Annotated in this window: 80 protein-coding genes and 1 tRNA gene (1 of these 81 running past the window's edge); 54 read left to right on the top strand and 27 right to left on the bottom strand. The window is 54.0% G+C overall.

Features of this window, described 5'->3' with window-relative positions; translation table 11 throughout:
- Positions 1–209: 209 nt before the first annotated feature.
- Positions 210–2777, top strand: coding sequence for a S8 family serine peptidase (locus tag KJZ99_04380; GenBank protein ID MCL4305126.1), 2568 nt, complete (start codon positions 210–212; stop codon positions 2775–2777).
- A gap of 80 nt (positions 2778–2857) precedes the next feature.
- On the opposite strand, the gene KJZ99_04375 is transcribed toward KJZ99_04380, so the two are convergent.
- Positions 2858–5599 carry a DUF2961 domain-containing protein gene (locus KJZ99_04375; protein ID MCL4305125.1) on the bottom strand — a complete coding sequence of 914 codons (2742 nt, stop codon included), beginning with the start codon at positions 5597–5599 and terminating at the stop codon, positions 2858–2860.
- Between the two features lie 183 nt (positions 5600–5782).
- On the opposite strand from KJZ99_04375, the gene KJZ99_04370 reads away from it, so the two are divergent.
- From KJZ99_04370 to KJZ99_04360, 3 genes are read left to right on the top strand one after another with little or no spacing between them, the layout of a single operon-like run.
- A complete protein-coding gene (locus KJZ99_04370; GenBank protein ID MCL4305124.1) occupies positions 5783–6340 on the top strand; it encodes a YeeE/YedE family protein in 558 nt (185 codons plus the stop codon).
- Positions 6341–6346: 6 nt separating this feature from the next.
- The gene (locus KJZ99_04365) at positions 6347–6796 is read left to right on the top strand and encodes a YeeE/YedE family protein (GenBank protein MCL4305123.1); all 450 of its coding nucleotides are present in this window, start codon (positions 6347–6349) and stop codon (positions 6794–6796) included.
- Between the two features lie 7 nt (positions 6797–6803).
- A complete protein-coding gene (locus KJZ99_04360) occupies positions 6804–8237 on the top strand; it encodes an MBL fold metallo-hydrolase (GenBank protein ID MCL4305122.1) in 1434 nt (477 codons plus the stop codon).
- A 59-nt stretch (positions 8238–8296) separates the two neighbouring features.
- Here the strand turns inward: KJZ99_04360 and KJZ99_04355 are convergent, their stop codons facing one another.
- The 10 genes from KJZ99_04355 to KJZ99_04310 all read right to left on the bottom strand — a co-directional run bounded on the left by KJZ99_04355 (position 8297) and on the right by KJZ99_04310 (position 22213).
- A complete protein-coding gene (locus tag KJZ99_04355; protein ID MCL4305121.1) occupies positions 8297–8980 on the bottom strand; it encodes a sulfite exporter TauE/SafE family protein in 684 nt (227 codons plus the stop codon).
- Position 8981: 1 nt separating this feature from the next.
- The gene (locus KJZ99_04350; protein ID MCL4305120.1) at positions 8982–9485 is read right to left on the bottom strand and encodes a FixH family protein; all 504 of its coding nucleotides are present in this window, start codon (positions 9483–9485) and stop codon (positions 8982–8984) included.
- Entirely contained in the window at positions 9478–10938 is a 1461-nt protein-coding gene (gene ccoG / locus KJZ99_04345; GenBank protein ID MCL4305119.1) for a cytochrome c oxidase accessory protein CcoG, read from the bottom strand. The genes KJZ99_04350 and ccoG overlap by 8 nt, the downstream gene beginning before the upstream one ends.
- A gap of 37 nt (positions 10939–10975) precedes the next feature.
- The gene (locus KJZ99_04340) at positions 10976–11638 is read right to left on the bottom strand and encodes a c-type cytochrome (GenBank protein ID MCL4305118.1); all 663 of its coding nucleotides are present in this window, start codon (positions 11636–11638) and stop codon (positions 10976–10978) included.
- A gap of 6 nt (positions 11639–11644) precedes the next feature.
- A complete protein-coding gene (locus KJZ99_04335; protein ID MCL4305117.1) occupies positions 11645–11839 on the bottom strand; it encodes a CcoQ/FixQ family Cbb3-type cytochrome c oxidase assembly chaperone in 195 nt (64 codons plus the stop codon).
- Positions 11836–13971, bottom strand: a complete 2136-nt coding sequence (gene ccoN, locus KJZ99_04330; GenBank protein ID MCL4305116.1) for a cytochrome-c oxidase, cbb3-type subunit I — start codon at positions 13969–13971, stop codon at positions 11836–11838. Before ccoN ends, KJZ99_04335 begins: the two co-directional genes overlap by 4 nt.
- Positions 13972–13975: 4 nt before the next feature.
- Positions 13976–14143, bottom strand: a complete 168-nt coding sequence (gene ccoS / locus KJZ99_04325; GenBank protein ID MCL4305115.1) for a cbb3-type cytochrome oxidase assembly protein CcoS — start codon at positions 14141–14143, stop codon at positions 13976–13978.
- Positions 14140–16578 (bottom strand): cation-translocating P-type ATPase, encoded by a 2439-nt coding sequence (locus KJZ99_04320; protein MCL4305114.1) that lies wholly within the window; start codon positions 16576–16578, stop codon positions 14140–14142. Before KJZ99_04320 ends, ccoS begins: the two co-directional genes overlap by 4 nt.
- A gap of 342 nt (positions 16579–16920) precedes the next feature.
- Complete coding sequence (locus KJZ99_04315; protein MCL4305113.1) at positions 16921–20496, bottom strand: right-handed parallel beta-helix repeat-containing protein; 3576 nt, start codon at positions 20494–20496, stop codon at positions 16921–16923.
- 478 nt (positions 20497–20974) lie between these two features.
- The gene (locus KJZ99_04310) at positions 20975–22213 is read right to left on the bottom strand and encodes a lipopolysaccharide biosynthesis protein (GenBank protein ID MCL4305112.1); all 1239 of its coding nucleotides are present in this window, start codon (positions 22211–22213) and stop codon (positions 20975–20977) included.
- A 140-nt stretch (positions 22214–22353) separates the two neighbouring features.
- On the opposite strand from KJZ99_04310, the gene KJZ99_04305 reads away from it, so the two are divergent.
- Positions 22354–24747 (top strand): TonB-dependent receptor, encoded by a 2394-nt coding sequence (locus tag KJZ99_04305; protein MCL4305111.1) that lies wholly within the window; start codon positions 22354–22356, stop codon positions 24745–24747.
- Positions 24748–24821: 74 nt separating this feature from the next.
- Here the strand turns inward: KJZ99_04305 and KJZ99_04300 are convergent, their stop codons facing one another.
- The 4 genes from KJZ99_04300 to KJZ99_04285 form a co-directional block, all read right to left on the bottom strand.
- On the bottom strand, positions 24822–26330 hold the full coding sequence (locus KJZ99_04300) for a catalase (protein ID MCL4305110.1): 1509 nt from the start codon (positions 26328–26330) through the stop codon (positions 24822–24824).
- Positions 26331–26480: 150 nt separating this feature from the next.
- The gene (locus tag KJZ99_04295; protein ID MCL4305109.1) at positions 26481–29213 is read right to left on the bottom strand and encodes a pyruvate, phosphate dikinase; all 2733 of its coding nucleotides are present in this window, start codon (positions 29211–29213) and stop codon (positions 26481–26483) included.
- Positions 29214–29543: 330 nt separating this feature from the next.
- A complete protein-coding gene (locus KJZ99_04290; protein ID MCL4305108.1) occupies positions 29544–30830 on the bottom strand; it encodes a Glu/Leu/Phe/Val dehydrogenase in 1287 nt (428 codons plus the stop codon).
- A 468-nt stretch (positions 30831–31298) separates the two neighbouring features.
- On the bottom strand, positions 31299–33155 hold the full coding sequence (locus KJZ99_04285; GenBank protein ID MCL4305107.1) for an OPT/YSL family transporter: 1857 nt from the start codon (positions 33153–33155) through the stop codon (positions 31299–31301).
- 208 nt (positions 33156–33363) lie between these two features.
- On the opposite strand from KJZ99_04285, the gene KJZ99_04280 reads away from it, so the two are divergent.
- Positions 33364–34731 (top strand): hypothetical protein, encoded by a 1368-nt coding sequence (locus KJZ99_04280; GenBank protein ID MCL4305106.1) that lies wholly within the window; start codon positions 33364–33366, stop codon positions 34729–34731.
- 111 nt (positions 34732–34842) lie between these two features.
- Here the strand turns inward: KJZ99_04280 and KJZ99_04275 are convergent, their stop codons facing one another.
- The 6 genes from KJZ99_04275 to KJZ99_04250 form a co-directional block, all read right to left on the bottom strand.
- Complete coding sequence (locus KJZ99_04275) at positions 34843–35976, bottom strand: site-specific integrase (GenBank protein ID MCL4305105.1); 1134 nt, start codon at positions 35974–35976, stop codon at positions 34843–34845.
- A gap of 24 nt (positions 35977–36000) precedes the next feature.
- Positions 36001–42096 carry a T9SS type A sorting domain-containing protein gene (locus KJZ99_04270; GenBank protein MCL4305104.1) on the bottom strand — a complete coding sequence of 2032 codons (6096 nt, stop codon included), beginning with the start codon at positions 42094–42096 and terminating at the stop codon, positions 36001–36003.
- 9 nt (positions 42097–42105) lie between these two features.
- Entirely contained in the window at positions 42106–43749 is a 1644-nt protein-coding gene (locus tag KJZ99_04265; protein MCL4305103.1) for a T9SS type A sorting domain-containing protein, read from the bottom strand.
- Positions 43750–43849: 100 nt separating this feature from the next.
- Positions 43850–44320, bottom strand: coding sequence for a hypothetical protein (locus KJZ99_04260; protein ID MCL4305102.1), 471 nt, complete (start codon positions 44318–44320; stop codon positions 43850–43852).
- A 2-nt stretch (positions 44321–44322) separates the two neighbouring features.
- The gene (locus KJZ99_04255) at positions 44323–44523 is read right to left on the bottom strand and encodes a hypothetical protein (protein MCL4305101.1); all 201 of its coding nucleotides are present in this window, start codon (positions 44521–44523) and stop codon (positions 44323–44325) included.
- Positions 44520–44945, bottom strand: coding sequence for a hypothetical protein (locus KJZ99_04250; GenBank protein MCL4305100.1), 426 nt, complete (start codon positions 44943–44945; stop codon positions 44520–44522). Before KJZ99_04250 ends, KJZ99_04255 begins: the two co-directional genes overlap by 4 nt.
- Positions 44946–45190: 245 nt before the next feature.
- On the opposite strand from KJZ99_04250, the gene KJZ99_04245 reads away from it, so the two are divergent.
- From KJZ99_04245 to KJZ99_04050, 40 genes are all read left to right on the top strand, one after another.
- Positions 45191–45487 (top strand): hypothetical protein, encoded by a 297-nt coding sequence (locus tag KJZ99_04245; GenBank protein ID MCL4305099.1) that lies wholly within the window; start codon positions 45191–45193, stop codon positions 45485–45487.
- Between the two features lie 187 nt (positions 45488–45674).
- Positions 45675–46211 (top strand): hypothetical protein, encoded by a 537-nt coding sequence (locus tag KJZ99_04240; GenBank protein MCL4305098.1) that lies wholly within the window; start codon positions 45675–45677, stop codon positions 46209–46211.
- 52 nt (positions 46212–46263) lie between these two features.
- Positions 46264–47415 carry a hypothetical protein gene (locus KJZ99_04235; GenBank protein MCL4305097.1) on the top strand — a complete coding sequence of 384 codons (1152 nt, stop codon included), beginning with the start codon at positions 46264–46266 and terminating at the stop codon, positions 47413–47415.
- Positions 47416–47508: 93 nt separating this feature from the next.
- Complete coding sequence (locus KJZ99_04230) at positions 47509–47742, top strand: hypothetical protein (protein MCL4305096.1); 234 nt, start codon at positions 47509–47511, stop codon at positions 47740–47742.
- On the top strand, positions 47739–48689 hold the full coding sequence (locus KJZ99_04225; GenBank protein MCL4305095.1) for a YqaJ viral recombinase family protein: 951 nt from the start codon (positions 47739–47741) through the stop codon (positions 48687–48689). Before KJZ99_04230 ends, KJZ99_04225 begins: the two co-directional genes overlap by 4 nt.
- 13 nt (positions 48690–48702) lie before the next feature.
- Positions 48703–49767 (top strand): hypothetical protein, encoded by a 1065-nt coding sequence (locus KJZ99_04220; protein MCL4305094.1) that lies wholly within the window; start codon positions 48703–48705, stop codon positions 49765–49767.
- A gap of 753 nt (positions 49768–50520) precedes the next feature.
- Complete coding sequence (locus KJZ99_04215) at positions 50521–50673, top strand: hypothetical protein (GenBank protein MCL4305093.1); 153 nt, start codon at positions 50521–50523, stop codon at positions 50671–50673.
- 2 nt (positions 50674–50675) lie between these two features.
- Complete coding sequence (locus KJZ99_04210; GenBank protein ID MCL4305092.1) at positions 50676–51068, top strand: hypothetical protein; 393 nt, start codon at positions 50676–50678, stop codon at positions 51066–51068.
- Positions 51065–51289, top strand: a complete 225-nt coding sequence (locus KJZ99_04205) for a hypothetical protein (protein MCL4305091.1) — start codon at positions 51065–51067, stop codon at positions 51287–51289. Before KJZ99_04210 ends, KJZ99_04205 begins: the two co-directional genes overlap by 4 nt.
- The gene (locus KJZ99_04200; GenBank protein MCL4305090.1) at positions 51286–51702 is read left to right on the top strand and encodes a hypothetical protein; all 417 of its coding nucleotides are present in this window, start codon (positions 51286–51288) and stop codon (positions 51700–51702) included. The genes KJZ99_04205 and KJZ99_04200 overlap by 4 nt, the downstream gene beginning before the upstream one ends.
- Positions 51703–51720: 18 nt before the next feature.
- Positions 51721–52179 (top strand): hypothetical protein, encoded by a 459-nt coding sequence (locus KJZ99_04195; protein MCL4305089.1) that lies wholly within the window; start codon positions 51721–51723, stop codon positions 52177–52179.
- Positions 52172–52633, top strand: coding sequence for a hypothetical protein (locus KJZ99_04190; GenBank protein MCL4305088.1), 462 nt, complete (start codon positions 52172–52174; stop codon positions 52631–52633). The genes KJZ99_04195 and KJZ99_04190 overlap by 8 nt, the downstream gene beginning before the upstream one ends.
- Before the next feature lie 89 nt (positions 52634–52722).
- Positions 52723–52911, top strand: coding sequence for a hypothetical protein (locus KJZ99_04185; GenBank protein MCL4305087.1), 189 nt, complete (start codon positions 52723–52725; stop codon positions 52909–52911).
- A 3-nt stretch (positions 52912–52914) separates the two neighbouring features.
- Positions 52915–53826: a hypothetical protein gene (locus tag KJZ99_04180; protein MCL4305086.1), complete on the top strand. Its 912-nt coding sequence runs from the start codon at positions 52915–52917 to the stop codon at positions 53824–53826.
- The gene (locus tag KJZ99_04175; protein ID MCL4305085.1) at positions 53823–54140 is read left to right on the top strand and encodes a hypothetical protein; all 318 of its coding nucleotides are present in this window, start codon (positions 53823–53825) and stop codon (positions 54138–54140) included. The genes KJZ99_04180 and KJZ99_04175 overlap by 4 nt, the downstream gene beginning before the upstream one ends.
- Positions 54118–54519 carry a hypothetical protein gene (locus KJZ99_04170; GenBank protein ID MCL4305084.1) on the top strand — a complete coding sequence of 134 codons (402 nt, stop codon included), beginning with the start codon at positions 54118–54120 and terminating at the stop codon, positions 54517–54519. The genes KJZ99_04175 and KJZ99_04170 overlap by 23 nt, the downstream gene beginning before the upstream one ends.
- A gap of 159 nt (positions 54520–54678) precedes the next feature.
- Positions 54679–55314, top strand: a complete 636-nt coding sequence (locus tag KJZ99_04165; protein ID MCL4305083.1) for a hypothetical protein — start codon at positions 54679–54681, stop codon at positions 55312–55314.
- The gene (locus KJZ99_04160) at positions 55304–55567 is read left to right on the top strand and encodes a hypothetical protein (GenBank protein MCL4305082.1); all 264 of its coding nucleotides are present in this window, start codon (positions 55304–55306) and stop codon (positions 55565–55567) included. Before KJZ99_04165 ends, KJZ99_04160 begins: the two co-directional genes overlap by 11 nt.
- Complete coding sequence (locus tag KJZ99_04155) at positions 55560–57107, top strand: hypothetical protein (GenBank protein MCL4305081.1); 1548 nt, start codon at positions 55560–55562, stop codon at positions 57105–57107. The genes KJZ99_04160 and KJZ99_04155 overlap by 8 nt, the downstream gene beginning before the upstream one ends.
- Position 57108: 1 nt before the next feature.
- A complete protein-coding gene (locus tag KJZ99_04150; GenBank protein ID MCL4305080.1) occupies positions 57109–58548 on the top strand; it encodes a hypothetical protein in 1440 nt (479 codons plus the stop codon).
- A complete protein-coding gene (locus tag KJZ99_04145) occupies positions 58545–59957 on the top strand; it encodes a ParB N-terminal domain-containing protein (protein MCL4305079.1) in 1413 nt (470 codons plus the stop codon). The genes KJZ99_04150 and KJZ99_04145 overlap by 4 nt, the downstream gene beginning before the upstream one ends.
- The gene (locus tag KJZ99_04140) at positions 59954–60364 is read left to right on the top strand and encodes a hypothetical protein (protein MCL4305078.1); all 411 of its coding nucleotides are present in this window, start codon (positions 59954–59956) and stop codon (positions 60362–60364) included. The genes KJZ99_04145 and KJZ99_04140 overlap by 4 nt, the downstream gene beginning before the upstream one ends.
- A 2-nt stretch (positions 60365–60366) precedes the next feature.
- Positions 60367–61230 (top strand): phage head morphogenesis protein, encoded by an 864-nt coding sequence (locus KJZ99_04135; GenBank protein ID MCL4305077.1) that lies wholly within the window; start codon positions 60367–60369, stop codon positions 61228–61230.
- A gap of 122 nt (positions 61231–61352) precedes the next feature.
- Positions 61353–63746, top strand: a complete 2394-nt coding sequence (locus KJZ99_04130; protein ID MCL4305076.1) for a hypothetical protein — start codon at positions 61353–61355, stop codon at positions 63744–63746.
- A gap of 97 nt (positions 63747–63843) precedes the next feature.
- Positions 63844–64275 carry a hypothetical protein gene (locus KJZ99_04125; GenBank protein ID MCL4305075.1) on the top strand — a complete coding sequence of 144 codons (432 nt, stop codon included), beginning with the start codon at positions 63844–63846 and terminating at the stop codon, positions 64273–64275.
- 2 nt (positions 64276–64277) lie between these two features.
- The gene (locus KJZ99_04120; protein MCL4305074.1) at positions 64278–64949 is read left to right on the top strand and encodes a hypothetical protein; all 672 of its coding nucleotides are present in this window, start codon (positions 64278–64280) and stop codon (positions 64947–64949) included.
- 16 nt (positions 64950–64965) lie between these two features.
- On the top strand, positions 64966–65400 hold the full coding sequence (locus KJZ99_04115; GenBank protein ID MCL4305073.1) for a hypothetical protein: 435 nt from the start codon (positions 64966–64968) through the stop codon (positions 65398–65400).
- Positions 65400–65747: a hypothetical protein gene (locus tag KJZ99_04110; GenBank protein ID MCL4305072.1), complete on the top strand. Its 348-nt coding sequence runs from the start codon at positions 65400–65402 to the stop codon at positions 65745–65747. The genes KJZ99_04115 and KJZ99_04110 overlap by 1 nt, the downstream gene beginning before the upstream one ends.
- 1 nt (position 65748) lies before the next feature.
- Complete coding sequence (locus tag KJZ99_04105) at positions 65749–66276, top strand: hypothetical protein (GenBank protein ID MCL4305071.1); 528 nt, start codon at positions 65749–65751, stop codon at positions 66274–66276.
- A complete protein-coding gene (locus tag KJZ99_04100; GenBank protein MCL4305070.1) occupies positions 66276–66743 on the top strand; it encodes a hypothetical protein in 468 nt (155 codons plus the stop codon). Before KJZ99_04105 ends, KJZ99_04100 begins: the two co-directional genes overlap by 1 nt.
- Before the next feature lie 24 nt (positions 66744–66767).
- Positions 66768–68279 (top strand): hypothetical protein, encoded by a 1512-nt coding sequence (locus KJZ99_04095; GenBank protein MCL4305069.1) that lies wholly within the window; start codon positions 66768–66770, stop codon positions 68277–68279.
- 2 nt (positions 68280–68281) lie between these two features.
- Positions 68282–68458: a hypothetical protein gene (locus KJZ99_04090; GenBank protein MCL4305068.1), complete on the top strand. Its 177-nt coding sequence runs from the start codon at positions 68282–68284 to the stop codon at positions 68456–68458.
- Positions 68459–68480: 22 nt separating this feature from the next.
- Complete coding sequence (locus tag KJZ99_04085; protein ID MCL4305067.1) at positions 68481–69125, top strand: hypothetical protein; 645 nt, start codon at positions 68481–68483, stop codon at positions 69123–69125.
- 20 nt (positions 69126–69145) lie between these two features.
- Complete coding sequence (locus KJZ99_04080) at positions 69146–69346, top strand: hypothetical protein (GenBank protein MCL4305066.1); 201 nt, start codon at positions 69146–69148, stop codon at positions 69344–69346.
- On the top strand, positions 69339–71537 hold the full coding sequence (locus KJZ99_04075) for a hypothetical protein (protein MCL4305065.1): 2199 nt from the start codon (positions 69339–69341) through the stop codon (positions 71535–71537). Before KJZ99_04080 ends, KJZ99_04075 begins: the two co-directional genes overlap by 8 nt.
- Complete coding sequence (locus KJZ99_04070; protein ID MCL4305064.1) at positions 71534–71947, top strand: hypothetical protein; 414 nt, start codon at positions 71534–71536, stop codon at positions 71945–71947. Before KJZ99_04075 ends, KJZ99_04070 begins: the two co-directional genes overlap by 4 nt.
- Entirely contained in the window at positions 71944–74952 is a 3009-nt protein-coding gene (locus tag KJZ99_04065) for a hypothetical protein (protein ID MCL4305063.1), read from the top strand. Before KJZ99_04070 ends, KJZ99_04065 begins: the two co-directional genes overlap by 4 nt.
- Complete coding sequence (locus tag KJZ99_04060) at positions 74949–75155, top strand: hypothetical protein (GenBank protein MCL4305062.1); 207 nt, start codon at positions 74949–74951, stop codon at positions 75153–75155. The genes KJZ99_04065 and KJZ99_04060 overlap by 4 nt, the downstream gene beginning before the upstream one ends.
- Positions 75152–76747, top strand: a complete 1596-nt coding sequence (locus tag KJZ99_04055) for a hypothetical protein (GenBank protein ID MCL4305061.1) — start codon at positions 75152–75154, stop codon at positions 76745–76747. The genes KJZ99_04060 and KJZ99_04055 overlap by 4 nt, the downstream gene beginning before the upstream one ends.
- 1 nt (position 76748) lies before the next feature.
- A complete protein-coding gene (locus tag KJZ99_04050) occupies positions 76749–77048 on the top strand; it encodes a hypothetical protein (GenBank protein ID MCL4305060.1) in 300 nt (99 codons plus the stop codon).
- Between the two features lie 203 nt (positions 77049–77251).
- On the opposite strand, the gene KJZ99_04045 is transcribed toward KJZ99_04050, so the two are convergent.
- Positions 77252–77324 (bottom strand) — tRNA-Glu (locus tag KJZ99_04045).
- A gap of 186 nt (positions 77325–77510) precedes the next feature.
- Here KJZ99_04045 and KJZ99_04040 point away from each other — a divergent pair.
- Entirely contained in the window at positions 77511–78155 is a 645-nt protein-coding gene (locus KJZ99_04040; protein MCL4305059.1) for a DUF47 family protein, read from the top strand.
- A 10-nt stretch (positions 78156–78165) separates the two neighbouring features.
- Positions 78166–79152, top strand: a complete 987-nt coding sequence (locus KJZ99_04035; GenBank protein MCL4305058.1) for an inorganic phosphate transporter family protein — start codon at positions 78166–78168, stop codon at positions 79150–79152.
- A 95-nt stretch (positions 79153–79247) separates the two neighbouring features.
- On the opposite strand, the gene KJZ99_04030 is transcribed toward KJZ99_04035, so the two are convergent.
- Positions 79248–80876: a hypothetical protein gene (locus tag KJZ99_04030; protein ID MCL4305057.1), complete on the bottom strand. Its 1629-nt coding sequence runs from the start codon at positions 80874–80876 to the stop codon at positions 79248–79250.
- A gap of 166 nt (positions 80877–81042) precedes the next feature.
- Complete coding sequence (locus tag KJZ99_04025) at positions 81043–82119, bottom strand: 4Fe-4S binding protein (protein MCL4305056.1); 1077 nt, start codon at positions 82117–82119, stop codon at positions 81043–81045.
- Positions 82120–82677: 558 nt separating this feature from the next.
- On the opposite strand from KJZ99_04025, the gene KJZ99_04020 reads away from it, so the two are divergent.
- A complete protein-coding gene (locus KJZ99_04020; GenBank protein ID MCL4305055.1) occupies positions 82678–83106 on the top strand; it encodes a hypothetical protein in 429 nt (142 codons plus the stop codon).
- Between the two features lie 50 nt (positions 83107–83156).
- Here the strand turns inward: KJZ99_04020 and KJZ99_04015 are convergent, their stop codons facing one another.
- On the bottom strand, positions 83157–84719 hold the full coding sequence (locus KJZ99_04015) for an aminotransferase class V-fold PLP-dependent enzyme (GenBank protein ID MCL4305054.1): 1563 nt from the start codon (positions 84717–84719) through the stop codon (positions 83157–83159).
- 117 nt (positions 84720–84836) lie between these two features.
- Here KJZ99_04015 and KJZ99_04010 point away from each other — a divergent pair, with 117 nt between their 5' ends.
- A complete protein-coding gene (locus KJZ99_04010) occupies positions 84837–85673 on the top strand; it encodes a universal stress protein (GenBank protein MCL4305053.1) in 837 nt (278 codons plus the stop codon).
- 69 nt (positions 85674–85742) lie between these two features.
- Here KJZ99_04010 and KJZ99_04005 read toward each other — a convergent pair whose 3' ends face one another.
- Entirely contained in the window at positions 85743–90614 is a 4872-nt protein-coding gene (locus tag KJZ99_04005) for a right-handed parallel beta-helix repeat-containing protein (GenBank protein MCL4305052.1), read from the bottom strand.
- A 516-nt stretch (positions 90615–91130) separates the two neighbouring features.
- On the opposite strand from KJZ99_04005, the gene KJZ99_04000 reads away from it, so the two are divergent.
- Positions 91131–92642, top strand: a complete 1512-nt coding sequence (locus KJZ99_04000) for a carboxypeptidase M32 (GenBank protein ID MCL4305051.1) — start codon at positions 91131–91133, stop codon at positions 92640–92642.
- 56 nt (positions 92643–92698) lie between these two features.
- On the opposite strand, the gene KJZ99_03995 is transcribed toward KJZ99_04000, so the two are convergent.
- Positions 92699–93967 carry a dicarboxylate/amino acid:cation symporter gene (locus tag KJZ99_03995; protein ID MCL4305050.1) on the bottom strand — a complete coding sequence of 423 codons (1269 nt, stop codon included), beginning with the start codon at positions 93965–93967 and terminating at the stop codon, positions 92699–92701.
- Between the two features lie 119 nt (positions 93968–94086).
- On the opposite strand from KJZ99_03995, the gene KJZ99_03990 reads away from it, so the two are divergent.
- The 3 genes from KJZ99_03990 to KJZ99_03980 form a co-directional block, all read left to right on the top strand.
- Positions 94087–96336, top strand: a complete 2250-nt coding sequence (locus KJZ99_03990) for a TonB-dependent receptor (GenBank protein ID MCL4305049.1) — start codon at positions 94087–94089, stop codon at positions 96334–96336.
- A 3-nt stretch (positions 96337–96339) separates the two neighbouring features.
- Positions 96340–97176: a DUF4249 family protein gene (locus KJZ99_03985; GenBank protein MCL4305048.1), complete on the top strand. Its 837-nt coding sequence runs from the start codon at positions 96340–96342 to the stop codon at positions 97174–97176.
- A 111-nt stretch (positions 97177–97287) separates the two neighbouring features.
- Positions 97288–97635 carry the 5' portion of a T9SS type A sorting domain-containing protein gene (locus KJZ99_03980; GenBank protein ID MCL4305047.1) on the top strand. Its footprint extends 1569 nt past the window's final position, so 348 of the gene's 1917 nt are visible here — the first part of the coding sequence; it begins with the start codon at positions 97288–97290; its stop codon lies beyond the right edge, outside the window.

Raw genomic sequence — 97635 nt, 5'->3', positions numbered from 1 at the left:
TTCTGACCGGTTCGTTACCCTTGCAGCGGGCCTCCCTTCCGGGAGGCCCGCTGTCTTGAGGAAAGTATAGCGAGAGAACCGTCCAACAAACAATCGTTGAATTTATGTTCACGTAGAAGGCACTTGTTTTCGCCCAAAAATGAGTGTAAATTTATCTATTCTTCTCACTTAAGAGTGAGTCCGCTTTTGTGTAATTACAGGGATGCATCATGAACCTCTGGTCTCGACTTCTGTGTACACTCGTGGGCGTAGCCGTATTTTCGACACTCTACGCCGCCGAATTCTCGCAGGCTATTGATGATGAATTGGCGCAAGCCAAGGAACAAGATTTTATCAGCGCACTTGTCTTCTTGCCTAATGCGATTGATATTCGAACTCTCGATTTCACTTTGCATGAACGGCGTGCAAGCCTCGCTGACCGCAATCGTGAAGTCATAGAATCGCTTCTCTACAACGCCGCTCAGAACCAACCTGCGTTCCAGGCCGAGTTAGACGTTGAGCTCGGCAAAGGGACGGTCAAAGGCTACACTTCGTACTGGATTGATAACCTCTTTGTTGTTTACGCGAACAAGAGTTACATTGAGTCCCTACGTGAACGCGGTGATGTGGAATATGTCACGACCAACTTCACTCCGGAACTCATCGAACCGATTCGCACTCCGGAGAATGATAGCGTTCGGCCTCCGCGAAATCCACTTGATACCGAATCCACGACCTCCGGGCAGAACGCGATTGGTGCAACCCGCGTGAACAGGGAACTCGGTATTACCGGACAGGGAGTACTCGTTGCCAATTGCGACACGGGTGTCGATGGCAACCATCCGGCATTGGCATCCCGCTGGCGGGGAAACTTTGCTCCTGTCGCACAGTGCTGGCGTGATGCATTGGGTTCAGCGCCTAACTTTCCGTCCGATGGCAATGGCCATGGCACGCATGTGATGGGGACGATTACGGGACGTGCTATTTCTGGAAACGATACCAACACAGTCGGCAGCGCACCGAATGCACGCTGGATTGCAACTAACTCGATAAATCAAGGTACCGGGTCGGCATTTGACAATGACATCATCGCCGACTACCAGTGGTTCGCAAATCCGGATGGAGATATCAATACGACTGAAGATCTCCCCGACGTGATCCAGAATTCCTGGGGAGTCAATTCAGGATTCTCTGGCTATACTCAATGCGATACACGTTGGAATACGTTTATTCTAAACTGTGAAGCCGCAGGTCCGGTCGTGACATGGTCTGCGGGGAATGAAGCGTCGTCAGGTCTTCGAACGCCTGCCATTCACTCAATGAGCGCATACCAGATCTTCTCTGTTGGAGCAGTTGACGCGCAAGACGGATTGCCACCGTACCCGATTGCCAGTTTCTCAAGCTTGGGACCGACACCTTGTACCCCTGCGATTCCGGACAATATCAAACCGGAGATTTCCGCACCCGGTGTGAATGTGTACTCTTCCGTTCCCGGCGGTGGCTATAGCAGCAGCTATTCGGGCACTTCGATGGCCGGCCCGCACGTCGCCGGTGTCGTTGCGCTCATGCGCGAAGCCTGCCCGAATTGCGATCACATCACGATCAAGAGTGCCATCATGCAGACGGCGCTCGATCAAGGCCCGGCAGGGCAGGATAACACGTACGGGCACGGAGTCATTCAGGCCTACGAGGCTGTCATTGCGGTCTCCAATCTCGGCAGAATTGCAGGCGTGGTTACAGACGGCGTCAATCCGATTCAGGGCGCACGTGTGAAGATCACCTCTGGGCCAAATCAAACGTTAACCGACGTGAACGGCCAGTACTATCTTCCGCTGTCGAGTGGAACGTATGATCTCGAATTCTGGAAGCTTGGGTTTGCTCCGGTTACGGTAAACGACGTGGCGGTTGTGGTTGGAGATACCGTATACGTAAATGTTCAATTGAATGCACTGCAGGCAATCTCTTTCATCAATGAGAATTTCGAAGCAGGTGCACCAGGTTGGACGCATGACGCGGCGGCAGGCTGGGTGGACAACTGGCACGTTTCAACCGAGCGGGCAAGTTCTGGAACGCAATCGTATAAGTGCGGAGATGCAGGCGCAGGCACGTATTCAAATCTATGTGATGCACGTCTGACGTCCCCTGTAATGACGAATTTGCCGAGTTTTGCAACGCTGACATTTGTATCGCAGATTGAAGCGGAAGTCTCCGGTGCATTTGCAGATTCTGCATATGACGGCGGCTTTGTGGAGATTTCCGTGAATGCCGGCCCGTGGACTCAGGTGAGCGTCTCGCCGAACTACGACCGAACTTTCCGCCATAGCGCGGGAGGGGGAAATCCTTACAGCGGTCCGGTGCCCGGCGTGCCTTGTCTCAGCGGAACAGTCGCTTCGTGGACTGCATACACGATCGATTTATCTGCGTATGAAGGTGATAACGTACAAGTTCGTTTCCGATTCGGTTCAGACGCCGGCGTGGCTCGAGAAGGGTGGTATATTGATGACGTTGTGGGAACGGGGTACAGTAACGCATCACTTACTGCTCCAACAGACCTAACGGTCCTCTATGATTCTGAAACGAATGAGCTTGAATTCAATTGGCTTGGCACGGCGCCGATATTCCAACTTTGGAGCTCGCTAAATTACAACGGCCCGTTCGGCACGCTTGAGGGCTCTACGGCAAGTAATTCCCTCAGAATACCATTCCCTGTTGCGGATCAGACTTACTACGTGGTCGTTGCCACAAATGGAGCAGCCATTTCGGTTCCTTCAAGACCCGTAGGAATGAGCGCCAGATAACTCCTGCGCAATGTAGTTAGTAAAGAGCCTCCGCTAATGCGGAGGCTCTTTTGTTAGAAGTAAACCGATAGATGAACAACTTAGTCTGCCTTGACTCGCAGTTTCCGTTTTGGAATCGTGGTCAGCGGAGCACCTGCGTCGCGTCGCGCTGTGACTGTGAATTCGTACTGATCTCCGTGCGAAATAGGAAACTGCCAAGAGGTCTCGGTTCCCGACACTTCTGCCTGCCAATACCATAGTGAATCTCCTGGAAGCGAGCGAAAGACGTCATAGGCTTCGACCACGAGAGGAGCTCCATCCACATCTTCGATGACCGGTCGCCATGACAGCTCGATCGTTGTATCCAGTCGCTGAATAGTCAGTTCCTCAACTGTCTGCGGTTTTGGTTGTGGCGCATCAGCGACAAACAGAATCTGATCGAGGTTCGCGCGCCAGCCGCCCGAACTTGGATTGATTCCAACCGTTCGCATGGTAACAGTGTTGTATCCTTCATTCAGGGCGTGAACTCCTCCCCAAAGTGTGTCACTGCGAATCCAACTGCTGTAGAGAGTCGGTGCGAACATGTCAGTTGCTGGCAGACTTGGCTGGCCATTTATCTCCATCGAAACGTACGGTGCGTTGGATGTCTTTCCAAAGAAGTAAGCTGCGCGAAACGTACCGGCTGCCGGCGCGTAGAACCTGAATGTTACGTAGCTGCTTGAATTTGCTCCAATCAACTGGTGAACCGCAAATCGTCCCCACGGATCCTGATTGTCCGCCCTAATCCAGTCTCGACACCACTCTTCCTTCAGTCGAGTGCCGGCAGCACTTACTTTGTAGATCGTCTCCGCCTCGACTCTAAACCAGTAACGATAGTGAAGCAGGCTATCACAAACTGCCGGTAGGCTGGTGATCGGGGTCGCTGTAACTTGATACTCTCCTTCGTACAATCCATGTTGAACTCGCACTTGCCCTGCAAGCTTACCAACGTTATTTGCAGACGGGGTTGATCCTAACCATGGGGATGGCCATCCGGCGATGGCGATGCTCGCTGTTTCTCCCGGCTGAAGCCCGTGCAACTCGATATCCAAGGTGTCCCCTGCGTAAACGGTGTTGTCGATATCAGTACGCACGGGCCGGAACCAGAGAGTTGGTCCACCTAGGTGGTGCCATTCAGGAGTTATGGTTTGGAAACCGTCATCTGCCCAAAACTGCACCTCATAGTTCCCGGCTTGCAGCGTATCCGGCACAACAAACGTCGCGTCAAATACCGAGTCCGAGTTCACGTGGAGGACAGAGCCTTCTGCAAGTTCGAGGAACGCGCCGCCCATAAATACTCCGAATACCGCAACATTAGGATCACGCTGCGCTCCGACGACTCGCAAGCGCTCGCCGCCGTGAGTAGCGCCGTCGCCGCTCGCATCGAGTATCTCCCATTCAGGACGCTCCACATACGCAAACGACATCGTTCGGTAATGGCCCTGGAAGTTATTGAATCGGCCTACTTCTGTCTCGTATCGTAGGCTTGTATTAAACGGGATGACGTCGTTATTGTGCCATCGGTAGGCAGCAGCTGTGTCCCCCAGGTAGGCGATGCAGCCATGCAGCTCTTCTTGGTCATAAACTGGAGTCCAATATCGCCCGCCTTTGAAATAATCCTCGGTTCCGGTGCCGTGCCAGGAAGGGATAGACTCTCCATCAATGAAGAACACCTCATCTCCTTCAAATACATGGGGATCTGTTTGCTGCATGTCCATCACAGTTCCCACGAAATTTCCCGCACCGGAGAATTCAGCAAGTTTGAAGTTCTCCCAAAGCCGTGTCGGATTCCCCTCGCGATACAGCCCGTTCAGTCGGAATGGCCCGACATCTTCGGCGATGGTCTCGATGGCCGCAGCGAAAGGTTGTAACTGAGACGTTCGATTCTCCAATTCTATGCGGATTCCGCGATCCGCCACAATGGGCAGGTTGAAGTAAAGGGTATCACCCACTGATCCGGTAACTACTGATTGATACGGCCGCCAACCCAAGGGAGTGCCCATGGCGACGGATAGTGGACCTTCAATATCCGGTAGCGGGTATCCATCCGTGTAAACCCTAATCCATACGTTCTCAAAAACCTGCTGAGTACGGTTTTGCATTCGCAGCAACAACCGTCGCGTACGACCGGTAAAAGGTTCTGTAGCGAATGAAATCTTTGTTCCGGGTGCCAAGACCGATGTACAATCGACGCGTGTCTGAAACGGAGTGAATACCGGTATACTGGGAGATTCAAGGCGCTGTCGAAGCGAGTCAAGCTTCACCATGTAGGCGGGACTCGGTGGCATCGTGAAAGAGCTGATCGGTGTGCCTTGAGGATACTTCAATACGCTCACATGAAAGTAGATAGAACCTGCGTTGTTATACGTGATCCTTGCTCTACTTTGAAACGGAATCGGAACGTAACTATAATATCCTCCTGACGAGCTGTCGGCGATTGGCGGAGAAAATGGCTCCATGTCGCCAAATGGATAGGTAATGGGTGTGTCAATCAAGGCTGTTGACATGTTGTCAATATACAGTCGCCAGCGCCAAGCATCCGTAGCGCCGTCCTTCGTCCACCACATGTCTGTGATGACTCCCGGCCCTTCGATATCACAGAGAATCCGCCAGCCATTCGGATCATTGCCATAATACCAGCCCAAGTCGCTATTCCCATCATTTCTTGCCCAACTGGAGAAATGCACAAGCTCAGCCTCAAGCGGGTAGGATAGTCGTTCAGGATGCAGCATATGGTCCCAGTAGACCTGACCCAGTGCTGCCGATAATGGAATCAAAATGAGTAATTGCAGTAGTCTCTTCATAAACCTCGCCAATCCTTAATGAGCCGATCCTTTCCAAAATAGCACCGTTGAACCTGAGTCCGCAATTCCCTGACGCAACCTTTTCTACTCTGATACGTTGTAACTCTCGGCGGAAATGCTTAGTATTACGGGATTACCGAACCAGACAGTTCAAATTTTTCAATAGCTTACAGAGAAGTCTACATGGAACTCCTCTTTTCACCGTGGCCGTGGTACGTAAGTGGGCCACTTATTGGCCTGACAACGCCTCTCTTGCTTCTGCTTGGTGGAAGGGCCTTCGGTGTCTCAAGTAGTCTTCGTCATGTGTGTGCTGCCGTGTATCCTCGTGATATCGAGTATCTGAGATATGACTGGAGGAAGGACGGCTTATGGCTGCTGATCTTTGCGGGAGGCTTGGTTGTTGGCGGGTGGATCGGTGGCCAGCTCTTCAGAGCAGAGAGTTCCGTTGCGATATCCGGTCAGACTGTCAATGACTTGGCCCACCTTGGGATTTCTGATATTCAAGGGCTCGCCCCGGCTTCGCTCTTTAGTTGGTCGAGCCTCTTGTCATGGCCGTCTCTCTTGCTCATGACCGTTGGGGGTTTCCTGATAGGTTTTGGAACTCGTTGGGCAAATGGGTGTACTTCCGGTCACGGAATCACCGGAATGGCAAACTTACAGTGGCCTTCGCTCGTAGCGGTCTGCGGCTTCTTTGCTGGAGGCTTGTTGGCGACGCACCTACTCTTCCCACTGATCTTCTAGAAAAATATGAGCAAGAATAACTCGTCTACTCTATCGCTGAGAGATAAGCTAATCTTCCTGGTGCTTGGAATCTATTTCGGGATAGTTATCTCAAAGTCCGAGGCAATCTCGTGGTTTCGCATTCAGGAAATGTTCCGCTTTCACTCCTTTCATATGTACGGATTGCTCTTTTCCGGTGTCATTACCGCGGCCATCAGCCTGAAAATCATCCGTAGTCTTGGTCTTAAGACAATCAACGGCGAACCCGCGGTGCTTGCACCGAAAGACACTACGACTTGGCGAAACTACCTGCTGGGTGGAACCTGTTTCGGCATCGGATGGGCGTTTACAGGGGCTTGCCCTGGGCCACTGTATACACTTATTGGGACAGGCTTAACCGTAATGATCGTCCCGCTTTGCTTTGCCTTTCTCGGTGCCTGGACGTATGGCTATCTGAAGCCGAGATTGCCGCATTAAAACATTCATGTACTTCCGACAAATAGAAGACCCATTTCTCGCACAGTATGCCTACCTGATCGGCTGTCAGGCGACCGGCGAAGCTCTCTTGGTTGATCCCGAGCGAGACATCGACCGCTATGTAGAGATCGCCGAAAGCAACAATCTGCGGATTGTCGCAATCGCTGAAACTCATATCCATGCTGATTTTGTATCGGGTGCCCGCGAATTCGCGCATCGCTTTCCCGTAACGGTGTACCTCTCAAGCGAAGGAGGCCAGGATTGGGCGTATCAATGGAAGGCGAAGCCTCCTTCCCAAACGAAATTGTTGAGGCACGGGGATACTTTCTCTGTCGGCAAGATTGATATTCAGGCCGTTCATACTCCCGGTCACACGCCGGAACACTTGTGTTTCATGGTCACCGACCGAGGCGGGGGTGCCGATAGCCCGATAGGCATGATCAGCGGAGATTTTGTATTTGTCGGTGATGTGGGCAGACCTGACTTATTGGAGTCTGCTGCAGGCCAGGCAGGTGCGAAGGAACCCTCTGCCCGCGCTCTTTACCACTCTTTAACGAGATTCCTTAATCTTCCCGAATTTCTTCAAGTCTGGCCAGGCCACGGAGCAGGCTCGGCATGCGGAAAGTCGCTTGGTGCGATTCCTGATACAACTGTTGGATACGAATTGCGTTTCAATCCTGCTATTCGCGCGGTACGAAGCGGGGAAGAGCGCTTTGTTCGAGAGATCTTGCACGGACAGCCGGAACCACCTCTCTATTTCGCACAAATGAAGCAATGGAACAAGCTCGGACCTCCTCTGCTTCCAGCCCAAATCCATGTGCCAAAGCTGAAACCCGAGCATGTTGCGTCGCTTGTCAGTGATGACAAGACGGTGGTCATTGACACGCGCACTCCGCGGACTGAATACTTATCTATGCACTTTCCTGGTTGTCTTTGGATTCCGCTTAGCAGAAGCTTCCCGACGTACGCGGGTTCGCTGATTCCTTCAGATCGGAAGATTGTCGTAATTTGCGACTCTTCGCAAGCAGAGACTGCCGCACGATTGCTCTGGCGCATTGGTCTGGATAACTTGTCTGGTTACGTTTCCAGGAGCGACTTTGCAGACTGGATCCTGACACAGCAATGTGCGGCTACTATGGAGGTCATCAGCTTCGAGGAACTGCAAGACAGGAATAGCAGTTTCTTCGTTCTCGATGTGCGCGGGGAAGCCGAGTTTGATGAAGGTCACTTTCCTAATGCGGTTTGCATTCCGCATACGCGAATCATGAGTCGCGTGAACGAATTGCCGAAATCAGTACAAATTGCTGTCTACTGTTCCACTGGTTCCCGCTCAGCTTCGGTTGCGTCCTTGCTATTGAGATTAGGCTTTCGTGTGACGGCAGTCAACCAGGACATTGAAGCCGCCGCGCCGTATCTCATTCAGGATGCAGTTGTTGAGTGAGTCAGATATGCATTCAGTAGTAAAGAGGGTCAAGCGATGCTTGACCCTCTCTCGTTCAACTAATGTCCTGTGCAACAGGGCGGAGGACCGTGGTCCACAGCCAATCCAGCGACTCCTCGCCACAACAGTACGAAGGCAGTGATTGCCAATAATGCACTTGCGGCGACATTCCCGTATTTGCTCCAGCGAGCAGGTAGCTTCTGCAGAACAACTCCAATGCCTAACAATGCAGGCATCGTTCCAAAGCCAAATGCTTGCATGATGAACATGCCGGACCACGGCGATTCTACTGCCGCCGATCGCGCGACCATCGCGTACAGCACGCCGCAGGGCAAAAACGCCGCCGCAAAACCTAATCCAGGAGACATCAACTTCCCCCAACGTAGCGCCCTTTTCGAAACTGCTATCGAGAATTTCGAAAGAAATCCTCCGGACGTGGGGAGGAGGTATGCAAGTGCTAAAGCCAGCAGCATCAACACGCCTCCACCGATGGAAACCCAAGCAGTTACGTGTTGAAGTCCGGCCGCGTCAAGCAACATGGATCCCAAGAGAGCTGCAAGATATCCAAGTAGTGAATACGAAATCAGCTTTCCGAATGAAAAGCCGAGTGGCGCCCACGCTCCGCCCGTTAACTTAGAACGGCACCCCAGAGTCGCCAGTGGGCCGCACATCCCGATACAATGAGCCGAACTCAGTAAGCCCACAAGAAACGCCGGAACAACTTCAGCAGACAAAGAGTTCATACTAATCCACAAACAAAGGAATTCTGTCGCGGTACCACTTCTCACCCTGCGACAGTTCTGCAACACATTCCCACGCTCCGCGCGGCAGAGGTACTTCAGTTCTCAATGCATACTGGCCATTACCCATCGCAAGCAACCTGTTCATCGGGCGGTCCAGACTCTTGTCTGAAGGGCGGTACAATCCGCAAGTGCCCGCGATTGAGTCGCACGGCAGGCCTGCGGCATCAACCACCGTCAACACCACTAATTGCCGATCTTCGAGAGGAACATTTGCAGTGACTTTCCAGCCGGTCCGTGCGGTAGCCTGCTTCTCATTCAAGACCTGTTTCAGGTTCGCACCTTTCTCATAGTAATTCTCTACCATGAGCTCAGGCGGATTCTGTGTGGCGATTGTCAAAACGGCCATGTTTGCGGCGACCGTAGAGACGAGAATCGCAATAATGATCATAGGCCACAGGTTCTGGTCGAGAAACTTCTGCCTATCCTTCTGTTGGACTTCAGTCATCGTGATCCCCCTTTTTGTTATCGTCATCGTCATCATGATCTCGGTAGACCGGGCCAAGGAATTTCGCCGAAGCTCGATTGATAACCTCTGATCCGTCCATAAGTTTGAACTGAATAGGTGTTGACGAGCTTCTTATAGATTTGCGCGGAAGCATGACAAACGCTTCCGCCTTGACACGTTCGCCCGGCGAAATTTCAAACGGCGAACCCGGAACGAGAAGCTCCGCATGTTCAGCTCCTTCAAGCGTCACAGACACTGAACGCGTCCTCACATCTGTATTTGTCATATGAAGTTGAAGCATGTTTCTCACGAGCCCGTCCTCCTGAACCAAATACGGTGCCCCGGGTGCGCGCACAACGGCGAAGTCGACGATCTCGCGGGAAGATAGGCGAGCCAGAAAGAGTGTGAGCACGATCGCCGATACACCGAGGTAAAGCAACGTGCGCGGACGAAGGAGTTTTCGAGACTTGTGCTCCATTCCGGCAAGAGAATCATAGCGTATCAGTCCTGTTGGCCTGCCGACTTTGGTCATTACAGTGTCGCATGCGTCAATACAGGCCGTGCATTGTATACACTCGAGTTGCAGGCCGTCGCGTATGTCTATGCCCGCAGGGCAAACCTGAACACAGCGATTACAAGCAATGCAGTCACCCTTCGGAGTCGGATCATTGGGTCGAATGTGGCCGCGCGGTTCGCCGCGGTGAGTGTCGTATCCGATAATCAAGCTGTGCTCATCCAGAAACACAGATTGAATTCGAGCATAAGGACAAACGAAGTGGCAAAACTGCTCGCGAAACCAAGCGAAGTTGAAATACGTCAGAGCGGTTAAGGAAACAGCGACGACCATCGCTGCGGGATGCGCCGCCCCGAAGGTCCAGAACATCTCGTAGGATGCCTCCGGCCCTATGAAGTAGGCAGTGAAGCTTAAACTCATCCCCGTAGACACAAGCCAGAATATCGCATGCTTGCTGATCTTTTTTGTCCAATATGCGTCGTCGCGCGGACCATCGTGCAGTGCGCGACGTGCCCTGGGATTGCCTTCTATCCAGCGTTCAATGCGGTAAAAAAAGCTCTCCAGATAGACCGTCTGTGGACATGCCCACCCGCACCATAGTCTCCCAAACATTGCGGAAAACCAAAACAATGCGAGCACGCTCAGGACAAGCAGCAACGCAAGCAGATACAAATCAGTCGCCAAAAATGTCTTGCCGAAGAACGAGAATCGACGGCTGACGAGATCGAATAACATGAAAGGATTGCCGTTAATCGTGAACCACGGGGCCGCCAGATAAAAGACGACCAGAATCGCCATCACGATGTTCCGTCTTCCCGACCAACGTCCCTTCGCTTGATCGTGAAAAACCCAGTTTCTCTTCCCGTGCTTGCCAATCGTCGCGCTCGTCGTTGGGATCGTGTCACGACTTACGACGGGCCGTTCCTTCAGATTACTCAAGATTCGCCTTTCCGCTCTCCAAACCAATCCCTCTGACTTATATCTTTGTCGTCGTGTCTGAAGTTGCTGACTGCGACTCCGATGGAGCCTCCTTTGGAGCACGAATGGATGCCATATCAAATGGCTCACCCTCCGGCTTTTTGCCGGGAGTAGGCGGCTTGGTTTCCCACAGTGTCATAACGTACGCCGTAATCATCTTGATCTTACGCTCTCCTAAAATTGGTCCCCACTGAGGCATTCCCTTCGCAGCCACGCCGTTTACAATGACAGCGGCAATCTGATTCTCGTTCGGACCGTGAATCCAGTAATTGTCCGTTAAGTTTGGTCCGATTCCGCCCTCACCGTAGCTCCCGTGACACGTAACGCAGAATGTTCCAAAATACTTTTTCCCTGCCCCTATGGGGTCTGAATCATACGCACCGGAGGCGATTAACTCCGCTTCACGTTGCTCAGCCCGCATCGCTGCTCTTGCGAGATCCCGTCGCAAGTAGTCTTTCGGAAGCAAATCGAACATGTGAACGATAGGCGTATAAACAACTGCGAAGACTATCGAAACCAGAAACAGATTCACCCACCATTTCGGCAGCGGATTGTCTGCCTCCTGAATACCGTCAAAGTCGTGCTCAAGCAACTCCTGTTCAGGTATAAAGTCTCCTGGCAGCAGTTCCTCGCGATGTTGCTCGTTATGTCTTTCGCTCATGAGAGCCTATCCTCTTGCAGAGTTGTTGTGAGTTACTTCGTGGTCGTCGTCGTCCAGCGGCAAACGGCTGTCGTGCTCGAATCGATTCTTCTTGCCGGAAAACGTCCAAAGCAATATCGCCGTGAATGCCGCCAGCATAATCAGAAGTGCGATTATCGGCCACGTCGTTTGTCCGGCATGCTCCATCACGTCACGTATCATGGTGTGCCCGCCAAAAGTTGCAGCGGCTGCTTGCCCATTCGTTGCAAGTACGCAATGATAGCGACCATCTCTTTATCTTCCATATCGGGGATGCCCTCTGCCGCAAGGCGAGCGGCAATCTGTGCCGCCTGCGAGCGCATCGCTTCCGGCGCATTCTCAACGTCGAGGTCAGAGTACGGGACATTCAGCAATTGCATGGCCCTCAGTTTTGCTTGAATATCTGTCGTATTCAGCTTGTTCTCAGCAAGCCAGGTATACTGTGGCATGATTGAACCCGGCGATGTCGATCGTGGATCCATCATATGCAAATAGTGCCAATGATCGGGATACTTTGCACCTACCCGCGCGAGGTCCGGGCCGATCCTCCTCGATCCCCACTGAAATGGATGATCGTATTCGAACTCGCCTGGCTTTGAATACTCCCCGTATCTTAGGACTTCGTCTCGCAGCGGGCGGATCATTTGTGAATGGCAGTTGTAACATCCTTCACGGACATACAGATCCCGTCCTTCAAGCTCTAATGGCGTGTATGGTACTGCTGCACTGGCGTGTATCGGCACATAACTCTTGGGCATGATCAACGGCACAATCTCCACAATTCCGCCGACCGTGATCATGACTAAGACCAGCATTGTAAAGGCAAACGGCGATCCTTCCAGAACATGGTGCCAATTTGCCTTCCCTGCGTAGCTTGCCGGTTTCAGACTTGCAAGTGATGGCGCGGTTGCCTCTTCATCCTCCGAGACTTGAGCGGATCTTACCGTCCTCCAAACATTGTAGCACATTAGGATGATGCCTGTAAGATAGAATAATCCACCCAAAAGACGTGTATGATAGAATGGCAGAATCCGTTGAGTCGTCTCCACGAAGTTTGGATACTGAAGTAGTCCGTCCGCGTCAAAAGCACGCCACATCAGTGCCTGCATAATACCCGCAGTCCAAATTGGAACAATGTAGAGTAGAATACCAATCGTTGCGATCCAGAAATGCGTGGTCGCGAGTCCCTTGGAGTAGAGTTCGGTTTTCCACAGCCTCGGAACGAGGTAGTAAAACATGCCGAAGACCATGAAGCCGACCCAACCAAGTGCTCCGCCGTGTACGTGTGCGACCGTGTAGTCTGTATAGTGTGTGAGAGAATTAATCGCCTTGATGGACATCATCGGTCCTTCAAAGGTCGACATTCCATAGAACGTCACGGAAAGAACGAAGAACTTGAGAATCGGATCCTGCCGGACTTTATTCCATGCGCCGCGCAGCGTCAACAATCCGTTTAGCATGCCTCCCCAAGAGGGAGCGATAAGCATAATGCTGAATACTGCGCCGAGTGTCTGAGCCCAATCGGGAAGAGCGGTGTAATGCAGATGGTGCGGGCCCGCCCAGATGTAGATGAAAACCAGGCCCCAGAAGTGAATGATCGAGAGTCTGTAGCTATAGACCGGTCGATTCGCAGCCTTGGGCATAAAGTAATACATCATCCCGAGAAACGGAGTGGTTAACAGAAATCCCACTGCGTTGTGGCCGTACCACCACTGGACCATTGCGTCTTGCACTCCGGCAAAGATGGGATAGCTCTTGACCATGGTCGCAGGTATCGCAAGATTATTCACGATGTGCAGCATCGCGATTGTCACGATTGTGGCAATGTAAAACCAGATGCCGACATACAAGTGTCGCTCGCGCCGCCGGATGATCGTGCCAAAGAAATTAATACCGAAAATCACCCAGACCACGGCGACGGCGATGTCAATCGGCCACTCAAGCTCGGCATACTCTTTGGAACTTGAGATTCCCAGCGGCAGCGTGATAGCCGCCGCAACGATAATCAGTTGCCAGCCCCAGAAGTGGATTCTTGAAAGCGTGTCGTTAAACATGCGCGCCTTCAGTAGCCGCTGAGTCGAGTAGTACACGCCGGCGAAGATTGCATTCCCCGCGAAAGCAAAAATCACCGCGTTCGTGTGCAGCGGACGAAGCCGACCGAACGTGAGCCAAGAGGTGTCGAAATTAAGTTGCCAGAAGGCCAATTGTGCGGCTACGATAACACCCACAAGCATCCCCACAACACCCCACAGCAGGGTGGCTATGGTGAACTTGCGTACGATATCGTAGTCGTACCGAAAGGTGTCCATCGACATACGGCTATTTCCCGTCTTTATCTTGAGTTGAATTCGTTTCGTCAATCAAAATGCGGTGTGCAGGTGTTTCCAAGTCGTCGAACTGCCCGCCGCGCACTGCCCATAGATAGAAACCGACAAAAACCAGAATGAAAACGACTGCAAAGCCTAATAACCACGTAATGATGTTCACAGCTTGCTCCCCCTGACGGCCAAAGTCAGCACGGTGATAGAGGAAATTGGCATCAGAATAGCTGCCAACAATGGAGAAACCAAGCCGGCCATCGCCAACCCCGCACCGATAAGATTGTAAGAAAGCGCGATCACCACATTGCGTTTGATTGTGAAGAGTGTGTTCCGCGATACCAAAACTAATTCAGCAAATGCCCTCGGACCTCTGCGTGAAATGAAGACGTCGGCCGCGCTTCTAGCGACGTTTGCGGCTTCGGCAGCCGAAACACCAAGAGTCGCTCTTGACAGAGCAGCCGCGTCATTCACGCCGTCACCGAACATCGCGGTGGCCACACCTGAAAGCTCAAGTTCCGACACGCGCGTAAGTTTGTTTTCGGGAGTCGCTTCGCCATGGGCATGCTCCAGCGACAATGCGCGAGCAACCCGCTCAACTTCACCCTGTCGGTCTCCGCTGAGAAGTTCGACATGTATCCCGAGTGACCGCAAAGCTTTGACTGCTTCATCTGATTCGGGACTGATTGGATCTGCGACCTGAAATGCCGCAACCACCAACCCGTCGCGAGCTACGAAAACATTGGATTCAACCGCAGCAGTCCAGCTTGGCATAGGAATCTCGTTCTCCCGAATCCAACGACGTGATCCGATCGCTACACGCAACTTGTCAACCAACCCGCTTATGCCTTGAGTCTCTACATGCACTTCTTCAACAGGCAGAGTGGTCGCACGAAGATGTTGCAAGGCTACGCCGATCGGATGAACAGAGTACTGTTCCAGCGCGGCGGTCATCGTCAGCACGTGCTCCTGTTCGCGCGGCGACAAATCAGGAGCATAAATTGTTTGTAGCAACTCCATCCTGCCGGATGTTAGTGTCCCGGTCTTATCAAGAATCGCATGCTGCACTCTTGCGGCCCGCTCTAAGGCATCTGAAGACTTGATGAAAATCCCGTGCTTAGCTGCTCGACCCATTGCAACCGATAGGGCGACCGGAGTCGCAAGCCCCAATGCGCAGGGGCAGGTAACCACGAGAAGAGCGGCGACGTTCCAAAGGGCACGAGACGGATCCGCTTGCCACCATATTAGAGCAGTGATCGCGGCGAGCGATAACACCGAAGCAACAAAATATCCCGCTATCCGGTCATGCAGTCTGACAATTGGAGCACGTTCGGTTGCGGCACGACGCATCATGTCACTTAGTTGAGCAAGTCTGGTAAATGCGCCGACGGCTGTTGCTTGAATCTTTAGCGGCATAGTTACGACTTGTGAACCGGCAAAGATCCTGTCGCCTGCAGAATGCATCACCGGCGCGGATTCACCTGTCAGATGCGCTTCGGTTACCCAGCCGCTTTGCAGCGCAATGCCGTCAACAGTTACCACGTCGCCCGGCAAGAATACCAGTGAATCGCCGGCGTCTGCTGCTGCCAATGCTATTTCTTCAATTCTGCCGTCCACCTCCCTGCGCACCGTCCGAGGTGCCTGCTCCATCAATGTCTCCGAAGCGTCTGCCGCACGTGCCGTCGCGCGACTAAGCAGCAGCCTGCCCACCAATAGCAAAAAGATTAGCAACGCCATGCTGTCATAGTAGACGTCGCCTCGATTCTGCAGAGTTGCCAAAACACTTACTGAAAAGGCAGCCAATATTCCCAGACTTATTGGCAAGTCCATATGCAGCATTCCTCCCCGCAATCCGCCGATAGCACCCTTGTAGAACGGCATTGCAGAGTAGATCACGACAGGAAGCGAGAGGCCGAAGCTGACCCAACGAAACAAACTCGCTTGGTCCGGATCTATCCCTGTGAAATCCCCCGCATAGAGAGCGATGGCAAGCAGCATGATGTTGCCAGCGACTGCGCCGGCAACACCCATTCGAAGCAGAAGACTGCGTCCCTCCTTCTTGCGTGCCGCAGCGATGCTATCTTCGTGGAGTGGGTGTGGTGTGTATCCTATTCGATCGAGCGAGCGTCCCAACTGACTGAGTGTAACGACCCGCGGATCAAACACAATCTCTACGATCGAACGACCCAAGTCAAGGTTTGCATAAGCAGCCCTCTCACGCTCCATGAGAACTTTCTCGACGAGCCACGAACATGCCGCGCAGTGAACGCCTTCCAAATAGAAGCGAATGGATAACCGTCCTTCAGCGCGTGGCTCGGCGAACTTTGCCAAGAATGCTGCTTCGTCAAAATACTTGAACTCCTTGCCTGAAACAGTTGCCGGTCCGGTAATCGAGTTGCCGAGGTCTGCCCGAAGTGCATAGTAGTCGTCAAGATTTGACTCATGCAGGATAGCATAAACCGACTCGCAGCCCGCGCAGCAAAATGAGTGCACGTTGGCAAGTCTCCGCCGTGCCGCAGGGACAGGTAAGCCGCAGTGCGCGCAAGCCGCTGGACTTTCCTGCAAAGCTGATTTCTGCTGCTTGACTAACTCAGGAGTTGGCATGAGATGGGGACGTTTCGGAGGCACAGTCTATTGAAGTATCCTGACAGGGGTTTCGCAGACGAAATTCGTGCCCTTTCAATTTTTAATCTGACAAATAATGTCTTATTTTAAATAATTGATTTCATTACAAGCTACTGTCTGACAACTATGCCGTTGAATGCTGAGAACACGCGCGGGTCTCTTCTCGCATTTATTTTGGTATCATAGGATAACTATTCGGGAAATGCAACCCCGGCATTCTGTTCTGATGTGCGCTCCCGAATGCAGGCAGGAGGCTTGTGAGTTTTGCCTGAGACGAAAAAAGCCGGGGATACCCGGCTTCAGAAATTCATTCATTGGTTGTTATTCAGCTATCAACGATCGTACCCTTAATGGCATCAAAACATCGGCAGGTCCCTGAGGCAGAAACACAAAGCTTGTATCCTGTACAACGTCAATCAGGGACCAGTTCCCGTCAGTGCCACACTCTTCAATCAGATACATCAGGCCATCGGTGCTGCACAACCTCGGGGACTCCGGTCTAAACCAAATGAGCCGAAGTTCCCCTGACTCCAACACACTTGTTGCAAGTCGACTGGGAATCCATTCGACATAGGTATGCGGTGTGTAGAATGCCCCGATATCCGCGACTGATAAGTCCGGATCACATTCCAAACTTGGATCTGCCGCGTCGAGGCAGGGCGATGACTCCAATATGGCGTAATTCCCTCCAGCCGGATTGACAAATTGTGGATTGGCAACGATATTGCTGTATACATCACTCGGCGTTCCCAGAGAGTTTTGATCAATCCGTCTACCAATGTTTGGTGGCCCGTGAATCTCGTTATCGGACACGTATCTGAAGTCACCCGAGCGATTGTTGAAAATGTTACAATACTCAACCAGAGCCGAAGCGCTGTTCGAAAAATATATACCGTCCTGATTGTCCGTTATCTGAGTTGAGTTTATTCTGCACTGCGTGTCCTGCAATCTGAACCCTGCTCCCTGATTCGCATCATTGAAAGCTATCGTGCACCTTTCAAAGTCCGGGGCTCCCCGGCTCACCCAAACACCACCTCCTTGACCGGACGAGTTGGATGCGAACAACGTGCGTGAGAATCCAACAGTACATTGAATCAGGCAAGTGCCGCCTCCTGTCGTTGCTCCGACATTATTCCGAAGTGTCGAATGGGTGATCGAGCCACCAGTGTCAGTTGCATAGATTCCGCCGCCTTGAATGGCACTATTCCCTTGCATCGTCAGACGAAAAGCGTTGATGGTCGATCCTGACGCGTAAAGTCCGCCTCCGTTCCCGCTTGCACTGCTTCCGTTTATGATCAGACCATTCAAATTGGCAATCGCATTGCGTAGGAAAATTGCCCCTCCATCAACGGCCTGATTTCCGAAGTACTCAGAGTTGCCAACTGATATTGTTCCACTTTCTGCGGATATCCCTCCGCCGGTAGTTGCACTACACCGCTCAATTCTGCAGCTGTCCAAAGTGGCTTGTTGTGCACCAAGTACATGAATGCCTCCACCGCCTGTTCCGGCGGTACACGACTCAATTCTGCATAACACAAGCGTAGGAGAACCTTGAACAACTCGAATGCCGCCACCACTATTACTCGTGCGACAGTTTCGAATCGTGCAAGCTGTTAGTAGAGGCGAGGCATCGGAAAAACAGCCAACGCCGCCGCCGCTGCTGTCCGCAGATCCAGCGATGCAATTTTCTATCACTGTGTACTTCAGCCAGGATTGTGAAGACTCGCTTCCGGAAAATCGAATGCCCCTCCAGGATTGGAGATTCTGCAACGTGTCAGTGCTGAAGAATATGGAATCGTTCTCACTGCCATTGCACGTCAGAGTCCCGTACACGATCACGGCGAATGGTCCCATGAATTTCAGCCGCACGCCGGACTGGAGTAGTAATTCTTCTCCAGCTGGAACTATGATATCACCGTAAACTCGATAAGTGTCCGCATGCAACTCCCCGTGTTGCTCTCCCCACACGATGTTGCCTGATACTGCGCTGGAATTCTCGTAACAACCCATGTCGGGAAGCCCGGCCGCACTTCCGCTTCGGGACATTCCAAGAATGTCGACACCAGCAAGATTGGGAGTGCCCGCATTCAACGCCGGACTGCTAATCGGAGTTGTTCTTAAACTGTAGGGTTCGTCGGAAGTCTGCGCAAATTGAGGCGGCAGGAACACGTTGCTGTAGCCGTCGCACGAATCACCGTTTGCCGTCACGGACGTCAGCGTGCCCATTGCAGGGGGCAATTCTCCCTCGAAGTTAGGTGAGCCTACACGATAAATCAGTGAGTTTCGGATCGTCCAGCCGGATGAAACACCGGAAATCCCGGCTCCAGCATGAGGCGTTTCTCCAATTCCTGTCGCGGTAACGCTGGTCAGCACGCAATTCGAAAACTCAGCGTTAGTGGCACTCGAGAATATTGTGTGACCGGCGGACGCGCGATTCGTTGCGATCGTGCAATGCACAAGGCGGGGATTGGATTGATCCGCATAAATTCCTCCACCTGATACACCCGCGCGATTGCCCGTAATGAGAGCATTGGTAATCGGAACCAATGACGCGCTGAGATGGATCCCGCCTCCCAAATGCGTGGCCTGATTATCTTGAATTCGAGTTTCTGATACGGTTGGTGAAGACTGTCGAAGAGCCAGTCCCCCGCCATGCCTTGCCTGATTTCTACTGATGATTGTGCGTTGAAGCGTGAAGCCCGTTCCTTCTGCATAAACTCCCCCACCCAGGGAATCACTACGGTTATCGACGATTTCGCAGTCTGTAAAGGTCGGAACTGCGGAAAGGATGTGCACCCCACCACCACTAAACGGACAGTAGTTTCCTTCAATCAAGCAGTTTGTTATCGTTGGCACTGCCAGCAGACGCAAATACAGTCCACCGCCGCCGCGCCCTCTGGCAATGTTGTTCCGGATAGTGCAATCAACCAGGGTTGCCCTGCTATACCTGCTGATAACGAGTGCTCCCCCTTCATCAGAAGAAATGTTGTGTTCAAACAAGCATCTCTCGAACAATGGATTAGCGCCGGAACGGTATGAGTGGATGGCGCCCGCATCATCCGCAGACTCATTCCCGATGAACTGACAGTCGCTGAATCGCGGTGACGCCTCCCAACAGTAGACCGCACCCGCGTCTCGCAACAGCGTGCGGTTGTAAAGAAACTGACAGGAGTCAAAACTCACTGTGGAGGTGCTGTCGTTGAGATATACTGCACCACCCTGTGCACCCAGTGAAGTATTTCCCTCAAAACGACAACGACGGAAACTCGGGGGACCATTGGCCACCAGCGCTCCGCCGCTGACATTCGAACTGTTCTGCGTGAATTGACAGTCTATGTAAGTTGCATTTGCATAGCGATTGTGAACAGCTCCGCCTGTTTTAACACAACTGTTGCCGTCGAATTCGCATCGTTCGAAACGCGAACCGTGGGCATTATTCAAGAAGACCGCGCCGCCGTCTGCGCGCGCGCGATTCCCACGGAACACGCAATCGTAACAGCGCACAGACGCGTTCGGTGCTGCAAACAACGCGCCCCCGTTTGTACCCGCATAATTCCTGGAAAACTCGCAGTTCCGGAAGGTGACAATTGATCCCGCACCCGAAACATAAACGGCACCGCCTGCGCTATCGCTGCTGGTGCCGTTCGTAGATAATCCGCGATCGAATCGACAATACTGAAAGATCGTGCTATCTGCGCCGATCAACCGGAGTCCCTTCCAGCCCAGATCGGGGTTGGTTCCGGTATAGGTAAAAATCACTGAGTCAGTAGGCAATCCTGCAGCGTTCAAATGGCCATTCACGATGAACTTGTGATGACCACGGAACTCCACGCGAACCCCGGCCGCGATCTTCAGTCGACTGCCTTCGGGCACCGTGACATTCCCGCTTTGTATCACGTACGGGCTTCCTGAAAGCAACCAATTCCCGGACACGTTGCCAGCCGGAACAATCGTCTCGCAAGAGGCAGGGGGAGTGAAGGCACATAGAAGCACACTCCAAACGCACATCCATCGGAGGACGCTCAAATTCACAGAAACTCCGCTTTTTCATCGTTTTCCGTTACGCAGCCGTTGCATCCTCGTACGCGCGTATAATCTGGCCACGAATATCAAATGTTAAGTACAGTTACAACTACAGTCAAGAGATTTCTTATAATTACTTTACTTTGTTATGACTGGAAGCTTTCTTAATTCGTGAGAAGATCTGGAGCATCGCCAGAGAACGGAAATGACCCCCGGCAAAACGTAAGCTTTTGATTATATTCATTTTATTGAAAATTATTCATCACATAAGCGCAATGAAATCAATCAATTCAAAGGCACAAAGAGCGCAAAAGCTGGGTCGCCCGGCTTTCAATCTCGCTGCCAGACCAGTTTAGGCTGCAATCAAGACCTTCCGCAATCGGTATTGAAGGGCTATGCCGAGAACCAGATAGCTGCCTGCCAAGACCCATGGTGCCGCCGACAAGTCGTAAAAGTTTGCAAGTATAAGATTTGCGCCGGCATTGAGAACCATGACCACGACTATCCAGGGGATTGCGAAGCGTGGCTGCCCAAGTCCAACTAAAACATTCACTCCCGTGCTAAACAACGGTTCGAGCAATGCCGAAAGCAGGAGTGCAAGCACATAGGGAATCGCATCGAGATACTTCAGACCAAGCAAAGCCGGAATGATCGTGTCAGCATACCACCAAAGGACCAAAACCGCAGGTATCCCGATGGCCCAAACCCCTGACAAGGCTATCCGCATCTTGCTTGCAAGTTTTGGTAAGTTTCCTTCCGTCGCCAGTCTTGCCGCCATCGGGTAGAGCAGGAAGTTCATGGCTTGAGAAACCAGTGCAAACAATCTCAGGAAAGTCTTGGCAGCAATGTAGGGGGCCAGAATCGCGGGGCTGAGCACGGCACCCAGCACCAGCAAGTCGCCCTGCTGGAAGTAGATATCACCAACCGCCATCACCCCTGTCCACTTGCCGTAGCGGGAGGCTTCTCGGTAGTCTTTCATGTTGAAAGTTGGTTTCAACACGACCGGATAACGAAACACTCCCGCAAGCGATGACAAAACGATGGCACCGGTATTGACAGCCAGCGCGGTGCTCGCATGAATCAGCATGCTTTGTTTCGCCAGCACCACAAAGCCGATCAGACTGCCCATGAAGTAGCAGGCTTCGATGACAAACACACGGCGCAGGCGACTCTCGGCTTGTCCCAGCGCTATCGCGAGATCCCGCGGCACCAGAATAAGCAATGCCGCACAGGTTAACATAGTCTCAGTCGTTGATAGTCCCAGTGCAGGCATGATTACCAAGCCTGCCAGGATACCAAGGAATGTTGTTCCTAATGAAAGGCCGACTATGGCGCCCAAAACGCGCTCGCCCGCACCGGAAGCCCATTTCTGAACTAAGGTCAGTGCCCACAAGCCGCGCGTACACATGGCAGCAACATTCAAGAATGCCCATGCGACACCGTATGAACCATACTCCTCAACAGGAAGGGCACGCAAAAGCACGAAAATGACTCCCAGCCCGTACAAGGCCGGAAGTCCCTTTATGGCGAGTGCCCAGCCTGCGCGACCAAGCGCACCAAAGCCGCCTGCATGGTCCAGTAGCTTCTTCAATTAAACCTTCGCAGCTTGAAACTGTCCAATCTACGCACATTCTACCTAAAATGGAAGCCCCTTGCTCATTCGGGCACACTTCGGAAACCGAAAGCCCCTGTCCGGAGTCTAACAAACGGACTCACATTATTGGACTTTTGATGACCCTCATTCGATACGCTTTCCTCGTCTTTCTTGTTTCCTCCGCCTTTGGGCAGCGTCCCAATTTCTCCGTGCAGGGGTTTGTTGTGGATTCGCTTTCGGGCGAACCGCTCGAATATGCCACCGTCATGCTTCATAGCGCCGCCGACAGTTCACTACTGACCGGCATGGCAACTACCGCTGGCGGCGGGTTTGTCTTGGACAGTCTTAGGCCGGGGCGCGTTTACGCGCGTGTCAGCTTCTTGGGCTACGAGGTCAAAACATTACCCTCGTTCAATCTCAATCGCGAGACTCCCCGAGTCGATCTCGGCCGGATTTTACTGGCGCCTTCGGGTCTGATTGCAGACGAAGTCACCGTCACGGGGGAGCGGATGACGGTCGAATACCATGTTGAGAAGAAAGTCATCAACGTCGCCAAACAACAGATTGTGCCAACGGGAACTGCCACTGATGTGCTTGCCAACTCACCCGGCGTGTCTGTGGACATCGAAGGCAATGTTAAACTGCGTGGCAGCGGAAACTTCACGGTCATGATAGACGGAAGACCTTCCATCCTTGACGCTAATGACGCCTTGCAGCAAATTCCTGCCTCGACCATTGATCGCATTGAAATAATCACCAATCCTTCGGCGAGATTCAGTGCGGAAGGCACGGCCGGAATCATCAACATCATTCCTTTGAAACGTGGCACGCAACATACTGCGGGACAGATCAATCTTCGCAGCGGAGTAAATGAGCAACGAAGTCTTGATTTCTCACTACAGCAACCTGTCGGCAAGGCGTCGCTGACGGTTGGCGGCGACCTCGGCATGGACAATAGTCCGGGCGAATCGCGGTCTGAGACCCGGACTACTTTTGGCGATGCTACGACGACTTTGAAGTCTGACGGATCGTCGATCCGGCACTGGGATCGCGGCGGTCTGCGCGCAGAGCTCGATGTGCCGCTCAACTCGCGCAACAACGTGTCGTTAGGTGGCCGATTCGGAACCTATGAGTTCGGACGTGATGCGGATCTTAAGCATCGACAAACGGACGACCTGAGCGAGACCTTGTTACTAACGACCTCTGACAATCGCTCGAATCGAGAGCATCGCTATGTCTCCGGATTCGCCAACTGGAAACACAAGTTCCCACAAGACAAGCACGTCCTGACGATGGATCTGTCGATCAGCCGTCGAAGCGGAGAGGAGGTGTCGACCAACGAGTCCTTTGCTCAGGACGGATCAATCGTCCATGGACTGAAGACTTTTGAAGATGGCCCCGGCGGACGAAGCGAGCTCAAGCTCGACTACGTGCGACCGCTTGGAAACAGTCGTAGATTTGAAGCCGGAGCCTCCGCGCAAAGTTCCGGTTACCGCGATAACTATGCTCAAAGCAGATTCGACACGATCTCCGCGCAATACGTAGATCAGCCGCAACAAAGAAACTCCACGAGGTTTCGTCGGAATCTTCCTGCGTTCTACACCATGTATGCGGATGAAGGTGGTCCGATTGAATATCAATTTGGACTTCGCGGCGAATATCTTGATCGCACCATCGAGCGCGTGCAGACAAGTGAGGAGTTTTCAATTTCGCGATTCGACCTTTACCCAACCGCTCACTCGGCATACAATTTCGGCGGAGGTAAGCAAGCCATTCTCAGCTACACGAGACGCGTCCAGCATTCCCGTCCGTGGGATTTGGAACCATTCTTGAGCTGGGAAGATGCCTACAGCGTGCGCAGCGGAAACCCCGGTTTGAAGCCTGAGTTTATTGACTCCTACGAACTTGGATATCAGACAAGCGTGCTTAAGCAGTTTGTTTCGGTTGAAGGCTTCTATCGGGTCAAGCACAACAACGTTGAGCGGCTGCAAAGTGTTTATTCGGAGAATGTGAGGCTCGAAAGGCCTGAAAACGTTGGCCGGCAATTCTCATTGGGAACGGAGCTTCGCACGGATATTCAGGTTCAAAGAGGCTGGAATTTGACTCTGTCCGGCAGTTTCTACGATCAACGCGTCAAAGGTGAAGCGAACGGGATTTCTTTTGATGAGCATGACTTCTCTTACGACGGAAAACTGAGTAGCATCACGACAATTCTGCGGTCCACTCGACTTCAGTTGGACGGGCAGTATCGCGGACCTTCTGTGACGTCGCAAGGAACAACTGAAGCGTCGGCCACTCTTAACGGAGCGATTCGTCAGGACTTTCTCGATCGCCGTTTGAACGTTGCATTGCAGGTCCGAGATATATTTGCCACAGGCAAGCGTGAGTCCACCAGCGAATCCCCCGGTCTTTACAGCTACAACTACTCGTCAATGGATGCACCCGTCTTTACCCTGAGCGTCGGTTATTCCTTTAACAATTTCAAGAAGAAACAAAACGGCCGAGGCGATGAAACCGGCGAAGACTTTTAGGGTGATTCCACTTGCTGAAATGAAAGCGGGTTAGCTGAATGGCTAACCCGCTTTACGTTCGATCAGAAAATCAATTATGAAGTCGCCTTGACACGCTCGCTCTGAGTCATGGCCGCGAGCTTCGCGATCTCGTTCGCTTGCAGACCCAATCCCTGGGCGACTCGCTCTCCATACTCTTTGTCGACCTTGTAGAAAAGAGCCGTCTGACGTTTCTGAATCCTCACCTGAGCGTTCTTCAAGTGTGCTACGATGTTGGAGATCAGGTGTGTGCGATCCGTGTCTGTCATAACCTTTCTAAACAGAGCCGCGGGTTGCACAAAATCATCTTCCGTCAGCTCGTAGCCAAACCGGTCAATCACTCCGGTCAGAGGAACTGGAGGCTCGGCATACGACGGTTCAGGTGTCGGGCCGCCGAAGCTATTCGGCCAGTAGTTCGGCGCACCTTCGCCGTTGTCGTCAGTGCGCATCGCGCCGTCGCGTTGGTAATTGTGCTCCCCAGTGACACGCGGCGCATTGACCGGAATCAGGTGGTAGTTTGTGCCGAGGCGATGGCGGTGTGTGTCGTGATAGCTGAAGAGCCTCCCCTGCAGCATTTTATCAGGCGATGGCGCAATCCCCGGCACCACGGTGCCCGGCGAAAAAGCGGCTTGCTCCGTTTCAGCAAAGTAATTCTTTGGATTTCGATTCAGAACCATCCGGCCCAACGGCTGCAGCGGGGCGTCCGCGTGCGGCCAGACTTTTGTGATGTCAAACGAATTGAAGCGATACTTCTCAACCTGTTCGGGAGTCATGATCTGCACGTAGACCTTCCAAGCGGGAAACTCGCCCTTTTCGATTGCTGCGTGCAGGTCGCGTGTCGCGAAGTCCGGATCCTCTCCTGCGAGCCTGCCTGCTTCTTCACGGGTGAGCGTCTTAGATCCTAATTCGCTCTTGAAGTGAATCTTCACCCACACATACTCATTCTTTTCGTTATACCACATGAACGTGTGTCCGCTGAAACCGTGCATGTGACGGTATCCGTAAGGCGTGCCACGGTCCGAAAACAGAATCGTCACTTGATGAATGGATTCCGGAGTCAGCGAGAGAAAGTCCCAGAACATGTCCGGATCCTTGAGGTTTGTTGCCGGATTTCGCTTCTGTGTGTGAATGAAATCCGGAAACTTCAACGGATCTCGCAGGAAGAAGACCGGAGTGTTGTTCCCGACGAAATCGTAGTTTCCTTCTTCTGTAAAGAACTTGACTGCAAATCCTCGCGGATCCCGTTCGGTGTCTGCTGAACCCTTCTCGCCGCCGACAGTAGAGAATCGCGCGAATACGTCTGTGCGGTTTCCAACCTTGGACAAGAACTTGGCGCGTGTGTATCTTGACATGTCGTGCGTCACTTCAAAGAATCCCCACGCACCCGCGCCTTTTGCGTGCACTACCCGTTCGGGAATCCGTTCGCGGTCAAAGTGTGCGAGCTTATCAAATAGATGAATGTCCTGCACGAGAGCCGGTCCGCGCTCTCCTGCGGTCTTTGTATTCAAGTCGTCGGGTACTGGTGCACCCTGACTTGTCGTCAGCGGTTTCTTCTTCTCTGCCATGGTATTATCCTGCTTTCCTGTGTTGGTCTAAGCTGCAATTGTATTCCTGGTCGATTGCCCTGACGCTCGGATGCGGCAATCATCCGGTCTCGGCAAAGGCAATCGGCTCTGTCTCTCAATTTTGTGTACGTGAGCTGCGCATGGTCACTCTTATCGCTTGCCGAGTGGCAGTTCTTGCGCAGAATCGGTGATTGCTTCAAGCTCTACGGCAAGTTCAGATTGCCGTTCCAAGTCCTCATCCGAAATCAAGTGCACGTCAAGCATCCCGCCGCCGCGGTAGCCGGTCTTTTGGAAGTTCACTTCTTCTAAACACAGACTCCAGCCGTTAAGCCATTGTTCAAGCGATTTCTTCTGCTCATCGCTGCCCGCAAATCGAATAATTAACTCAATCTTACTGGTCGGTCCTGCCGTGCTTTCCTTCGAACTTCCCGCAAGATACATCGCCTTCACGCCGAACGCGGAAGGACTAATGTTCTGCGCTATCCTCTCGGCCATGTCCCGCCTCCAACCCCAGTGGTTAAACTTCTCGTAGCTTACTTGAGGCGCACCTGCAGGATGCCTGCGAGCCTGCGATCCGGAGGGATGTGAGAACAGTCCAACAGCTTCATTGAGTTCAGCGTTCATCAGCACCTTCAACACCTTCCCTCCCGTCGCGGCACGCACGTCAATCACTCGCACAACGTGCTCAAGCTGTCTGTATTTCGGCAGCAAGTCTGGAAGTTCGTTTTTCGAGCTCAATAGCAGTTCCTCGTTGAACGTGATTCCTTCCTCGTCGGGATAAAGTGGCAGGTATCGAATCCCTGCCTCAACCAAGTCCTGAAAAAAGTGCGTGCCGAAAGATAGATCCGGTGTATACTTCCCCGTTCGGCGGGCTATTTCCGTCAGAACCGCTGTATTGTTGATGTCCGAATAGGTCACGCTCACACCAAGCTTGATGTCCCCTCGGCTGCCCCAGCGGCCCGGACCCATCAGGATGAACTGGCGCTTCGGCAACATTTTGTTCAGTTCGCCGATAGCTCTGCCCACGTCACGTAACGCAGTCAGGCTTTCCAGCGACGCATACCCTGTCGGATCCACATAGACGATATGAGTCAAATCGGGCACGACGCCATTCGATACGTACTTGTTTGCTGTAAACAAGACTGCGCTGTTAGGCAAGTCGTGAGGGATGACTTCGGGCACGCTTTCCAATGTTGCGCTCTGCGGACGACATTGCAGCAGGTACAAGTGCTCACCGTCTGAAGCGAACTCAATATCCACCGGAGTCTGCATCGTGTTCTCAAGTGTCTTGAGAATCGTGTGCAATTGATCAAGAAACGGAGTATTCTCAAACAACGACCGGAATGTCGCGACCGAAGCGTCAGTCATAAAGTCAATCCCGATCAGTGATGGCTTGCGGATTCGGTCATCATCAATGATCGAGACCATATTCTCGACGCCAGGAAGCTCGTTGCCGCACTCTTCAAGAAACTGCCTGAGGTCCATCGTTTCAAAACTGTTCTTCTCGAGATTGATGACGTCAATCTTGGATGGTGAATAGCGAACGATTTCGTCCACAGATACATTTACCCGTAGACTGGGTTGACCGGGAGCCGCCAAAACAGGATAGTCATCACTCAATCGATCCACTGCTCGAGTCCCCAATCCGGGCACGATCCGAATCAGTCCGTCTTCCCGTCGTATGCGTGGCGACCAGCGAAACTCATTGTTGCTGAAGGCGACACCTGCCCAGGAGGGAAGGTAGTACTTGCCGACCCGCGTCCCTACAACCTCCTGAATCATCACACTCATTTCCTCGTGGAAGTCTACCAGCCCGCGCTCAATCCGATACTCGATTGGATCGGGACCGAATGTCGACGAATAGACTTCTGCGATAGCATCCATGAGGGCATTCAGCCGCTCAGGTTTGCTTCCCTGATTGGCCAAAAACAGACTCTTGTATTTCCCTGAGAATGCCGCTCCAAAACGGTCCTCGAGCAAGCTCGAACTGCGAACCACGAGCGGCTTGTCGCCGAAATCGTCAAGTGCCATCGACAGTCCTTGAATCATCTCGAGCGGGAATTGCGAGTTCTTGAAGAGCTGAATGATATGCGGATATTCCTGCCGAACCTGCGAGACATCTTTGTACTTCTGCTCGACAACTTCTTCGAGATTATTGTAATGCACAAAACCGGTTTGTGCATCCGATGCGATGTACCATGTCTTTGGCACGCGAATGGCCGCAAGATTCGAGTGCGTGTCGCAGTATTTTGTAAGAATACTCTCTGCAAGAAACAGTCCGGCACTCTTGCCGCCTAATCTTCCGCGGCTGCCGGCTGGATGCACCAGCCGGCTCAAGAGATTGTGAAAATCGTAAAGATTGACATACTCCTTCGCGATTCGAATGTAGTTCAGGTCGTCTGAAAAGATTCGCCGGATTAGCGCAACGCGAATGCTCTTTTTGGTAAAGTCCGGCAGGTCTATGGTCTTCGGCGACAACTGAACGTAGCGCCTCACGGCGCTGATCACTTCTGCGAGGTCTGCTGCGGGATCCGAAACCGCCTTGAGCAGGAATCCCGCGCGATCCTGCTGCATCGAGTCTTGCATGTGACGCAGTATCTCGGCGTTCGGCAGGTTGTTAGCCGCAAGCAGGAAGATCGAGTTGCTGATTGTCGCGATGTCGATGGTCTTCTCGCGTACTCTGGGCTGATTCTCGTTGTCGTAACCGTCAACGTCTGAAGAGGCTTGGTCTGTACCGAGAAGATGCAATAGCTCCAATGCCTCCGCGTTTCCAGCGCGGCAAAGGAGGATAAGCAGCTTGCGCGCAATACGATAGTACAAAACCTGATTCGTGCGCTCAAGTAATTCTATGGCTAAACGCCACTCGCCGTCAAGTTGTTTCATTGCTCCGCATGCTATTGTTCATCAGATCGATTTCGACTGCCCGACTGTCAGAACTTTGTCGGGAATCGCACTACTGCTCCAGGCCACACGATCCCCCTCGAGGACTGGGTACCCGATTCTACCGCCAAACAACAAAAGATACAACTCTTGAGCTCGCAAATCAATTGTGATTACCCTTCCCATCTGTGCTGTCTCCGCAGGTATCCTGCCCTTCCCAGCACTTTTTGCAGGGCAGAGAGGCACTGTCCTCCCTCTTAGAACAAAATGGAACCGATCACGCGGACCGGTTCCACTTGTTTCCAACCTATGCGCGGACTTGTGAGGTTAGATCTACACCCAGCCGCGATCTCGGCACGCTGCAGCAACGCGATCCACGGCTATCGTGTAGGCGGCATCGCGCATATAGAGCTTCTTCTTGCTTGCCAGCTCGCTTACGGCATGATAAGCTGAAGTCATCTTCAGATCAAGCTTGCTCAGGACCTCGTCCTTTTCCCAATAGTAGTTCATGTTGCACTGAACCTGCTCGAAATAGCTGCACGTCACACCACCGGCATTGGCCAACAAGTCGGGAAGCATGAAAATTCCGCGTTTCGAAATCTCTGCATCAGCTTCCGGCGTGGTGGGTCCGTTTGCTCCTTCGGCAATAAACTTCACACGCTTGGAAATTTTGCCGACATTGGCGGCCGTCACCTGATTCTCCATGGCATTCGGCATCAGGATGTCCACTTCCTGCTCTATCCACGCTTCACCCGGAAGAACTTCGTAGCCCAGGTCCTTTGCCTTGTCTTTGTCGACTCCTCCGAAGCGATCCGTAACCTTCAGCAGAGCGTTGATGTCAATACCGTCCTTCTTGCGCAACGTCCTCGCGGTTTGATCCTTTTGGTCCCAATAGGCAATCGCGATGACCGTTCCGCCTAACTGATTGTAAAGCCGGATGGCGTACTGCGCAACATTTCCGAAGCCTTGAACACTGGCAATCGTGTCGCCCGGCTTAATTCCTTTTTCCTTAAGGGCTTCCCGCAACGTGTATACGACACCGTAACCCGTCGCTTCCGTGCGTCCCAGCGAACCACCCATCCCCACGGGCTTGCCTGTAATCAATCCCGGATACTTTGCCCCGTGAATTGTCTCATATTCGTCGAGCATCCAAAGCATGTGCTGCGAATTTGTCATGACGTCCGGTGCCGGAACGTCGCGTACCGGTCCGATGTCGCGGGCAAGCTGACGCACCCAGCCGCGGCAAATCTGCTCCTGCTCGCGATGACTCAGATTGTGCGGATCACAGATCACACCGCCTTTGCTGCCGCCCAGTGGAATGTCCACAACGCTGCACTTCCAGGTCATCCACATGGCCAATGCGCGTACCGTATCAAGCGTTTCCATCGGATGAAAGCGGATGCCGCCCTTGCCGGGACCGCGCGCATCGTTGTGTTGCACCCGAAAACCGCGAAAAACGTGGACAGAGCCGTTGTCCATACGCACCGGAATCGCCAGCGAGTACTCGCGTAGTGGAAAACGCAGCAGGTCACACGCCGCTTGGTCGAGTCCAATCTGCTTCGCCGTGTTATCAAATTGTGCTTGCGCCATGGCGAAAGCGTTAAATGACTTGTCAGCCATTCTTTGATTCCTCCTGAATCAGTAGATGTGCGAAATCGGACTGCACTTGTCACATTTCCGCACTGTAAGTATAGGATGATACGTGCAAGCTGATCAGCGCTCATGCAGATATCTGCGCCGCTTCCTTCAGCTATACAAAATTTACGAAGAATCTACATTGTAGTCCAATACTGCAAAGTGAGCGGTTGCTTACTACCCTCTTGCTAAACATTAGGATAGCAATTTGCTCCGCCGAATCGCGCCGATTGAGAGGAATTTCACAAACTTCCCCTGCCTCTGGGGCCGAGAGGCCTTACGGGTCAAGAGCCAACAAACCATAGACTTAATTGTCCTCTATCGCATTGCAGGCAAAAAGCAAGGCCCTCAAGATTACTCCCAAGGGCCTGTTGTCTTATCGCTTAAATAGGTTCGGTGTGTCGCTAAGGGACTTCGCCGCCACTAAGGATTACTGCGTGGTCGAATTAGTCGTTATCCGATCCAACTCACTCCGAGAATCAGCATAATCGCAACCACCACCATCATCAAGCCTTCGCCTGCAATCAATCCCGATGCGAGCGAGGCCCCGTAACGGTCAACGGCGTCCGGATTGCGTTTCGTGTAATACGACGTGATGACCGCGCCGAGCCACATCGCAAGTGACGAATAGGGGGTGACCATGAAGGCGATACCCAGCGCGATAGGCGACGGCAGCCATTTGCCCACACCTTTGATCTTTGCCACAAAGGGCATCAGGAAGCCGATTATCGCGCCCACCAGCGCTGCAGTCATCGCATATTCGGGCAATGACTTTATGCCGTTGGCCAGTAACTGTGCCATTGCGTGCCAAGCCATGACGGCCGGACCTGTAAAGTCGTCGCCCGGGATCTGATAGGCGGCCGTCAACAGCCGATAGACCGCCGCCGCGGCAAACACGCCGACAACTACGCCGATGATCTGCGCGATAACTTGCCTGCGAATGGACACCTTCAGGATGTATCCTGCCTTCAAATCGTGCATTAAATCGCCCGACTGACTCGCTCCTGCTGCGGTGATGCCTGCGGCCATCAGGTTGGTCGGAATCTTGCCCGGATCGAGTGCACCATACACCACCTGCGTGATCTTGCCCATCGCGCCAACCGGATTTATGTCCGTTTCGCCGGTTGCGCGTACCGATATACTGGCAATCAAGAATGAGAGGATAACTGCAAGGATGCCCATCCATGCCGGAATCCCGAAATACAGCTTCGCAAACACCGTCGTAAGCGTTGTCGCGAGGACCATGCCCACGGCCCACCACTTGATCGGGAACGGGTCGGGCGCGTCGTCTTCGTCGCCCGCTTCCGCTTCAACCTTGCGGCCCTGCATCAGCCTCTTCAGCGTGCCAAATGTGTTGCCTATTGTCTTGTATTGCAGAGCAAGACTCGCAAATCCTGCAGCCACCATGCACGCCACACCGGGCCAAAGCAGCCAGCGAAATGCCGCAAGGTAGACACCACTCTGGTCCTTGACCACCACAATCCCCTGATCTACCAGAATCGGTGCGCCGATTCCCCATGCCAGTATGGCCCCTGCGAAGAGCGACCAGCCGACTTTGGAACCAACCAGAATCCCAGCTCCGATCATCATTGGCGAGAGACTGATTCCCATGCGCAGAGATGCCAGCGATATGCCGAGAATTCCTATTCCGGCAAGGCCGACATCGTCCAAAGAAAAGTCGCTAAAATGGCCGATTCCCAGCGGCTTAATGCTGAACAGCAGCTTAATCAGGCCTGCTACCGCAGCGGCGTAGAATAGCAGTTTTGCCTTCTTGACCGCTTCGGCTCCAGAAGAATACATTGCCTTGATCGTCTCGGCAGCGGCTGTCCCGCTGGGGAAGCGTAACTTCTCTCGCACGATCATCTGCTTGCGTAGCGGTACCGCGAAAAACACCCCGAGAAACGCAATTGAAATTGCCCACAAAACCAGCTGAAAATACGACAAGTCGTTGCCCGGACCTGAAGTTTCGCGCAGGTAGAGTTCGAGGGCGGGAATGCAGGCCACAAAACCGCCTGCGGAGGCCATGGTCCCGGCTGCGCTGCCGGATGTGGCTGTAATCAGATTCTCTTTGGCGTTATAGGGCCTACTGAGCACGTTGCCCAATGCCTTGAACAAAGCAAATGAAATGACTGCTGCAGTTATCGATGCGCCAAATGTCCAGCCGATTTTCAGCCCGATGCAGACATTAGAGGCGCCAATCAATGATCCGACGATAATGCCCGATGCAAGGGCACGAAACGTCAACTCGCTGAAGGCTTCGTCGTGGATCAGCGGCTTGTTAGGTTGCGGGGAGGGGGTGTCAGCGGCCATGCAGGTTCCTCAAAGGGGGTGAACTTTCAGGTGTCCCTCCGGAAGTGTCGAGGGACGGAGTGTGAACAGTCGCCGCAAGATAGTAATTCGCGCGTCCCCATTCAACTCAGGTGCGGCGCAAATCGCGGGTCGCTTGCTATAAAGTCCGAACGGCGTTATATTTGCTTCGTCACAAATATATCCACTATTCCTGGCAGACCTTTAAGTTATGGCGATTCTTCGCTGGCCTTTCCTCTTCATTCGGACGTTAGAGCGCGAAATCCTGCGGCGAGACTATCTCCGAGAAGTCGCCGCGCAGCGAAAGCTCCGCCTGTCCAATCCTGCGGTTGTCCATCGCCATAGCTTTTCTCAAGCAGTGGCCTTTGCCAATCACATGGCAACGGTTTCGCCTGCCTACAGAAAGAAACTCGATGAACTCGGCCTTTCGATACCTCTTCCAGAAGACTATAGCACATGGCAGAATCTTCCCATCCTCACCAAGAAGGATTTTCAAAGCGGACTCGACGGCTGGCTTAATTCGACCCTCGACCGCCGCAAGCTTCACTGGAGTTGCACATCCGGATCCAGCGGAGAACCCTTTCAGTTTGCGGTTACCGAAGATTCCCTGCGGGCGGAGTTTGCCAGCAAGGAACTGACTCTGATAAGTATCGGATGGAAGCCTGACTGGAAAGAAGCTATTTTCAAGGCGGAAACTGCCAACCTGGGCAAGGTTCAGAGCTTTGCGAGATGGTTGTCAGGTATCAGGCCTATCTCATTCTCGGCGCTTAAGCTTTCCGCAGGCGATACTCCGAGCATTCTCGCACAGATGCGCGCGGCTCGAGTCAACAACATTCGAGGCTTTCCGACTGCGCTGCTGGTCATCGCCGATGAAATGAAACGTAACGGCTGGCGTTTTCCTGTTAAAGTTGTGAGGGCCTATGGCGAGGGACTGAGTCCTTCCCGAGCAAAAGTCATCGAAGACGTTTTTGACTGTAAGGTCTATCGCGACTACGGCGGTAGTGAAGCCATGCACATCGGGCATGAGTGCTTGGAGTACACAGGCTATCATCTTGACCTGTCGCGGTTCTTTGTTGAAGTACTGGTAAACGGAAGACCCGCGTTGCCGGGAGAGTCCGGGGAAATTGTGGTGACAGCTTTTCGAAATCATGCGATGCCTTTCATCCGTTACAAGATTGGAGACTTCGGCACATCTGCTGACCCGCTGCAACCTTGTCCATGTGGAAACCGCATGCCCCGCTTGACCAGCGTGGATGGCCGTCTGCTTGAGATACTCTATGCACCAAACGGCAAATCACTTAACTCAGGCTTTCTGGTAATTGTCCTTGAGTACTATCATGAGTATATCTCAGCTTTCAAAGCATACCAGATCGAGCCGGACTTGCTGGAAATCCACTACGTTTCAAAATACGACGACATCAGTCGGCAGATGCTTGAAGTTGAGCAGAAACTCGCAGAGCAGACTAACGGAGGTTTTCGCATATCGTGGAAGCGAGTTTCGGAGATTCCTGCAGAACCATCAGGCAAGCGACCCTTCTTGGTTCCACTCAAAGGTCAATGGCGCAATGCCGTCGACTGACCTTTGGAATTCAGACAAAAGAACGGGTTAGCCGCATTGGCTAACCCGTTGATTTTTAGTAGCGCGTACGGGATTCGAACCCGTGTTACCGGCGTGAGAGTTCCGAGCTAACTACTTGTCAACCGCATCTTTATCAAATATTCGTAGAATTGCCGTAGCAAATGGCGAGTCTTTCAGGGCTTCATTCGCGGCTTCGCGCAGGGCGTTTGCTTCCGGAAGATAGTAGTGCCCGTAGGTTGTGTTCAGATTCTTGTGGCGGACGATTTTCTGTACGGCCATCGGCGGAAGGCGCAGATCGGATAGCTGAGTTGTGAACGTCGCCCGTAGCCTGTGCAGCGGCTTGTAGTCCACGCCAGCGGCCTCGCAGACCTTTTTGAAGACGTGGGTAATCTTCTCGCTAACACCGGGGAAGACGGGGCCTGTGGCGCGTCTGGGCAGCGATTGCAGGATTAGTTCAAGCGGTGCGGTGAGTGGTACGACTTCGCGGCGGCCAATCCGCTTCGTGACCTTGCCTGCTGGTACCAGTATCGTCTGTCGTTCGAAGTCAATGTCTTCCCATTGCAGGTGGCGGCCTTCGTTGCGCCGAAACCCGCTGAACGCCTGAAACGCAAAGTAGGCCTGAATCGGGTAGCCGTTCAGCGTGAAGTCCGCCGCGGCGTCCAATATCCGGCTAATCTCGTCCGGTGTGAAACTCTCCTTCGGTTCCTCTACCACCGCTATTTGCTTGAACCTCGGCGGTTGCCAACCGCGAACAACTTCTTCTTCAATACACCAGTTCAGAAAGCGCGTGACGTTGCGGATGTTCCGGTTTATTGTGTGGCCGGAGATTTCGCGGACGCGCTTCACATTTCCTGTTCTACTCTTGTGAACGGCACCGCGCTCTGTCAGATAATCCACAATCGCGTTGCGGTGACGTCTTGAGAGTTCCGTAAGCGGGATTTCACCAACGACGGTCCTCAGGGTTTCAAGCGTATCTTCGTACTGGTCTATCGTGTCTGGAGACCAGTCGCGTTTTGACTCTTCCATGAACCGCTCGAATAGCGCGATCACATTCTGCTTTGGCGGCGTTGGCTTCGTCGGATCAAGACCCAGCAATATCTTGCGTTCAAACTCGGCGGCTACAACTTTGGCCGCCGTCTTCGTTTCACAGCCGGTGTTAATGCTCTTGCGCTTGCCGTTGGCAAGCTTCAGATTTACGTACCAGACTGTGCGATTCTTTAGTTTGCGCTTATAGAGGGAGGACATGCTTAAAATGCAACGGTATTCATATTACCTAATCAGCACCATCTTCTTCGCATCTGTGAAGGTCGGCGTCTTGAGCTGATAGACGTAGACGCCAGAAGCCGTAACCTGACCACCCAAGTTCTTGCCGTCCCACAGCACGCGGTAAGCACCGGCATTGCGGACTTCGTCCACGAGAGTCGCAACCTCCTGACCGAGGATGTTGAAGACCTTCAGTTCGACGCGGATAGCCTCAGGTAAGTCAAAACGGATCTCCGTCGTCGGATTGAAGGGATTTGGGTAGTTTTGATACAAAGCATACTTGGTCGGGAGTGCAGGTTGATTATCAGATACGCCAAGCACTGGATCGTCAAGCCGTTCGGTAAGCAGCAATGTCTTACGAACCAAGTCATAAGGATCTGTCACTACAACTTGGGGGTGTCTGGCCTGCAATCTTCCTGTATGATGGTAGTCAAAGTAGATTTGCATCGCGGCCAGTACTGCCAACACCGAGTCATACGGTGTCTTGGCATCCGTCATCATGTCCTCAAGCCCGGACAACGCTTCAGCAGGTTTGCCCTCATTGGCCAAAGCCTGATATGAGAGTCGTTGTGCGAGGGTTCTTAGTGAATGCTTTTTAGTTTCTTCTGCAAAACCGCGCAAATACTTACTGGCCAGAACCGCAGATCCGTCGCTTGCGGCACCAGCAATAATGCCCAGTGCAGCCGGTGTGAACTCAGAGCCCTGATGATCAGTTAGAAATTGCATGGCTGCTCGAGCCTTGTCGTTACTCTTGCTTGTTGACCGCATGTCTCGCCAAGCCAACAACTCACGATTATGGTGTGCGAGTTTCTCTAACTTGGCTTGCTTGCGCGTAGCATAAGCGTTAGCAGAATTCCTTGTGCCATGATTCGGCGTATATTCCCTTGCCTTGCTTGCAACGCCACCCTTGGTTGTTTGTGCAGCTTCTTTCTGATTCAATGAGCTGACTTTTGACGGCTCGTCACCACCAGTCGACATAGTTCCGGATTCTGAGTTGTCATCCAACACGAGCCAACTCCCACCACCTATCGACGATGTAGCAGACTCTCCGCACGTTAAGAAATCGGTTAGCGAAGAATCTACTGTCCAATTGGCGGGCGCCGCCGGCCACAAATAGTCGTAGAAGTTGCTGTCATTCGGCATCGCGGGACTCCAGGTATTCCACGTGATATCCCAGGTGTTGTTCGTATCGCCGGATTGCAAGTAGCGGCCGTCATCCCACACATCAAAGTAGTTCTCGCCGTTCTCAAGATCAACATACGAGGGATCCGCTGACTTAATCAATGGGCCCGAGCTATCGGCAAAACTGTTATGACCACCTACAAGATCGTAGATAACGCCCAGGGTATACAGCTCTGCGAGTGTATCGCCATTGCTCACCAGCGTGCAGCACTCTATACGTGCGTCACCGCCTCCTGAGGACGCTCCCCATATACCGTATGTTGCCCCGTTACTAATAATTGAGTTCTTAATTTTAACACCGTAGGCAAGCGCCTGATAAATGCTTACCCCGTTGCTCTCGCTGAAAACGCAATCTTCAACTTTGAAGCTGTCGGATTTGAGAAGCGTAAGGGCGGCACCAAACCCTGAATAAAATTGGCTTCCACCTACGTGTGTTAACGTGCATGCCCGCATGTAACTTGTGCTGTCGGTTGCCCAGGCCAAAACACCGTCTTCAAACCATGAAAAGTTACATGAGTCCAATTGCAGGGTAGCCCGTCTCCTTCCCTGGACACTTCCTGCAACGTCAGAGGTTTGGTTGGCCATGCCGTTGCCATAGAAGTTCGCATGCCTCATTTTGACAAGGCCTCTTTCAGACTTGATATTCCTGGTGCCGGTTGAGTCCACCCAATGCAGTTTCACTCGATTCTCTGCGTCTCCATAAACATACAGCTTACCCTTCTCTTTGGTCGAATCCGTTCCCCAAACCTTAATCGCCCCTTGCTCAACAAACTCAACGACGGGATTCTTGTACCCAGGATGCGGTAAGATCGTCAAAACGCCGTCACCACGCACGTTGATCACACTGTCCACACGCATCGGAGCATACATCACCACGCTGTCCGTGATTTCGTACTGCGTCCAGACGAAACGCTGACCAAAAACTCTGTTTAAAGAGTCGAGATATTCCAAGTACTCATCATCAGTCATACCATCGCAAGTGTCTTGTGCGGCCTTCTGTATGCTTGTCATCAGCAAACCAATTTGACCGTCAATCCTCTGGTAAATGTCCTCGCCAGCGCTTTCTACAACTTGTTGGTATAGCGTCAGCGCACTATCTATGTTATCGTCAGTCTCGGCGAGCAAAAATGCCATTCCGATCGTTGCCGCATGCAATAGCTCATCATTGGAAGCAGTGTCCGCAATCGAAAACAGGTAGCTTAGAGTCGTTGAAACATCGACTCCCCCGAAATGATTTACCGGTAACAAGCGACTAACAGTCGGCGTTTTCTTGCAATTCGTCGAAGACGATTCAAGTGCGTCTTCATACAATACAGAAGCCGCCGACAGATCAGGTACAAACTCTTGCTTAAGGGCTTCTATAATGCAATCTGTCAATGTTGGTTCCCGAAGAGGCAGGTAGCAGTAGTCAGGCTCTGATGGAAATGCAGGTTCACATTCCGGAAGTAATGGTACACCTAAACTATCTTCAATCAATGACCCAATGTGGAGCCAAATTGTGGTGTCAGCAGTCAAGCCATTCCAGTAGTTCGCGCGCCAGTACGCCGGCATCGAGATGTTGGAAAATCGCACCCATAGTGGATCAGAGGTTGAATCCTCGAAAAACACATTGTAGCCGCTGTCAGCCCAAACGACTGCCGGCCCGTCAACTCGCAGTTCGGACAGGTTGTTTTCAAAGAACCAATTTGCCCCAAAACGCGCACCACTTGTGTCGAAATCCGCAATGATTAGAGTGCCACCAACCATTTCCAACCCATCACACGAATTACTGTCTATCGTGCAACACTTCATCATTATGGTAGAGTTATAGCCGAATATGCCGTGCGTTCCGATACGTGCATCACCGTTATGGCTTTTTTCGACTCTAACTTCTTTAAGTGAGGCAGTACAGTTGTTGAGTAGTTTAACACCCGACCCACAATTCAGAATAGACGTTTTAACGACATCTATTGAGGCTCCTCTCTCGCATTGAATTGCCGCACTGTTAAAGCAAAACGTACTGTATCGAATATCACTTGTTGCGTAATCGTCAAGAACAAGACCTATTAGGCAATGTCTAACTGCGGAGCGCATCAAGTTGACTCTCGAGTCTTCCGCTCGACAAACAATTCCAAATCGTGCGTGTTCTATTAGCGTGCTCTGTAGCGTGACCGTGTCTAATGCCGTAGTGTCCGCCGCTCTGATCCCAATCCACCAATTGTCCACGTCATGCAATCCATTTAATGCGCGAAACTTAATGGCATTTGAGTCAGTGCCAAGAACATTAAACTTGTTTCCTATCCCTTCGTCCAAATAGACTCCCTTTCCCGGCCAGCAGGTAACTTGTGCCGTATCACCTGCGCTCAGAGATGTATCCGGCAGGATCGTTAGCTCCCCGCCGTTGCGAATGCGAATGTTTCTGTTAAGCAGATAAGGCGCATAAATCGTATATGTTGTATCGGAAATGATCAAATCTTCGTTGGGAGATACGTGGAAGAGTTCATACTCACCCGGCGGGAGCTGCACCATGAAACTGGCCTTGCCCTCTTCATCTGTCATCACGATCCAGCTTGAATCTCCGCGAGCAAGCTCGCAACGGTATTCCGACGATGCTTGCGGCATGTCAAGGGTGAAATAGATTTGACGGCGCTCGTGTTCTTCGCACCTCCGATTGACCAAGAATAGATACAGCTCGTCGTCCACGCTGTTAGGAGCTTCGAATGTACTGACCTGGACATAGGTATGGTTCGCAGCCTCACTCACCCAGTCCAACGACGGCGTGTCGTTCCAGTACTTTGTATAAACCGTGTCAATGGCAATGCCACCTGGGCCTGCATACGGATAATCAAAATTGTCCTCAAAGCTCCGCGTGCAGAATGAATTGTCCCATCGACACGCTCTTAGAGTGGGTCCAACCGTGTCCAGCGATGCGTACAATTTTGACAGACCGGTGAACCATGGTTCTTTTGTGTGCACGGATGTTGCCTCCCAAGCGAGCGGCCGATCTTCGAAAACAAATGCATTGTGTTCCGCCCAGACAATACCCTTTGCACCATAAGCCAAGTTTAGTCCCGTTTGGCACCACATTTCAGGAACAGTATGGTATCTGTTCGCAATCGTCAGACTATCGTGGTGACCACCAGTATACCAATACATTTTCAAGGAATCGTTTTCCCAACACTTATTGTGCGCTATATAACCGGCCCAATCCGCTCCAGAATTTCTTGCGCTTTCCGCATGTAGAAGCAGCGATCCGGCTGCGTCTGCGCGCCGCCGCCAGAACGAAGGCATTTGACCGTCCGCGATAGCCCAATCTAAGAAAGCGGTGTTGTCAATCAGTAAATCCCAGTAAGCCTGGAGGCTCAATACACATGTATCAATGTTTGCCACAACTGCGTAGCTATTGGATAATCCTGACAGTTCCGATGTCGTTGCATCCGGCGGACGAGCACCGAATCCAAAGCCGTCTCTCGCATTAGGATCATCGTCGTACCAATGGTCATAGCCTCTCGTCTTAACGTAGGTCCCGGTATGCGGTGTTTGACGAGCCCAGCCTCCGGTCATGTACTCTTGATCGTTCGAGGTTAATCGCTGATATGTCGAATCTACGGTCCAGATTGCGGTTGAGTCCGTGACCGCATCATCGTTGATGGTAATCCCGTTCGGTAGGTGGCGATTGAACATTCCAAGCGTGAACCACTGGTTCCAAGAAGGCTCGTCTTGCTGAAACCCTGCGCCGGGCATTTGCTGAGGAATACCCGATAGGGTAGTAACAACCTCATTGAACTTTTGTTTAGGCGCTCCGTTCAATTCAAAAAGTTCGTCGTAGTACTCTTCTCGAATATCCAGAGAGGCTACTGAAAAATCTTCGATTCCGTACCAGTAAAGCCCTATCGCCATATGACTCCCGTTCGGCCACCAGTATTTGAGACTGTCAAGCTTATGAACAGTCTCAAATTCTCCTGGATTGTCAAAATCGCAGAGTCGGATCGGTATCGAGCAGAAGTCTACCCAATTCAGTTCTACGGTCTGGAGTCGCGTCCTGAGGCTATCGGGATTTGTGTCATTATTATCCAGTGGCATGGTCGTGCCACCAGTGTAGGAGTACATGAAGATGAAGAGTTCTGCGAGTGTGTCGCAGCTTGATGTGTCCACCCAAGAAGGCACTTGACAGAGCAAATCAAAAAAGTAGCTCGTGAAGGACTCGTCGGGATCGCCGAAAAACCAATCGTGATTTGTTCCAGTGGATCTGCAATGTGTCTTGGACGTCCCCTGCTGCGCTACTCGCGAGTAGTCTTCCGGATAGTCGTACTTTTCTGCGTCTCCTGGCCAGAGTATCCAGCCGGGGTTGTGCGTTCCCTCTGTAGCCTTGATCACGTTGCTCGTACCATCCGGAAGCGGTGGATCCAATTGAACCCGCGACCCAACAGTTAGTACGCGGCTTGTGCCGCCAACATCAAAAGTATCGCCAGGTGCCCAAAGCGTACGCAACGCAAGTTGCTCGTTGTCCGACTGCCTCACACCTGGTCGTTCCCAGCCGATATCCATTAGCATTCGCTCGGCGCCAAGGTACTTGGACTCTTCAATAGGGATGTCTTCGGCGAGTGTGAAAAAGTAGTCCGATCGTCCAAGATTTGCGATAAAATCGCTTGAGACGAAGTCACCGTAGAACCAGTTCACATTGAGCGAATCCATGTGACTGATGGCATTCTGGAGTCCTGTCCCATTTGAGAAAACAGCGTTATATCTAGCCTCATACCAAGCGGACTCATTGGGATAATTATTCCAATTCTCTGTATAGTGCTGTCTCATTGCGGACCACGGTGATCCAATAATGCCTTTCGGAAAATCAGTATTCGACTTGGCTAATGCGCTTGGAGTCAGAAGTAGCGCTCCTGCCGTGATGATTGCAGCATAGGCCAGACAATAACTCTTCTTCATTTGACACCTCTATCTGAGATACACTAGTTTCTTTACAACGGACAAATTAGTGGTCTGAACCGCAACAAAGTACACCCCCGTTGCGACAGAAGCGCCGGTTGTGGTTTCGCCGTGCCAGACGAGGTCGTGATGCCCGAGTGTAAGTTTCCGGTCTTGAAATGCAAACACCTGCCGCCCCAGCAGATCGAAGATCGCAACCTTCGCCTCAGCCGCCGGGCTGCCGATGACTTCTATCGGGATCGTCACACTCGAGTTGAAAGGATTCGGATAGGGATCTCCTACCACGAACTCCCGCACGACCGGGGGCGGTTCGTCGCCCACGGGCAGGCCAAAGCGCGGATCGCCGGAGATTATCCTAATGTAGCCGCGCTGGAGCGTATCACCATAGAACGACGAGTACATCCAATCATCCAAACCGTCCCCATTAATATCACCGGATCGGGAGTAATCACCAAGAACATTCCCGTCTTCGTTGGGAAAGTTGACTTGATACGCGATGTCTGAGTCGACGTGATCCGCACCGAGATAGACGCACACTCTGTGAACTGGGGCATCCGTAAACGCCATGTCTTCATATCCATCCCCGTTGATATCCCCTAAACAGGCATGAGCGTAGGGAACGAGACCACCTCCTCCGTTGAGTGTCGCGTCCCACGTATTGAAATCCTGCGGCTGTCCGCCGTACCAGACGCGGAGCTGTACGCCATGATGATCAATGGTATGCGCAGCAAGGTCATCCACGCTATCCCCGTTCATGTCTCCGATGATAGACCACGCCGTGCTCAGAACCGCCATCGTATCTTCAATGAAGGTGACGTCCGGAATAGAATCCGCGTCAGGACCGCCGAACCAGCCGTGAACATGGTAGGTCCCATCCCCCCAGCGGAGAGAGTACAGGAAGTCCGTATAACCATCCCCCGTAATGTCACCGACTCCGTTTGGATAAAAGAAATTCCAATTCCAAGCAACGCTGTGCGTCCAGGTCGATGAAGACGGCGGGTCAGGCCACTGCCCCTGATAGAACTCCAACAGGCGTTGCTCTGCTGCTACCCCCCCCCGCAAGTAACAGCCTATGCCATTGTCGTTAAAATGCGGCAGAGTTTCCAGTACTTTGCGGGGTTCCGCGTTGTCCGACCGCCAGTCCCAGAGCGTGTCAAAAACGCCCGGGCCACCCAAAAAAAGATACCTCTGATAAAGAATAGATTCTCTGAAATGCAATTCAATGAGTATATCGGGACATCCGTCACCAGAGAGATCAACGATCTCCAAAGGCGGTCCGTAACCCGAAGCGCCTGCCCAGTATGTCCACTCCGTCGTCGTATCCGTCAGCGTGTGGGCAAAATCCAGTGTTCTGTACGGCGGAAAGTCATTGCCGTAAATCAAACGAAGATGGTTGTAACGGATGGTTCCACTTGAATGAGTACTGTCCGCTACACTGACTAAGATATCATCATACCCATCCCCATCTTGGTCTCCTACGTGACGTAACACGGAAGCGCCAAGTTGCTCACCCGGTTCGCCGAATGCTTCGTACAAAACGATTGGCTCATAAGGCTGGGCGTGGACAACTTCCCCCAACACCAAAACCGCGAACCCCACCCGCTTCAGAGTTGCCTGAATGGCGGGTGAGATTCGCGTGGTCTTCGCATTCATGTTTTCAACCTTTCTCGGTTGGTGTGACCGGCTACATACGACGGTCAGAAAGCGTCATAGTGAAACGAATGCGCGAGAATCGGATTCGGATAGGGGCATATTAGGTGCTTCGCTTCGGCGCAGGCGTAATCTCTACGTCAATGGTGCCTTCGCGCGGAATGAAGCGAATTTCGTCGGGTGTCCACTTTTGTAGCCAGTGCTTCTGTTCGTCTGCGAAACCTTCGAGTACGTAGGTATCGGTAATCCCTTGTATCGCGTCAATCTTTTCCAACATCTTTGCTGACGGAATCACAGCGATTACTACGCCGTCATGATGCTCAACTTGGTCCTGCAGTACCATTAGTCTTATGTGTAATCCGCCGATCAGAAGCGGCCCATCGTGCTTCAGCGCGTCGACCTGTGCTTCTGTGAAGACGTTCCGCAGTTCCATGTTCACGAGCGCCTTTGAATCGCAGGCGATCAGAACATGATCAGCACATAATCCTTCTCTTGCTTGATTCCTGATGTAGCCCAAAGTTGCAAACAAGCTGGCGGTGGTACTCTTGACTTGCTTGACTAAGTACTTCGCCAAGGCTATTCCCTTCCGTGTTCGGTCACTTTCCCGTCTGGTGCTACCGTCGTGTACTTCGGTGACGGCTCCTCGTACTCGCGCAGGATTTCCGCAACCGGAACGCCTGTTTTCTCGCTCGCTTCCTGCGGTGACAATCCTTTCAACTTCACCAAGTCTTTGGCGATCCGACGTATGAAGTCGTTCTTGTTGATCACGAGTTTCATCGGTTGAGTTCGGCGTTATATCGTTGGGCAGCCTGCATTGCGCTTTCGTGTGTTGCGTAGCACTTGGGAGTGAAGAATCTCTTAATAAAATAGAAAACGCCAACTCCCGCGACACCACCTCCCGCTACGACAAACGGAGTGGAGAAGTTGCCGCTTTCTTGGCCTGGCCTAATCGCGAGAAGGGCGCCGCATGCAATAAACACTGGTCCATTGACCAACTTCCGTACGCGGTTATTGCTGTGATGCGATGCATGTTCTGCAATCTCGGGTTGACCGGCCAAGGAAAAGAGCTTTGCTTCGCTGATCTTCTCCTGACCTTGGTACACGTTCCACGAGTGCGCGCCACCATGAGATTGGATCGTGATCTCTTGCGCATGCGATAAACCTGCGGACATGATTAGTGCGAACAGCAGTCGAAGCATAATGCCTCCTTAATTTTTTCGGCACCCCAAATCTAATGAAATCAACGCATATTAGTCAAAACATCGACTTAGCTGGCAAGGCCTCCTCAACTTATCCAGACCCACCAACCCTTGTAATCCTCCCGGTTCTTACCTCAACTTATTGAGATGTGTCACGTGCAACGCACTTGCATCGGGAGCTTTGCGTTTCTATTTTGAACGTGCGTTCAGTCGGTTTTATCTAAGTCCTTAATTACGGAAACGATATGAGTACCAGCATCCACCATCGCACGCTGAATCTTGTCAAGGCGACCATCATCCAATCGGAAGTCGTCAGGGATTTCAAGCTCAACTACGATTCGGCGGCGGGTGGTGCGTTCAGACTCAGCGTCCGGCTCGAGGAAGTAGTCCTGCGGCAGCCCCAAGCCTTGGGCAATCAAGCGGCGGGTGGCAGTTGTGGGAACAGCAACCCCACGCTGAATCTTGCCGAGTGCTTGGGGGGAAATCCCAACCTCCCGGACAATCCGCGCCTTGGCTCCTCTTTGGGTCAGCGCCTTCCGTAGTTCGCTAACCTTATCCATTTCAGACGTTTATAAGAAAGTTGATGTTAGTTCTCTTTTTACTTGACAAATAGAAACAAATAGCGTATTTTTAGGCCATTGAATTAAACAACCCCGCGCCGCTGACAATCCTGCCAGACCACAGCGGCGGGGGCACCTGAATAACCACCCTTGAAAGGGAGGCTTTCATTTGAAAGATACCCCAAAAACCATATTGAGTCAAGTTGAGTCGGAACATGACTTAACATTGCGGGACGTGATGCGTCTCTTCGGTCGCTCCCGTGATTGGGTCGAAGATCACGCAGAAGAATTTGGTTTGTATTGGGTTCAGGGGGCACGGCTCGCGCCGGTTCCCATGTTCCGCGCAACCCAAATCAGAGCGTGGAGAGACAAGCAGCGATACGAGGGAACCGCTTTAGCAGAAGTCAAATCGGAGCGAGTCCGTGACTTTGCATTGCAGGCTGACCTCGCAATTCCAGAGTTGGCCGTCCTACTCGGACGTTCGCCCGCGTGGGCTTCAAAGAACCGTAACCTCTTCAAATGGTACTACGTCCCTGGACGTGGACGCACGGGGCGTGAGGTGCGGTTCGAGAGGAAGTCAGTTCTGGAGTATCTCGAGCGTCTCCGGTCCCAGTCGAACGGCAACGGCGTTGAAGAGCATGAGACGGTAGAGCAGATTATCAATCGAGTAAAGGCGAAGCGCGCAGCTGCAGGGCAGTCCCTGTAGTTCGCGCTTTTTCTGTTTTTGTTCGGACACACAACCCAAAGGAGAATGCCACATGCAAGCAGCACAAATCGGAACGATGATCCACCACGACCGCCGCAACTATGAAGACGCGGTCGCCAACGCGCTTCCCATCGCGCATCAGAAGCTCGAAGCGATGATTGAGAACGGGCGCGCCAAGCAGGCACAGGTCATAACGCACCTCATGGACGAGGCAGACCGCCGCAAGGACTACCTCGTACCCGCTTCGAAGTTTGACTTCGAAGGATTCAACAAAGCCATGCAGATGAAGGTTGACCGGGCGGACGGCAACGACTTCGACTGGCTGAACTTCAATGACTACAGCCTTGGTCAAATCGCGAGCATCCTCGGCGTTCCCGAACGGTTCCTGAAGGGCGTGATTGACGACGACCCGCAAATCGCGGCTTCGATCATGAATGACCTTCGCTACCGGCTCGGGGATTCACGCCGCTTGATCCGCGAAGTGGACGGCACGGTTCGCGCAGTGCTTTCCGACCGCTACAAGCCGATGGATCAGGGCAGGGTGATCGAGATGTTCCTGAAGGCGATTCAGGAGACGGGCGCACTACCACTCGACGGCTTCTGCACGGACCGCCGTTACGTGCTTCGCGCGGTCATTCCGCAAGTGCTTGAGCCGATGCCCAACGAAGTCGTCGCACTCGGCGTTCACATCAGCTCGTCAGACTATGGCGCCGGAGCTTTGAATCTCTCGGTCTTCCAGATTCGGATGTGGTGCACGAACCTCGCCGTCGGCGAAAGCGTCTTCCGCGAGATTCATCTCGGCGGTCGCATGAACGACGATGACGGCTTGATCCAGTGGAGCGGCAGAACGGTTAGCCTTCAGAGCATGACGGCATTGAGCGAAATGAAGGACGCGATGCGGGCGATCCTCGCACCGGAGAACCGCGACCGCATTGAAGCCTCGTGGCGAGCGGCGGCGATGGAGCGCATCAACACGCAGGGCGAGGCTGACAGACTTCGGAAGCAGAACATCCTCTCGAAGGAAGACGCCGACAACCTCGTCAAGCTGGTGCAAACTGAGCAGCGCATCGAAGTGCTTCCTTCCACGCCGGACCCGAACAGCAAGCTCCGCTTCGCACAGGCGCTCAGTTGGCTCGCGCAACAGGCAGAAGGCGAGAAGCGGCTTGACCTCGAAACGGCAGCCGGTCGCTATCTGAACAACTAATCAGAGTCAGCGGAGCGGCGGTCGAGCACCGAAAGGGTATCCCGCCGCTCCGCACGATTCCTCACTGAACACACTTCACAAGGATAAATAGCCATGACCAATGGACAACTCAACACTCAGAGCCTCCGGCAGTATTGGGAGGCGATTTCAGACCTCTATAACCTGTGCGGACAAGTCAGCGTTCATGAAGGCGACGTGACCTTCTGGGCGAACGCGGTCCGCAACAACGCCAAGAGTCTCGCGGACTCGCTGAAGTATCTCGAACGGGAATTGGACAAGCGCGAACTCGCCGAGCGCTCTGAATCCATCGTCAAGGAGGTGGCATGATGAACCACCTCGACCCGAACTATCGCCGCACCGGTATCGGCGGCTCGGACATCGGCGCGATTCTGGGTGTGAACCCGTTTCGCTCGCCGCTCGACGTGTACATGGACAAGCTCGGATTGAAAGAGCCAGAACCGGACAATGAGAAGATGCGTTGGGGAAGAGTACTGGAGCGTCCGATTGCAGAAGAGTTTTGCCGCAATCGAAGTCTCGCTCTCCTACCCACCGGACACTTGCGCACTGAAATTGATGGTGTGAGAGTTTTTGGCACACCCGATTTCATCGTTCAGCCCAAGAGCGCAATCCTTGAGATCAAGACCGCAGGCCTGCACATGGCAGGATTCTGGGGCGAACCCGGCACGGACAACGCGCCGCTCCCATATATCGCGCAGGTCGCGTTGTACCTGATGCTGGAAGGCGTCACCGACGGATACATCGCGGCGCTAATTGGAGGGCAGGATTATCGTGAGTACGAAATCCCGCGCGACCGCGAACTCGAAGCGGCCATCAAGGACGCGGTGGTGACCTTCTGGAAAGAGCACGTCATTCCGCAGGTTCCGCCAGAAGCGCGCACGGCAGAGGAATACCAGAGGTTTCTGAAGGCGCGCTATCCGCGCTCGACCGGCGAAATGGTCGTGGCCGATTCGGTGGCGGCGTTACGCATGCGGGAACTCGCGAAGGTACGCGCGGAACTGAAGACGCTCGAAGCGCAGGAAACAGACTGCATGACGTACTTGCAGGGAGTGATCGCGGACAACGACGGTATCGAATCCGAGGAGTTTGCGGTGACTTGGAAGAGCGTGAAGGACAGCGAGTCGGTGGATACCAAGGCGTTGCTGGCTGACCCGGAACTGCCTCGGCAATTGATTGAGAAGTACAAGGTCACGAAGCCCGGCAGCCGGCGCTTCCTGTTCAAAGAAAAGAAGCGGCCCGCAGTGGCTGCAGCGTGAGGAGAATCTGAAGATGAGTGAGACAAATGGCTACAGCTTGACGGCAACTGAGCAAGCCTCGAACGCGGTCGCCAAGACCGATCAGCAGCGCGCTGTTGCAGAGGTGCAGGCCGCCATGATTATCGCGCGCATGAACCCCCGCGATCCGGTCGCCGCGCTGGATCGCATCTTGAACGCTTGCCAGCGCAAGAAACTTGCCGAGACCGCGCTCTACACCTATGCGCGCGGCGGCTCGGACATTACCGGGCCCAGTATCCGGCTTGCGGAAGTGTTGGCGCAGAATTGGGGCAACATTCAGTTCGGAATCCGCGAACTGGATCAACGCAACGGAGAGAGTACGGTGCAGGCATACGCTTGGGACGTTGAGACGAACTCTCGAAGCGAAGTCACGTTTCAGGTGCCGCACATTCGGCACACGAAGAAGGGTTCCTACAAGCTCGAAGACCCGCGCGATATATACGAAATGGTTGCCAACGTCGGGGCAAGGCGGCTCCGCGCGCGCATACTTGCAATCATCCCGGGCGACATCGTGGACGAGGCGGTGGCGCAGTGCAGCGTGACGCTTCACGCCAAAGCTGACACGTCAAAGGAGAATATTCAGAAACTGGTGGAGACCTTCGCGGAGTACGGCGTGACCAAGGACCAGATCGAGAAGCGGATTCAACGGAGGCTCGACGCGATTCAAGCGGCGCAGGTGGTCAGTCTGCAGAAGATTTACCTGAGTATGCGCGACGGCATGAGCGCTCCTGAAGACTGGTTCGAATCCGAAGACGCTGACAAGCCAACGACCGGCGTAAACGGACTGAAAGCCGCGCTGGGTGTCACGCCGCAAAATCCTCCTGCTCCGAGCCAGCCGACACCGACGACTTTCGACCGTGAGCGCGCCGTTCAGGAGCTTAACCAGATCTTCAAGGAACTCGGCCTCAACACGTCTATCCAACGCAGTAAGGCCGTTGAGTCATGGTCGGCGGGTGAGTCCACGAACACCAACGACCTGTTCCGGGCACCCGACGAGATTCTTGAGATGGTTCTGATCTCAGCGCGGGAAGAGCTGCGCATCAAGCGCGATAACGAATAACTGCTCAGGTGAAGCGCGAACGTGAATGCGCTATAAAAGAAGACACGTGCGCCAGTCGGGACAGCAAGGAAGCCGACGTTTCCCTCAGCGGCGGGGTGGGTTGGTTTGTGGCATACTCCTTCCTGCCCCGTGCGCAAGGGAGAATTTCTACCGCCCGGCGCTTTGTGCTGGAGCACGAGCAAAGGGCGGAGGAAGTTCTAAGGCCGGGGCCGGTCACGTTCCGTCACATAGACGACAACCGGAGGTCGCACTCACGACCGGCCCCGGCTACAAATATAGCTCTTGAGACGGCACCCTCACGGGCGGAGTAGCCGCAACTGTCAAGGAATCCTTACAAGTTGCGGTGCACTCTACCCTCGCCGAATTCTGCTATATGATTTGCATTGTTAGAGTACCATACGGAAGGTTATAACATGAGTGAGAAGCGGGAAAAGTTCAAGCGCAGATACTTGCGCTTCATGAAGTCGCAAGGAGTATTTCCTGAACCCAAGCGCAAAGCCCTGACAGGCCATTCCAACGCGCTTTGTGCAACTGGCCGCCACGACTTTGTTGGCCCGTTCACACGCGACAGCAAAAAACGGCATGTAAAGATTTGGGATAGATGGGGCTTTCTAACTATAGGACGAAAGACCGTGTGGGAAAAGGCCCCGCGTGGTCGCGTTTGCCGCCAATGTGGACAAACGCACGTTCAGTCAACAACGGGACATTGGCTGAATTTCGGGAAAGCTAACCTCCAGAAGTTGGGGTTATAACATGAATCCATTCCTCCTCATCTGGTTCGCGCTGTTGTTGTACGGCCTTCACGTCGCGCTTTTGCGCAGGCCTCGCTACAATCGTTGGTATCTGCGCAAGGTTCGCAATCAGCGTGCGCTTCGTCACTATCTGGATTCTGTTGAACGACTCTGATCGTGACGTTGCTTGGCGAACATATTCTGCGGTATCTGGAATCTCGTGACAGCGACTCACCGCTTTCGCGCGAAGACATTGTTGAATTGCTGTTCGAGCAGACAGGAAAGCGGTTGCATGTTCGGGACATTCAGGATGAGATCAATCTTCTCAATACTGAACTGAAAGCGCAAGGCCGACTGATTGTGTCGGGCCCTGGGCGCCGCGGTTATTGGATTCCGAAGGCCCGTGAAGCCGACCTGAAGCTCTTAGAGCACGCAGCCAAAAAGATGCAGGCCCACGCTGAAGCCGAAGCTGAACGCGCGAAGGATATGCTGAACCACCTATCAGACCTTGAAGAGAAACTGAAAGCTCCTGTCTATGCTGCCAACGGCCAAGCAACGATGTTCGCATGAGCTTCCTGATTCTGTCCACGATCAAGAAGCACGGAAGGATTGACTTCATCAGCCTGCTCAGGGAGACCGGCATGGGTCAAGGCGAGGTGTGGCCGCAGCTTCAGGAGTATGTAAAGAGTGGGCGTGTCACAGAGTATGTCATGCCTTCGTCCCCGTATGAGTATGAGCTTACACCGCCCGCACCTCCGGCGCCAACTCAAGCAGTGCGAAGGAAGCGGTGAAGATACTGGCCTTGGATATTGGCATGAACGGCGCGTTCGCTCGGAATTTCGGGCCTTTCCCGCGCTACGGACTAATCGACTGCACTCGTGGGCCGAATCAAAGGCCCGGCGCAAGTCTTGAGAAGTTGCTGCGGTTTCTGGTTGCACAGGGAAAGTGCGACCTGATTGTTCATGAAGTCTTGATCGGCATGGGCAAGGGTAAGCGGCTGCTTCATGGATTCGGTGCGGTGGTCGAACTCTATGCGACTGGTCGCGGCATTCCCGTTAAGATGATTCCTGCCGCAACCCTGAAGAAGTGGGCAACCGGCAACGGTAGGGCCGATAAGTCAGAAATGAAAGAGCGCGCAGGTGAGGTCACGAACGACAATCTTGCTGATGCGCTTTTATTACTCGAATACGCATTGCACAACTAACCCACGGAAGGAACGAACATGAATTCTGCACCAATCGGTCTTTGTCAGTATGAGACCAAAAGCAGGAACGGACAGTCGCCGCAGAGATGCTGCAAGCCGGCTGTTGAAGAGATTAACGGACACTTGCTCTGCACCGTGCATAAGAAGTACGGCCCAACGATGGACCGGCGCACGGACAGCGAGAAGATTGAAGCGCACAACCAGGGCGTTGAAGAGCGGAACAACGGCGCCGCGGCACAATCCGCGTTTACGACGTACGAGGTCTATGCTGATTTGTGCGAGCTGACTGACCGGATTGAAAAGCACATCAAGCGAGTGCCGAAGGGCCGACAAGTTGCGGCCTATCTGAACTCTGCACGGTTGCTTCTGCTGGATGAAATGAGCAGCGCTGCGGACGAGGTGGATCCACGTCAGGAGGCTCTTCCGCTTTTGCACCCGGACGAAGACGTAACGACTGAAGTTCAAGGCCATGAGTAGCATTCCGAGAATTGAATTCTACATGCACCTTGAGGCGTTGGGCTGTGACCGCTTGGCTCAGGGCCGCGTGGAGTGCTATGGGTCTGACGGTTCCGGTATCATTCTACCTGCAACGAGCGGACTTATGGGCTATCAGTCGCAGGCAAACCTCTGGGACGCAGGTAAAGGGCCGATTCCACCTTATGAGAGATACACGGTATCGATGCTTCCTGAACCGAAGGAAGCAAAGGGAATAGAAGGAGACTTCTTCCGTATCTATCCTGTTGAACTACGGCATCCAGACGGTCATCGGTCACGGTCTGGCTTCGGGATTCACCGAGACGCAAATGTGCCCGGATCAGCCGGATGTATTGTGATCGCAGATCGCTTACACTTCGCTCAATTCGTGTATTGGGCATTGACACAGCTCTCACATGGTCAAAACAGGTTACCTCTCTACGTGTATTACCAATGACAAACATCACGTTATCGAGCCGTTTTCGCAAGGAACATGCGCGGTCCACGGAACCTTGCAAATGCTGCGGCCACCAACTGACATTCGCCATGCCGTGTTACGTCGTTTACGTGCGCGTCTCCGGACGGACGTTCTCGCCGCTCATCTGTATCTCTTGCCACCGGAAGGACGATTTGACGCTCATCGCCGGATTCATTGAACAGGCACGCAATACGATAGTCAGGGAAGACATTTTTATCACCGACTACGTGCGGATCATGGCTGCACAGGAGATATAACCAATGGCACGGCCCAGGCGGAACGGGGTTGACCGATTCAACATCGCGATAGACATTCACGACAATCCGAAGTTCACATTGTTCAAACGAACGCTCGGACTATCCGAAGGATTGGCGTATCTGCACCTCGTGAGGTTCATTCAGTACGTCGCTGCAAATCACGCGTTCGAACCTGTGATCGACCCAGAAAACGCCGAGATTATTGCCGACTACTGTTACTATCAGGGACCGGGGGTCGCAATGATTCTGGCACTTCAAAAAGCCGGATTCTTGACTCCAGAATGTGAAGTAAAGGACTGGTTTATCCATCAACCTCTGGCCGAGTTTATCCACAATAGGCGGGTTGCCGGAGCCAAGGGTGGACAGAAGACCGCTGAAGCCTACGAACCAATGAAAGACGATTCCGGCAAGTTCAACGGAAGCAAACAGCACAAAACCCCCGTTGTGCTTCCGGTTATGGAAGAATCCAGCGGAACCCAACTTCAGAATGGTAATTGTAATGGTAATTCTGCTTCAGAAAGTAAAACGCTTACAACTGGCGTTGTAAGCGTTGCTCCGAAGCGCGCGCGTGCGCGCGAGGCACCGACATCGCCGGTTCAAAGAACCCTGTCCGAGATTCCCAAACCAAACGGCAGATACCCACCCGACCCGAAGCTCGAAGCCATGCTCGACTTCACCGATCGGGCTGAACAACTCCTCGGCAAGCTGTCCGAAAACGACCGAGCAGGCATTCGCTTCGACCTGTCCCTGCACGGCTCACCCGCTGAACTCGACTGGATTCTCGACCAACTGCAGGCTACGAAAACCGATGGCCGACTGAACGTCGCGGACGGTCAACCAGGACTCGCTAACCCGGTAGGCTGGATCCGCAAGCAAATTCAATCCGAAACCAAAGCACGAAAGGAACACACATGAAAGCAGAAATACCGCAGCTACTCAACCATGAGGCCTCGGAAGCCTTGCAAAAGTACATGGCCGAAGTCCATGAGCCGCCGCTTGACTTCACCAACCCCGACGACATCGCCCAGGCAGCCGAAGACCTGCTGATTCTGGCCTCACAGGAGCCGCCTGAACCTGAACACTCGCTGACAGATGACCAAGCCGTCGAACTCGCCGATACCCTGCTCAAACGTGACTTCTGCGGCATCCTGAAGGCCCTGCTCGAAGACACCAGAAGCCTTGGCGAAAAGAAAACCCTGATCAGCAATGCCCTGGCGCGCTTCTCCTGACCGCCGCTCTCACGCGGATAAAACGTATCACCGCGTGCTTAAGCTGCTCCGTGATAATCCTCTCCGGGAGTTCGCACCCGGAGAGGTTGCACGGATCCTCGAGCCAAGTCTCACAGGCGAACCACTGAGGCACTTTCAAACACTGGTCGGAAAAGCCCTCAGGAAATTCCTGAACCAAGGCATTGCCGAATGGAACGGCATTCTTCGACTGCGACGATACTGGATCGAACCCAAGAACTTCGTTGCCGCTGATGAACGACTTAGACTCTTCGAAGCCGCTGAACGCGGTGAACCCGAACTGCCTGATAACGCTCCTGCGATTCTGATGCAAAAACCTCAAGAACAGTCTGTTAGAAACCAGAAGCAGCGCCGCTGGTAACTCTGAAACTCAGACGTTAAAACTAAGTGATTGAAACGGAAGGATTAAATGAGTCATGGAAAGCGCGAATTGATCGCGTATTACTCGTGCTGAGCTGGAGCAGATCACGTCTTGCGTTGACGCTTCGTTGCTCGGAGAGAACGATTTGGAATTGGCAGAATGGCGATTGCGAGCCGCATTGGAACGACGAATGCCGCAGCCTACTCACTGAACTTGAAACAAGACACAACATCCGTGAACGGTACGCCGAACGACTCAAAACTTCTGGCCATAGCGGGCAATCAGCAGCTTCCGGAACTTAGCGACACGGAGGTGAAGTTCCTGCTCGCCTATTGCGGCGTCAGCCCGAAGCATCGCGGTCCGCGAACCGCAGCGCAGGCGTATCTCTGCTTGAATCCTAACGCGCCGCCCGTCTCGGCACACGTTAGCGGGAAGACGATTCTGTCTCGACTGAAGGCGAAAGGTCTGCTCACGCTGATTCTGGAAATCCAGGGCGCGGGCATCGCGATTGCCACCGAAGCGCTGAAGCAGGGACTGAAGGCCGAGACGATCAAGCGCATCGAATACCCGGGCGGGATCTGGGACTACGCAGCTGCACCGGATCACCGCACTCGCCGCGATTGCGCACGCGTGCTGCTGGAACTGCATAACGTGATCGGGCCAGAAGGCGTTGCCGGCGGCGGTGACGCGTTCCGCATGACGTTCGCGGAAGCTATTGCACAGCAGAGCGATCGTGCAAAGTCGAGAAGCGTTGAATCGGCAGACTTCACGGAAGTCACGAACCATGAGCGATGACGACCTGCGCGTCACCTCGCTCGAACTGCGCACCGAGGACGGGTTCCCGTTCGACGACGACGCGGCGAGCTACTGCGTGATCGCGACCTGTACCGAAGCCGGATTTAAGGCGCTGCAGGATGCTTGGGAATCGCGTGAGCTGTTTGCCGTGACCTTCGCCGGCCGTAACTACGTCGGTACTGTGCGCGGGAATGTAACCGCAGAAGCAGTGTCTGAGAATTTAATCGAAGTGAAGTTCACGCTCTTTGAGTAAACGCGCTGACATTCTCGTCTTTCGCAATCAGCCGCTGAAGGAATGCGAAGCACAGTACCGGGACGATCCCGAAGCGTTCATCTGGGACATCCTGGGCGTTCGCAATCTGTTTCCCAAAGCGCTGGAGTTCATCTGGTCCGTTGCGCGAAATCGCAAGACTGCCGCGCGCGGCTGCTACGGGTCGGCGAAGACGTTCTACCTCGCTTGCATCGCGCTGTGGTTTCTCTACACGAGACACAATTCGCGCGTGATCACCACCGCGCCGACCATGAGACAAGTTCGCGACCTGCTCTGGGCGGAAATCAATTCGCTTCACCAGAACGCGAAAATCCTGCTTGGCGGGAAACCGCTGCAGAATCGTCTTCAGCTCGGTCCGAAGTGGTTCGCGGTCGGTCTGCCTGCCTCACAGCGCAACGAGTCCGCAATCCAGGGCTATCATGGAGAAAACGTGTTCGTGGCGCTGGACGAAGCTTCGGGAATCCGAGCCGCGATCTTCGAACTGGCGGAACGCCTGGCTGTCGGTAGTGATGACCGGATCGCCGCTATTGGCAACGCCATTGATCCGCTCAGTCATTACGCCGGACTCTTCAAGGCGTTCGATTGGAGCAAAATCGTGATCACGGCCTTTGACACGCCGAATGTGGTTCTGAAAAAACAGGTTGTCCCGGGCATGGTCAGCCATGAGTGGGTTTCAGAAAAACGCACCAAGTGGGGCGAGAATTCACAGCTCTACCGCTCACGAGTCATGGCGGAATTCCCGCTGTCCTCCGATAACGCGATGATTCCGCTGTCATGGATTGAGAAGGCGATGCAGCGTTGGGATGAGCTGATCGAAGAAGTGCGCGAACAAGACCGCAGACTCTCGGAAGAGCAGGCTGCTGAAGTCTTGGCAGAACGCTGGCCAGGCTACAAGTCGTTGGGCATCGACGTGGCCGGCACCGGCGAAGACGACACGATTCTCGCGCCGCGTATCGGAACCTTGCATCTGCCACTCGAAACGCATCACGGTCTCACGACTCAGGAAATTGTCGGTATGGCCGCGATTCGGCATCAGCGCGGTTACAGAATCGCTGTAGACGTTACCGGAATTGGAATGGGCGTCGGAGATAATCTGACTGACGCTGGTATCGACGTCACGAAAGTGAAAGGCGCTGAGTCTTCGCATCGGCAGAATCAGACCGGCGACTTCGGCTTCACGAATCGGCGCACCGAACTCTACTGGACAATGCGCGAATGCTTGAATCCAGACAAGCCGGAAGCCGAGCGGCACGTCCTGCCGCGCGATGAACTGCTTGCCGAAGAACTTGCGCTTCCGATATGCTCAGAAACCACCGGAGTACCGCCGCGAATCAAGATGGAAAACAAGGAACAAGTCGTGAAACGGCTTGGCCGTTCACCGGATCGAGCGGACGCCACAGTTTACTCCCTTGCAACAGAAGACTCCGCTGCGGCGTACGCTTTGAACGATCCTCCGGGGCAGGAGCGAACGCCCTTACGCAGTCAGTCAATTAACCGCAGCCGGCATGGCAGAAAGTGGTAACATGAGACTCTTTGGAATTGAAATCAGACGAGCGGACAGACCAGCCGCGATTCACGTGAAGGAAAGCTCGAGTTCCAGCCGCTGGATCAGGCTCGGGCAAAGCGGATATACGCTTCAGCGCGACATCACCGCGATGCAGATTTACGAAACGAACGACCGCGTCTACAAGGCATGGCTGTACAATCCGATCGTGAAACGCATTACCGAGATTTGGGTGAACTACGTCATTGGCTCTGGTCTCACCTTCGAAGCAAAAGACGAACGGGTTCAAGCGACTTTGGACGCTTTCCTTGCGCAGAACAAAGTCGGACTGAAAATGAAGAAGCGAGCCCGGGAAGCTTACCTATTCGGCGAATTGTTCGCGATTCCGAACGTTAACACGATCTCCGGAAACGTCCGGCTCGGCTTCGCGGACCCGCTCAACATCGAGAAAGTACAATTCGATCCGTTCGACGGAGACACACCCACGTCCATCGAAATCCGGACGGTCGACGGACGTTTCAATCTGCCGCTGGTCACCGTGGACGAACGCGGCGATGCGGCGGTGAGAATACCCGAGTTCTACGGCGAGCAACGCGCCGTGATCGGGAATAAGGCGCTCAACACTCTCGGCAAGAGAACGGGCCGCGCGATGCTGCTGCAGTTCAATACCGTGATCGGCTCTCAGCGCGGCACCACCGAGCTGTTGCCAATCATCGATTGGTGCGCGGGTTTGGAAGACATCCTGTGGATCAACAAGCAGCGCGTCGAAGACCAGAGCGCGATTGTCGGCGTGATCACAGTCGAAGGCGCGACGCCAAAGCAATTGAACGAGTATCGCAACCCCGAATCCGCTAATTACATTCCGCCGCCCAGGCGCTTCAACCCTAACGAAGAAACGTCCTGGGCCTACGCGAACGAGAAGGTCAAGTTCGACTTCATTTCGCCGGACATCAAAGCAACTGACATTGAAACGTTCAGCAAGGTGATCAAGAGCTTGATTCAGATTGGAAGCGGGAATCCAGCGGTCGTGTTTGGACAGGCGGAAGAAGCGACGTGGGCGAGCGCCCGCGAAACGATGTCCCCGTTCTTCCAGATGATGGAGTCGGGGCAGAAGCAGTTCGTGCAATTCTGGGAGGACATCGCCGGATTTGCAGTAGATCAGAAGCGCATTTTCACCAGCGAACTGGATGGCGTAACGGACTTTGGCGTCACCGTGAAGGCGCCGCCAATTGCCGTGGACGACAAGAAGCTTATCGTCGAAATTGCAAAGGGCATGTCCGAAGTCGTTGCGATTTGGCGCGTGAACAACTGGATCGACGACACGCAGGCATCGCAGCTCGTCCGCACAATCGCCGCTGAAGCCAAGCTCCCGATCGAAGAAGTGATCGCTCCGGACGGGAACGACGTGAAGGAAGACTGGAAGGCACGTGAGTTAAGACGAATCAGGGAGGGGAAATGACTCGGGGAGCGAGGATAGTGAACGGCTTTCCCGTGAAGCGGATGCCGCTGTCAAGATTGAAGCCTGCCGACTGGAACCCGCGCATGATGAAAGCAGCGGAATTGGACAAGCTGCGCAGGTCTGTCGAGACGTTCGGTCTCGTGGAGCCGATTATCTGGAATGAGCGCTCTGGTCAGATCGTGGGCGGTCACCAGCGTGTGAAGGTATTGCTCGCCGCTGGCACGGCAGAGACCGACGTGATTGTCGTAGACCTTGACGAATTGCAGGAGAGCCAACTAAACCTCTCGCTCAATCGAATCAGCGGCGATTGGGACGAAGACGCGCTCCGCGAACTGATACAAAGCCTTCAGGAACACAACGCCGACCTATCACTTACGGGATTCGATGACGACGAGATTTCAGATCTGCTGGATGACATGGAAGCCGTCACCATCGAGCGCGAACTTTCGGAAGAGCAGACTCTCAACTTGAATCAGGCGTGGCAAGAGTGGGCTCGCGACACGCTGAAGTTCATCGAGTTGCTTTCGCCGCACGGCGTCGTGTCGCACAATTGCACCAGGGCCATTGCGCGTATCTATTTTCTGAGAGCACTTTATCTCGGTGAGCGCTATCCTCGCTGGACTTCGCATGCCTTCCATCCGAGACAGATTCACGTCGCGGGTCATGCGCACAGCATGATTGATGCGCTCAAATCCTTCACGGAAGACTTAAAGTACGGCGATTCGTTCCGATTTTGTCTCAAGGACAAACCGTCCATTGACATGATTCTCGCACAAAGTCTGCCCATCGGGGGCAGCCGAACCGCGCCGGACTTTCCGGCTGAACTCGCGCTTGACCTTATCAATGAATTCTGTCCTGTAGGCGGTGCAGTGCTCGATCCATGTCACGGGTGGGGCGGGCGGCTCGTGGGATTTCTGTTGAGTAGAGCTTCTTCCTACACAGGATTTGATCCGGCTGAGTCCACACACGCGGGCACGAAGGCGCTCTTCGAGAACTATTCGCGGTACACACCGGGCAAAGAGGCAAAGTTCTTCTGTCAATGCTTTGAAGACAGCCAACTTGAAGCTGAGTCCTTTGACTTCGCACTCACTTCGCCGCCCTACTTCAACGTAGAGAAGTACGAAGGCGAAAACTCCAGCTTTCGCAAGTTCAAGAAGTTCGATGCTTGGGATAACGGTTTCTACCATGAACTCATTCACAGAACAGCTAAGGCGCTGAAACCCAACGCCGTGTTCGCTCTGCAAGTGGGCAATCAGACGCATCCGCTTGAAAAGAGAGCCAAAGACCACGCGAAAAGCTGTGGGTTGGAGTATGTTGAGACGCGCGCTTCTGGTATGATTAACAACTGGACCGAGACACCGGAAGACGAAGGTGAGGTCGTGGTCTTGTTCCAGAAGATTGGATTATGAAACTCAAACCCGAGGACAGGGCAAAGCTCCTTTCACGTATGAAGAAAGAGCAGGGTATGCTCAAAGGCACGCCGCGCGAAAGCGACCATGTAGCGACGCTCGTTGGCGCACTGCCGCTGATGCGTCTCGTGATCTCGTGGCCGCTGCTGAAAGTCGGTGTTCCATCAGATGACTTGGAGGCGCCGGATGATTTGACGGAAATGGAACAAATTTGGTATGGCGTCGAAGTTGATTACGAAGAAGTATCGGCCGCCGCGCGAATCCCGATGACGTATGTTGAACAACATGTTCGCGAAGCTCAGACATTCGGTTGGGTGTGGCCGGATGGAACCGTATCTGACACCGCGCTCAAATTAGCCAAGACGACTATTGCCAGACTCGCCAAAGGCGACCGGAAAGGAACGTAGCTATGCCCGTCACTGCGAAAGACGTTAAGGCGTTTGAGTCGAGAATCAGAGCGCTGCAGCAGTCGGCAAACGCGTTGTCGAATGATGTACGCGTCAAAGTGATGAAACGAATTGAGCAGAGCAGATTGCAGGTGAAAGACCTGATTACCAGTTATCCGAAAGACGTGACGAAGCTTCCCGCCGGTGACGTGCCTCGGCTCTCAGCGCTGATTCAGGCCCAGGCGAACGCCGCCTTGAACGACAGCATCGCGCTGATAAACGAGGCGCAGCGCGGAGCGTACGAAGTGGGGATCGCGGCCGGAGCGGAGACGGCCGCGGCGCTAGGAATCTCCGGCGTGTTCTTCGGTCCAAGCACGGACTTGATTGCCGTCGCCATGAACTACACGGCTGACCTTGTGCGCTCAATTCCGAGTGATCTGATGCCCAAAGTCAACGGCGAGTTGTCACGCGCCGCGCTAGGCGGAAAGTCGCCCTTTGAAGCGATGCAAGCCATTGATTCGCTGATCGGCAAGGCCGGTGCGGAAGGTGTTTCCTATCAGGCTGAACGAATCGTAAGAACCGAAGTACAGAGGATTTACAGCATCACGCTCGATGCCCAGATGCAGCAGTTCGTGAGCATGGTGCCTGATGCCGGAAAGGTCGTGAAGAAGAAGTGGGTGAGCGGAGGCGATAGACCCGGTAGAAGGTGGTGGCATCAGGAGATGGACGGCGAGATTGTACCGTTTAATGAACCGTTTTCCAATGGTTTAATGTATCCCCGCGATCCTGCTGGACCGCCGGAAGAGACAATCAACTGCGGCTGTCAATGGGTAACGGTCGTCGATTCCATGGAAGACCTTGTGCGGGACACGATTATGAACCTGTAATCGTGGCAAAGCGGCATAGGTCAAGCCTGAATGTAAAAAACCCTGCAACATTTCCGGAAAGGTTGCAGGGTTTTCTGTTTTGCGCCGTTGTAATCGCTCAGGCAATTTCTGAACTTAATCGCATGAGCAGGCTCAAACTCACTCGTTCACGCGAAAGCCGAATCCTCGCCGCAGACAAGACCGGCAGGGTCCTCGAAGTCATGGCGATCAAGGTCGGCCTGTCGAAGAACCGGTCTCCGGAAGGTGTGCCGTTTTATTACGGCAAGGAAATGCTTCAGACGCTTATGCCGCAGTTCGAGAATCTTCCGGCATACGTGTTCGAGAATCCTGACGGGTCGAAGGGGCACGTTGCCGATTTTTCGGACGACGCGAAGCGCGCGACTGGCTTTGTCAAGAACAAAGTCGGCGTCTACAAGAACCCGCGTTGGGGAAAGGACGCCGAAGGGAATGAAGGCGTCATTTGCGATTTACATCTGGTCGATACTGACCTTGCAAACCGCATCAAGAACGCGTGGGACAGCGGATTCAAGGACTTTGCCGAGTTATCGATTGACGGCGACGGGGCGTATGAACTCGCCCGTGTGGACGGGATTGACGTTGCGAACGGCTATATCGAGTCTGTTCATTCTTGCGACATCGTAGACAGCGCAGCTGCTGGCGGAAAGATACTTCGCATTGCTGCCGCAATTCAAAATAAGGGAAAGACAAACATGAAAGCACACACCAAGCGACTACTGTTCAGAGTGCTTGAGGCGCGCGCTGCGGCGTCCAAGAACGCTGAGAAGGTCGAAGCTCGAATCACGCGCTTTCTCGAAGCCGAAGGCGACGCTGCGACGACGGTCGCCGCCGAAGTGCTGCAAGAGCAAAGCGAAGAGACGACTGACGCGCAGTGGAAGACGTTCGCAAAGGAAGCGTTGACCGCGCTCGAATCAGGAAATGTTGAAGCTGCAACCGCGGCGCTCAAGAAGCTTCTTGAGTACGAAACCGCTCAGGCCGCGCAGAAGAACACGGATCCGAAGCCAAACGTCGAACCGCAGAAGAACAACGACCAGCAGCCGCAGAACAATCCGGACTTGAACGGCGGTTCAGCCGTCAAGCCGGAAGACGTTAATGCGCTGAAGGAGCAGGTTGACGCTATGAAGCGCGAACTTGCCGATGAGAAGGCGGTTGCCGAAATCGACGGCTCGAACCTGCCTGCGCCTGTGAAGGAAAAGCTCAAGGAATCGGTCAAAGGACGCGGCCTTGAACTCATGAAGGTCAAGGAAGCGATCAGCGCCGAGCAGAAGGCGCTCGAAGCCCTGGGCTACGGCTTTGCCGGCGGTACGATTCGCGGGCTGAATGACGTCGGTATCTCCGATGCCATGCTTGCGCTGGACGGCTTCTTTGCCGGTGAAGACCTGAAGGACGACAAGAAGCGCACCGTGCGCAGATTCTCTTCGATCAAGGAAGCGGCCTACAAGGGCTGGCGCATTGACCGCGACCGTGTAGATAACGCTGACTTGTTCCTCGGACTGCTCGCGGGGAATCAATACAACTCGATCGTTCGCCGGAACTTCAAAGAGTCGTTTACGACCGCGAGCTTCGATCAGGTGTTTGGCGACGCCATGCACCGCGCGCTGATGCGTGAGTATCTGCTTCCGGATTACCGCGATTATGAGAAGATCACGGTCAAGGAGCAAGTCAACGACTTCCGCGATCACAACTTCACTCGACTCGGTTACTGGGGCGAATTGCCGATCGTGGATCCGGATGGCGGAACGTTCCTGCCGATGCCCGGACTGACGGACGAGTCGGTTGCATTGAACCTCGAAACGCGCGGCGGCATCTTCTCGATTACTCGCAAGATGATCGTTAACGACGACATGAAAGCAATTCGCTTACTGCCGATTCGGGCGGCGCGTGCTCTGAAACTGCGACCGTATCGTGCGGTCTTTGATATGCTGATTGGCAACAGCGTGATTTACGACTCCGTTGCGCTGCTGCATTCGGCGAGCCATGGCAACTTGACGTCTGGCGCCCTCTCGCCGACGACCATGAAGGACGTACGCAACAAGATGTACAATCAGAAGGCGTACGGAAGCGATGCCACGAATCCCGAGTATCTGATGGAAGTGAACTGGCCGAAGTGGCTGGTCGTCCATCCGGACAAGGAAGACATGGCGCTCGCGTTGTGCAAGGCGCAGTCCACGGTGCAGATTGCTCTCACGGCGGGTGGTTACAATGCCGGTGACCTGTTACCGAATGGCGGTGCGCCGAACGTCCATGCTCAGTACGGCATGGATTACATTCTGTGTCCGCGCATCAGCAACTCCTCACACTGGTGGGCGATTGCCGACCCGCGCAAAGTTGAAGGCATCGCCGTGGCGACGCTGAAGGGCGAGTCTGAACCGGAACTGATGCAGGAAGTCGCAGGGAGCGGCTCGAACTTTACGGCGGACAAGGTTTCTTACCGCGTGCGCTGGGACGTTGGCGTGAAGTGCGTCGACTATCGCCCGATTGCCGGATACACGAGCTAACATCATCCGTCTGGGCGGGTCAGGTGCTTCCCTTCCGTGGTGCCTGCCCGCCCTCGGATGACCTTTCCATCCACGCTTTCAATTAGGAGATATTCCCATGAGCAATACTCGTTACGGCGACATTCCCGGGCCGATTCCGCACTCCTATTCGACGCCTGCGCTGGCCGCCGATGCTGCGACGATTGCCTTCCCGGTGTTTCGCGCACCGGTCGCTTGTATCGTCAAGAAAGTCGAATTCGTGCCGAACGCGGCCTTTACGGGCCATGATTCGAATCGCAAGAACTTGAACGTGATTTACAAAGGCGCGGACGGTTCCACCGGCGCTGCGGAAGTCGCCAACCTCGACCTCACCGCCACGCCTGCTGTGAATCTCGTGGCGTTTGATGCGAAGAACATTCCCTTGAACTCGACTTACGCCGACGGCGTGGTCATGTCCGAAGGCGATGTGCTCGCATTCGAGATTGAAGACGTCGGCACCAGCCCCGCCTTCGGTCCGGGCGTTCTGTATCTTGAGATTTACCCGAGATAATCGTGGCCGCGCGTGCGCTTCAACAGTTGTGTGACGCCGTCCGTCTGCTCTTGATGGACGGCGATCGCCACACTGTTCCGGCACAACATGAAACTGCTGTGCTGCGAGGCGTTACGCGATTGTCGCAATTCCGCCCGCGACTGCGAATCTTTGAAGTTTCGGGCGATTCGGTCGCGTTCAGATTTCCCGCGCCGAATGATTGGCAGGGCGGATTCTCGACGGTGAAGAAAGTGCTCTATCCTGTCGATGTCACTTCCAAAAGTCTCCCGCCGGAGATTTCTGCGAGTGAGATTCAAGTGATGCTCCAGCCGGATGACTCTTATGTGATTCACTTTGTCAGTTTGGTTCCGGCTCTGGGATTCAAGGCACATCTCTATTACACCGTCGAGCACGTTTTGACGAACACGGAAAGCTCGCTGCGCTCCACAGGCGATGAAGACGCGGTTGTCTATTGGGCCGCATCCGAGCTTCTGCGAGTCATGGCGGCGAAGGTGAACGCGTCGAAAGACATCGAGCAGCTTACCGCCGCTTCCAATCGGGAGTCACGCGGGTCTCAGTATCTCAGGCTCGCCGAATTGTATGAAGAGCGAAGCGGTTTGCTCGAAGGGCCTGCACTGGGCTGGGGACCGATTAACCCGGGCACAGCGGAGCAGAACACTTACCTGACTCATTAAACGAAGGAACGGTATCATGTCGCGTTTTCAGAAGTCAATCACACTGTTCGGTAATCCGACGACCGGAGCGCGGGTGACGGTTTCCGGAGGCGCAGGTGGCGTGACAGTTTGGTCAGAGCCGGTTGACATTAGCCGTCATGACGGATCTGGAATGTTCTTGAGCGTGGTGGGTGCCGCAGGCGGCGCGAGTTGCTCGATCGACGTCTACACATTTGGAACCGATGATGATACGAAGAACGATCCTGCACCCGCAAACGATGGAAGGTCGTACGGATATACCAGCATGTTTGCCTCGGCGGTCGGGTTGACCGCAGGGAGTGAGACGCTTTACAGCGTTTCCATTAGCCCTACGACTCGCCGCATGGCGCGCTGGGTACGTGCGAAGCTCGTGGTTGCTGCGGGCATCAATCTACAGGTGTTCGCCCAGCTTGACATTCGTGAGGACTTGTGATGTACCGTTCTCGCACTCAGATTTCGCTGGACACGATTACGGGCCTTTACGCCGCGGCGGGCACAACGGAACGCGTGTCACAGTCCATTTCCGCGCAACTGCATGACACGCTGATCTTGACCTTCGGGCATGATTCGGGTGCTGGCAGTCCGAAAGTCAAAGCCACAATTGAAGGCTCCTCTGATGGCGCGAATTGGGCCGCAATTCATACGGTGAATGACATCGTGTTTGACTCTAACAAGGTTGTTGCTGTCGAACATGTGCCGTTGTATGTCCGGATAAAGTTCTCCCTGACATCCGGCACTTCAATTACCGTCAATTGGGTCAACGCCGAACTGATTACGTGACATGGCTGACGGACCTGTATTTCGGTTTGAGTTCGACCGGAATGAATTGAAGTCGGCGGCAATCGCGAACCCTGAGCGCGCCGCCGCAATTGTTATGGAAGCTCTGACTGTGGCTACGAAAGGCGCGCTCTTTGAGATTCATCCGGTCGTGCTTGGGTTATTGAATGAACGTATCGGGCCGCAAGTTACCGGAAACCTCGCGAACGCATTTTCGCAGGAAGTGACCGAGGTTCAGGATGCCGTTGAAGGGAAGCTCATGAACGCCGCGAGTTATGCGGTTCCGGTCGAGGAAGGCGGAAAGCCACATATGCCTCCGCTTTGGCCGCTTGTCATTTGGGCACGGCGCAAGTTCGGACTCGGTCCGCGCGAAGCGATCGCGATGGGCAAGGCGATGCAATGGAAGATTAAGGCGCACGGCACGAAGGGCAAATGGTTCATGCGTGACGGATTCGAGAAGTCCAGACCGAAGATTGAAAGCATCTACAATAGCATGCACGATGCCGTGTTAGAAAAGCTCACGAAATCCTGATGCCGTCAGATTATCAGAATATCGTTTCCGCAATTGCCCGTCGCATGAGAACCGTGTCCGGAATTGGACACGTCCATGAAGGCCGCATGTTCACCGAGAGTCCGGATGAATTTAGCGCATTGCACTTCTGCCAGTCGCAGAAGCGCATTCACTCTTGGACAGTGACGCGCGAATCGTTTTCCGATGAGCAGGTCGAGACGGGCCACGCGCATGAGCGCCTGCATCGCTTCCGGATTCGCGGGTTTCTCAGTCTGCTGAACGACATCAACACTGACTTACAGTTCAATCGACTGATTGACGGCGTGTCCGCTGCTTTGGACGATGACGGAGACCTTGACCTGAACTGCGAGCTTCAGTTTCCCGTTCAGTGCGAGCGGATCACGGTCGCGTTCTTCGGCGACGCTCTATGTCACTACTGTGAATTGACCGTGGACGTACGGGAGTACTTCACGTCCGTTTCGGATTAACCTTTTTAGACAAGGAGATAGATCATGCTTGCACCGGCACAAGGAACGGCCACGCTTGCGGCGTTCAGGCTCAATAGCCGTAAGAGCGAACCTTACGCTATTTCATGGCCCGATTCTCAGCCCAAGCTGAATTCTTACGACAAGATTGCGCTTCTCAAGCACTCTCTGAAGAACAACCATGAGTTCGAAGACGACGCGGACGTCTTGGACGGAACCTCCGGACCTTCTCAGCATGACAAGATCGCCGTCATGCCCGGCGGTGCATTGGACATCAAGGCCGGGTTTCTGGGCCTTGACCAGTTGATTGCGGCGGCGTTGGGTTTTGAGAAGGTGCGAGGTTCAGCTTTGGAGTCTCCGGATTTCGGAATCAGCGGACTTGGCACAACACTGACCGGCACCACTGCAGCTGGTACCACCGCCACCACGCTGATCGCGTCAGCCGCTGTGTTCACCAGCGACGCGATTATCGGTGACTGGGTGCGGATTCAGGAATTGGCTTCGACTCCCAACGTCTTCGATCAGGTGCGCAAGATTGTCGGGCGCACCAGCACGACGCAGATCACGGTCGCTCCGGCGTGGAACGCGAGCGGCGGCTCTGACCCGAATGCTGGAAAAGCCTTCGCCGTCGCCCGTGAGTTTCTGCATACCTACGAGTGTTCGAAGCACATGCACGGCGAGAACTTCCAGAACATCATGGCGGGTGTATGGGGAACGGCGATCGGGACGAATGCATTTCTCACGCGCCATGGCACGCTGGTTACTTGGAACGGATGGAAGTACGAAGAATGGCAGTTCGTATTCATCAGGAAGCTGACTTTCAAGCTGGACGCAAAGAACGGGCTGCTTGTGTCTGCGGAATGCGTTCCGGCGTTTCATGACTTGACCAATTCGAACAGCCAGACACGCGATACCTGGCGCTATGTGAACGGAACGCAGGCCGTGCCGGCAAGCGGCTCATCTTTCATGGTTTATGAGCGCGTTCAGTTTCCGGACGCGGTGTTCAGATTGGCGGCGTTCAGCACGGGCACCGCATTGTCCGCTTCGCACAATGTCGGTATCTCCGAGATCGAGATCACGATTGAAAATCCGCTTGACGACGCGTCACAGACCACGAGCAGCGGTCTATATCGCGACGAACCTACCCGCAGCGAAAAGCGCAAAGTGTACGGTTCTTTCACGCTGTCCCGCCATAAGGAAAACACGCGCGTAACGCAGTTCCTGAACGAATCGAATCTCATGGCCTCGCTGACGTTCACCGGATCACCGATTACGACAGGAACGGTTCGCAACAACGAACTGAAAATCTGGCTTCGTAGACTGCGCTTGGAAACGCCGGACACGTCGATCCCGGGCGTCGGCGTCGTTCCGGAGAAGCACAGTTTCGTGTGTTTGAATTGCGACAACGTAACGGGCAACCCTGCCGGCATGCCCACTCCGACGGTTGGAGACGGCATTGAAAACGGGCCGATCATCATCCAGACACGGAACCAATTCCCGTTCAACATGTTCATGGCACAAAACCACGAGAATTTGTAATCATGTCAGTCACACAGAAGGAACTTACGGAGTCGAACAGCAAGCTCGCTGAAGAGCGGGCTTTGCTGTCGCAAAGACTCGCGAGCATTGAAGCCGTGATTCACGGCGCAACTTCAGACACCGAAAAAGTATCGCTGATCAAGGCCGCATTTATTGAATGGGCAAAGTCAGGCAAGTAATCAAACCACGGAAGACGCATCAATGACACACGCAGTTTCACTAATTAACGAATCCAAGCTTCTCTCTTACGTTCCTGTCGAAGGCGCAGAGATTTCGTACTGCAGAATCGGGACTCGACGGTATCAAGATCTAATTCGGGAATGCCGAATTGAAGATCGCGGTCCGTTGCCTGTGGACAAGGAGGCGGTTCGGCAAGTCGTCTCAGAAGTCCTGAAAGAGGACGGAACGCTCAGGGCGAACGATGAAGCGGGACTCGCGAACAAGATCTACGGCTTGCTGATCGCCGCGCTGGTGGCGAATAAGACGGACTGGAACGCTGTTAAAGTGAGAACGCTGCTTTGGGCTATCAGAAGCTGGAGCGGTATCGGTTTCAATGAAGTGGACGGGGAAGCTGCGATCGACGAGGAAAGCGTCTCGGCGTTCGCAGGAACGCCTTACGGCGATGAACTCTTCCAACTCGTCCTAATAGACCTCGCGGCGCAGAAGGCGAAGGAAGCGTCTGACCCTTTGGGGCGTTCAGGCGTTACGTCGAACTCAGCCTCGAACTCGGCTGGGGCTACTGCCGCGCCTGTTACGAAGGCTACACGGAAGACGGACGGACACCGCCCTGTTTCTCGCACGAAAAAGGGCACTGCTTCTACACTGACGCGCCGCCGTTCAAGTTAGCTCCGGCAGAACGCCGCGCTTTGTCCGTCTACTTTGACACGGTGTCGCTGTCCGGATTTGACTCGAATGGATTGCCGAGAATTGACAAGCTGGACTTTGTGCTTACGGCTCGGAATTTTCGCTTGAGTGACGACGAGTTTCAGGAACTGCTTGACCGCGTATTGCTGATTCATGACTTGAATCTCACCCATCTGATGAAGAAATCCAAAGACCATGGCTGATCGCGAAAGAGAACTTGCCATACTTCTGAAGGCGAAGGCAGACGTTGACTCTGCCTTTTCTCAGTTGAAAGAGCAGCTTGCGGGAGCGGAGTCCGCCGCTGACGATGCCGCGAGGAACGCTTCCAAGTCTTGGGAAGAGAATCTGGCGAAGATTCGGAACGCGTCTGCGATTGCGTTCGCCGGTGTGGCGGGAAGCATCGGGTTGGTCACGAAGTCGTTCATGGAGCAGGAGGACGCTGAGAATCGCGCTCGGGCGGCTACTCAGATTTCGGGCAGGTCGTGGGACGAATACAAGGGGAAAGTCGCGGGCGCCGCGGCGGAGCTGCAGGCGGTTACTCGGTTCGGCGATGAGCAGACGCTCGGAGTGTTTGCGGACTTAACGCTGTTGGTCGGCGATGCCGATGTCGCATTCGATAATCTGACCGCGACGATGGACTTGGCGGCGGGCATGAAGATGGACACGGCCAGCGCGGCTCGCGCAATGTCTCTTGTATTGCAGGGTGAAGCCGGCATGTTGGGCCGCGTTATTCCCGAGTTCCGCAATCTTAAAGAGGTGCTCGGCGAGAACGCTACCGAATCTGAACGCGCCGAATACATGCTGAGCATCCTCGGCCAGAAGTTCAAGGGTTTGGCCGAAGAGGACGCAAAGACATTGAGCGGATCTCTGCAGGGCTTGAAGAATGATGTGGGTGACGTGTCTGAGGCACTTGGTGCGGCGTTCGCCCCTACGATTACTGCGCTGTCTCAGTCGATTCGACCACTCGCGAAGGACATTGGGGAATGGGCGGGGAAGCATCAGATGCTGGTCCAAATTGTCGGATTGGGTGCGGCAGGACTGACCGGATTTCTTGCTACAGCGAGCGCAATCGGCTTGCTCTTGCCCTCGATCACGCGAGGTCTGCACTCGATGAACGCCGCGTTGGTCTTTACGCGATCGCTGATGCTGACTATACCCGGTTGGGGCTGGGCGATTGGAGGGGCAACAGCGGTTATCGCTCTGACGGCGGCAATCGCCGGTTTTGAATCAGAAGTCAAAGATACGCCGCAGAAAGTCGAGAAGGTTGAGGACGCGTTCGAACAGTTTTCCGTAGCCGCTTCAGATGCTACCGGCGTTGTCAAGGAATTCGGTCATGTTACAGCGGAAGAATTAGAAAAGGCGGCTACGGATAATTTGATTCCGGGCGTGTCGGAATTTGAGGAGAAAGTCGATAAGGTCACCAAATCGATTGCCCGACTTAACTCCACGCCGCTCACGCCTGTGATCGAGTCGCCCCCCGATCCCGTGCCCGTGCAATTGAAGTGGATTCCGCCTGAAGACACCGGCGAAGACCCGTTCGGCGAGTTTGGCGCGAACCTCACGGAACTCGATCAGATTATGACCGAGGCACATGAGGAGGGCGTTGATAACCGGATTAAGCTCGACGAATGGTACTACCTGCAACTCGGTAAGCGGCGCCAAGATGCGAAGCAGCAGTTTCTGGAAGACACGGATTTTCTGCGCAATACGCAGGCTTATGCCGTGAACGCAATGCTCAACACGGAAATGACAGGTGCGCAAAAGCGGGATGCGATTTGGAACCAGTTCAAGGCCAGCGTTGCCAGTAAGATCGCGCAAGTCACTACCAAGTACATCTGGGATGAGATTACGAAGCAGGCCATTACGACGAAGACTGCGGCGATCGGTATGGCGGCGAGCACCTCGTATACCGCGACTGAGCAGGCGAATTCGGCAAAGCGCACGGGTTCATTCATGGCTGAAGCCTACGCTAAACTCGTAGCCTTCTACGCGTGGGCAGGGCCGCTTGCGCCGGCATTCGCTGTGGGAACGATCGGCGTCGCGATTGCGGGGATTGGGGCCATTATCGCTCGGGCAATGGGAGCCATGCAGTTTCAGGAAGGCGGCGTCGTGCCCGGGCACGGGTTCGGAGACCGCGTGCCGGCGCTCTTGGAGTCCGGTGAATTCGTCGTGAATCGTCAGGCTGCGCAACGCAATCTCCCTGTTCTGGAAGCGATGAATAACGGACGGTCATTGCGCGGCGGGAATAACGTGTCGATCGCCATTAATCTTGACGGTCAGGGAATTCCGCTGCAGAAGCGCATTGAGATTCGCGATCTGGTCGAGGAAATGCTCCCTGCCGCCATCGAACGCGCGCTTGATGATCGCAGATTCAGCGTGAGCTACGCATCATGACACTGCAATACTCTTCTACCACCGTCACCCTGACCGGACGAACAGGCGCACGCAAGCCGCTGGACGTTCAGCCCGAACGCCTTCAGAGCGTCGGGGAATATGAAGATGGCACGATTGAAGTTTATGACCGCGACGTCGTTGTGTGGCTTGCAACGTTTGAGATTCGCGGCATGAGTCAGTCGAAACTCGCGGAACTCAGAAACTTCTTCCTTCACACCGTGAAAGGCTCGAAGCATCAATTCACGTTGACGCCCGATTCCGGCGTAGATTTAGGGGCGGGGAATGGCGTCGCGGTGACATGCCAATTGTTTGGCAACTTGCCGCCGCATCGCCTGTATGCCGCGCCCTCTATCTATTCGCAGAAGTTCACTGTTCGCTACCGCTCGCTGGGCACGAGTACTCCGTCATGAAAGCTCTGTCCGCGAACATCGCCGCCGGAATTGCCGCGAATTCGACGCCTCAGTTTCTGATTGAAGTTGAGAGTGCGACAACGCTGTATCGCTGGGCGACGTTTCCGTGTAATCCGGCGAATGTTTCAGGCTGGACAGGTCCTGACTTCGAGGGGAAGATTGCGAAGAACGGATTCGGCAAGATTCGGCGCGCGGTTGACATTCGTGAAGGCGGCAACGTTTCACAGGCGCAGAGATGGACGTTCAAGATTCCAAATCAGAGCTTGATTTCCGACACGCTCGCAACCGAGAACTTCATCGGCAGGCGCGCAGAAATACGGCTCATCTTTACCGATCAAACAGGTCCGTCTTGGATGAATGCTTTGCCGGTTGCTCCGAAATCGGTAATCGAAGACGTGACGTGGGACGAGAGCCATGTGACGTTCTACTGCTCGGATAGTTGGATTAAGCAGCATCGGATTCTCCCGAAGCGCATGCTGACTCCTGATGAATTCCCTGAGCTTCCCGAATCCAACAGAAACAAAGTTGTGCCAATTCTCTACGGCAATTGGCTGTTGAATTCAGGGGCGGGCATCAATAAGACAGGTGTCGCCAGTAATCTCAGCCCTGGTGCTAGTTCGATTGTGTACCATGATTACTTCCTCGGTATCCTGAATCAGCCGCTCAAATATGGCGATGTAGGAACGGGCGCAAACCGTCCTCGCTCTATTCTATGCGGGCATGACGTATTACAGCGTAGCTATCCCACTCCGGACGGGAAGTTGACGCGTTGGGTTGACGAACGAGAAATCTTCTGCTTGACGAATATACGACACGTACAACCTGCGTTTGGAGCGGTGATTGATGGTGTTACCGCAGACGAAGTGTTCAAGGCGAGTAACACGTTGTTCAGAACGACTCACTTGATACCAGTCGTCGATGTGGTGGGAACATCCGGTGCGACGAATCCTGAGTATGCCGTTGATACAAATGACACAAACTTCACTGTGCTAGACGCGAATGGCGAGGTGGTCTCGTACGAAATAGTTGCGACAGTCGGGAAGACTGGTACAACCGCAGAGAACGTTGACTGGAAGTTCCGCATTGATGCCGTCAACCGAGTGAACGACAAGGTTCAATATCAGATTTCCAAGAACGGCACCGTGCACATTTCATGGACGGACGTTCCGGCGTATGGCTCCTTTGTTACGGTTGACATTGCCACGAAAGCGTCTCCTGCCTTGGATTCAGGCGAGGGGTCGTATGCCGGGTACCAGATTGAATTCAGATTCGTTGATGTCAGCGGACATGATGCCGGGTGCGAATTCAGAATCAAGTCCGTGTACGTTCATGTTGACGAGCTTGACGATGAGAATGTTGATGTTCTTATGCAGACCGGCAAGGGCCGGATATTCGGCGAATGGATAGATTCGCCGAAGCACTCAAACTCGTTCAACGAGGGTGACTTGAACGAGAACCCCGCTTACGTCATTGAGTCTTTACTTTGTGACGAGTTAGGGTTGAAGCCGAGACTGCATGGCGCAGCTATCCAAACTCAGGACGATTCGGTCACATCGCCGTTCTTCCAAGTTCTGCATGACTCAAGTCTTGCGCTGGACGGGATTGTGTCCATCGAATGCTGGGTGAAGTTCATCTCCTTCGTTGCCGCCGGTGAGAACTTCATCGTCGCGAAAATCAACGGAAGCGGGAATATCGCGCCCTATGCATTGTCCGTTTCTACGGGCGGGAAGGTTAGGTTCTGGCGCGGTGACGGATCGACATCAAATTACCTCGAGTCCGTTGCTACGCTTTCGACGGGAGTGTGGTATCACATTGTTGCGACTGCGGCGGGCGGGTCCGGAGCAACGCGCTATATCCACATCAATGGCGTTGTCGACAACGGCTCTAGTATCATTCAGGCCGTGGCAGACGGCGGCAGCGTTCTGAGAATCGGCTTACGCGCTGGCTCGTCTACGCGGACGAATATGATTCTGGACGAGCTGCGGATTTGGGACAGGGTAATTAGCGAAGGCGAGGCAAAGCAGCTCTATAACGCGGGCAGTGGTTATCCGAAATCCTTTTACCAGGGTAACACCAAGGCATGGTGGCGATTTGACGAAGAAGGCCGACGTGAAACCGACGGCTCGACACCTTCAGGCGCATTCACGGTCACAGATTCGAGTGGCAATGGCAATGGCGCCTCTTCGAACAACCATACGTCTATGCGCTGGGTCACGGGCGCGAGCGCGAAGGTTCCGTACTCCGAGTCCGAAGTTCAGGAGAATGACGTGACAGTGGCGCACCCGCCTGCAGGATTTGATGTTATGGCGGGCAAGCGCAGCTCATGGAAGTTTGCGCGTCAGTACTTGGATAAGAGTAACAGTCTCGACATGATTCGCGACTTGTGCCGCGACGCGCATCTGGCGTATTTCGTGAATTATCTTGGCGAGTCCACTATCGCACGCATCGACGCAGGCGAATCGGGAGAGAGCCCGCCGGTCCTGTCAAAGTTTCGGTTGAACGGCGACAAGACGTCAGTCTCCGTCAAGCGCGGCGACCTCAAGTACTGGTACAATGAATTCGTGTTGAAGTTCAAGATCAACATGGCGACCGGCGAGCCGGAAGAGTCGCTGTTCGTGAGTAGTCCCGATGCGGAGTCGTTCGACTCGGGTTTCACGAATCTCTCAAGCGAAGGTTCGACCTACTGGGGGCTTTGCCGCGATGCGCATTTTGCCACGCTGCAGGTGAATCGCTGGGAGTATACGGCCACGAACATTCGTGACGCGGCTACTGCCGAATTCCTTCTGAAAGCGATCATAAAGCACCTAACGCGCAGGCCGCTGATCGTTCAGTTCAAAACGGGGTTGGGCTTGATTGGTTATGAACCACTCGAACTCGCGCGACTGTCTCACGATTTGTTACCGGCGGCGGTGAATGCGACCTCTCGGTTTAGATTGATTGAACAGGAACTTGATCCGAACTCTTGCGAAATTACCAGTACCTTTTTTGAAGTAGGGATACCATGATGATGCCTCCGAACGACTACTCTACGAACGGTTGGGGCGAGTGGAAGAACCACGTCCTCATCGAAATCAAGAGACTCGCTGATAATCAGGAAGCCATGCGCGAAGATATTATTGCTCTCAAGACGAAAGCGGCAGTGTGGGGAAGCGTTGCCGCGTTTGTGGTTACTACGCTCGTTAATTTAGCAATAGGAGTGCTGAAGTGAAGACTCTTTTCACCCGCATCTGGAATTGGTTCGACGGGAAGAAGCTCTGGTCGACCATCTGCGCAATCTTGGGTTACCAGTTGAACGAACTGGTTCATATGTATCCGGACTGCCTGCCTATCCCGCAGCAGATTCCCGTGATCGGCGGCTGGTGCGTGCCCTGGGATTGGATTCTTGGGCCGCTGGCGCTTCTCGGTATCAGCATCGGCGGCGGTCATAAGCTCGCTAAGCGTATTCAGCGCAACGGCGCCGTATTCATGCTGCTGGCCCTGCTCATGGCGGCACCGGCATTCGCGCAAGGAAAGGTGTTCGCATTGCCTATGGAGAAGTGGGTGAGCTTCGACGGCGAAGGCAAGACAGGAGCCAGTTACCGACTTGCATCGACTCTGATTGACAGCCTCGCAAGCGAAGGATTGTGCGACGGCATTCACCTCGCCTTGCACACGAATTGGGCGTACTTCGGCGACGACCCGAAGTCACTGGACCTGCGCACGAGAACGCAAGTGCTCAGGGAACAGATTGAGAGTTATGGGCTGACTTACATTGCTGGCGGCCCAGCGCTCGCCAAGCATTGGGGGCCTGCGCCGCGTTCCTATATTCCCTTAAGCACAGAGGCTCGGCAAGTAGCCTCAAGCCTCCAGACCGTCTCAACGGACGGCAAGGGCTACGCTGAGCTTGGAACCCTGAAGGCACGGCTCAACAGCTTGCCGCCGTTCACAATGGGCCGCGTCGCCGTCAAAGCGAATCTGTACGGTGGTTGGCTCTATGTCAATCATTCTGACGGGAAGTCGCACATTACGAAGATGTATTGCCCTCCGAACGCTGTCACCCGCTTCCCGTTCATAGCCTTGCCCGGGATCAGCGTCGGGCGTGTCCTATTTCGGGGGCAGGCGGGCGCCTCCATATCCAGCATCAGCATCATCCTGCACGACGCCGTTGAATCAGAGTTGGACAGTGCGGGCAATTGGGTAGGGAACGATGCAAGTGGATTCTTCAATTGCCGGACACTTGACCTTGCGGACGTGAACGGAATCTGGGAGACGTGCTGGGCCTTCAGCCAATTCCAGCAAGCACCTCTGCTGTTCGTCACCGACGAGCTGAACGGGCCCATCGGATGGACACCGAACTTCGACAAGCTCTATCCGGCAGGATGGCCACAGGCGTGGGCAGGCTATATCGAGCGTGCCGCCTTCACCTCGTTTCAGTTGACCGGAGACACGTCGTGGTTCTTTGCCACGGATCCGCGTGGCAACACCGAGGAATTGCGCTACAACCGCACTTCGAAGCCAGTGCCGACCGGCTTCACGTGTGACTATCTGCAGTATCTCGACCCGCAGACACCAATGAAGCTGCTCGTGTGGGCGGAGACGAACAGAGTCTCCGAATGGGCCTCCGTCATTGAGCAGGCACGGCAATTGGATTCAAGGCCCGTCATTGGAATCTATGCCAATGGCTCGGTTAGCGTGGACAGCGTCTTTGCGGCGGTCGCTGACCCCTGCGAAGTGGACTGGGCCGTCTTTTGGTGGAACAGGGAAGCACCGAACGCTTTTCCCATATTGAGACAGGTAAGAACAAAACTGAAAGGAACGTGAAATGGGAGTAAAGATTCCCCTCTCGCTGATTGAACCGTTCATTCTGCCGCACATCCCGAACCTTGTGCAGATGGCGGAAGGAACGCTTCCTGCCGAGCAAGAAGAGAAGAAGAAGCTCGCGCAGCTTGCGCTGGCCACTGCCGGAACGGAAGCGGCATCCGCCGTCCTTAAGACCAGCACCAAGCTGGACGACGCGGCCATAGCGGCTCTGGTAACAGATGCCAAAGCCGACATGGAATCAGCAGGCTGTCCTCACCTATTTGAGGAAGCCGACCGTTGGATCAACTGGTCCAAAGTCTAACCAAATTGTTGGCATCCATAACAAGCCCCGTCCATATTGGCGGGGCTTGTTATTCTAAAGGAGAGGCCGTATCTTGAGACACTCTGTGCGGAATGCTTTTCTTTCTACCGTAGAACAAATAAAGCAAAATCAGAGTAAATTATTGAACTTGCGGCGATGCACAAAAACGAAAAACATGAACCTAAGCTCATGTTTTACAATTGTAGCGCGTACGGGATTCGAACCCGTGTTACCGGCGTGAGAGGCCAGCGTCCTAGACCCCTAGACGAACGCGCCAAGAACACTAAGTATAGCCTTTCCCCTCGTCATTGTCAAGTCCACTTTTCCCCGCTGGTTACAACCCCGATTTGCGCTGCTAAATAGATTTGTTTAGATTAAGTAAAACCCTTCGGCCCTTGATTCGTTCCGGCCACCCCAGCCCCGTACCGCCGTTCACGCTCCGAACCAAGAAACTACTCCCATATGAGACTTGACCGAATCCTCCAAGCCATGCTCCCGCATGACGAGCAGTTCTTTGCCCTCTTCGAAGAATCCGCTCACAATATCTTCCTTGCTTCCGAGGCTCTTCTGACTCTGCCCGCAGCTGCACCCGAAGAGCGGATTGCGATCGTCGAGCGGATCAAAAGTCTTGAGCACATGGGGGATTCGGTGACGCACCGTATCTTCTCCGAACTCAACGGCACCTTTGTCACACCGATCGACCCCGAAGACATCCACTTGCTGGCGTCCTCGCTCGATGACATCCTTGACAACATTGACGGCGGCGCAGGCCGATTAGTACTCTACAAAATTGGCGTCTGTCCTCCCGATATGGTCAAGCTGATCGAGTGTCTGCATTCCTCAGTCACGGAAGTGGAACGAGGCGTGCACCTTCTGCGGCGCATGGCCAAACCGAATGAACTTCGTTCTGTTATCGAGCGCATCAATGAGTTTGAGAATCTGGCCGACAACATTTTTGAGCGTGCCATTGCAAATCTGTTTGAACAGGTCAGCAACCCGATTGAGATCATCAAACTAAAGGAAGTCTTTGTGACGTTGGAAACTGCAACAGACCGTTGTGAAGATGTTGCCAACGTCCTCGAAACCCTGCTCATCAAGCACGCCTGAAGCCGCGGCCATGACACTTCTTGTCATCTCCATCATTGTCGTGGCGTTGATCTTCGATTTCCTCAACGGTTTTCACGACTCCGCAAACTCCATCGCCACGATCGTTTCAACGCGTGTTCTGACGCCGCGCAAGGCCGTGATGTGGGCCGCTTTCTTCAACATGGCTGCAGCCTTTCTCTTCGATGTCCATATCGCCAAGACCATCGGAAAAGGCCTGATTGAACTGTCCGCCGTCAACGAGTTCGTGATTCTCTCTGGGTTGTGCGGCGCCATCACATGGAATCTCATTACGTGGTATTTCGGCATCCCGTCAAGCTCTTCCCATGCCCTGATGGGCGGATATGCGGGAGCCGCCATCGCGCACGCCGGATTCGATTCCATTCTCTACTCCGGCTGGACCAACACTCTCATCTTCATCGCTGTTGCGCCACTGATGGGAATGGTATTGGGTTTCTCCTTCATGGCTATCGTGATGTGGCTGTTCCACAAACGTCGCGGTTCAAATGTCAATCGAGCCTTCCGCAGACTGCAACTTGTTTCCGCCGCGGCCTACAGTCTCGGACACGGCACGAACGATGCACAGAAAACGATGGGCGTCATTACCGGACTGCTCGTCACCGCAGGTGTGCTGGACACTTTTGAAGTTCCCTTCTGGGTTATCCTGCTGTCACACTCCGCGATTGCATTGGGAACACTCTTCGGCGGATGGCGCATTGTCAAAACCCTCGGCCAGAAGATTACAAAGTTGAAACCTGCCGGAGGCTTCTGCGCCGAAACTGCCGGTGCCATCACGCTTCTGATCACCGCGTTCTCCGGTATCGCCGTTAGCACCACGCACACAATCAGCGGTGCAGTCATGGGCGTTGGTGCCACGCGCCGCGCGTCAGCCGTCCGCTGGGGACTTGCTGGCAATATTGTCATCGCGTGGATTCTCACCATTCCCGCCGCAGCGATAGTCGGCGCCCTCGTCTGCCTCTTTATTCACCTCTTCGTGTGATTCAAGGCAGCGCGTAGTCGCTGCTCATAGCAGAACGGGGCACGCCTGCGCGTGCCCCGTTCTGTTCCCTTCTCTTCAACCTCAGTCGAGCTGCTCTACATTCCCTTGCTGCAGAAACACGATGCTTTTATCTTGATGTCCGAGCGCTCCCACGACTTACTAAACCGCTTTTCGGTCTCCGCCGCCTGCGCGCTTCTGCCAGTCTTGTTTTGACATTCCTTCAGGCCGAGCAGGGCCCACCCATTCTCCGGATGCCGCTCCAAGTCTGCTAAATAAACCTGCTCCGCTTCCTCAAAATGCCCCTGCTCGAGCAGCAATGCTCCGAGCGCGTGCGACGCAGGCATCATCCATCCCCACGGTTCGTCATACTTCAGCTTCTCATCCTTCTCAACCGCCGTGCGCAGCAGAGCGAAGGCTTTCTCGTAGCTCCCCTTCCGGTATTCCAATTCTCCTTCAGCTAACGCCAAACCGATTTCCGCGATGACATTCACCGCGTTGTTGCCCAACAGTCTGCTTTCCGGAATCTTCTCGCAGGCCGTCTTAAGCTTTGCAAACTCTGCGTCTCCTTCGGCTACTCGTCCAGTTGCCGCATACGCCACTGTCCGAGCATAGTGCCAGAAAGCCATGGCCGCGAGCATGTCTTCCGGCGGCGCGGCTTCCTTCAAGATCTCATCCCACAACCCGAATCGCACCATCACGTGATATGGGACAGCTAGAAACGCGTCCAGAAAGTCCGGAAAAGCGCGCACCAAATCCATGTTCATCTGTGCGACTGCGTTGCGCGCCGCCTCCATGGCAAGCTGCCTGCGTCCCTCAAACATCGCTCCATATGTAAGGAAGTGCCAGTTGTGCACCCGATAAACTGTGAAAAAGTCCACGTTCTCCACATATGGCTTGTCTGCTTCAATCGCCCGCTGATTCGCCAATATCGCATCTTCATACCGTCCCAGACGTATGTCTATGTGAGATGGCATATGGACCAGGTGACCCGCGCCCGGTATCCTGTGTCGAAGCGAATCCGCCGCAGGCAAGGCTTTCTCAGGAGCCGGCGACGCTTCCATCGTGTGAATATAGAAGTGACATGCGCCCGGATGCCGCGGGTCCATCGCCAGACAACGCTCCAGCGTCGTGATAATTTCTTCCGTCCCCGGCTGCATCTCGCCCTCCGCAGTCCACAAATCCCACGGGCGCAAATTCATCATTGCGTCTGCAAAAAACACCCCCACATCCACGTCCGCAGGATACTTTTCCCAGACCTCCCGCATCGCGTTCGCATAAGCCGCATTTAGTGGCATCTGATCCGCTGGCTGCGGCCACGCATACCGATGCGTCAGCGCCTCGATCAAATCATTCTCCACATCCGTCAAGTGCGCCGTCCGCGCTGCCGCTTTGGTCACCGATTCGTATGCCAGCTTCGCTTGTGTGCTGTCCATCGCTGGATTGTTAATGTGCGGCCCGGCGGTTAATGCCATTCCCCACAATGCCATCGTGCACGTCGTGTCCAGTTCGTAAGCCTTCGCAAAACTCGGAATCGCTGCATCCTGATGATACGAAAAATACAACGTGAATCCCTGATCGAACCACGTCTGCGCATCCTTCGACTCAGTTGTGACTTTTCTCCCGAAGCCTCTCAAACTCTCTCTCAGCTCTACTGAATTTGCCGGTCTCGCGCAAAAGACTACTGTTGCGAGTACAATGCTCGCTGCTATTCTGACACCGTTCATGTTCTTCTCCCCTGACGTGATGTGATGTAACTACCTGTTCCTTGTTCTTTTGAACTTGATGGAATATCAATCTGTTCGATCGCGCCAATATAGCACGATTCTTTCAATAATCAAAGAGCCGGAGATTTCTCCGGCTCTGCACTGACCTTCCGCAATCTTCCGCTGACTATTTACCGTCCATACCCGGATGTCCGTATTGCGGCATGTCCCGCTGATGATAGTGATAACGATAGTCTTCGTCCTGCAGCTTCGTCTCCCATACACCAGCTATCTTCGCCGTCAACACAAAGGCCAGCCAGATACTCGCAATTGTCAGAGCAAGCTGCTTCGCATTCACCTTCGTGCGCGGAGTGGGAGCCAGCGTGATGCAATCCTTAATTGGACACACCGACTCGCACTTCAAACAACCTGTGCACTCAGGAGAGATTATTCGCAGTTTCGTTGCTACAGGGAGTCTCGAGGGGCAAGCCTTTGTGCAGCGGTCACAATCAATACACGTCTCTATGTTCCGTCGGATCTTCAGCGGACTTGCCCACGAAACCAATCCCAGCATGGCGCCGTACGGACAAAGATACCTGCACCAGAATCCCTCTACAAACACACTCCCGATAATCAGCACGGCAAGCACTGTAATCCCGACAACTCCAATCTCCACGAAGAACAACAGCATCTTCACATCCGCAATCTGATTGTACGGGCTGTTCATGAATGCCGCAATGCCCGCGGCACCCATCATGTAAAAGGCAAACAGAAACAATCCGAGCAGAATATACTTGATGCTCATCAGCGGATAGTCCAGCCAACGCGGCAGTAGAAAAGTCCTGCCGAACAACTTTCGTCCCAGCATCGCCAATCCTTCGCTGATCGTTCCGACCGGGCACAGCCACGAGCAGAAGGATTTCCGCGCAAGAAAGGCAATCGCCAAAAAGCACAATGTCAAAATCGCCGACGCCGGATGTATTAAGTTCAACTCTCCCCGCGCGACCCAGTCAATCACTCCCATCAATCCCGAAATCGGCAGCCAGCCTTCAACACCCGCAGGGCGCGTGGGAAGCGGCCCCTCTGTATCCAGCATCAGGGCACGTACGAACAGATAGAACTGAACCCCCAGCGCAACATTCAGCGCGGCAAACGACAACTGAACCACGTGCCTCGTTGTCCAGAAGCCCTTATACATCTTCCCCTTGGTCGTCCCGGGAATCGGCCTCTTCACAGGCTGCCTGGCTAACTCTACTATATCCATACTCTAATGTCCAAATTAGACCAACTAAGGACTATTTTATCCACAATCTGGCCTAAGTATACAAAAACTTGCACCCCAAGTTGTCACAGAATTGTCAGTTTACCAATCAAATAATTAGTTCTAAATCCAGAACTCCATTTCTTGCCGAAGTAACCTCTTTGCAATTAAGAACAAAGGTCGAGCTGATGGCTCGACCTCCTCCTGTAACCTTTGCTCCCCGCGCCTCTTCCCCGTAACTTCAACAAAAGGCTCCGAGGCTCCCTTAACAAACAAATATCAAACAATACTTTGCATTAAATAACAATAAATAATACAAAATCCCTTGACATGCTCCGCAAAACGTCGTATATTAAGCACAGCTAACCACCAAAATCTCCAACCGAGACTTCCGGCAGAAAGTTCAACCGGACCGCCCAGACCGACAAGCGGTTGGAATCAGCAAGAACCTATCGTCTCGCGCAGAACCTCGAAAGTATCCTCGGGGTATGTGAGTCCAAGTCTGCAGACGACCCGTTGCCTCACATGGCAAAAACACCTCCTTCGCTTCGGAGACCAATAATGTCAATCAATTTACGGCGCGTCGCCCTCGGTGGATTGGTCGCCGGCCTGCTTATCATGGCAAGCGGAGCGACCATGCTTCCAGTCGTTGGTGACCAGATGACCTTGGCACTCGCCCGCTTCAACCTGCCCCCGCTTAGTCATGGCGCTATGGCTTACTTCGTGTTCGTGTCGCTCACCTTTGGCTTCACGCTTGTCTGGCTGTACGCGGCCTTTATCCCCCGTCTGAAAGCGAAAGCAAAAACAGCGGTTCTTGCCGCCGTGATTGTCTGGCTAATCGGCAATCTCCTTCCTAATGTCGCCAACGTCTTCTACGGCTTCATGCCCGTCAAATTGACGGTCATCGGCATCGTCTGGGGGCTGGCCGAACTCCTGATAGGGAGTCTGGTGGGATCCCGATTATACAAAGAACGCAATGCCACCCCGTAATCCTCAATAGTCAGCGAAACGCAATCTGCCACGCTGGCAGGCGGACGCAATCACTGTTGGTTAGCGGTCACCCCGCAGCCCTCGCACACCCACTCTCCCGTGTCATCCACCAGCCTGTATTGCGATTCGTAGCGCTTCCCGTGCCTGCTGATGTGCTCGACCGCTTCCAGCAGCACCTGAAACTCTTCCTCGCTGACCGTCGGCGATAAACTGATCCGCACCCAACCCGGCTTCTCGCCAATGTGACCGTGATCCAGCCGCTTGCGAATTTCGCTTGAGTGACTCTGCTCAATATGCAGCAGCAGATGCCCGTAAGGACCCGCGCACATGCACCCGCCACGCACCTGAATCCCGAATAGATCGTTAAACAACGCCGCAGCTAAGTTGTGATGCAAGTCCTTGAAGATGACACTGAACACCCCGAGCCGCTTGGCATCCGTCAAGCCAAGAATCAAAATCTGATCGTTATGCAGCCACTCCTTCAACGCTCGTGTCATGTAATCGTGCTCGATGCGCTGAATCCGTTCCGTTCCCATCGCTGCTTTCAAATCGAACGCCAACCCCGCCTGAATACTCTGCACAATCGGCGGAGTCCCGCCCGTCTCGCGTTGCGCGATTGACGACAAATAGCGGTGATCCCACGGCGACGTGTAGAGCACCGTCCCGCCGCCGGGTTCTGCCGGAACCCGATTCGTAAACAACCGTTTGTTCGCCACCAATATCCCCGGCGTGCGCGGCCCTCCCAGAAACTTATGCACCGACAAAAACACCGCGTCGTAATATCCCAGCGGATCGCCCTGCGGATGCATATCAATCTCCACATACGGCCCCGCTGCAGCAAAGTCAAAAAACGCGTATGCCCCGTGCTCGTGCAGCACCCGCGCCAACGCATGACAATCGTTCAGAATCCCTGTCACATTGGATGCCGCGCTGAACGTTCCATACTTGACCTTGCGATGCTTATAGCTCTGCATCTTTTCCGCCAAATCATTCGGACAGATACAGCCGTGCTCGTTCAAGTCTACATAGACCGTTTCCGCGATCGTTTCCCGCCAGCAGATGTCGTTCGAATGATGCTCCATCAGCGAGCGAAATACTACCGGCCGGTCGTCCTCTGGAATGTGGCTTCGCAAATGATACTTCTCGTCAAGCTGATCCGGAAGTCTTAATCCCAACACGTGAATCAACCGGTTGATCGTTCCCGTCGACCCCGAACCCACCGGAATCACAACATCATCCTCGCTCGCGTTCATATAGCGGGCAATTCGACAAAACGCGTTTTCAAACAGACGCGTCATGTGCCGCCCTGTAAAAGAGCTTTCCGTGTGCGTATTTGCCATATACGGCAACACCCGCTCCGCAATTTCCTCTTCCACATCGCGATGAAATCTGCCCGATGCGATGAAGTCAAAATACCTCAGCGGTTTACGCCCGTATGGAGTCTCAATTTCAATCCCGTTGCCGAGCACACCTGCGCGCAGCCGCTCCATAAACCGCCGCTCATCCACCTCGTCGCGGGTTGGCACCTGCTCCCGTGGACAATCCGCCAGACAGTCCACCAGCCGCCGCGTGAAGTAAGCCTGACCGTTCTGGTCAGTTTTGGAATAGCTCATCAGGTCCTCCGTTTGTCATCCTGACAAAATACGCAAATCCCGCGCGAGCGGCAAGGGAGTTGACGATGTCGCTCCAGAATGGTATCTTCAGAAAATTCAGGAAAGTCTGGAGTCCCCATGAGCAAGCGAATCGTCGTCGGGCTGGATGGCTCGACCTATTCCAACGCGGCCATTTCCGCCGCGCTCAGCCGGGCCGCTGCCTGCGGAGGAACAGTCATCGGTGTCGCCGTCATTGACTTGCCCGGTATTGAAAGTGCCGAAACTGGCGCAGGACTTGGCTCAATTTATTATTCACGAAAAATCATTGAAGAACACCTCGCCAGTGCTACCGCCCGCACAAAAGAGTTCCTCTCTGATTTCGCGCAAGCCTGCCAGGCCGCCGGTGTCCCCTATGAAATCGCGCATGAAATCGGCGTGCCGTTCCGCGCGCTCCTCGAATATGCCAAAACCGCCGACTTGATTGTCGTCGGGGTGCGCACTTTCTTCCACTTCGAAACACAAAGCGAACCGGGCGATACCGTCCTCCGACTTGTCAAGCATCCGATTACGCCTGTCTTGGCCGTCACCGAAAACTGGACCCCGCGCCAGACTGCTCTTGTGAACTACCAAGGCGACAAATACAGCGGCAGGGCACTGTCCGCGCTGCTGCATCTGCACAATCTCTCCCCGATTGTCTCAAAAGTAGTGCTCGTCACTGTCGACATGGAAAGTGAATTGTCCAAACAGCGGCTCGAACTTGCAGCACGCTATGTCCAGGCATATGGACTACCGGTCGACATTGCGCGGCGCGAAGGCGAGATGGCCAGCGTCCTCAAGAATGAAACGCAGCACTATCCCGATCCACTGATCGTCATAGGGTCCGTCCGGGAGGGGTGGCTCGCTGACTTCTTGAGCCACTCGGCAACTGAAAAACTTCTTGAGTTCGGCAGCGTCCCCCTCTTGGTCTATCAGTAAGCTTCGAAAAGCTCGGCATAAATAAAGGCCGCTCTTTCGGGCGGCCTTTTCACGCAAGTGAAACTCGTTTTATTGCGCGCGAACGTGGAAGAACAGCTTTGCAGGACCAAACTCTTCCAATCTCACCGTCAGGAAAGAATCCTCTGTCACCCCAAGTTCATACGGTGAAGTCTGCAACTCCTCGTGGCTTTCGGCGGCGTAAACATGATACAGCCTTGCGCTCGGCACTGCTTCCCACGACAGCGTGTATTCCGCTCCATCCACACAGACAATCGTCAAGCCGACCGGCGGGCCGATTGAATTCGATGGAAAGATCTCGTCCGCGCCAATACAGGGCCGAGGTGCCCGTGACTCACCGTCAATATCCAGAGTGACCTCCGGCAGCGAAATTCCCGAATCGTAGCAGACAGTATCGTCGTTCATCAAATGTAAGTCGGTGGCCGAAACATACCTTGGACGTGCAGCGATACTGTTTGCGTCTTGTCCCGTGGTCTGCCATTGGCCCAACGTCTGGTAAACCGTTCCCGCGGAAATCGCCGCCTTGAACTGCGTTGAATTACCCCACAAACAATTGAAGTCTGAGAGCGCCGCGGCTCCGCTTTGCAACTCAAGTCCGTAGGCGGGCACGTTGCTCTCGTAGGTGACGATGCAATTATTGTAAAGCTCGTGTTCCGCACCCGTCGAAATGAAAATCCCCGACATGTCGTTGTTGGCCGGCGTGTCGTCTAAATGAATCGAGTTGTTGGCCACAAAGTGTTCACCGCTTGACAAATAGATTGCGCGCACTCGCAGCGTGACCAGATTGCCGAAACCGTAAATGAAATTGTTCACGATGTCGACGGATGCGTTCAAGCCCGGCGCAGAGTAGACTCCAGACGCGCGATTCGATCGCGGACCGGATGAATCGCGGAACCCGTGAATCCTGTTCCCCTCGATGCGCGCGGATCCTCCCGTCCCAAGCTGCAAGATGTAAATCCCGTAGCACGCGTTCGCTGGTCCCGTTGATGACCCGGGAAGAATCTCATTGCCATACACCTGCACGTCCCGCTGGTGATCCAGCCAAACTCCGTAATAGGCGTCGGTGATGCGGCATAACTTCACTTGATTGTCCCGCGAAAGATCGTAATTGCTTCCCGTCAGCGAGACACCCGTATAGAAATTGGAGATGTCGCATTGTTCGACCACATTCCCGAGGCAGCCCGTTCCCAGCACTTGCAACCCGACGCCGCCCAGATTCTCTTCACCCGGGCCGCTTACCGTGCAGTTCGAAAAGACGTTGTAACTCGCACCGGAAAACAGCCGCACGCCCATGGACGTGCCTGCGCCAGTCTGGATATTAAGATCGCGAAACTCGAGATACTCCGTCCCGCGAAGCTCCAGCACACATGAGGAGTTAGCGGCCGTCAGTGTCACAGTGTTCGGCAGTGCCGGCAGGATCATCACGCGGCCCTGCACGCCGGCACCGGGAATCGCATCAAACGTTGCCTTCTCAGTGTACGTGCCGGGCAATATCCCGACGGTCACGTCTGCTGATATCCCACGCCACTTCAGATGAGCCGCAAGTTGACTGAGTGACGGGAATTGGCCGCCTGCACCCACCAAAACTTGTCCTGACAGCGAAACACCGGCAATAACCACGCTGCGTGTCTGCGTGTTGTTGAACGGAACGGCATCGCCCGCGGTCGAAACGCTGACCTCAAGCGAACCGAACATCAGTGAGCTCTCGGGCACATCCCATTCCCACGTCAATTCACGCACTTCGCCGGCAGGCAGATCGATCGTCTGCATACCGAGGACAACGCCTTCATAACGAAGCTCTGCGGAAACTAAGGGTGCGAAAAGCTGACCGACATTCTCAACCATCGCATACACGGTGGTTGTCGCGCCGGACGGCAACGGAAGCGTCTCAAGTTCCAGCGCATTCACCGCGATGTCAACAATCGCGGGAAGGTAGTTGTATTCGTCGGCTCCGAGGTCGGGAACACTGTCGCGCGGTTCACCGTCAAAATCGGTGGTGACCTGCGGAAGGTGGATGCCCCGATTGGACGGCCCGAAAGCATCCGGCCGCACGTGATAATCCGTCGCGGAGACAAAGCCGGCTTGACTGGTGATACTGCTGCTGTCCTGCTGTGTGCCTGTCGTCCAAGCTGCGAGCGTCTGCCAATTCTCGTCAAGAGATGAATTGGCGAAGCGAAACTCCGGATTCGTTCCCGGTGTCTCGAATAGATTGTAGTCGGAGTCGAGCACGCCTGACGACCAATCAAACATTCTGGCAATGCCGTTTGTCCGGCGCACGCGCAAAATGTTGTTCCTCATCGTAAGTGCCGTCTGCGAGCCGCTCAGTGCTATCACAATCGCTGCGCTGGGAGCAGAGAGATTGCCGATCTCGATACTGTTGTGCCACAGCACGGTCGTTCCGCTGCGGCAGGATATTGCCGTTACTGTGGCCGCTGACGTGCTGTCGAAGTTGCCAATCCAGTTATTCGCGGCGATTACGGTGCCCGACGCCGGCTCGCTATAGAGGCCGTAAAGTGTGCCGCTCGAAGTTCCGCCAAACAGCTTGTTGCGGCTGATCACGATCGTATCCGTTGCGGCCAGCGATCCAATACGAATTGCATGGATATTACCCGGCGCGCCCGGGTAGCCCGCGCGAACATCACACTGCTCGATATTCAACCTGTGCTGGCGAATCGCAGAGATTCCCGTGCGGATGCTGTCGAGCGTGCAATTGCGGATGACATTCTCAAAACCGTGGGTCGCACCCTCGCCCTCCAGCAAAATACCGGTGTACGACGCAACGACCGAACAGTTCTCAATCAAGTTGTTGTGACAGCCGCCGTGCAGTGCGATGCCGGATGATGTCACCTGCTCGTGCGATGCGTTGTGAATGACGCAGTTCCGCAGTGTGTTGTGCGAGCTGCCGTTCTCCAGACGCACGATTTCAAGTGCAAGACCCAGACAGGCAAAGGTCAGATCTTCAAAGGTCACATGCGTGACGCCGGTGAGTCGAACCACAGGTTCTCCTGTGCCGGGCATGAGCACCACACTACCGGCTACAGAGGGAGCGCGCCGTATCGTCAGCGGATGCTGTGCACCCATTCCCGGAAACGGCTGAAGATGGATGGACTCGGAATAGTCGCCTGCGCTCAGTTCAAATGTAACGGGGCCGGAAACTCCGCGCGTTGAAAGTTCACCCAACGCTGCCGCGATACTCGCAAAATCGGAGTCTGTCCCGCCGACGCGATAGGTGCCCGAAAGTGCCGCCGCAGTTACGTGAAGTGTGAATGATCGCGAATTATTGGCAGGATTCGAGTCTTCCGGCAGTACTACTTCCACAACCGGCGAAAGCGTCTCACCTGCGGCGCCGGTTTCCCAAGTCAGCGCGACGCTGTCCGCGACAGACGGGAAAATGGTTACTTGAGTTTCAGCAAGCTGAGAGCCGTTCGCCGATAGTCGTATCGGAAGATCCACAAGCGGCTGTGAGCCGCGATTTTGAATCAAGACGTGTATCGTGACAGTCGTGTATTCCGGAACCCCCGCAGGCGCATCCAAGACAGACAATACTGCCGCGTCAAACGGCGGTGCATCGTACGTATACTCGTCGGCCCCGATATCCGGAGGCTGAAAGCGCGGTTCGCCGTCAATGTCAATCCCCGCCATCTTTGCAATTGCGCCGTTCTGGTGGGGAAGGGAGGAGCTTGATCGCAGGTGTAGATCCGTGTCGGAGACAAACTGCGGATCACCAACATAACTTGAGAGGTCTTGTCCGGTGGCGGAACTCCAAGCATTCAGAGTTGCGTGTTCTGTTTGATACCAACCCAGTCTGTATGAACTTCCGGTGCCGTGGAATAGATTATTATTGGAGGTCAGACTTCCGGCCGACGTCAGGATAAACACGTTGTAGGACGGGCGAGTCGCTTCACGATTGACAAAAATGTTGTTCAAGAGTGTCAGGCTGGCGTCGGGCGACGTCAGACCGTTGTACACTGTGTAGGTCGTTCCCGTTGACGTGACATCGTTGACAAGCACGCTGTTGTTGATGACGGCACTTCTGCCGCCAGTGAAGAACAGCGCACGAACTTGAGAAGAACCGGTGTTCTGAAAACTGTGAACGATGTTGTTCATGCAGGTCAGGCGGGAGGAGTTGTTCAACGGAGCGTGTCGGATCGCTGTCGCGTATCCGCCTGTCGTGCGTATCTGAGATATGACGTTGCCCTGCACGCTCACGCTGTCCGACTCGTTCTGCGGCCCGACGTGGATTCCGGTCGCGCCGGACCCGGAACCCGAATTTGGCTTGATGATACACCGCTCTATCGAGCAGTCCGTCTGCCGCTCCAGCACAATGCCGCGCAGCACGCTGTCAATCACGCAGCTCTCGATCCTGTGACCTTGGCTCGACGCCGCAGGTGACGATATGAAAATGCCGTCGCCGCCGCGCCGGACGCCGCATTCGGTGACCCGCACACCGGAGACTTGCGTCCCCACAATCTCAATCACACGCGACGTTGCGCGCGCCGAGAAATTCCCTTGGTGAATGGTGATTTCCGTGCTATTGCCGTCGATGCGCAAAGCAGGTTGCGACTGGCTCACGGAGTTGGCCGCGAACCCTTTCAACTGAACGTTCTTCGTGCCTGTCACCCGAATCACAGGCTGCGACGTGTCGCTCGAAACTACGGTGATGAATCCGGCCGCCGTGGGAGCAAATGTGACGTTGAAGTCGCCTGAGCCGGGGAACGATGTGAGGGCAATCGGGCCGGTCTGCGTGCCAGGCGCGACGGAAAAAGTGACCGGGCCGGAGATGCCCTGAGAATTCAGGCTGTCTACGGCCTGACGAAGGGTGGCAAACTGTCCTGAGGGTCCGATAGAGTAATGACCGTTCAGCACCGCAAAAGCCGAGTGCGAAACGGTCATCATAAATACAATAGCGAATAGTCTCAGCATGCCCTCAACAAGAGTTCCCAGTATCCTGGACGCAGGTAGCTTCCACAAATCGCTTCAAGGTAGCATATCAACCAATGAATGACAACACCTGTTCGACCGACTGTGAAAATAATTTCGCTCCTGTCGGTCCACTATTCAAAATTACTGACCCGTTAAATTTGACGGTATTTGAGAATTAATGGAGAAATCACTATTTTGTTTCCAGAGCAAGTGGAAATAAATAACAAGCACTTACCGGGCTCTTGCAGCGTTCTTATTGTAAAGATGAGGACTTAGAGTCCCTTCTCTGCCAAAGACCCATTGCCCTGTATGCCTCCTCTTGGCCGTCGCTAATCAGCAGTCCGCGGAGTCTTGGGGTTATGCAAAAGCAATCAAATTCGACCGGGTGCAAGTGGGAGACTGGCCAATACTGGTCCCAGTCTCCTGGCATGCGAACCAAGCCGGTCTCAAAGCAAGGTTCAATAATCAGTTTCCCAGACAACTTATGCACAAGCAACATTGGAAGAAGGCAAGGGTATGACCGCAGATATTCGAAAGAGCTACGCTGAACTAACAAAAACTTTCAAAGACTATTCCACTCTCTCCGGCATTGAAGGCCTGCTGCATTGGGACATGCAGGTCAATATGCCGCCGAAGGGCGCTGAGAAACGTGCGAATCAACTCGCCATGATCAGCGGGCTGGCGCACGAAAAACTTACCTCTGCACATGTCGGGGAGCTGATTGAGCAATGTCAATCGGCTAACGGTGCGCTCAACGAGGCGGAAAAGGCCAACGTGCGCGAAATGGCGCGCGATTATCATCGGGCGACCAAAGTTCCGCAAGAGTTGGTCGAAGAACTGTCCCGTCAGCGATCGATGACGCACGATGTTTGGGGACGAGCGCGCGAAAAGGCGGACTTCTCGATGTTCGCGCCAGAGCTTGAAAAGCTCGTGGAACTGACCAAGAAATATGCAGAAGCGCAGGGCTACGAAGGCACTCCGCTCAATGCACTGATCGAAGACTACGAACGCGGTGCCACCGCCGACTCATTGACCAAGCTGTTTGATGAAGTCAAAGCGGTTACCGTGCCACTCGTCGACCGCGTGACGGCATCACCTGTCAAAGCGAAATTCGCCTTTCAAAAGAACCGATTCGCAGCTCAGAAGCAAAAGGCGTTCGGTGAAGAACTGATCTACGCTATCGGCTTCGACCGACAGGGCGGCCGCCTGGACACTTCCATTCACCCATTCTGTTCGGGTGGACTGGGTGACGTCCGGTTGACCACGCGCTATAACGAGCACGCGCCGACGCAGGCTCTGTTCGGCATCATTCACGAAATGGGGCACGGGCTTTATGAACAGGGTGTCGCGCCGGAAACCTATGGCACACCACTCTCGGAGGCGCTGAGCTACGGCATGCACGAGTCACAGAGCAGGATGTGGGAGAACTACATCGGTCGCAGCAAGCCGTTCTGGAAACACTTCTATCCGAATCTCATAAATCACTTCGGCGAAGAACTCGCCGGCATGAACATGGACGATTGGGTGCTGGCCATCAATCACGTCGAACGCAGCCTCGTCCGAGTAGAGGCCGATGAATTGACCTATGACCTGCACATTATCCTGCGCTTTGAAATCGAACGCGACCTGTTTGCGGGTGTGATCTCCGTTTCGGACCTGCCTTCAGTTTGGAACAAGAAAATCCAGAGCTATCTGGGTCTGACACCGCCGGACGACGGCAAGCAAGGAGTGATGCAGGACGTGCATTGGAGCGGCGGCAGCTTCGGATACTTCCCGTCCTATTCCGTCGGGAACATTATTGCCGGTCAGTTGTGGAAGAAAATGAACGCCGATATCTCCAATATGACTCAGCAGATTGAAAAAGGCGAGTTCCGTGACATTCTTGCTTGGCTTGGTGAGCACGTCCACAAACTCGGACGGCGCTACACCCGCGACGAGTTGCTTATCAGAGCCACTGGCAAGCCGCTTGGAACGGAAGATTACCTGAGCTACTTAACTGAGAAGTTCTCTGCTCTCTACAAGCTGTAACCACGATGAAAAAGGGCGGCTTTAAGCCGCCCTTCATGAATCGCGAGTGAAGGTGTCTAATCCACGCCTGCGTTCTCGGCGTAAAATTCGTGGACATCCAGTTCGTTCTCCATTTTGGAGACGATGACGGCTGTTGCAGAATCCCCGGTGACGTTGACCACCGTGCGAAGCATATCCAGCAACCTGTCCACACCGATAATCAAGGCGATTCCCTCGACCGGCAGATTGACAGACATCAACACCATCGAAAGCGTAATCAGCCCGACACCGGGCACGCCTGCCGTTCCGACCGAAGCCAAAGCTGCCGTGATCACCACAGTGACAAGTTGCGAAAAGTTCAAGTCAATGCCGTAAACCTGAGCGATGAAGGCCGTGGCAACTCCCTGCATGATGGCCGTGCCGTCCATGTTGATCGTCGCACCGAGCGGAAGCGCAAAGCTGGCAATACCCTTTGAAACGCCCTGCCGGCGCTCTGCGACGTCGATGGATACCGGCAGCGTGGCGTTGGAAGACGATGTTGAGAAGGCGACGGTCATCACCGGAATATGGTTCTTGAAAAACTGAACAGGTGATAATTTTGTGAAGACATAGAGCAGGGCGGAGTAGACGATGAACAATTGCAACAAAAGCGTGCCCGAAAGAGTCAATACATAGGCAAGCAGCGGCAACAGCACGCCAAGACCCTGTTCAAGCATGACTTTGGCAATCAGGGCAAACACGCCGGGCACCGCCAGCCAGATAATTATCTCCACAACTCGCATCAGCACGTCATTGCCGATTTCGGCCAACCGCATGGCAGGTTCGGCCTTCGCGCCGAGTTGAGCCAGCGCAATTCCCAACAAAAGAGCAAAGAAGATAACCTGCAGCATGTTCCCTTCCACCATGCCCTGAAAGGGGTTCTTGGGAATCATGTCCACGATGACATCCATGATGAAGGGAGCCTGCTTGGGCGTAAACGACGCGTCGGTGGGAAGCGAGATCCCCGTCCCCGGCCTTACAATCACCTCCGCAATGAAGAGCGCCATCGAAACCGCGAGTGCCGTCGTCAGCAGATAGATGAGCATGACCCGCAGTCCGACTCGGCCGAGCTTCTTGGGATCGCCGATAGAGGCTGCACCGTAGACGAGTGAGACGAACACTATCGGGACGACCAGCATGGTGATGGCCCGCAGGAAGATGTCGCCGACGGGTTTCAACAGCCACTTGATCAGACCTGTGCTGGCCGCTTCCGGCAGCAAGGCATTGCCGACTATCCCGAAAAGAAATCCGGCCAGCAGAGCGGCGAGAATCCAAATGGTCAGTGTGGCCTTCTTGGTCGAGGACATGCCTGCTCCAATCTCACTTCAAGTCAAAACAAATGACAGCAGATACTGTATCGGCAAACAAATTAACAAACCTAATTGAAGGCTGCAAGGCTTTCGCGAAACTTAATCCATGGGGAAGTATGCTTCGTAACATCATTTTGCTGGCAATGCTGGCGGGCTGGGCAACGGGGGCGTTTGCACGCGCGACAGTCTCCGGCAAAATCAAAGACGACGCCACGGGAGAGTCGATTCCAGCTGTGGCGGTCGTTGTGGAGGGAACGAATCGCGGGGCCGCAGCTAACGTGGAAGGATTCTTCTCGATTCCGAATCTGGAACAAGGGGAATACACGCTGGTCTTCACGTCGCTGGGATATGAATCTCTGCGCAAGCCGATCTCGATCAACGGAGAGAATCAGAACTTTGAGATTCGCTTGCGTCCGGCGGCGCTGCTGGGTCGCGAGGTCGTGATTATCGCGGAGCGCAAAGAACCGGAATACGCGCCCAAAGTCGCACAGATCGAAGTCACTCCGAGGCAACTGGTCAAGTTACCACAGCTTGCCGAACCTGACTTGTTTCGCGCGTTGCAAGCCACGGCGGGAATTCTGCCGTCCAGTGATTTCTCGGCAGAACTGAATATCTGGGGTGGTTCGGGTGACCAGAATCTGATTCTGCTGAACGGCATCAATGTATACAAGCCGACACACCTGGCCGGTCTGTTCTCTATCTTTAACATGGACGCCATCAAGGACGTCAAGCTTATCAAGGGCGGGTTCGGCGCACAATATGGCGGCAGATTGTCCGCTGTGGTAGACGTGGCGGACCGCGAAGGCAACCGCAACAAGATGCAGGGCAAAGTGGGACTCTCGCTGTTGTCTTCTACGGCTCTGCTCGAAGGGCCGCTGCCGCACGGGTCGTGGTTGGTGGCCGGTCGACGAACATATATTGACGCGGCGACCAAAGCCTTCAAAAACGCGGGCATCATCGAAGATGACTTTCCTTACTACTTCTTCGATTTCAATGCGAAGGTCACGCGGGATTTCGCGAACGGTGACCGAATTTCGCCGTCTGCCTACTGGGGCGACGATATCCTGAAGCTGTCGTCGGCGGTCGGCGACCGCCTGCGATTGACTTGGGGGAACAGGACATTCAGCATTCCGTTCGTTCACATCTTTTCGCCAAAGGTCTACTCGCATACAAACTTCGCCGGCAGCAACTTCTACGGTAAACAACGCTTCGAAACGACGGACTCGTGGGGGGAATGGAACAACAATATCAATGACCTCACCCTCGAATCCGACATCACCTATTTCGCAAATGCGCGAAACTCGATGACCTTCGGGTTTGAAGCCAAGATGTTTGATTCGTATCTGGAGTTCCTGTCCTCTGACTACCTTTTAGGACGCAACGACTACGATGGCGACTTGCTGTCGCTGTACGCGTCTGACGACTACCGTCTGACCGACAAATGGACGATTACCCCCGGTCTGCGTTACGAACATTACAGTCTGAAAGAGTCAAATGAATTGCTGCCGCGACTTGCCGCGCGCAGGGATTTGGCCCCGGGAATGTATGTGAGCGGCGCGTGGGGACTATACACCCAGTATCTTCAGCAGGTGCGCGTGGGCGAGGACTTTGCTTCGCTGTTCGATTCGTACATTGCGCTGGGTGAACGCTTCGGCATTGCCCGTGGACAGCATTTTGCCCTGAGTTTTGTGGATGACAGTCTGGGCAGGTTTAAAGTGACAGGTGGCGCATACTACAAGAACTTCCAGAATATTGTGCAGCTTGACCTGATCAATGCCAAGGATGACGGCGACACGGACCTTGAAGATTACGTTCGTGTCGGTAAAGGATACGCCTACGGCTTCGACGCCACCATCGGCGGAGATTTTGGAAGCTATGAGATGAGTCTGGGTTATGCATGGGGAAGATCACGAAGAGTCTTCGGAGCCTTTGAGAACTTCGAGCCGCTTGATCAGGGAAAGACCTTCCCCGCATATTTCGACCGCCAACACAGCAGCAACTTGTTTGTCAGCCGGAAGATTCGCAGGCGCGGCAGTTTGGAAACAAGGTTGAATTATCAGTCCGGCCTGCCGTATACCAAGGCATTGGGAGCTTACAGTCCAGGTCTCGGATTGCCCGCGCACTTCTTCCAACCGGGACCAACCTACGGCGAACGCTTCAGTCCGTATGTTCGACTGGATGTCGCCTATCGCTTAAAATACGAATGGAGCTGGTGCAAGTTCTCTCCTTATGTGGAGGTCATCAACGTGCTGGGTCGCAAGAACGCCTTCCTGAGGTCGCTCGACTTGACCACCAATCCGGTCGGCTATGAGATTATCGGCCAATTGCCGTTTCTGCCTACTGTCGGCTTCACCGCGGAGTTCTAATCCATGAAATATTCTTCTTACATACTTCTTGCCTTGTTCAGCACATTCCTGCTGTCCGCCTGTGACGATGAAGCGGACGTCAAGTATCAGGAAGAGCTGGTGGTTGACGGGTTCATGTATATCGGGCAGCGGCTGGAAATCCGCCTGTCTCACACCGTGCCGATCGATCAGGCTTATTATCCCGATCAGGTGCGCGTGAGTGGAGCGGAGGTTTACATTACGGTCAATCAGCAGTCCACCTATCAGCTTACTGAAGAGAACTCCGGAGTGCCCGGGACTTATGCTTTGCCCGAGTCTGTGCACGTCGTAACCACCGGCGAGCGTTACGATCTGCTCGTCGTGCGTGAGCAGGACACCTTGCGGGCTTACTCCTACGCCGTGGCACCAATTGAAATCACTCAGGCCGTGCTGGTTGATGGCGATTTGATCACCGATCCCGCTCCCGATACGCTGGAATACGGAGGAGATGAGCTTCGCTTGCGCTGGACGACGAGTGATGTGAATTTTGGCTATGCAATTCTGATTCAAGCCATGGATGAAGGCAAATACGGCAAAGAGTGTGATTTCGGGGATGACAATGGTCCGGGAACCTATCTCTCCATTTGGACCACCCGCTATATCGAAACACAGGATGTCCCTTGGATCGGACTCTGTTACACCGGTCCTACCATGTTCCGCATCTTCTCGTGCGACACGGCGGCGTGGAACTTTATCGCCACGACGATCATCGGCGAGCCAGCGTTGAATCCCATTTCAAATGTCAGCGGTGGGAGAGGCGTCTTCTGTGCGGTGGACTGCGACACCTTTCACATCACCGTGACAGACACACTCGAAGACTAAGCTTGACCCGAATTGCCTGTTCCAAGCACCTCTTCGGAGGTGCTTGACTTTTCAACCCTGCGGCTCTACATTCTTGTATTGGGTCCCACAGCGTTACTCCAGAGGTGTCACATGGTTCGCTATCTCCAAGCTTCGTTAATAGCTGTTCTTTCGTTGTTTACCATTGCGTCCGCCCGTCCGGCGAAAGACTATGTGATGGGACCTGTTGCGGTGACCGGAGGCGAAGCTGTCAGAGCGCAGGCGTACTTACGAGTTCCGGGAGTGACCCTCGATGACGAAGGCGGGACCCCTAATTCGACGTATGAGATTGTTGGCCAGACCTGGTTCGACATCCAAACCAACGGGACTCACGGTAAGCAAATTGCGGTCGATCCGCTTGGCGCTGTGCATTTCGCGTGGACCAACGGAGAAGATGCGCAGTCGAGCAGCAGGCACGTCTTTTACAATTGCTGGTATCAG

The organism is bacterium (assembly GCA_023382385.1).
Classification (GTDB): Bacteria; Electryoneota; RPQS01; order RPQS01; family RPQS01; genus JABWCQ01.
Note: the sequence above shows the minus strand (reverse complement) of the source record. Positions and strands in the feature narration are given on the sequence as shown.

Bases quoted from the DNA above. Each gene is read 5' to 3' on its own strand.
- KJZ99_04380 (MCL4305126.1), top strand. From the start codon at position 210: ATGAACCTCTGGTCTCGACTTCTGTGTACACTCGTGGGCGTAGCCGTA.
- KJZ99_04375 (MCL4305125.1), bottom strand. From the start codon at position 5,599: ATGAAGAGACTACTGCAATTACTCATTTTGATTCCATTATCGGCAGCA.
- KJZ99_04370 (MCL4305124.1), top strand. From the start codon at position 5,783: ATGGAACTCCTCTTTTCACCGTGGCCGTGGTACGTAAGTGGGCCACTT.
- KJZ99_04365 (MCL4305123.1), top strand. From the start codon at position 6,347: ATGAGCAAGAATAACTCGTCTACTCTATCGCTGAGAGATAAGCTAATC.
- KJZ99_04360 (MCL4305122.1), top strand. From the start codon at position 6,804: ATGTACTTCCGACAAATAGAAGACCCATTTCTCGCACAGTATGCCTAC.
- KJZ99_04355 (MCL4305121.1), bottom strand. From the start codon at position 8,980: ATGAACTCTTTGTCTGCTGAAGTTGTTCCGGCGTTTCTTGTGGGCTTA.
- KJZ99_04350 (MCL4305120.1), bottom strand. From the start codon at position 9,485: ATGACTGAAGTCCAACAGAAGGATAGGCAGAAGTTTCTCGACCAGAAC.
- KJZ99_04340 (MCL4305118.1), bottom strand. From the start codon at position 11,638: ATGAGCGAAAGACATAACGAGCAACATCGCGAGGAACTGCTGCCAGGA.
- KJZ99_04335 (MCL4305117.1), bottom strand. From the start codon at position 11,839: ATGATACGTGACGTGATGGAGCATGCCGGACAAACGACGTGGCCGATA.
- ccoN (MCL4305116.1), bottom strand. From the start codon at position 13,971: ATGTCGATGGACACCTTTCGGTACGACTACGATATCGTACGCAAGTTC.
- KJZ99_04320 (MCL4305114.1), bottom strand. From the start codon at position 16,578: ATGCCAACTCCTGAGTTAGTCAAGCAGCAGAAATCAGCTTTGCAGGAA.
- KJZ99_04305 (MCL4305111.1), top strand. From the start codon at position 22,354: ATGACCCTCATTCGATACGCTTTCCTCGTCTTTCTTGTTTCCTCCGCC.
- KJZ99_04300 (MCL4305110.1), bottom strand. From the start codon at position 26,330: ATGGCAGAGAAGAAGAAACCGCTGACGACAAGTCAGGGTGCACCAGTA.
- KJZ99_04295 (MCL4305109.1), bottom strand. From the start codon at position 29,213: ATGAAACAACTTGACGGCGAGTGGCGTTTAGCCATAGAATTACTTGAG.
- KJZ99_04290 (MCL4305108.1), bottom strand. From the start codon at position 30,830: ATGGCTGACAAGTCATTTAACGCTTTCGCCATGGCGCAAGCACAATTT.
- KJZ99_04285 (MCL4305107.1), bottom strand. From the start codon at position 33,155: ATGGCCGCTGACACCCCCTCCCCGCAACCTAACAAGCCGCTGATCCAC.
- KJZ99_04280 (MCL4305106.1), top strand. From the start codon at position 33,364: ATGGCGATTCTTCGCTGGCCTTTCCTCTTCATTCGGACGTTAGAGCGC.
- KJZ99_04275 (MCL4305105.1), bottom strand. From the start codon at position 35,976: ATGTCCTCCCTCTATAAGCGCAAACTAAAGAATCGCACAGTCTGGTAC.
- KJZ99_04270 (MCL4305104.1), bottom strand. From the start codon at position 42,096: ATGAAGAAGAGTTATTGTCTGGCCTATGCTGCAATCATCACGGCAGGA.
- KJZ99_04265 (MCL4305103.1), bottom strand. From the start codon at position 43,749: ATGAATGCGAAGACCACGCGAATCTCACCCGCCATTCAGGCAACTCTG.
- KJZ99_04255 (MCL4305101.1), bottom strand. From the start codon at position 44,523: ATGAAACTCGTGATCAACAAGAACGACTTCATACGTCGGATCGCCAAA.
- KJZ99_04250 (MCL4305100.1), bottom strand. From the start codon at position 44,945: ATGCTTCGACTGCTGTTCGCACTAATCATGTCCGCAGGTTTATCGCAT.
- KJZ99_04245 (MCL4305099.1), top strand. From the start codon at position 45,191: ATGAGTACCAGCATCCACCATCGCACGCTGAATCTTGTCAAGGCGACC.
- KJZ99_04235 (MCL4305097.1), top strand. From the start codon at position 46,264: ATGCAAGCAGCACAAATCGGAACGATGATCCACCACGACCGCCGCAAC.
- KJZ99_04230 (MCL4305096.1), top strand. From the start codon at position 47,509: ATGACCAATGGACAACTCAACACTCAGAGCCTCCGGCAGTATTGGGAG.
- KJZ99_04225 (MCL4305095.1), top strand. From the start codon at position 47,739: ATGATGAACCACCTCGACCCGAACTATCGCCGCACCGGTATCGGCGGC.
- KJZ99_04220 (MCL4305094.1), top strand. From the start codon at position 48,703: ATGAGTGAGACAAATGGCTACAGCTTGACGGCAACTGAGCAAGCCTCG.
- KJZ99_04215 (MCL4305093.1), top strand. From the start codon at position 50,521: ATGAATCCATTCCTCCTCATCTGGTTCGCGCTGTTGTTGTACGGCCTT.
- KJZ99_04205 (MCL4305091.1), top strand. From the start codon at position 51,065: ATGAGCTTCCTGATTCTGTCCACGATCAAGAAGCACGGAAGGATTGAC.
- KJZ99_04195 (MCL4305089.1), top strand. From the start codon at position 51,721: ATGAATTCTGCACCAATCGGTCTTTGTCAGTATGAGACCAAAAGCAGG.
- KJZ99_04190 (MCL4305088.1), top strand. From the start codon at position 52,172: ATGAGTAGCATTCCGAGAATTGAATTCTACATGCACCTTGAGGCGTTG.
- KJZ99_04185 (MCL4305087.1), top strand. From the start codon at position 52,723: ATGCCGTGTTACGTCGTTTACGTGCGCGTCTCCGGACGGACGTTCTCG.
- KJZ99_04180 (MCL4305086.1), top strand. From the start codon at position 52,915: ATGGCACGGCCCAGGCGGAACGGGGTTGACCGATTCAACATCGCGATA.
- KJZ99_04175 (MCL4305085.1), top strand. From the start codon at position 53,823: ATGAAAGCAGAAATACCGCAGCTACTCAACCATGAGGCCTCGGAAGCC.
- KJZ99_04170 (MCL4305084.1), top strand. From the start codon at position 54,118: ATGCCCTGGCGCGCTTCTCCTGACCGCCGCTCTCACGCGGATAAAACG.
- KJZ99_04165 (MCL4305083.1), top strand. From the start codon at position 54,679: ATGGCGATTGCGAGCCGCATTGGAACGACGAATGCCGCAGCCTACTCA.
- KJZ99_04160 (MCL4305082.1), top strand. From the start codon at position 55,304: ATGAGCGATGACGACCTGCGCGTCACCTCGCTCGAACTGCGCACCGAG.
- KJZ99_04150 (MCL4305080.1), top strand. From the start codon at position 57,109: ATGAGACTCTTTGGAATTGAAATCAGACGAGCGGACAGACCAGCCGCG.
- KJZ99_04145 (MCL4305079.1), top strand. From the start codon at position 58,545: ATGACTCGGGGAGCGAGGATAGTGAACGGCTTTCCCGTGAAGCGGATG.
- KJZ99_04140 (MCL4305078.1), top strand. From the start codon at position 59,954: ATGAAACTCAAACCCGAGGACAGGGCAAAGCTCCTTTCACGTATGAAG.
- KJZ99_04135 (MCL4305077.1), top strand. From the start codon at position 60,367: ATGCCCGTCACTGCGAAAGACGTTAAGGCGTTTGAGTCGAGAATCAGA.
- KJZ99_04130 (MCL4305076.1), top strand. From the start codon at position 61,353: ATGAGCAGGCTCAAACTCACTCGTTCACGCGAAAGCCGAATCCTCGCC.
- KJZ99_04125 (MCL4305075.1), top strand. From the start codon at position 63,844: ATGAGCAATACTCGTTACGGCGACATTCCCGGGCCGATTCCGCACTCC.
- KJZ99_04115 (MCL4305073.1), top strand. From the start codon at position 64,966: ATGTCGCGTTTTCAGAAGTCAATCACACTGTTCGGTAATCCGACGACC.
- KJZ99_04110 (MCL4305072.1), top strand. From the start codon at position 65,400: ATGTACCGTTCTCGCACTCAGATTTCGCTGGACACGATTACGGGCCTT.
- KJZ99_04105 (MCL4305071.1), top strand. From the start codon at position 65,749: ATGGCTGACGGACCTGTATTTCGGTTTGAGTTCGACCGGAATGAATTG.
- KJZ99_04100 (MCL4305070.1), top strand. From the start codon at position 66,276: ATGCCGTCAGATTATCAGAATATCGTTTCCGCAATTGCCCGTCGCATG.
- KJZ99_04095 (MCL4305069.1), top strand. From the start codon at position 66,768: ATGCTTGCACCGGCACAAGGAACGGCCACGCTTGCGGCGTTCAGGCTC.
- KJZ99_04090 (MCL4305068.1), top strand. From the start codon at position 68,282: ATGTCAGTCACACAGAAGGAACTTACGGAGTCGAACAGCAAGCTCGCT.
- KJZ99_04085 (MCL4305067.1), top strand. From the start codon at position 68,481: ATGACACACGCAGTTTCACTAATTAACGAATCCAAGCTTCTCTCTTAC.
- KJZ99_04075 (MCL4305065.1), top strand. From the start codon at position 69,339: ATGGCTGATCGCGAAAGAGAACTTGCCATACTTCTGAAGGCGAAGGCA.
- KJZ99_04070 (MCL4305064.1), top strand. From the start codon at position 71,534: ATGACACTGCAATACTCTTCTACCACCGTCACCCTGACCGGACGAACA.
- KJZ99_04065 (MCL4305063.1), top strand. From the start codon at position 71,944: ATGAAAGCTCTGTCCGCGAACATCGCCGCCGGAATTGCCGCGAATTCG.
- KJZ99_04060 (MCL4305062.1), top strand. From the start codon at position 74,949: ATGATGATGCCTCCGAACGACTACTCTACGAACGGTTGGGGCGAGTGG.
- KJZ99_04050 (MCL4305060.1), top strand. From the start codon at position 76,749: ATGGGAGTAAAGATTCCCCTCTCGCTGATTGAACCGTTCATTCTGCCG.
- KJZ99_04040 (MCL4305059.1), top strand. From the start codon at position 77,511: ATGAGACTTGACCGAATCCTCCAAGCCATGCTCCCGCATGACGAGCAG.
- KJZ99_04035 (MCL4305058.1), top strand. From the start codon at position 78,166: ATGACACTTCTTGTCATCTCCATCATTGTCGTGGCGTTGATCTTCGAT.
- KJZ99_04030 (MCL4305057.1), bottom strand. From the start codon at position 80,876: ATGAACGGTGTCAGAATAGCAGCGAGCATTGTACTCGCAACAGTAGTC.
- KJZ99_04025 (MCL4305056.1), bottom strand. From the start codon at position 82,119: ATGGATATAGTAGAGTTAGCCAGGCAGCCTGTGAAGAGGCCGATTCCC.
- KJZ99_04020 (MCL4305055.1), top strand. From the start codon at position 82,678: ATGTCAATCAATTTACGGCGCGTCGCCCTCGGTGGATTGGTCGCCGGC.
- KJZ99_04015 (MCL4305054.1), bottom strand. From the start codon at position 84,719: ATGAGCTATTCCAAAACTGACCAGAACGGTCAGGCTTACTTCACGCGG.
- KJZ99_04010 (MCL4305053.1), top strand. From the start codon at position 84,837: ATGAGCAAGCGAATCGTCGTCGGGCTGGATGGCTCGACCTATTCCAAC.
- KJZ99_04005 (MCL4305052.1), bottom strand. From the start codon at position 90,614: ATGCTGAGACTATTCGCTATTGTATTTATGATGACCGTTTCGCACTCG.
- KJZ99_04000 (MCL4305051.1), top strand. From the start codon at position 91,131: ATGACCGCAGATATTCGAAAGAGCTACGCTGAACTAACAAAAACTTTC.
- KJZ99_03995 (MCL4305050.1), bottom strand. From the start codon at position 93,967: ATGTCCTCGACCAAGAAGGCCACACTGACCATTTGGATTCTCGCCGCT.
- KJZ99_03990 (MCL4305049.1), top strand. From the start codon at position 94,087: ATGCTTCGTAACATCATTTTGCTGGCAATGCTGGCGGGCTGGGCAACG.
- KJZ99_03985 (MCL4305048.1), top strand. From the start codon at position 96,340: ATGAAATATTCTTCTTACATACTTCTTGCCTTGTTCAGCACATTCCTG.